Raw genomic sequence first — 114,054 nt, forward strand, 5'->3', positions numbered from 1 at the left:
TCCTGCATCACCGCACGGAGCACTTCGTGCAATCCATCCGGGTTCGAAAGCAAAATGTCTTTGACGGCAGCGCTGGCGGTCTTAACTTCAGTCTTGGTCATGGCGGCGTTCCTTCGCGGGAAATCAGTGACGTGAACAATCACCAGCCTGCCATGACCGCCCCCTCTCAGCGAATTTGCAGAACTCTCAGCACACTACCAAACTCGGCTTTTGGATCGACGGTCTTCATCCGCCGGGGGTTTGTTGACCTGCAGGGGTTTTCTGGCGTTCTCGTGCGATGCGCCTGGCCCGCCCTGCCGGATCGTGTTCGGGTGTTTCTTCGATGTGGACATGATCACCGATCCTGCTGACGGCCCTGATGAGTGGTGTTGACCTTGGTGTTGGCTTGCTGCCCTTGGCGCTCCGGATCCGGCGCTCCGTGAGTGCCGTGCTGGGCATCATCGTGGCTAACCTGTCGCCCTTCTCCTCGACCCTTCTGGCTCTGGTTCTCAGGCGGCACGGGCGGCATTTTGCTCGACATCTGCATCTCCTTGGGTTGGTCTCGTGACTCCAAACCGTGATCGTGGGGGGAAGTTCCGTCTGCTTCGTCAGCACCTGTGATTTCGGTGCCGACGGAATCTGACTCCCAACGCGGATTTCAACGAACGGCAGCGGCCCGCCCGCGTCGCCCCGCCAGTGGTGCGGGCCTGCAATATAAATCCTAAGCCTGGGCTGCTATCGCAGTTTATTGCGAGCTTCCGGCGACTTGCGTAGCGGCCACAGTGGCTTTCAGGAGAGCAGCGTGTTGTATCCGGTCGATTTGGAGCGACCGAAATACAGTGCTTGACCACGTTGCTGACATGATCGGTGACGAGCGCGGTGTCGCGCCTGGATCGCGGCAGCAGCCTCTGGTCCGATCTGCCCGCAGCTGGTGGCAGCTAAAACGACGTCAAAAGACCTAAGTCTCTTTGATCGCCCTCGCTGCTCGCACGAGCGATGACCAGTCAGCTCCCATGGCTGCGACAAGGTCTCGAGCATCTTCGTCTGATATTCCGGTACGGTCTACGAGCTTCCGTGCCAGCAATTCGAATGCCAATTCTATGATCGTCATAGCTCAGCCCTTACGAGAGTACCCGTGACGATAGCTTGCAAATGGGTCTTCCGCATTTGCACATGTTAAGCGACCATCACGAATGTCTCATGTGCCGCAGAATGTCTGCAGGACGCGCTCATCCGGGCGTGGCGGCTCAGCAAAGCGTTCCATTCCCGGCTGCTCATCGAAGGGACGGCTGACGACCGCCAGAATCTCCTCGAACGGTCTGAAGTCGCCGCCCAACGCCGCCTGGATCATCGCCTCGATGCGATGATTGCGGGGGATGAATTTGGGATTGACCGATTGCATGGCAGAACGGCGCGTGGCCGTGTCGCCCTCGCTTGCGATGCGCTGGCGCCACCGCGCCGACCAGGCATCGAATGCACCTGGATCCTTAAACAACTGCCGCGCCGTGCCTTGGCCGTCCGCAGCGTCGAGGTCATCGCCCAGGCGCCGGAAGCCGAGCGTAAAATCCGCTTCGCTGCGAGCCAGCACATCCAGAAAGTCGGCAGCGAGCTGCAAGTCGCCTTCCGCTTCGGTCAGCAGTCCGAGTTTTCTGCGGAAGCCGCGCTGCAACACAGCCTCATAGGAGGCCTGGAACGACCTCAGCACCTCTTCCGCTTCAGACACTGCTTCATTCTCGTCCGTGCTCATGAGCGGCAGCAGGGTCTCGGCAAAGCGCGCAAGGTTCCATGTGGCGACACGAGGCTGGTTGGCATAGGCATAGCGGCCGGCGCGGTCTATCGAACTGAACACCGCACTGGGGTCATAGGCGTCCACAAAGGCGCATGGGCCATAGTCGATCGTCTCGCCCGAGATCGACATATTGTCGGTGTTCATGACGCCATGGATGAAGCCGACCAGCATCCAGCGCGCCACCAGGTCCGCCTGTGCGGCGACAACGGCCTCCAGCAAAGCCCGGTACGGCCGTGCTTCCCCCGCCAGCTGTGGGAAGTGACGCTGAATGGCATAGTCGGCCAATATCTTGAGCGCCTCGGTGTCGTGGCGCGCGGCGAAATATTGGAACGTGCCGATCCTGATATGGCTTGCCGCCACCCGTGTCAGGACGGCGCCGGGCAGCCGGACCTCGCGATAGACCGGGTCGCCGGTGAGCACCGCCGCAAGGCTTCGCGTCGTCGGAATGCCGAGCGCCGCCATCGCTTCGCTGACGGCATATTCGCGCAGGACAGGGCCGAGGGCGGCGCGGCCGTCGCCGTTGCGCGAGAACCGCGTGGGTCCCGATCCCTTCAGCTGGATGTCACGGCGAATGCCGTTGACGTCCACCACTTCGCCAAGCAGCAGGGCGCGCCCGTCGCCGAGTTGAGGCACGAAGCTTCCGAACTGGTGGCCCGCATAGGCCAGGGCGATTGCCTGCAAGCCTTCCGGAAATTTGTTGCCGGCAAGCATCGCCACTCCATCCGGGCTGGTAAGCAGGTCGGCATCGAGCCCGAGTTCCTCGGCGAGGGGCCGGTTGAACCGGATCAGCCGCGGTTCGGATACCGGCTTCGGATGTGTTTGCGCGAAGAAGCGCTCCGGCAGTTGCGCATAGCTGTTGCTCAGGGCGGGAAGCCCCATCTGAATGACCGGGGTTTGTTCAGCAGTCGCAGGTGACGTCATGACGAGCTCTCTGAAGAGGAGGGGTTCAACAGATCCCGTTTCGAGGAGCCTGTGTTCATTTGTTCATATAGGGACGCAACGTCGTTGGTGCCATCCGGATCCATCAGGCCGGCACCGGATACAAGCTGGGAACCACCCGCCTCAACTATCGAGGTTCGGGCTGCCGTGGGACGACGGGCCGTGGCGGAATCCAGAGCTGACCCCCGCATCGCCACTGTCTCCGAACTGAGCACCCGGCAATCTAGTCAGTGCGGGCGTGCAATGCGGGGGCGGCGTCTGCCTTGGTTGGCAGCGGCTCTCTCGGGGCCGTTCCCGGCGACGATGTTGAACCCGGTTCGACTCGCTCCTCGGCGATGAGCCGGGCGCCACGCTCATAGGTCAGGTAGCGCCAGAGCCACTGGATCGAGACCTGAACGCGGTGCTGAAAACCGACGAGCAGGTAGACATGGATGAGCGCCCAGGCAGACCAGGCGAACCAGCCTTTCAGTTTCAGCCTGCCCGATTCGAACACGGCAGCGTGGCGGCCGACAATGGCCGTGTTGCCTCGATTGCTGAAGCCAAAAGCGGGCAGCGTGTCGCCAGCATCTATCCGGCGTGCCAGTGCCTTCCCGAGGTGCTCGCCCTGCTGCTTGGCGACCTGGGCAAGACCCGGCAATGGCTGGCCGTTCCCATCGAGGACCAGTGCGACGTCGCCAAGCGCGAAGACATCGGGGTGGCCGACGACCTGCAGGTCGGATTCGACCTTCACCCGACCGCCGCGGTCGAGCCCGACACCAAGCTGGGCGACCAGCGGAGAAGCCGCCACCCCAGCGGCCCAGAGCGTCAAGGCCACCGGGATCACCTGGCCGCCGACGGTGATCTGATGCGCTTCGATCGCCTCGACCCGGTTGCCGAGCGCGACCTCGACGCCCAGGCTTTCAAGGCGCAGACGTGCATATCTGGAAAGCTCCGGGGCGAATCCGGCGAGCAGACGCTCGCCGGCTTCTACCAGTATGATCCTTGTCTTCTCGGGCCGGATGTTGCGGAAGTCGCGCGCCAGTGTGTGCCGGCTGAGTTCGGCGATCGAGCCCGCCAGTTCGACACCGGTCGGGCCGCCGCCGATAATGGCGATCGTCATCAGCCGGGATTGCTCGACTGGATCGGTGGTCCGTTCCGCGTGCTCGAACGATAGCAGCAGCCGTGACCGGATCGTGCGCGCGTCCTCGATGGTCTTCAAGCCGGGACAAACCCGAGCCCAGCTCTCCTGGCCGAAATAGAATGGCTGCGAACCGGTGGCCAAGACCAGGATGTCGTAGGGGACCGTGGTCCCATCGGCCAGCACCAGTATCCTGGCTTCGGTGACGATCTCGGTGACATCGCCGAAGAGAACCTGAACCGAGGGATAGCGGCCCAGGATCTTGCGGATTGGCTCGGCGATGTCAGGCGCCGACAAGGCGGCGGTTGCAACCTGATAGAGCAAGGGCTGGAACAGGTGGTGATTGTGGCGGTCGATGATCGTCACCCCGATTTCCGCCTTGCCGAGCGCCTTGGCAACCTCCAGACCGGCAAAGCCTCCGCCGACCACGACGATGCGCGGTGTCAGGCTCCGGCCGTGGCTGCTCTCGGTGGCGAATTGCATGCTTGATACTCCCCTATCCCTGTCCGGAAGTCATAGCCTGGCAGGAGTGCCTCGCTGCTGGCTGGAGCTACTGCTCACTCCGGCGGCATCGGTCCAGGCAAGGCATCCGGCAATGACAGGCGTCGTGCTGACCACAAGGGCGCCGCGCGCGTGAAGGGCTACCAACCCGCGCCATGAGACGTGGTCGACCGCCCAGATGGTGCCGCTGGCGTCGACCCATTTGAGATGGGCTTCGGCGACTTCAACGGCCCGCATCATCGCCGCCGGTTCCATCCCGGCCCGAAAGACGATGATGGAATTGGCGGCACCGTTGAAGAACGGGCCGGCGCCGGCTGCCAATCCCGCGAGCAGGACGATGCTGGTCAGCGCTGCCGAAGCACCGCGTGCCGGTCCGCCGCGGTTGGGCAGCACCAGCACCAACACAAGCGGCACGATGCCGAAGATGACCAGCCACGCGATATCCCAGGCGAGCGGCAAGTCGCTGTTCATCTTGATCCGGTGCAGACCCAGCAGCCAGTGAAACACGACAGCATCGACGACATGCCAGACGCCGAACCCTGCGAAGGCGAGCCGCAGGATCTCCGTGGTGGTCCCGGGCCGCGCGCCGGCCGCCCTCGCGGCCACCAGCAGCACCGTGCCGGCGACGGCGAGCACATACATGAAAAGATGGAAGAGGCCGTCGGCCATGATCTGGAAGCGCAGGTCGGAACCCACCGGATCGGCGACGCCCGAGAGAAGATGATGCCATTGCAGGATCTGATGCAGGACGATGCCGTCGAAGAAACCGCCGAGCGCGAAGCCGAGCAGCAGCCAGCCGGCTCGCGTCCTCGGGTCGAGTGTCGCGGTGATCGCGTCCATGTCAGGACCACCGGCTCCAGGCCGGGGCGTTCAGTTGCCTGGGCACCGACATGTCCGGCGGCGTGGGGTCATGGAGACCATGACGCGCCTCGAGCCAGAAGGCGGATATCAGCCCACCAACCACCGTCGTCAGAACCAGGGTCGCAGCAACTATCGCCAGCATGGACGTCGATCCTCAGCCGCGCAGGGTCGGCCGCGCGGAACCTAACCGCGGCTTCCGTGGAATGTTCCTACCGCCGATTCGGTGGAGGGAACAATCAAGTTCCAGCACGGTTCGATGCTGGCGACGGACGGCTCAAGCGGAGAAGGTCATGAACGAATATACGGCGGCAGATCCGGACGGTCTCGACAGCCACCAGCCGACCGGCATCACCCGATGGCTGTTTTCGACCAACCACAAGGACATCGGCACACTCTATCTGGTCTTCGCTTTCATCGCGGGGGTGATCGGCATGCTCTTGTCGGTGAGCATGCGAATCGAGCTGCAGCAACCCGGGATCCAGTTTTTCCCCGGACTGGCGTCGATGATCTACGGTTACCAGGGCGACGCGGCGATCGACGCCGGCAAGCAGCTTTACAACGTCTTCACCACGGCCCACGCGCTGATCATGATCTTCTACACTGTGATGCCCGCCCTGATCGGCGGCTTCGCCAACTGGATGGTTCCGATCATGATCGGCGCCCCCGACATGGCCTTCCCGCGCATGAACAACATCTCGTTCTGGCTGCTGCCGCCGGCATTGATGTTGCTTTTATTGTCGATCTTCATGCCCAGCGTCCCCGGCGGCTATGGCCCTGGGACCGGCTGGTTCCTGTACCCGCCGCTGTCGACCTCCGGCCATCCCGGTCCCGCCGTGGATCTGGTCATCCTGTCTCTGCACATTGCGGGCGCCTCCTCGATCCTGGGAGCCATCAACTTCATCACCACCATCTTCAACATGCGCGCGCCGGGGATGACCCTGCACAAGATGCCCCTGTTTGTGTGGTCGATCCTCATCACCGCCTTCCTGCTGCTGCTGGCTCTGCCGGTGCTGGCCGGCGCCATCACCATGCTCCTGACCGATCGCAATTTCGGAACCACGTTCTTCGCGCCGGACGGCGGAGGCGACCCGCTGCTGTACCAGCATCTCTTCTGGTTCTTCGGCCACCCGGAAGTCTACATCATGATCCTGCCGGCGTTCGGCATCGTCAGCCAGGTGATCTCGACCTTCTCGCGAAAGCCGATCTTCGGGTATCTGGGGATGGTGTACGCAATCGTGGCGATCGGGGTGATCGGCTTCGTCGTCTGGGCCCACCATATGTACACCAGCGGGATAGGCCTCGACACGCAGCGCTACTTCACCTTCGCCACGATGGTGATCGCAGTGCCGACCGGGATAAAAGTGTTCTCCTGGATTGCAACCATGTGGGGCGGTTCGGTCAGCCTGCGGACGCCGATGCTCTGGGCCCTCGGCTTCATATTCCTGTTCACCGTAGGCGGGGTGACGGGCGTTCAACTCGCAAATGCCGGCCTCGACCGTGAACTGCACGACACATACTTCGTCGTCGCGCATTTCCACTACATACTTTCACTGGGAGCGATCTTCGGCATCTTCGCGGGCTGGTATTACTGGTTTCCGAAAATGACGGGATATCTCTACAATCCGCTTCTGGCTGGGGTCCATTTCTGGACGACCTTCGTCGGCGTGAACCTCGTCTTCTTCCCCCATCACTTCCTTGGATTGGCGGGCATGCCGCGTCGCTATGTCGACTATCCCGACGCATTCGCCGGCTGGAACATGGTGTCCTCGTATGGATCGTACCTGTCGGCCGCGAGTGTCGTGATTTTCCTCTTCGGCATCTTGGAAGCTTTCTACCGGCAAAGAGCCGCCGGCATGAACCCATGGGGGCCAGGAGCTACCACATTGGAGTGGGAGCTGACCTCTCCACCCCCTTTCCATCAATGGGACAGGCTGCCGCAAATCAGATGAGGCCGGGTTGTCGAACTCCTTTGCGCAAGCCAGCCCGGTTCGCCGCTGAGGCGAACTTCAGCCTGCTGGTGGCAGACGTTGGCTGCAGCTGAGAACCGGATCGCTATCTGAAGCTGATTAACAGCACAGCGAACAAGCTTGCGAGCGCGACTGCCCAGCAGAATAACCAATTGGCGATCAGAAGAAGCGATTTGAGCACGGTGGCATGGCAGTAATCTTCGATGATCGATTGCATTCCAAGCCGCATGTGAACGCAGCTTACGAGAATGAAGCCAATAAGGGCTGGCGCGACATAGATCGATCCTACGACGCTGAGGACGGCGTCTCGAGGCTCACCGACCAGCATTATAACGACCGCGACGATGTAAATGACAAGGATCAACAGGGCAGCAGATGTCAGCCGCTCCAGCATGAACGTTTCGGTTCCGTGTTTCGCCGATCCAAGGCCCCGCACTCGAGCTAGCGGAGTTCTGATTGAGGGTCTGTCAGCCATGGCGTTTCCCCAAAACTACTTGGTTGCCTTGCGCGCAACTCAAGCTGTTGCTGTTTCGATGCCCGGGCCGTCGGTGCCGACGGATAGTGGGCAAGCACGGTCTCCAGTCGAGCAAGGCGGGCTTTGTGGGCGTTCAGTTCGTATCCTGAACGCCATCCAATTTGCCTGGGTCTGCCATCTCTGCATAGCTCGCTTTCAAGCAGCGAGATACGAAGGCGGACCGCGTCGATCTCCTTGACGAGCGCGGCCTTCACCGATTTTCGACTCTGCATGGCTGTAGTTCCGGTGCAAGGATGGTTCCAAACCTGACGCGTCTGGAAATGTTCCCGGGTGCCGAAGGCGTGCTGAAGATTAATGCCTCAGTGCTGGACCCGCACAATGGGTCGCCATGAGCTAAAGCCGGGCACTAGCTCAACGGGCGCGATGTGCCCGGCGAATGCTTGTGAAAACGAGCGAATGCCTGGCCCGCCTCGTCCCGAGAGATAAGTAGCCCTCAGAACAGCGACCGCACGTGGCCGAGATGACCAGAGGGTGTTCTTGGGCCAACATATGTTAACGGCCACTTTTGTTTCTCTCTCCTGCAAAAATATTTGGGCTGAAAGAGCCGGGAACTAACCGATCCTCCGGATGTTGCGGAGTTAGTCAGGAGAAACGGACTATGTCGGACAAAGAAATTCATCGGGGCGCCTCGCGTTTTCGCCCTATCCGCGTCGTGGACGCCCGCGTGTTTCGCGGGCCGCACCTCTATAGTATGACGCCAATGGTCCAGATTCGGATCGACCTCGGAGCCCTTGAGGCGTTCCCGACAGACAAACTGCCCGGGTTTTCCGAACAAATCGTCCGACTGTTGCCCGGCCTTGCGGGCCATGGCTGCAGCTATGGCGCCGCCGGCGGCTTCGTCCGCCGCATGCAGGAAGGAACCTGGCTCGGCCACGTCGTCGAGCATGTCGCCCTGGAACTGCAGAGCATGCTCGGTCACCGGGTGACACGAGGAAAGACACGGTCGGTCAAAGGCAGTCCCGGCACTTATAACGTCATGTTCGCCTACAAGGATGAGCTTGTCGGGCTGCTCGCCGGACGCGTCGCGCTCGAACTGGTGGACAGCCTGCTGCCGGCCAATCTGCATGGTGTCGAGGGGCTCGGCGACATTGCGGAAACGCAGGGGCCATTCGAGTTCGCAGCCAGGCTGCAGCAGCTCAAGCGTCTGGCCGCCGAGCGTGCCTTGGGGCCTACGACTGCTTCCTTGGTGCGCGAGGCCGAGAGGCGGGGCATACCCGCCGCGCGGATCGACGACAGCAGCCTCGTGCTGTTTGGTCACGGAAAGCATCAGAAGCGGATCCGCGCCAGTTGCAGCGACCTCACTTCCGAGATTGCGACCGAGATCGCCTCGGACAAGGACCTGACCAAATTCCTGCTGCAACAGGCCGGCCTGCCGGTGCCACGCGGGGAGCTGGTGCGATCGGCGCAGGACGCAGTCGCGGCGGCAGCACGGCTGGGCTACCCCGTGGTCACCAAACCACTCGATGGCAATCATGGAAGCGGCGTCAACATCGGTCTGGCAACGGAAGACGAGGTCCGCTGGGGCTTCGAACAGGCGCGAGAACACAGCCGTAGCGTTATCGTCGAGCAGCATTTCGTCGGCTCGGACCACAGGATCCTGGTGATCGGCGGAAAGGTGGTGGCGCTCGCCGAGAGGGTTCCGGCCCATGTGGTCGGCGATGGCCGGAGTTCTGTCGCCGAGCTCGTCGAGGAGACGAACCGCGACCCACGAAGGGGAGAGGGCCATTCCTCGGTATTGACCCGCATCGAGATCGACGAATGTGTCGAGCATTTCCTGTCAAAATCGCAGCTCACCCTGGCGAGCGTTCCAGCGCCGGGTCAAATGGTGCTCTTGCGGCCCACCGCCAATCTCTCCACCGGTGGGACCGCGATCGACCGAACGGAAGAAATCCATCCCGAAAACGCGCTGATCGCCAGGCGGGCGGCACAGATCGTCGGCCTCGACATTGCCGGGATCGACTTCGTCTGTCCCGACATCTCACGGCCGGTGAGCGAAACCGGCGGCGGCATCATAGAGGTGAATGCCGGTCCTGGCTTTCGCATGCATCTCGAACCCTCGTCGGGGCGCGCCCGCAACGTCGCACGGCCCGTGCTCGATCTTCTCTTCAAAGGCGGCAAGGACGGCCGGATTCCGATCTTCGCGATCACGGGAACCAACGGCAAGTCGACCACTGCCCGGATGCTGGCGCACATCCTGCAGGCGAATGGGGCAACCGTCGGGCTCACCTCCACCACCGGCGTCTACTTGAACGGCGAGCGGATCATGACAGGGGACTGCTCCGGTCCGCAGAGCGCCAGGATCGTGCTGCGCGAGCCGGGTGTCGATGTCGCGGTGCTGGAATGTGCGCGCGGCGGCATCCTGCGCGAAGGGCTTGCCTTCGATGCATGCGATGTTGGCGCGGTTCTGAACGTCCACGGCGATCATCTCGGGCTGAGGGGCATCGACACGATCGAGGACCTGGCGGAGGTGAAATCGGTCGTGGTCGAGTCCGTCCGCCGCGGGGGATGGAGCATTCTCAATGCCGACGACGTCCATACGTCCGCAATGTCGCGAGATGCCGGCGGCAGGATCTGCTACTTCTCGCTGGCGAGCAGGAGCGAGTGGCCCGATTTCTTGCGCAGCCACCTGGCGGAAGGCGGCCGCGCCGTGACGCGGGAGCCCAGCAGCGACGGCTGGGACATTTTCATCCACGAGGATGGGGAATCGATGTTCCTGATGAGCGTCGACGAAATTCCCGCGACCTTCGAGGGTTCTGCCGAATTCAACGTTGCCAACAGCCTGGCAGCCGTCGCCATGGCGCATTGCCACGACGTTCCGGCGGCAACGATCCGGGCGGCGCTGGCCGAGTTTGGCACCTCGTTCGAGCAATCTCCCGGTCGCCTCAACGTCTTCGACGGGCATGGTTTCCGCACCATCGTCGACTATGCGCATAATCCGGAGGGGCTGAAGGCGCTCGGAAAGCTCGTTTCCCACATGAGGCGCGGCTATCAGCGCACGATCGGCCTGGTCGCCATACCGGGCGACCGCCGCGATTGCGACATCCGCGAGATGGGCGCGATCGCTTCGCGGATATTCGACGTCATCGTCTTCAAGGAGGATGAGCAGGAGCTGCGCGGCCGAGCCCCCGGAGCGATCGCCGGCTTGCTGCGGGAAGGTGCCTTGAACGCCGGCTGCGCCCCAGGCCGCATACACGCCGTCTGTCCCGAGAAGGAGGCCGTCGACGTGTGTCTCCGGCTTGCTCGGGAGAACGACCTTGTCGTGCTCACCGTCGACGACGTTGAAGTCGTGTGGCGGCAGGTAACCGGCTTCGGAGGCGCGACGCCTTCGAGGGGAGGGCCCGATCAGACCCATATTCGCCATCTGAGGGCTGGCTGATGTGGTCGCTGATCCTGCACGGCGGCGCCAAGGAGATCGATCCGCAAGAGGAGGAGGCGCATCGCAACGGATGCATCGAGGCACTCGAGGCAGGTCGGGCCGTCCTGGCCGGCGGCGGAACGGCGGTCGATGCCGTGGAAGCGGCCGGTCGCATCCTCGAGGCGGACCCGACGTTCAATGCGGGATATGGAAGTGCCCTCAATTCGGACGGCGAGGTCGAGATGTGCGCTGGCCTGATGGAGGGCAGGGACTTCAATGTAGGTGCCGTCGCAGTGATCAAGGGCGTGCGCCATCCAATCAGTGTCGCGAAGGCCATGCTGCATGAGGAGCCGATCCTGCTGGCGTCGGAGGGGGCCCGGCGTTTCGCCGCCGACAAGCAGCTGGAGCTTTGCGATCCGGCGGATTTGATCACGCCGCAGCAGCGCGACGCCTCCAGCAAGTCGGAGGCGAAGGATACGATCGGTGTGGTTGCCCTGGATCAGTACGGGGACATCGCCGTCGGCACTTCGACCGGCGGACTGGACGGCAGTGCTCCGGGTCGTGTGGGGGATTCTCCGCAACCCGGTTGCGGCTACTATGCCGACAACCAATTGGGAGCCGTCGCCTTCTCGGGAGACGGTGAGCATATTGCGCGAAAGGCTCTCGCGGCCCGTGTCATGCAGGCACTCTCGGCGCGGCAGGCATTGTCCTCGGGGCAGGCTGAAGGCGGCCTGGAGCAGGTGCTGTATCCCGCGCTCAAGGAAGTCGAGGCGATCGGCGGCGAAGCCGGAGCCATCGTGCTTACCGCGACCGGCGTGTCTGGATGGGCGCATAACAGCAGGGAGTTCGCAGTCGCATTCATGACCAGCGAGGACAACCACCCACACGTTTTCCTGCGCAAGAAAGACGTGGACAAATGACCGACAAGAAGAAAAAACGATCCTCGAACGGTAAAGCCGGAACGCTCGTCATCATCGGCGGCCACGAGGACCATGATGGCGATCGTGTCATCTTGAAGGAGGTGGCGAGCCTGGTTCCGAACGGCCGCCTGGTGCTTGCCACCATCGCGTCTCATGAGCCGGATGGCTATCTCGAGAAGTATCAGAGGTCCTTCGGTGAGCTGGGCATCAAGGATGTCATCGAGCTCTACGTCAACGACCGCCTCGAGGCAGCTCATGAAAAGAAAATAAGTGCGCTCGCAGACGTGAGTGCGGTGTTCTTCTCCGGGGGCGACCAGCTCCGGATCACCAGCCAGATCGGCGACACGCCCATCGACGAGCGGGTGCACGAAATCTATGAAGCCGGAGGCGTCATTGCCGGCACCTCCGCGGGCGCGTCGGTCATGAGCGACACAATGATGGTGAAGGGGCCGAACGCAGCGTCCTTTCGGATCGGCCACATTCGCATGGCGCCGGGACTGGGCCTGCTGCCGAACGTCATTATCGACCAGCACTTTGCGGAACGTGGCCGCATTGGGCGGCTCATCGGGGCGGTGTCGCAGAACCCGCGCGTCCTCGGCATCGGCATTGATGAAGACACCGCGATCGTGGTGAAGGGCGAGATGTTCAAGGTCATTGGCAGCGGCGCTGTCTATCTGGTCGACGCAGCCGGCGTGACCCATTCCAACATCGCGGAAGGTGAGCCTGATGCCGCCCTTTCGATTCATGATCTGAGGGTTCACGTGCTGAGCTCAGGCGATGCGTTCGATCTCGCGCTGCGACGGCCGGTGGGGCTTCCGTAAGACTTCGCCGCACTCAAGCTGATGGTGTGGCGCGGTCCGCGTACCGCGAAAACCGTATATGAGGCAGTTCTCCTATTTGAAGTCGCCCAACCAGGATTGTCGCGTTGTTGCGGGCCCGGCAGGATTACGGACGGCCTCTCTCGGCTCGAATCCCGCAAAGCTGAAGACCTTCGCTCACCCGGCGTTCTGCCGAGCTAGCCCCGGCGGCGACTGGCCTGAATGGCAGCAAAGGTTACCGGACGAAACCCATGCGTCGACGCCGACATCATGCTGGCGCGTCATCGGCTTCAGACGACCGTGCGAATGACCGTGCAGGTTTACCGACCTCTTGCCGATCTGGTTCCAGGTGCGAAAAGGATAGTGGCAGAGAACCAGCAAGCTGCCCTCGACAAGAAGCTCCATGTAGTGGTGCACGCTCGCCCAGGCCGGGTCGCCAATGGTGGCGGCGCCATCATTGTTGCCAATTATCAGGTGCTTGGACCCGTTAAGAGACGACAGCAGTGAAGACACGGTCTCGGCTGGACCCTTGGCGAAATCGCCGAGGTGCCAGACCTCGTCGTTCGGGCCAACCGTTTCGTTCCAAAACGCAACCAGCGCCTGGTCATGATCGACCAACGAGGCGAAGGGACGCCGGTCGAGGCGCAGAATGCGCGGATCGTTGAAATGCGTATCGGAAGTGAAGAAGATCATGCGCCGCGGCCGGCTGCGACGCGCGACCGGCGATCGCGTCTAACTGCCGGAGCGCTCTTCGGCTTCATCATCGATCCCGATCGGGGCTTCCCTAAGCATCTTGAGTGCCTCTTCCTTCGTAAGGCCGCACTTGCGCGCGAAGTAGAGCGCCTCGATCGTCTTTTCGCGATCCGCCGTGGATTTTGCGTGCTGTTTGGGCTTTTTGCCCATCGTTCTCTGCCACCTTCCGAGGCCACCAAACCATCACAGTGCCTCGTTGTTCCCGTGCATCGGCTGACCTGCCGGACTGCGCGAATGCCGATGTCGCCGGCATCCCGCGAGCCCCGGACAGCGCGTATATCAGCCGGCTCGCGACAACGGCGGAGCGACTCCAACCCCGACAGCGTGAATTCAAACGAAAGCCCGCGCCGTGGGAGGGGCCGGCGCGGGCGATCGGGCTACCGATCTTGCAGCGCGGGGGTCGACCGCTGCATGGCTCGAACTGTGCAAGCGAGCATTTGTTCCGGGCCGCATGCAAAGCATCGGCGTTTCATTGCAATTCTGGGGGACACAACCAGCATTTCGCTTCAGTCCGCCGCCGATGTGGGAGGATGAATACCGCCTTGCGCTAATTCGTCCGCCCTGGACACGAAACCAACCGCGCATTGAGCGCGTAGCTTCGGCGATTTAAAAACACCTGCACTGGAATGTTTCCGGGCGCATGGAACATCTCCGGCCGCTGATGTTTAGGCCGGAATGACGATGATCTCTGTTCTTACAATGATTTACTCTCTCGCCATCTTTATCGGCGCGAAGCGGCGCAACCTCTTGGTGAATGCGAAACTCGATAGAGTTTTGCGCAATATGGCTGGCGCAGAACTGAATCAACGTGGCCAGTAAACCGCAACACCGCCGGTTCCAGTTCACAGCCAGTGTCCTCGCGGCCGCTACCTCGGTTCGGGTGGCAAGCGGCTCGGCAGGACTGCAAGGGCCGCCCCCTCTGGGCTGGCTGGTGCGTGGTCGATCCGATTTCGTCGATGAGGGCGGAGCACGATGCTCCCGCAGTGCGCCGTGCTGGCTCGAATTGCGGGGCCGCGTCCACGATCCGCTCACGGGGCACGCACCTTTAGGTCCGGCCCACGCGAGTGGCTTCGGAGGACCTATCCATGAACGATGATGATCCTATAAATTCGCTCGCCAATGCAATTCGTCATCGCAGCGCAATTTTGTTTGTGGGGGCGGGGGTATCGATCAGCGTCGGACTTCCGTCTTGGGAGAAGCTCATCGAGCGAATGGCAAAGGAGCTCGGCGTCGACGATGAATTTTCCACGCGACGCGATCGTTTTCAGACCTTGGCCGAATACTATCGGATCAAGCATGGCAGCATCGGACCACTTCGCAGTTGGATGGACAGAAACTGGTCTGTCGCCAAGGAACGGATCGAGAAATCGGAATTGCACCGTCTCATCGTGACGCTCGATTTTCCCGTCATCTATACGACGAACTATGACCGGAACCTGGAACTCGCTTTTGAAATCCACGGTCGAGAGTACGTGAAAGTGGCCAACGCACGGCACGTTGCGCAGGCCCGTCGAGGCATAACGCACATCGTGAAATTTCACGGCGACTTTGACGAGGACTCTTCCCTTGTCCTCACCGAAACCGACTATCTTGACCGCCTGTCCTTCAATTCTCCCCTTGATGTCCGCTTTCGCTCCGACGCTCTCGGCAGCACGATCCTGTTCATTGGCTATAGCCTCTCCGATCCAAACATCCGGCTGCTGTTGCACCGGCTTTGGCAAACCTGGCACCGGTCTGGATATGAGAAAGATCGTCCCCCTTCGTTCATCTTCATGCCCAGCCGCAACCCTGTGGAGGAGGCCGTGCTTGGGCGCTGGGGTATTTCGGTGCTCGTTGGCGCAGGTGATGATCCTGAAGCCGGTCTGACGGATTTCCTCAGGCGTTTGGTGGAAGCGGTCGCGGTGACCTGAGGCGCGCTCCCCAGTGGACCGTGGTTGGGTTTTCGCAGGTGCGCGGTGACCGACGAACCGGGCGGTGGCCGACAGGCGCCAGATCGGCGACTGTTGGAGCCACGACTTCCACAATCAATCCCGCAGCGATCATCTTGGCGTGAAGTCGATCTCCGGCGTCAATTGCCGGCAATATGCACAAACCAAGTCAATCGTCGTTTGCACATCATCCAAGCAAACAACTTCGGACGGGGTATGCATGTAACGCAAAGGCACGGAGAGCACCCCACTTGCGACGCCGCCGCGGTTCTGCTGCATGACACGCGCGTCGGTAGGGCTTGAGCTGCCCACCGCCTGAAACTGATAAGGCAGGCCCTCTTTCTCGGCCACCGACTTCAGCAGATTGAACACCACCGGGTTGGTGTTCGCGCCTTGAGTGATTGCCGGCCCTTTCCCAAGGTCCAGTTTGCCCTGATCCTCGGCGCGAGCGCGCGGATAGTCCATCGCCACGCCCATATCGATTGCGAGGCCGGTTCGAGGCGCGATATTGAACGCCGAGGTCATCGCGCCTCGGGAACCGATTTCCTCTTGAACCGTACCCAGGATATAGAGCCCCACGCCGGGGTGAACGCCTCCCTCCTCAGAGAGGCAGCGCAGCACCTCGGCGCCGATGAGGAGGCCGACCTTGTTGTCGAACGCTCGTCCGACAGCAAGGTTGCCCTGGAGCGCTGCAAACTCGCCATGGATAGTCACCGCGCTGCCGACCTCTACGACCTTCAACGCTTCCTCTCGCGAACTCGCGCCGATATCGATCCACAGTTCCATCAGCGAGGGTGTTTGAGACGTGTCAGAGGCTTTGAAGGTCTGGATTGCTTTGCGACCCACGACCCCCAGGATCGGCTCTTTGCCGTGCACCCAGACACGCTGGCCGATTTCAGTGGCAACGTCCGTTCCACCTATGGTGCTGAAGAACAGAAAACCGTCATCGTCGATGTAGTGGACGATGAAGCCGACCTCATCCATGTGCCCGGCATACATGAAGCGCATAGACGCCTCAGGATTGATGATCGCTGTGACATTGCCCATGACGTCCGTCGTCAACCTGTGGGCATACGGACGAACATACTCGCGGAAAAGCTCCGCTACAGGTTGCTCAAAGCCGCTCGGCGACGGGGTCGCCACAATTTTCTTCAAGAACTTGAGTGATTCATCGCGCATGAAGCTGACTTTCACAGTTCATGGGTGGAGGGCCATTCGAGCATGGTCATACTCGTCGGGCTTCGCGCCAATTTTGGCCTTCTTCGGTGCGATCGCCCGCGAATTGGTCAGCCCAAGGCAGGTTGTGGAGCCAGGCTTCGCGCCGGGGGGTCCAAAGCTCGTATGCCGGGAGAAGGTCGTTTGGCGCATCATCGAGAGTGCCGATCATGATCTCGGCTTCGTCGTCGCGGAGGTTCACCACGCGCGACCCGCATGCCGGACAAAAACCTCTGCCGTTGAATGCAACAAGCTCGCCCTTGCACTGGTAAGCCGACCGCGGCCACACGGCAAAGGCACTGTAGGTGCTGCCGCTGGTTCTCTTGCAATCCTGGCAATGACACAAGCCAACGCGCAACGGCGCGCCGGTGACAACATACCTCACAGACCCGCAAAGACAGCCGCCGGTCCGCTCTATCTTTTCAACCTTGCCGTTCATGGTCGCCGGAGCCATGAGTGAGGGAAGCGTGTTGGACTCGGCTCTGCCGTTTGCATCCGAGGCGTCAAGTTAATCGGCAATGTCTTCAACAAGGCCCAACTCCAAAGCTCTGGCTGCCATCAGGTAGCAGTTGGTCAAGGCATGGTCGCGCAGCTCTTCCAGCGATGTTCGAGAACCTTGGACGAGATCGGCGAACCCTTCATTCTCGAGTCGCTCTGCCGTTTCCAACAGCGCAAGTTGTTCGCGAACGATCTGAAGACAGCTTCGAATTGGTCCATTCAGAACCAAGTCTTTCTCAAGCCTTCTTTCATGAATCAGCAGGACTGCTTGCGGGCAAAGGAACCTGCAGGCTTTCGGGAAAGCGGCAAGGACCGTTACCCCGGCAGAGTAAACCGTATTCTTGCCAATGATGTAGCCGTTGCGGCCCGAGTGTTTCAGAAAAAGCTTGAACTCTAGAGCTAGACGTCGCGCGCCGTCGGCGTCGCCTCCGGGCGTGTCGATTTCAACGTAGAGATCGTCTTCCCCGGAACGCACGGCTTTCAAATCGTCCAAGGCTTTGGTGACGACAGTGTCATCAATCAAGCCGTGTATACGCAAGTTTGGATCGAACAAAAGCCGGTGAAGGTCTGGAGCGGGCGGCGGGGAGACGGTGTGTTCGGCTGACTGGGGCAACAGATCCATATAGACATCCTCACTATGGGGGCCGAACTTAGTTGGTACCCTTTTGTTCCCTTGAGGGAGTTCGAGCGGCGGTGATCACGACCGCGTCTCTCTGCGGCTGTTGAGCTCCCTCTTGCATTGCAGATCGTTTTCGCACCAGGCCCGGTAGAGGCACCTCAGCCGCTGGGTTGGCTCCATGGGCATATCGGGCATTTGCCGGAGCTGACGCAGTCGCTTTGCTGACTTCTGCCACGTCCGGGACCAGTCCTGTGGACGGTTGAACTCGACGGCCTCAATGGTTCCCGGCTGCTGCCTTCCGGACCCCCGCGGTCGGGCTGTTTTTCCTGGCCGTGCCATTTTTCCGGGGGGCTGAAACAAACAGCTTTGTTGGCAGTTCTAGCGTCCGGAGCACCGGCTCCGCGCGGCGCGGCCGAGCGGCCGGGGCTGTCCGGCAGGAGGTCCAGCAATGTCTCACGATATGCAAAGACGATTTGCAACGCGCTTGATCGCGGTTGCGCTGATGCTCTCGGCCAGTGGCGTGGCGCCTGTCCTGGCCCAGGATACCCCGACCGACTTCACGGCGATCATTCAGCAGAAATTGCCGGCCGTGGTCGCGATCACGACCCGGGAGGTTGTCCAGGAACAGACGACGGCGGGCGACTTTACAAGTCCGTTCGACGGCCAGGGCCTCGGACCCGTTCAGCCACAGGTGAGGGAGGCGCTTGGCTCCGGATTTGTGATCAGTCCCGACGGCTACATCGTCACCAACAACCATGTCGTTGCCGATGCGACAGAGATCCATGTCGTATTTTCCGACAAGGAAACGGCGCCGGCGCAATTGGTCGGCCGTGACCCCGCCACCGATATAGCGGTGCTGAAGGTCGACCCGCGGCCCAACATGACCACGACCAAATGGGGTGACTCGGATGCAATGCAGCCGGGCGCATGGACAATCGCGATCGGCAGTCCCTTCGGACTCGGAGGGACAGTCACTGTCGGCGTTCTGTCGGCCCGCTCGCGAGACATTCAAGCCGGGCCGTACGACGATTTTCTCCAGACGGACGCGTCGATCAATCGAGGCAACTCGGGCGGTCCGCTGTTCAACGCACGTGGCGAGGTGATCGGCGTCAACACCGCCATTGTCTCGCCGTCGGGCGGCAGCATCGGGATCGGATTTGCGGTGCCATCGCGCACCGCCCAGAGCATCGCCGACCAGTTGATTAGAACCGGCCGGATCGAGCGTGGCTTCATCGGGGTCCGCCTGCAGGACATCACGCCGTCGCTGGCTGAGGCCCTCGGGATGAAGGATGACAAGGGCGCGCTGGTTGCTTCGGTCGAGCCCGGCAGCCCGGCGGAGAAAGCCGGCTTGAAGCCGGGTGACGTGATCACCCGGTTCAACGGCAAGGGCATTGAGGGTGTCCATGACCTCACGCTTGCGACGGCTAGCCAGAAGCCTGGCAGCAAGGCCACTCTGACACGGAGTAACGGCGGCAAGGACCAGGAGATCGCGCTTGTCATCGGTGAGCGCAAGGATGCGGAGGTGAAGACCGGCGCTGTTCCCGACAAGAGGTCGGCGGCCGAAGGCCTCGGCCTATCGCTCAGCCAGATTCCGGATCAGGCGCGTCAGCAGCTCGGCATCAAATCAGGAACGACCGGCGTCTTCGTCGTGGAAGTGGTTCCCGATGGCCTTGCCGCCCGGAGCGGATTGCAGCCGGGCGATGTCATCATATCGGCCAACAATCGCCGCGTGACGGAGCCTTCGGACATCGTCGAGGAGTGGGCGAACTCTCGCCGGCAGAGCAAGCCCATCCTGTTTCGGCTGGAAAGGCAGGGGCAGTCCGTGTTCGTGGCGGTCGCCGGGAAATGACCGTCTCCAGGACGACCATGTGACTGCACCACGATCCGCTTGCGGATCCCGCTCCAAGGGTGTCGGACCCCAGGTGCACCGGGGAAGCATCGCCGCAGAAAGTCTGCGGGATGCGCTCATTGGGCCGGGTGCGCAACGCGCACTGATTCTGCAGCGCCAGAGCTCTTTTGAGCTCATCGTGCTCGAAGGCGCTCGCCATCCTCAGGCAGTTTCGCGCCTTGCCGTAAGCCGTGCCTGGAGAAGGACGACGACGAGCAAAAACAGCCCGCGGATCACCGACTGCCAGTAGGCTGACAGCGAAATCCAACCCATGCCGTTTTCGAAGTTCAGGACGTTGAAAAGGATCCCGAGCAACAGCACGCCGGCCAGCGTGGTCAACACCGAGCCCGAGCCGCCGGTCAGCAGCGTCCCGCCCACGACCACGGCTGCGATGGCAAACAGCTCCCAGCCGACGCCCTCGATCGGCTGGCCTGCGCCGAACTGAGAAGCGAGGACGACGCCGGCGAGCCCGGCCAGGCACCCGCTTGCGACATAGACGAGAAATTTGACGCGGTCAGTGCGCAGCCCCATCAGCCGCGAGGCATCCTCGCCACCGCCGATGGCCAGCACCGTCCGTCCCGTGCTGGTGTAGTTCAGGACCACTGAGCCGACGGCATAGGCAACCAGGGCGATGACTGCCGGAATCGGGAAAATCCAGAAATTCCCTTGGCCGATGGCGGTGAAACCCGAATCGTAAGACACCGAAACCGTCTGGTTGCCGGCCAGAAGCAGCGCCGAGCCGCTTGCGGCCAGCATGGTGGCAAGCGTGGCGATGAATGGCATCAGGTTGCCGCGTGTAACCAGGAGCGCGTTGATCAGCCCGGCTGCCAGGCCGGCGCCAACGCCCGCTGCAAGGCCTGCCACGATGCCGTGCGGGCTCGCCAGGGCTGACGCGACGCTGCCCAAGGCTGCGACGGAGCCGACGGACAGGTCTATGCCGCCGGTCATGATCACGAAGCACATGCCGAGCGCGACGAGCGCGAACATCGAGTTGTAGCGCAGAACGCTCATCACGTTGAAGAGGCCGAGGAAGCGGTCGTAGCGCAGGAATCCGAACAGGACGAGGGCTGCAAGCGCGATGACGACACCGTAAGTGCCGATGATGCGAACCAGTCTGGCGCTGTTCATGGATTACACCCGGTGTTGCTGCTGCAGCCAGACGGCGAATGCGATGATGCCGGCCTTGACGACGAGCGCAGCGGCGTCGGGTACGCCATTGGCGAGCAGCGTGTAGCGCACCAACTGGATGGTCAGTGCGCCCAGCAGGGTGCCGATGATTGTGGCCTTTCCGCCACTCAACAGCGTGCCGCCCACCGCGACCGCCGCGATGGCGTCGAGTTCCATGCCCAGCCCCACGAGATTGGCGTCGCTGGAGGAGTTGATCGCAATGACGACGAGACCGGCTAGCCCCGCGCACAGGCCGCTGATCGCATAGACAGCGAGCTTGATCCTCGATACGGCGATGCCGGCGAGTTCAGAGGCCTTTTCATTGCCGCCGACCGCCAGGATGCTTCGCCCGAACACCGTGCGGTGAAGGGCCCAAGCGGCCACCGCAACCAGCACGGCCATGATGATGACCTGCGCGGGAATGCCGAGCGGGCGGGCAAGTCCGATCCACTGGAATTGCGGCACGCGGAAGGTCTGCAGATTGCCGTTGGTCATGACCTGCGCGATCCCGCGCCCGGCGATGAACAGCACGAGCGTTGCGACGATCGGTTGGATGCGGAAACGCGAGACCAACCAGCCGTTGAACAGCCCGAACAGGCCGGCGACGAGGATCGAGGCAACCATCGCGACGGCTACCGCCAGATAGATGTTTCCGACCGGGAAGATCGTGCCCATGAAGATCATCGGCGCCAATGCGCCGGAGATCGCCATCAGCGAACCAACCGACAGGTCGATGCCGCCGGTGGCGATCACCAGGGTCATCCCCACCGCGACGATCACAATCGTGCAGACCTGGGTCAGGTTGACGTTGAGTGTCTGCAGCGTCGCGAAATTGCGCGTATAGGCAAGGTTGAAGACGACCAGCAGCACAAGCGCGATCACCGTCCCGTAGCGCGCCAGGAAACCGAACACATCAAAGCGGCGGTTTCCAGCGTCGTTGGCTGCGGATGGTGTGGCCAGATCGCTCACGCTGCCTCCTTCGCCGCGCCGCCATGCGCCATCGCCGCGAGCACGTCCTCCTCGTCGGCTGCCTGGCCTTCCAGTTCGGCCACCCTCACTCCTTCGCGCAGCACGAATATGCGGTCGGCTCCTTCCATCACTTCCTCGAGTTCCGAGGAGATCATCAGCACGCCGAGCCCGTCATCGGCAAGCTTGCGGATGAGGCGCTGGATCTCGGCCTTGGCCCCGACATCGATGCCGCGCGTCGGCTCATCGAGAATGAGCAGCTTCGGGTTCATTGCCAGCCAGCGGGCAAGCAGCACCTTTTGCTGGTTGCCGCCCGACAACTCGCGGACCTTCTGGTTAGGCCCCGAGCATTTGATGTCGAGTTCACGAATGAAGCGCTCGACGATCTCCTTCTGCCGGGCCTCGTTCAGGATGCCATTGCGGCTGATTTTCGGCAGCAGTGCCAGTGTTATGTTCTCCGCGACGGTCATTTCCGGCACGATGCCCTCGGCCTTGCGGTCCTCAGTGCAGAAGCCCATCCCTGCGGCGATGGCATCAGCGGCACGTGCGGGATGGTAGGACGCGCCCTCCATCGTCATCTCGCCTGCGCTCCGGCGGTCGGCGCCGAATACGAGGCGGGCTGTTTCGGTGCGGCCGGCGCCGAGCAAGCCGGCAAAGCCGGCGATCTCGCCGCGGCGCAGGTCGAAGCTCACGTCACGCACCAACTGGCCGGCCGCCAGCCCTTGCGCGGTAAACAGCACATCACCGATCCTCGACCGATCGCGTTCGCCGAATGCGGTCGCATGGCCTTCGACGGCTGCGACGTCGCGGCCGAGCATGGCCGCGACCAGCTCCAGCTTGCCGATGTCGCTCATCGCCGCGCTTCGCACCGTGCGGCCGTCACGCATGATCGTGACCCGGTCGCAGACCTCGTACAACTCGTCGAGCTTGTGGCTGACGAACAGAACGGAGACGCCGTCGGCCTTGAGCTGACGGATAACGCTGAACAAGACCGAGACTTCACGCTCGTCTAGCGAGGAGGTCGGCTCATCCATGATCACGAGGCGGGCGGAAAAGCCGATGGCGCGGGCGATCGCCACCATCTGCTGCGTGGCGGTGTTGAAATCGCTGAGCGGGCGGCGCACGTCGATGCCGATCGAGAAGCGGCTGAGCAGGCGCTCGGCTTCCGCATGCATCGCGCTCCAGTCGAGCAGGCCGCGGCGGCGCTTCTCGCGTCCAAGGCAGATGTTCTCGGTCACCGAGCGCAGCGGTACGAGATTGATCTCCTGGTAGATGGTGCTGATGCCGCTGACCTGCGCCTGATGCGGAGACCCAACTTCGAACGGCTTCCGTTCGAACAGCACCTGCCCCGCATCCCGGCGGTAATAGCCGGTGAGCACCTTGATAAGTGTCGATTTGCCCGCACCGTTCTGGCCGATGAGTGCGTGGATCTCGCCCGGAAGAACCTGGAGCGAGGCATCGGCCAGGGCAGGGATGCCGGCAAAACGCTTCTGGATGTCACGCATGTCCAGGAGCAGCGCGGCTTGGTCCGGCTGAGCGGTCATCGTCAAACTCCCAAACCCTACCCGCCGAAGCGGGTAGGGCAACTGGAAAGAAAGTGGATATCAGAACGCAATATCGAAGTCTTTCTTCGCGTTCGTGGCGTCGAAGAAGGCATCCTCGTTCTTGATGAACGGCGGGATCTTCTTGCCGGCCGCATAGTCGGCCATCGTAGCGAAGGCCTTCGGCCCGAACAGCGGGCTGCAAGCGCAGATAGCGCCGATCTTGCCGTCAATGATCGCCTGGACGCCTTCCTTCTCGCCGTCGATCGACAAGATCAGCACATCCTTGCCCGGGGTCTTGCCGGCTGCTTCCAGAGCGGCGATGGCGCCCAGCGCCATCTCATCATTATGCGCGTAGATGATATCCGCATCAGGGTGCGCCTGAAGCAGCGTCTCGGCGACCTGCCGGCCCTTGTCACGGGCGAAGTCGCCGGACTGCGACGCCAGGATGGTGAACTGCGAGTGCTTGGCGATGAAATCGTCGAAGCCTTTCTTGCGGTCGGTAGCGGCCGAGGCTCCGGTCGTGCCTTCCAGCTCGATGATCTTCGACTTGCCATTGGCGTTCTTGACCAGCCATTCGCCGACGCGTGTCGCCTCCTCGATGAAATCCGAACCGATGAAGCAGACATAATCCTCGCCCGGCTTGGCCATGGTGTGATCAACGTCGCGGTCGACCAGAAACACCGGTATGCCGGCATCGCGCGCGGCAAGAATGACCGGCACCAGGGGCTTGTCTTCGCGGGGCGGCAGGAAGATTGCGTCGACGCCCTGCGCGATCATCGAGTTCACGTCGGAGGCCTGCTTGGCCGACGAACCGGCGGCATCCGTGTAGACCAGCTGATGGCCAAGCTTGGCGGCTTCGTCCTGCATGCTCTTGGTCTCGGCAAGACGCCACGGATTGTTGCTTTCCGTCTGGGCGAAACCGACCTTGTACTTGTCCTTCTTGGCGAGCGGCGGGAGCGCCGCGAAGGCGCGTGAGCCGAGTGTCAGCGCGACCGCGCCGGCGGCGGAGCCAACCAGTAGTTTTCGACGGGTAATGATCATGCTCTTTCCTCCTTTATTGTCGCTTCTGCGACTGTGTAATTTCCTCACGATAATCGGCCCAGACGGCTTCGGCGATGACGCAGTCGGCAAGCTGGATCAGGCGCTATGCCGCCTCCAAAATAAAGTCGGCGCAGCGGTCGCCCAGCATCATGGCGGGCGCCGCCGTATTGCCGGCATTGATGTTGGGGCAGGCCGACATGTCGGCAACCCGCAGATTGTCTATTCCGCGCACGCGCAGCGCCGCGTCCAGAACCGCCATCCGGTCGCTGTCCGAGCCCATCCGGCATGTCCCGGCCGGATGGTAGTTGGTCTTCACAAAGCGCTTGCAATGCTTTGTCATGGCTTCGTCGCTGAGATCACCCTGGCTTGGCACGGCAATGGCCTTGACCCGATCGGCGAGCGGCTTGGTCTGAAAAGCCTGCAGGAAATAACGCTGGCCGTAGATCATTTCCCTCATGTCGTCGGGATGTTTAAGGAGGTTCGGCGAAACGATCGGCATGTCCTTCGGATCCGCCGAACGCAGCCTCACGAAACCGCGCGACTTTGGCTTCACCACCACTGTCGTCACGGTAAGCCCATAGGTGTTCTCGACCAAGGTCAGGATATCGCGGTCCAGATAGACGTGCGGCACGCAGAAGGCCTGGATCGTCGGTTCGCCCTCGGGATCGGCCGGATTGACGAAGGCTCCGGCCTCCACCCCCGCTGACAGGATCGTGCCGGTGCCGAAGAGCTTGAAATGCAGGCCGTTCCTGATCATCCGCCAGCCTTGGCTCTGCCTGAAATAGCCGTATGGGCCGTTTGCGGTGGCGATGATCGGCACCTCCGGATGGTCGATCAGGTTTTCGCCGACCCCAGGCAGGTCGGCGACGCAGGAAATGCCGTGCCCGGCAAGCGCCTCGGCGGGGCCGATGCCGGACAGCATGAGCAATTTTGGCGAGACGAGGGCACCGGACGAGACGATCACGTCGGCATCCGCATGGACGGTATGCTCGGCGCCCGACGCATCCGAGTAGATGACGCCGGTGACCCGACCTTTTTCGATCAGCAGCCGGCTGACTGTGCAATTGAGTTTCAGCGTCAGCTTGGGATCATTCGTCAGCGGCTCGATGAAGGCGTAGGCGGCGCTGCTTCGCTTTCCCCGCCGGTTCATGAACTGGTAGAAGCCGACCCCGCGCTGCGACGGTCCGTTGAAGTCATGGTTGTACGGCAATCCAAGGCCTTGGACCGCTTGGACGAACCAACGGGAAACATCATCGATGTGGGCTGGATCCGAGACCAGCAGCGGACCTTCGCTGCCATGCAGTTCGCCGCCGAGGCGGTTGTTTCCCTCCATGCCGGTGAAATGCGGCAGCACCGCCTGCCAGTTCCAGCGCACGCCGGCATTGTTGCCGCGCAGCAGTTCGTCCCACTCCTCATAATCGGCCGAGCGGCCTCGCATGTAGACCTGGGCGTTGACCGAGGTGCCGCCGCCCAGCACGTTGCCTTGCGAGATTTCATGGACGCGCCCGTCGAGATGGGCCTGCGGCTCGGTGCGGTGATAGCGCATGAATTTCGAGCCGTTGATCATCTTGAAGATGCCGGGCGGCATGTCGAGCAAGGGGTGATGATGGGAATGGCCGGCCTCCAGCAGCAGGGTTCGCCGTCCCGCTTTGACAAGCCTTGCCGCCGCGACGCAGCCGGCTGCTCCGCCGCCCACCACGATATGGTCGTAGGACTGCGTCATGCTTCCGGCGCCTCACGGCTTTCGAATGTTCCGCGGACATACTCCCAGGCCGCCGAGAGGTGGTTGAGCAGCGCCCGCTCGGCGCCGTCAGGATCTCGCTCAAGGATGGCCGTGCAGATTTCACGATGGCTGAGGAAATTCACGCGGTTGCGCTCGGGCGACCGTGGCATGCGCATCCAATGCGGCGACAGCCATGCGGTAAATGCCTTGTGCACGACAGGCAGCACCGGGTTGCGCGCGATGTCATAGAGCGCTGCGTGGAACGCCACGTCCGTCGCATAGAATTTCTCAGAATCCGGGATGGCCGCCTCGTTCATCGCCAGCGCCGCCCTCAGGGCTGTGACGTCATCCTTGCGGGCATGGATGGCGGCGTTGCGCGCCAGCGACGCCTCGAGGAAGACGCGCATGTCGTAGAGGTTCTTCACGCCCGCCTGGTCGCTCAGCAGATGTCCTACAATGCCGTCGAGGGCGCCGAGCGCGGCATCCAGGCCAGGCCGACGCGCCACGGGCCGGAACCGCGGACGCGCTTCCACCAGGCCGCGGCTGGCCAGGCGCGCAATCGCCTCACGCACAACGCCCCGGCCGACACCATACTCGATCATCAGTTCGCGCTCGGCCGGCAGGTAGCTGCCGTCGCCAAGCCTTCCGGACGTGATGTCGGCCTCTATGCCGGCCACCATCGCGTCGGCCGCGCGGGCGGCGAGAATAGCCGCGGGCATCTCAGGACGCTCTTCCGTATCCACCAAGCCTTTTCCTCCCAGATGGTCCTGTTATTAGAAGGTAAATCGGACCAAAGCACAAGCCGATTGATGCGTTTGTAGGACCAAACATGACGGATTGGCTTCAGAACCGCTGAAAGATCAGCCACATTGTTGCCAGTCAGCGCTGCCGGTGCAATTATGGTCCGATGAAAAAACCTGAATGGAGCGCAGCATGAGCCGCACCGAAATCAAGGAAGCCGAGACCCGGCTGTTCCGGGTCCCACTGCGTGAGGTGATGACCGATGCCAAGCACGGCGCGCACACGCATTTCGAGCTGGTCACCGTCACGCTGAGGCTTGCCGACGGCACCGAGGGCACAGGCTACACCTACACCGGGGGCAGGGGCGGCTATGCGATCAAGGCAATGATCGATCACGACCTCGCGCCGTTCCTCAAGGCACGCGACGCAACGCAAATCGACACGATCTACGACGGCATGCTCTGGCACATCCACTATGTCGGGCGCGGCGGCATCGCTTCTTTCGCGATCTCGGCGATCGACATCGCATTATGGGACCTCAAGGGCCGGCGTAGCGGCCTGCCGCTTTGGCAGATGGCGGGCGGGGCCGGGAAGAGCGCCAAGGCCTATCGCGGCGGCATCGACCTAAACTTTACCCTCGATCAGCTTTTGGCCAGCATCGATTCCTATCTCAATGCCGGCTTCACCGGGGTGAAGATCAAGGTCGGCAAGGACGACCTGGCCGAGGATGTGGCCCGGGTGAAGGCAGTCCGCGAGCGCATCGGCCCTCATGTCACCTTTATGGTTGACGCCAACTACGCGCTCGACGTCCCGCGAGCGATCGAGGCAGCGAGAGCATTCGCCGCCTACGATCTGCTGTGGTTCGAGGAGCCCATCATACCCGACGACTATGAGGGTTACGCCAGCATTGCCAAGGCGACCGGAATGCCCCTGGCAATGGGAGAAAACCTGCATGTCATCGAGGAGTTCGAGCATGCCTTCGCTTGGTCGAATCTCGCCTACATCCAACCCGACGCCTCCAACTGCGGCGGGGTCACCGGCTGGCTGCGCGTGGCAGCGCTCTCACGCAAGGCTGGCATTCCGGTCTGCAGTCACGGGATGCAGGAACTTCATGTCAGCCTCGTTGCAGGTCAGACAAATGCCGGCTGGGTGGAGGCGCATAGTTTCGATATTGACCTTTACACCACCGAGCCGCTTAGGCTTCAGGATGGTTTGGCGATAGCACCCGACGAGCCTGGAGTGGGCGTTGTCTTCGATTGGCGCAAATTGGCGGATTTTCGCCAATAGCGCCCCCTGAACGGCGGCACGGCCGCATGCATTTTGTCCAGATCCTGCTTCCTCGTTCCGGCAACGCGGAGAGCGCTTCGCCGAGGAAGACTTCGACCGTCTGAAGAACGAACTCGCCGCCGCCGCAGCCAGCGGGCATACCACTTATCGGATGCCACACTTACATTTGTAATTGCAGCGACGCTTCACCGGCTTTAACTCACGCGATCATAGCAGCGACACGACAAATGCAGGCGGCCGCCCGAAAACGGGCAGAAGCTGCAAGCATTGGGTGCGCCTGCAGGGAGGCGGCGATGGTTGCAACGCGTACGGACACTGCGCATCCGGTTATGGAGGACTTCATTCTATCACGGCACCGCTCACCGGTCCGCGAAGTTGGATTTTACGAGGCTATGAGTCAAACCCGACAAGCGATCGCCACATCGCGCGAGGTGCTGAGGCGCTTCCGCGAACGTCAGGGCGACGACACTCCTCGAGCAAAGAATACAGACCGTGGTCCTGTCGCCGTGTCAGCCTTCGATGCCGACATCATACGCGCTGCATGCCGAGATCTGATCGCGGAGATGAACGTGCCCGAGTGTCAATGGCGCGAGCTGGCGCGAAGTCTGGTGCGCGAATTCGTGGCCTGCGAGCAGACCGAAGCCGGTTTGGTGGATTGGATCGTCCGCCGGCCAGCGATGACGGAGACGGACCAGGCCGGCTGACCGGAGCCAGCCGGCGAGGCGGCGAATGAGCCAGGAGTCAGTCGACCGCAATCAACGCGAGCAAACAGATCTCCCGGCGACTTGTTGCGCGGGAACTGCGGTGGTCCGAGGATCGGAAACTTTGGCGAGCGGCTTGGACACATCTGATCCTCCTCGTCTGTAGCGTCGCGCTCGTGTTCGCATTTGAAGCATGTAGCGAGGACTGGCCGATGGCGTGACCTTTGGTTGAGTGGAGACGAATGCGTCCAGCCTACTGTCCAAGGCACGGCGACGGCCATGTCGCGTTGCTCCCGGCCTTCGCACACAAGGAGCCCAGGCCGGATGCCAACCAGGCTGCATTAGGCCAGTGGGAACAATTTGCGTGGGCCGAGCTTGGGCTAGCGTCGTACAGAGGTGCAAGTATGCAAGATAATTTTGACCGAGCTCCATCCGTCGCGGAGGTTGCGGAATCCTTCGTGAGATCCCGGAGGCCGTTCTCTGTCGTATCGACCCGGGATGCGGTCACGATTGTCAGGAAACAGGCAGCTTTTTGCGAGCATACGGATGGCGAGCTTGCGGAGTTGGTGGCGGCAATTGCGGTCAGGCATGGTCGATTGGTCGCGTTCGATCTTGATCTCGACGACACAGGCTTGGAGATCGGTCGCGCAGCATAGCCAACGCCTCACGCAATGAGATAGCCACCGTCAACCGGCAAAATTGCCCCAGTGATGAACCCCGCGAGCGGCGAACACAAGAACAAGGCGGGGCCAGTCAGGTCGCCCGGCGTACCCCAGCGACCCATCGGAGTGCGTTTCATCAATTCCGCGTTGCGAGCTGGATCGGCCCGTGGCGCGGCGGTCATGGCGGTCTCGATCCAGCCAGGCGCCAATGCGTTTACGCGAATGCCATCCCCGGCATAGGCGATGGCGAGCGACTTGGTAAGTTGCACGATGGCGCCCTTGGATGCGGCGTAAGCCGGCGCATGAGCCGCGCCGAAAAACGCGAACATCGAGGCGATGTTGACGATGGCGCCCCCGTTCGAGAGTGCCCCTCGGAACGCGCTCGCACTCCGCATGGAGCCGGTGAGATTGATATCGACCACCGTTTCGAAACCCTGGACAGTGAATTCGGCGGCGCGCAGGTTTACCCCTGCGCAATTTACGAGCGCTGCAACGGATGTGAACTGACTGGAATATCCTTCGACCGCAGTCATGTCCCGGACGTCGAGTACTGAATACGAGACGGCGGTGCCGTATGCACGAGCGGCCGCCACCTCGGCGGCCGTGGCCCCCGTCGCGTGGACGATTGCCCCGGCCCCGGCGAACGCCATGGCGATGCCGTTTCCGATGCCTGTCGTGCCTCCGGTAATGACGACGATCTTGCCCGCGAAGAAGGGCATGGCCCATATGGAATCGGTCACCAAAATCTCCTCGTTTCGCCTCTGTGGCGGAGCGCGAACTCATCGCAGCGGAAGACAAACGGGCGGGTGTCTACCGTACGAATTGATCGACGAAATCGTCACCGAGACCCACGCTCGCATAGTGATTTCTGCACATGTCGATCTTGGTGAAAACGTCCTCGAAACCAATCTGCTTGTTATCCTTGTCCAGGTAAACCATGCAGCCGGAGATGTTGAAGAAGGTGATCATCTCGGGCACGTCGCTTGGAACCGTGAGCGTGTGGATTTCACCGGGCGGCTCGAAAACGTAAGATCCGGTCTCTGCCATCCAGTCGTGTTCAAGATAGTGCCAACGCCCCTTGATCACATAGCCATGCACGGGGGCCGGATGCAGATGACGGCTTAATATCCCGGCCCGGCGTACGCGGAGCAGATTGCACCACTGCCCTTGCATTGTGTTGAGCATAAGTGGTCGGAACCACACGCCCTCCGCCTGTGGGACCCAGACACGCTCGTCTTCGGGGACGGCAGCGATCGCGATCTCTTTCGGTGCCAGGGGATGGGCGGAGCCGTTGAAGGATTGATACATAGGAACCTCTGTCGCCAATTCATTGGAGTCCATATCAGCGCGATCCTAACAACTGGGCCGAGTTCTGCCGAGGCGCAATCGGGCGCCCACGCGTTGGGAAAGTTGTCGGCGCGCGCCCGCTCGCTGCCGCGACCGCAAGCGGGAAGGGTTTCGGGATGGTCCGTTGGGCGTCGAAGACGATCAGTGGGTTCCTTCTTGCCTTATCATGCGGCTATCCGGGAGTGCACCGGGCTGGTCCTGGTCTGGAAGCCCCGGTTTCGGACTTCCAAGGCCAGCAAGGCGAGTTCGACCTCGTCCAATCGCGACGGGCGTGCATTTTCCGGCATGCCTTCGGCGGTGGCCAGGTCGATCAGATACTCGTTCCAGGCCCAGTTCTTGAGCACGGCGCGTTTCTCGTCGGGTGCGAGCACCGGGTCGTCCACGACCTCCATCGGAGAGGCGTAGAATGTCTCGGGCTCCGAAAGCGCCGTCTGTATGTGCGCTGCCTGTGCACCGGCGCCATAGCCGTGACTTGCCTGGAGCCAAGCCAACTGCAGCCGCTGCCAAACCAGGTCGGAAAAGGCCTGTTTCTCCTCCGATACATGTTGTCTCCTGATCTTGGCCGGGGAAGCAGGAGGTGCCGCCTGCACCACGTAATTGAGGCCTCGACGCTCGGCATAACGGATCGCCGCTTCCAGCGTCGGAAAGTTCAGTTCAACCTGGGTCAGGGTGTCCCGGCCACCGGTATAGCCCATCAGCGGCTCGATGAACGGGGCTGTGCGGCGTTCGAAGACCAATCGCCAGGCCTTGCGGGGCTTTGCCGAGGTCATGGCCGGGCGGCATGGCTGGTAGATCCGCGCCGTTGCGCCGTCCGGAAACACTGACCGTCCCATTGACAAAGCCGGCCCGTCTAGACGAGGCCGATTGTCATTGTCCGGCCGGACGGACGTCTTGGTTGGGTTCCTGATGTTGTCGCTGCTTTGAACTGTCTCCATTGCCTGTCCCTCCCGTTATGAAGGGTCGCACGGGCAGCGGCCGTAAGGGCCGCCACCCATACTGCATCCGTCAGTTCTTCCCGTTGATTGCGATCCGCTTGGCCTTCGCCTGCGCCCGCTCGGTCTTGGGCAACGTCACGGTCAGCACCCCGTTCTTGAAGGCGGCGTTGACCTTGTCTTCTTCAACCTCGTAGCCGAGCGGAATGAGGCGCTCGAAGCGACCGTAGAAGCGCTCGGAGAACTGCCGGTCCTTGTCCTCGGTCTCGGAACGCTTCTCGCCTTTAAGCTTGAGCGCCCCATTTTCCAGCAGGACTTCTATGTCGCTCTCGTCCAGGCCAGGTATTTCCGCCGTGACGCGGACTTCCTTGTCCGTGTCGGAGATTTCGACATTCGGCCAACTGGCGGCGAAAGAGGGACCGAAGGCCGGCAGTCTGGCGCCAAAGCTGCGGAAGGCGTCATCGAACAGCCGGTTTACCTCCCGGTGGAGGGAGACGAAGGGGTCTCGATCTCCATCAGGGAAGAGACTGGGCGCCGAGTTTCCGTTGCCCCGGCCCCATGGGATCAAGTCACGTACGCTCATTGTCTTTCTCCTTTCGTAGGTCTCTGAGCCGGGCGGGACGCCCGGCTCAAGCGAAAGCCTTCATGGTGGATTGCTCAGGCGGCCAGCTTGTCGGTCTCGACCTTGGGAGCCTCGATCTTCGGCATGGGAGCCCCGCTGGAGATTTCGATCTTGCGCGGTTTCATCTCCTCGGGAACCTCGCGCTTGAGATCGATGCTCAGCAGCCCGTTCTCAAGGCTGGCGCCCTCGACTTTGACATGATCGGCCAGTTCGAACCGACGCTCGAAAGCGCGCCCGTTGATGCCGCGGTAGAGATACTGGCCGTTCTCATCGCCGGATTGCGACCCGCTCACAACCAGCATGTTGGGCTGGTAGGTGACGGTCAACTGGTCCTGCGGGAAACCGGCGACCGCCATCGTGATGCGATACTGATCATCATCAACCTTGGCGATATCGTAGGGCGGCCAGTTGTCGAACGAGGCCACACGACTCGCACTTTCAAGCATGTCGACCATGCGGTCGAAGCCGATGCTGGACCGGTATAGAGGGGTAAAATCGAGGTTTGTCTTCATAGCCACATCCTCCTTTGAGCAACATGGACAACAGAAGGCGCCAAGAGCCTTGCCGCCTCCTGGTGTTGCCGGCCCCATTAGGCTGCCGGCGACCATCAATTTAGAATCGCGACTTACACCTTCAAGAGCAAGAATAGGAAAATTTTCATCGGCAATCTGGGCGAACGCACCAATGCCACCCCTTCCGCCGGCGGGGTCACTCGCCGACGGGTCCATGGTGCAAGAACAACTACGTCGCCCTTAAATCCGATCGACGAATGGTACGAACGCGGCCACTGCCGCGCTGTCACTGCAGTCAGGACCGGCACGCTCATCCGATTGATCCAACTGTTGCAACGCATCCATGATCGTGTCGAAGCTGACCGGTTCACCCGCTCCCGGCAGCATGCGAAGCGCTGGCACGGATTCTACGGCGCAGGCATCCGACGCCCATGACGAAAGAATGGCGCGCTTCTCCTGAGCGTCCAGGGCAACGTCGGCCAAAACGTCGTGGGGCTGTTTGAAATGCCGCGCCGGATGCAGCAAGCGGTCCAGAAAAACGTCGGGGGCCACGGGTTCAATCGATGCAAAATAGGTCGAAATGGGTCCTTCCATGGATGGTCCTCGGCTTCAGACAATCTCATGCGTGTTTGAGTCTGGCGGCTCTCGCCATTCCCGCCGGCGAAATTTTGGAACGTCTCAAGCAAGTTTCAATGGCTCGGCACGGGTCACATTGCCGTCGTCAACGCCTTGGAACCATTTTATCGGGCCGGTCAAACAATCGGCGAGAATCTCAATTCTGACCTCGGGCGAACTCGAAGGCCGAATCCGGCAGGAGAAACAGTCATGTCTTACCCTCTCCAGGACCTTGTGCATTGGCTTGATCACTGAGCCCTGATGCTCTCGACCGGCCGCCTTGTTCCGGCCATCGCACAGGAAATTCCGAACGACTTCAGCGCAATCGTGTGTCAGAGACTGCCAGCGGCTGTCGCGATCACGACCAGGCAGATCATCCAGGATCAAACGACGCTCAACGACTTCCCCAGGTGATGTCGATACCGAGAGTGATCGGTCCGGCACCCTGGGCGGCTCGATCACGACCAAAGCGAACGAGCCGTTCGCGATCGAGGGTGGCGATGCTGCACTTCCCCAGATGTTCGGAGCATAGCGAGGGCTGCGGCCTTGGAGCGGCGAGGGGACTTGCCTACATCGCACATGTCGTCGATATGGAGGTCGATGAGTTCGCCGAAGGCTTCAGGCGCGCTAACAGGGCTTGTCGGCGTCTCACTGCGGACCGACTTGGTGTCGGTGCCCCGGCGCCGCGCATCCTCGCGTTGCAGGAAGGTCTCGCTGACGCAGCGTGTGCGGTAGGTTCTAAGGTTCTGATGTTAAACAGATGCTGAAATACCAAGAGCATAAACTGGCCGTGGCCCCGATGATGGACTGGACCGACCGGCATTGCCGGTTCTTCCACCGCCAGCTGACGCGGCGTGCGCTGCTCTACACCGAAATGGTGGTGGCGGACGCTGTCATCCATGGTGCGCGCGAGCGGCTGCTTGGTTTTGACGAGACCGAACATCCGGTGGCACTGCAGCTCGGCGGCTCCGATCCGCAAAAGCTGGCCGAGGCGGCGCGCATCGGCGAGGGCTTCGGTTACGACGAGATCAATCTCAATGTCGGCTGTCCGTCCGACCGCGTCCAGTCCGGCACGTTCGGCGCCTGCCTGATGAAAGTGCCTGACCTCGTCGCCGATTGTGTGGCGGCGATGAAGGCGGCGGTGACAATCCCGGTGACGGTCAAATGCCGCATCGGCGTCGACGAGCAGGATCCGGAGCCCGCGCTCGACGCGCTGGCCGACGGCGTTTTCGCGGCCGGCGCCGACGCGCTGTGGGTGCATGCGCGCAAGGCTTGGCTGGAGGGTCTGAGCCCGAAGGAAAATCGCGACATCCCGCCGCTCGACTATGACAGGGTCTATCGCCTCAAGGCTAGAAAATCGAACAAATTCATTGGCATCAATGGAGGCGTTCAATCGCTCGAAGAGGCGGCTCGCCACCTCGATCATGTCGATGGCGCCATGCTTGGCCGCGCCGCCTACCACACGCCAGGCATCCTGGCCGCCGTCGACGCGGCATTCTACGGCGACAAGGCCGGGGCCTACGATTTTGCCGCGCTGATCGACACGATGGCCGACTACGCCGCGCGGCATATCGAGCAGGGCGGGCGGCTCGGCCACGTCACCCGCCACATGGTCGGGCTGTTCCACGGCCTGCCCGGCGCGCGCCGCTTCCGGCAGATACTATCTACCGACGCGACGAAACCCGGCGCCGGACCGGATGTGCTGAAGGCTGCGTTCGCTGCCGTCGATTTCGACCGTGTTGAAAAGGCCGCTTAAGCAGTTCAGTCGCGCAGAATCATCCGGTCGCCGCGCACGTCGAAACCCGACAGCGAACCGATGAAATTCATGCCGAGCAGGCTCTGGCTGAGCGCGCCGGGCGCGGCGACCATCACCTGCATGTTCTTGCGCACGATGCCGCCGATCGCCAGTTCGTCGGTGCGCACCGAAGCGGCGCGTGCCATGCCATTGGCGGTCGAGACCGGGACGGTGAAGCTCAGCGCGGCCGGATTGAAGCCGGCCGCCTGCGCGTCTTCGGCGGTGAGCACTGTACTGGTCGCGCCGGTATCGACGACGGTGCGGATCGGCGCGCCGTTGATCGTGATGCGGGCCTCGAAATGGCCGCTGTCGGCCTTGTCCAGGGTCACGGTGGCATGGCCGTCCTCGACGCCGAGCGCCAGCGGGCTGCCGGGAACGAGGCCCGCCGTCACCCGGCTGGCGAAATCCTGCAACTCGTAGCGGTACTGGTAGCCGGCGACGAGCGCCAGCACGATCAGGGCCCACGTGCCGAGATTGCGGGCCATGACGCCGAGCGGCCTGCCGGACCGGACAAGGCCGGCGCTGACGAGCAAGCCGATCGCCCCCAGCCAGACCAGACGGCTGAAATCGTAATTCTCGATGCCGAACGTGCTGCCGGCGTCGTTGTTGATCATCAGCAGCACCAGCCCGAGGCCGATTGCCGCCATCACGATCCAGAACAGTCGGTTCATTGGACCTGCCGCCTCAAGAGAGGACGTCGCGCTCGCGCGCCATCCGGCTGCGGCGTGTTTCCCGGCGCGGCCGGCGCTCGACCGTTTCCAATCGGGCCGGCAACTCGGCCATGACGCTGCGGCGTACCTCCGGCGTCATGCCCATCCAGGCGCCGATTTCATCGCGCGTGCGGCCACAGCCGAAGCAGAAGCCGGTTTTCATGTCGATCGAACAGACCAGGATGCACGGGGATTCGATGGCCGTCATGACTTTCTCTTGAAGGCTCCGTCCGGAATCCTCATTTCATCTCCACATGGTGCAACGGCAAAGCCAATGCAAGCCCTTCGGAATGCGGCGCGGGCAACCGCTTTCGCGCCAATGTCGAGGGGAGTTGTGCCGGCCGGGCAAGGCGGTTATGCCGCTGATCAACCACAGGGGATGATCAGGACCGACATGACCAGCGCGCTGCCCTTCGACGATTTTCGCAATCTGCTGGCGAGCCTGCCGCCTGCCGATACAGTCGTGGAAAACAGGGTGCGCACCCTGTTTTCCAAGGCCGACAAGCCGAAAGCCTCGCTTGGCCGTATCGAGGACATCGCCGCCTGGCTTGCTGCCTGGAGCGGGCGCGCCCCGCCGGCGGTGAACCGGCCCCTGGTGGCGATCTTCGCCGGTAACCATGGCGTGGCCCGCCACGGCATCTCGCCGCGCCCTGTCGCTGCGACCGCAAACGCCGTTGAGCTGTGCGCCGCCGGCGGTGCGGCAATCAACCAGATCTGCGTCGCCAACAATCTTGGCCTCAAGGTGTTCGATCTGGCGCTGCACATTGCGACCGCCGACATCACCGAGGACGCCGCCCTCGACGAACGCGGCTGCGCCGCCACCATGGCCTTCGGCATGGAAGCCATCGCCGGTGGCGCCGATCTGATTTGCCTCGGCGATCTCGGCGTCGGCAACTCAACCGTTGCGGCGGCCTTGTGCGCCGCCCTGTTAGGTGGCAGCGGCGCCGACTGGGTCGGCCCCGCCTCCGACGCGGCCATGCAGGCGCGCAAAGCTGATGTAGTCGATGCAGCCGTCGCCTTCCATGGTGCGGCTCTGAAGGACCCGTTGGAAGCACTGCGCCGGGTCGGTGGCCGCGAGTTTGCGGCCATTGCCGGCGCCATCCTCGCCGCCCGGATGCAAAAAATCCCGGTGCTGCTCGACGGCTTCGCCGCGACCGCCGCCGCTGCCGTGCTGCATGCCGCCAACCCGGGTGCGCTCGACCATTGCCTGCTGGCCAGCCAGTCGCCCGAACCCGGCCAAAGGCTTGCCGCCGAGCGGCTCGGCCTCAGGCCGCTGTTCGATCTCGGCATCAGCCACGGCGAAGGGGTAGGGGCTGCCCTTGCCGCCGGTCTGGTCAAGGCGGCGGCGCTTACCAGTTCGGGCATGGCGGCGGCGGTCAAAGCCTAGAACAAGCTGTCAACGTCGGCGGGCCGCCGCCACGGTCTTGGTTGGCAGCGCCGGCAGTTCCTCCATCACTCGGGCGAGCGGGAAGATGGCGATTGCCTCGGTGCCTTCGCGCAATTTCGACTGAAGTTCGAATTCGCCGCCATGCATGGCGAGCAGGCCCTGCACAATCGGCAGTCCGAGCCCGGTGCCCTGTTCGGCGCTCTTGATGGCGATCGAGCCCTGGCCGAAGGCGGACAGCACGATCGGGATTTCGTCTTCCGGTATGCCCGGCCCATTGTCCTTGACCGAAATGTACTGGCCGCCGCCCGCCGTCCAGCCGACGCGCACGCGAACTTCGCCGCCGGTGGCGGTGAATTTGATGGCGTTGGACAGGAGGTTGAGCGTGATCTGCCGCACCGCGCGCTCGTCGGCGAACAGCCGCGGCAGGGCACTTTCGAAATCCTGGACGATGCGGATGTCCTTGTTGCGCGCCTTCAATTCCATCATGTGGCAGCAATCTTCGGCGATGTTGAGCAGCATCACCGGCTCTTCGTTGAGCTGATAGCGGCCGGCCTCGATGCGCGACAGATCAAGGATTTCGTTGATCAGGTCGAGCAGATGCTGGCCGGAATCGTGCACGTCGCGGGCGTAGTCGCGATAGGTGGGGTTGCTCATCGGCCCGAGCACCTCATTGGCCATCACCTCGGAAAACCCGAGAATGGCGTTGAGGGGCGTCCTCAGCTCATGGCTCATAGAAGCAAGGAAGCGCGACTTCGCCAGATTGGCGTCTTCGGCCCGCCGACGAGCTTCGTCCGACATTGATTTCGCTGTCTCCACCTCGGCGAGCAGCGCATCCTTTTCGGAGCGGAAGGACAGAAGTATCAGCGACGAGCGGTTGAGATGGCGCGCGATATAGGCAAAGAACGGCAATGCCGCGACCAGCAGGGCTACCATGATCGTCCCGACCGGCACCCAAAATTTCGTTTCAGCATAGGCATAGACCGCCACCGGAACGACGAAGGTGGCAAGCAGAGAGCCGCGCAAGGACGACGCCATGATAGCGGTCGCCGCCATGGCCAGCAGCAGCACCACCGCCTTGGCGGCCTGGAACTGGTCGATCTGGCAGGTGGCGCAGCCGAGCCATGCGAACCACGCCCAGCCGAGGCCGCACAGCGAATGTCCGATCAGGAATTCCCTGCGGGTGCGAACAGGATTGAGCTCGGCGGCTTCGGTGCGCTCGACGCGGCGCGCCATGAAGGCGACGATCGAATAGCAGATCAGGGTGAACAGCGCCCAGACGCTGATCTGTTTGTCCACACCGGCCAGCAGCCCGGCCGCCGCGACCGCCAACACCAGCAGTGGGATGACGGCTGCGCCGCCCACCATGGTCCCGGCGTGCAGCTTCAGCAGCTCGCGGTCGAAGTCGAGATTGCCGACCTGCTGCGAAAGACGGTCGCGCGTCTTGCGCACCGCGCGCGCCACATCGCTGTTGCGGTGCGGTTTCCGGCGGTCCACAATGAATTTATCCGCTGTGTTCGAGCGTAGCAGAGGCATGGAAACTTCGATTTATGCGCGCAGCGATCTCATTCGTTAAGCTACGTTCGAATGATTAAGAGACTGTTTGCCATATGAGCCGTTCGTGGTCGCCAAGGCCGCGCCGGCGATACTATCCGCCGCCGCCGCGAAGCCTGTGGCGCAAGCTGCTGGATTACGCGCTGACGGTCATTCTGCTCGGCCTGCTGATCCTGCTCGCCGCACGCCTCGACCGTTTCGAGACGCGCAAGGCGCAAGGGGCGGCGATCGTGAACGATGGCGATTCACTCACTCTTGGCACCGAACGTATCCGCATGCGCGGCATCGACGCTCCGGAATACCAGCAGATCTGCCGTAGGGATGGCGCAGACTACGCCTGCGGCAGGCTGGCGCGCCAGGCGCTGGTGCGGCTGATATCAGGAAATCCGGTGACCTGCAGCGGCTGGCAGCGCGACCGCTACGGCCGCCTGCTCGGCGATTGCAAGGCCGGTGGAAAGGATCTCAACCGGGCCCAGGTTGAGGCCGGCTGGGCAATTGCCTATGGCGATTTCGACACCGAGCAGGCCATTGCCCGCGCCGGCAAGGTTGGCATCTGGGCCGGCACGTTCGATCGGCCGCAAGACTGGCGCGAAAGCCACCACGGCGGCCCGCTCGAAAGAAAGCACGGCACCCTGGCTTCGGTCGGTGACGCCTTGCGAGAGATGTTTCGCTTCTGGTGACGAGCACTATAGTTGAAGGACCAGATCGGGAGGATAAGCATGAAACTGTTCGACGGCGGCCGCGCCCCCAATCCGCGGCGCGTGCGGGTTTTCCTCGCCGAAAAGGGCATCGCAGTGCCGCTGGTGCCGGTCGACATGGGTGCGATGGGGCACAAGCAGGAGCCGGTCAGGTCGCGCAACCCGCTGCAGCGGCTGCCGGTGCTCGAGCTCGACGGCGGTACCATCCTCACCGAATCCGTCGCCATCTGCCGCTATTTCGAGGAACTGCATCCCGAACCGGCGCTGTTCGGGCAAGGCGCGCTCGGCAAGGCCAAGGTCGAGATGTGGCAAAGGCGCATGGAGTTCAATCTGCTCAGCTGCGTCGCCCAGGCTTTTCGCCACATCCATCCGGCGATGAAGGAATGGGAAATTCCGCAGATCCCCCAATGGGGCGAGGCCAACAAGGCGAAAGCGGTCGAATTCCTGAAACTGCTCGACCCCGAACTGGCAAACCGCGAATTCGCCGCCGGCGACGCCTATTCGATCGCCGATATCACCGGCATGATCGCCATGGATTTCATGAAACCGGCGCGCATCAAAGTGCCGGACGAGTGCACCAACGTGCTGCGCTGGTACAGCGCCGTCTCGAGCCGTCCGAGCGCTTCCGCCTGATGGAGGCGGAACTCGAACGCTTGACGGCAAAGGTCCGCGCCTGCCGCATCTGCGTCGACACTCCGGTCGGCAGGCCACTGCCGCACGAGCCGCGCCCGGTGCTGCTGCCATCATCCAGTGCCCGCATCCTGCTCGCCGGCCAGGCGCCAGGCACAAAGGTGCATTTGTCGGGCATGCCGTTCACCGACGCCTCCGGCGACCGCTTGCGAAGCTGGCTGGGCGTGACAAGCGAGGAATTCTACGACACGGATAAATTCGCCATCGTGCCAATGGGGTTCTGCTTCCCCGGCCAGGACGCTAAGGGCGGCGACCTGCCGCCGCGCCGAGAATGCGCGCTGGCCTGGCGCGCGCCGCTGATGGCGCTGATGCCGCAGATCGACCTCGTTTTGACAATCGGCTCCTACGCGCAATCCTGGCATATGGGCGCCACGCGCCGGCCGTCGCTGACCGAAACCGTGAAGGACTGGCGCACCATCTGGGATGCGCCGGCCAGCCTGAAAGTGCTGCCGCTGCCACACCCGTCATGGCGCAACTCAGGATGGCTGAAGCAGAATCCATGGTTTGAAATGGATTTGCTGCCGTTTCTGAGATCGGAAATCCGCTATCGCATAGATTAGACTTTAAGCAAGATATCACTCGCTTTTGTGCCATCCGGCAGAATTTCTTTCTTGTGAAAGGTCGAAATAAGAGGGAGTATAGCCAATCTATTCCCAAAGCGCGTCGCGCCCGAGGGAACGCGGCCTGCACCAGGAGCACCTCAATGGATCGCCTCGACAGAAAAATTCTCCGCCTCCTGCAGGAGGACGCGACGCTCGCGGTTGCCGATGTCGCCAAGAAAGTCGGCCTGTCGACGACGCCGTGCTGGCGCCGCATCCAGAAGCTGGAGGAAGAGGGAGTCATCAAGCGGCGCGTCGCCATTCTCGACCACGAAAAGGTCAATGTGCGCGTCACCGTCTTCGTGTCGATCCGCACCAATTCGCACAGCCATGAATGGCTGCGGCGTTTCTCGGAAGTCATCCAGGAATTTCCCGAGGTGGTCGAATTCTACCGCATGAGCGGCGACGTCGATTATCTCTTGCGCGTCGTGGTGCCCGATATCGCCGCCTATGACGCCTTCTACAAGCGGCTGATCGCCAAGATCGAGATCCGCGACGTATCGTCGTCCTTCGCCATGGAGCAGATCAAGTACACGACCGAAATGCCGCTCGACTACATGCTGCTGGACAAGGAATCCGGCGCCAACGCGGCCTGAGCGCGGTTGTCTGTGACCGGGCGGTGACGCTGCACAAGCAGGCGCCGTTTAGTTCTTCTTTTTGTTGAGGAAACTCCAGGGCGAGTTGACCGGCAGCGTGATCGTGTCCGGCACCGTGTCGACTGCCACCACATCGGCTTTGCGTACGGTGTAGCCGGACTGGATGATGCTGACGCCGTCGAGAATGAACAACTGGCTCTTCTCCAAGCCGGGCCGCAAAGCGCCGGTCACGGCAACCGACTCATAGGACTGCGACATCTTGTAGGGACGGGCCGGCGTCACCAGCACGATCTGGTTGGGCGGCGGCGTCGGCATGTGGCTGCAAGCGCCTGTCCACGGCACCAGCAGGAATTGGTAGACGAGATCGCCATCACGGTCGACCGGCAATGCGTAGCCGGCTAATTGTACTATCTTGTCTTGCAGGTTGAGCGACAATGTCTCGCCACGATCGGGCAGTTTTGCCGCAATCATCGGCAGGCCGGCATCTTCGGCCACCGCCTGCGTCGCAGGACGCAGATCTTTCCAGAAGATGTGCGCGGTTTGGCCTGAGGCGTTGGTAGCGGTGAACACCAACAACGCGGCTGCAAGCGCCAAGGTCGATTTGAGAGGACTGCTCATCGGCCGCTTCCTTTGTGCAGGAGTAAAGACGCCGCGGCCGATCGCGTCAACGCTCGAGCCGCATCACATGTCTGCGAGAGCCGGCCATGCCGACCTCATGGAACCCGCGAGCGATGAACATGTCGCGAAACCCCATGAAACGGTAGCTCGGCGATGCCTCGCCGACCGGGTAGGCCTCGATCACGCCGGCGCCCTTGGCAAAGGCGTGATCTATGGCAGCGTCAAGCAGCGCGGCCGCCAGCCCGCCGCCGCGCAGCGCCCTTGGCACGTAAAAGCAGACGATCGACCAGATGCCGGTCTCGTCATCGTCCTATTGCGACGTCAGCTTCCGATATGTCTGGCGCGGCGCGACCGAGCACCAGCCGACGGTCTTGCCGTCAATCTGGGCCAAGATTCCGACCGGCGTGCCGGCCTCGACAAGCGCCATCATGGCCCGTTTCAACTCGGCGTGCTGAACATGCTCGCGGCGGCCGGGCAGGGGCCGCCAGGCCATGCACCAGCAATACTTCGGACGCCCTTGCGCTTCGAAGAGGCCTTCGAAATCGGCGCGCGTCTGCCGCGTCACCTCGGTGAACCGGACGTTGGCTAGGTCAGCCTTTTCTGGGGGCGATCCGCTCGATGATCTTGGCATTGGTGAGTTCCCGTACGGCGTCCTTGCCAATCCAGCGAGCCGTCTTGTCGGTCGACTGGGCCAGCCGTTCGGCCACGGCAAGGGCAGCACCGTGCATCTCCAACGATCGCTTGCCGATCGAACGAAGCGCCCAGTTTGCCGCCTTCTTCACGAAATTGCGGCTGTCGGCGGCATGCGCTTCGATGATCGGCAGGAAGCCGAGGAAAGTCGCCACCGGCTCCTGCTTCCGGTGCACGACGGACCACGCCATCATCGCAAAGGCCGTGCGTCGAACGAACTCGCGCTCGTCCGCCGCGAACTCTTCAATCAGCTCCTTCCAGGCGTCCGTGTCGACGAAGAGATCGGAGACGCCGTCGACGATATCCCAGGAATCGAAGGACGCGGCCCATTGTCGTGCATCCGCGGCTGAGAAGCGCTTCGGGTCGGCCGTGACGGAAGCGATGAACTGCGCCTCCATGATGCCGGTCTGCCAAAGCTCGAAAGCTCGTTCGTGGTTGCGCTTGATCTTTTTGGCGATCTGCCGCTGCATGCCATGCGAGATGCCGAGCGCGCGCTCGGTCTTGATACCGTAGCGCAACATGCCGCGGCGATTGTCTTCGGAGCCGACCGAGCGCAAATGGGCGACGATCTCATCGGCGCTCGATTGGGGCGAAAGCTCGGCCATTGCGAACGCCTATTTTTCCAGGCGCGCCAGCAGGGACGAGGTGTCCCAGCGCTTGCCGCCCATCGCCTGCACATCCTTGTAGAACTGGTCGACAAGGGCGGTCACCGGCAGTCTGGCGCCATTGCGGTCGGCTTCATCGAGGCAGATGCCGAGATCCTTGCGCATCCAGTCGACGGCAAAGCCGAAATCATATTTACCGGCATTCATCGTCTTGTGTCGGTTCTCCATCTGCCATGACCCGGCAGCGCCCTTGGAAATCACCTCGATGACCTTCTCGATGTCGAGCCCGGCCTTCTTGCCGAAATGGATGCCTTCGGCCAGTCCCTGAACCAGCCCGGCAATGGTGATCTGATTGATCATCTTCGTGAGCTGGCCGGCGCCCGACGGACCCATCAGCCCGACCATGCGGGCAAAGGCGTCGATGACCGGCCTGGCTTTGTCGAAGGCAGCCTGCTCGCCGCCGACCATCACCGTCAGCACGCCGTTCTCGGCGCCCGCCTGGCCGCCGGAAACCGGCGCGTCGAGGAAGGAAAAGCCAGCCTTTTCAGCGGCGTCGGCCAGTTCGCGCGCGACTTCGGCCGAAGCGGTGGTGTTGTCGATGAAGACGGAGCCTTTTTTCATCGCGGCGAAGGCGCCATCGGCCCCGGTCGTCACCGAGCGCAGATCGTCGTCATTGCCGACGCAGGAGAAGACGAAATCCTGGCCCTCTGCGGCGTCCGCCGGCGTCAAAGCAAGCTTGCCGCCATGCTGGGCCACCCATTGTTCCGCCTTCGCCGCGGTGCGGTTGTAGACGGTGACGTCGTGGCCGCCTTTGTTCCTGAGGTGCCCGGCCATGGGATAGCCCATCACGCCAAGACCGAGAAATGCCACAGATGCCATGGGTTTGCCCTTCAGACGGAACGGAATTGTCTTGGACAGCTCTAGGCTCTACGCGCCATTCGTCAAGACGCGCATGAGCCGATCAACTGGTACAGCCGACCGCTCAGCGGATCAGATGAATGGTGATCCGTCGCTCGATCCATTCGACGCCGTGGCGCAGGATCTCGACCATCACCAGATAGACGATGGCGACCCAGACATAGGCCTGGAAGTCGAAGGACTTGGCGTAGGCGAGCTTCGCGTTGCCCATCAAATCATAGACGGTGATGATGGCAACGATGGCGGAGGCCTTGATCATCAGGACGAGTTCGTTGCCATAGGGCCGGAGCGCGACGATAAACGCCTGCGGCAGGATGACCTTGCGCAGCGTCTGCAATTTGTGCAGGCCGAGCGAAGCAGCGCCCTCCCATTGGCCCCTCGGAACACTTTCTATGGCGCCGCGCAGGATTTCGGCCTGGTAGGCGGCGGTGTTGAGCGCGAAGGCGAACACACCGCAATTGAAGGCGTCGCGGAAGAACCACCACAGTCCGACGGATTCGAGCTGCACCCGGAATGAGCCCAGGCCGTAATAGACGAGATAGACCTGGACGAGCAGTGGCGTGCCGCGGAAGAAATAGACGTAGCAATAGGCCAGGACAGACAAATAGCGGTTCGTTGACATGCGGGCATAGGTGACGGGCAGCGAAAAGAGCGCGCCGAGCACCATCGAGATGGCCACCAACGCAAGCGTGGTTCCCAAGCCCTGCAGATAGGCAGGCGCGTATCTGGCGAAGAACTCGCCATTCCAGGCGTAAACCAGATAGACGGCGATGCCGATGCCGAACAGGATCCAGAAGCCGACCAGTGCATAGCCGACGACACGGGCCCGCGGCCAGCCCCGCGCCCGTGGTGGTGGCTTCTCGATGTCGACGGCGGCGCGCGTCACGACGCTCATCGTGCCTCCCTCCGCCCGAGCGAACGCAGGATGAAGCCGGTGGCGATCGACGACAGGATGGCAAGGATGAGAAACACCATCGCCGCGACACTGTAGAACAGGAAGGAATGTTTGGTGACACGGGCCGCGACGCCGGCGTTGCGCAAGGTTTCAGCCAGATTGACGACTGACACCAGGGCCGTGTCCTTGAGCAGGCTCAGCCAGCAATTTTCGAGGCCGGGGAAGGCGATGCGCAGCAGCTGCGGCAGGATCACCTTGCGCATCGTCTGCCATTTCGACAGCCCGATGGCATAGCCGCCTTCATACTGGCCCTTCGGAATGGCGCGAAAGGCCGAAAGGAAGACTTCGCTGGAATAGGACGAAAAGATAAGCGACAGCACGATCATGCCGGCGAGGAAGCTGTCGACATCGACCGTCGCTTCCGGCCTGAACAGACGGATGACATACTGCAAGAGGATCGGCATGCCGAAGAAGAACAGGAAAAGCGTCACCAGTTCCGGCAGGCCGCGAAACACCGTGGTGTAGATGTTGGCGGCCACGCGAAGCGACGGCTCTTCGGATTGTTTCGCCCAGGCCACGAAAAAGCCGATCGTCAGGCCGATCGGCAGTGTCGCCAGCGCGAGCGCAATCGTGACCAGTGCGCCATAGGCAATATCGTCAATCCAGCCATCGGGTCCCCAAGTGAGAAGTATCCATATGTTCTGGCTTGGCATTGACGGGTCTTGTCTCCACTTCTGTCAGGCCAAGGCGGCAGGAGAAAGTTCCTCTGCCGCCTTGTTTCAGACGATCAGGACTCGGCGCCGAAGACGTCGAACTTGAAGTACTTGTCGTTGATTTCCTTGTACTTTCCGTTAGCGCGAATAGCGTCGATGGCGCTGTTCAACTTGTTGACCAGATCCGTCTCGCCCTTGCGCACGGCGATGCCGGCGCCCGGTCCAAAGATATCGACCGGCTGCGGCGAGGGCTGGCCGAGAATCTTGCAGCAGGCGCCATCAGGCGAATCCAGGAACTGCTGCAACACGACGATATCGTCCTCAATCGCGTCGAGACGCCCATTGGCGAGATCGGCCTGCTCTTCGGGGCTGCTCGGATAGCCCTTGACCGTGCTGTCCGTATAGGTTTTCGAGGCATAATTGAAATGCGTCGTCGTGGTTGCGACGCCGATGGTCTTGCCGGCCAGGTCTTCCTTGGTCACGCCCTTGAGGGTCGAGTCCTTGGGTACCGCGATCGCCGACGGCGTGTTGTAGTATTTGTGCGTGAAGTCGACCTTCTCGGCGCGCTCCGGCGTGATCGACATCGAGGCGACGATGGCGTCGAACTTGCCGGCCTGCAGGGCCGGAATGATGCCGTCCCAATCCTGGGCGACGAAGGTGCACTTGACCTTCATCTCGTCGCAGAGCGCCTTGGCGATGTCGATGTCGAAGCCCACGAGCTGGCCGTCGGAGGTCAGGTTGTTGAATGGGGGGTAGGCGCCTTCGGTGCCGATTCTCAGGGTCGTTTCCTGAGCCTGGGCGACGCCGAGCGTCAGCAGCGCAGCCGATGCGGCGAGCGCGATACGCAGTGCAATACGCATGATAGTCCTCTCTTTATGGCTCCCGGCCGTCGTTCCGGAACGGCTCTGTGGGGCGGTGCTTTTGACCGCCCGCTGGCGCGATACTCCCACTGTTTTCGGGAGAAAAGCAACTGTAAAACCGTTGCTTGCGGGATTTGCGGGTCCAGCCAATGCCGACGCCGGGTTAATGCATGTCGCCCAAAAGTGCGCAGCGGTTTTGGGACGACGACATGCATAAATAAAACAACCTGAAGCGCGTCGCATGAGGCCGTTCAGGCGCGACGCGCTTAGACAATGCAACGGCTGAAGAGGGCGGCTGACCCGGGCGAGGGCAGGGGCCTCAAGGTTTGAGGCCGGTCATGCGCTCGATGAAGTCGGCTATCCCTCCCGTGTCGTCGAGATCGAACACAGGCAGGCTTTCGCCGGTAACCGCGAAGTCGGCGGCAATCGCCATGATATGTCCGTCGTTCGCCGACAGCGGCAAGCGATCCTTGGCCTCCCGCCGCCGGGTCTCGATCTTTTTGTGCGCCTCGCGCTTGTAGCCTTCGACCAGCACGATGTCGCACGGGGCCAACCGCGACAGGACCGTCTCCAGCGTCGGCTCGTCCTCACCGCGCAATTCATGCATCAGCGCCCAGCGTTTGCCCGACACCACCGCGACTTCGGTGGCGCCCGCCTGGCGGTGACGAAAGCTGTCGGCGCCAGGCTTGTCGATGTCGAACTCATGATGGGCGTGTTTGACCGTCGACACTGTCCAGCCGCGCCGGACGAGCTCTGTGACCAGCTTCTCGGTCAGTGTGGTCTTGCCGGAATTCTTCCAGCCGGTGATGCCGAAGATGTTCATGGGCCGATGCTCTGCAACAGACGCTCGGCCACCGCAAGGTCGTGCGGTGTGTTGATGTTGAAGAACGGGTCGATCTCGTCACTGCCGTGGGTCAGCAACGGAAATTCCACTTCGACACAGTCGTGCCGCTCGATGAAGGCGGAGACGCGCCTGTTGTCCTCGTCGATCAGGAAATGCCGCAAGGCCTCACGCAGCACGAGCGGCCACAGCGCGAAGGTCGGATGCCGCCTGCCGCCGGAACTGGCAACCGCCATCGAGCCCGGCCGACTGGTCGCGGCAGCGGCCAGCTTTGCCACCAGATCCACCGGCAGAAACGGCGTGTCGCCGGGGGCCGTCGCCAATGCCATGCAAGCGGTGTTCGCTGCCGCCCATTCGAGGCCGGTGAGGATTCCGGCAAGCGGTCCGGCATAGCCTTCCACCGCATCGGCGAGAACCGGAAGACCGGCCGCCTCGAAGCGCGCCGGGTCACCATTGGCGCTGACCGCCAGCGATCCGACCTGCGGCGCCAGGCGGGCAACGACATGGTCGAGAAGCGGACGCCCGCCAAGCGCCAGCAAAGTCTTGTCGCCGCCGCCCATGCGCCGTGACAGGCCTCCGGCCAGGATAGTTCCTGCAATGTCTTGGCTCATGGCCAAGCTATATGCCGTCCGGCGCCATGTCGGGTCCAGCGCTTTCGGCTGCGGGTTTCTGCCGGCCAACGACCCGCTCGCGATAGAGCGCGTAGAGGCCGGAGCCGATGATGATGGCGGAGCCGAAGATCATCGGCAGGTCGGGGACATCGCCGAAGATGATGAGGCCAAGCAGCATCGACCAAAAGAGGGCGGTGTAGCGGAATGGCGCAATGAAGGAGATGTCGCCGGCCCGCATTGCCATGATGATGAACTGGTAGCCGATCAGCACCAGCACCGCCGCCAATGCCAAAAGTGCCGTGCCTTTGCCGGACATCGGCGTCCAGCCGCCCATCGGCGACAGCAGCACGGCGCCAACGATGGTCATGGCGATTGCCGTTGCCGTCGACACCAGCAAGGTCGGGATAGCCCTCGGGATGCGCTTGGTGGCGAGGTCACGTACTGCGCAACAGGCGACGCTGACGAGTGCGTACAGCGAATAGACGCTGAAGCCTTCGAAGCCTGGCCGCACGATGATCAGAACGCCGCCGAAGCCGACCGCGATCGCCAGCCAGCGCCGCCAGCCGACCGCTTCGCTGAATACGAGTGCCGCCCCCATCGTCACCGCCAGCGGCAGCGCCTGCAGCACCGCCGAGACATTGGCGATCGGCAGATGCGCTAATGCCACAAGGAAGGCGACGGTGGCGCCGGCCTCGGCGACCACGCGAAGCGCCACCAGCGGCTGCAGCATCGACCTCGGTCGCGCGAGCGCGCCTTGCTGCCAGGCGAGCAGGCCGACGAGCAGCGACGCAAAGGCGCCGCGCACCAGCATCACCTGCGCCATGTTCATCGATTCCGACGAGAACTTGGTGATGGCGTCGTTGAGGGTGAAGCCGATCATGGCCACCATCATGCACAGCGCGCCGCGAATGTTTGGGGAAAGAGGCAAGGGCGTTACCGGTTTTGCAAGAGCAATTCCAGAAAAGTGTGAAACGGTTTTCCGTCCGGAATTGCGTGAAAACAAAGAATAAAGCGGTTCGACGTTTCGGCGAAACGGTGAACCGCCCAAGCCTGTAGCAGCCGGCGGCAAGACAGCAACGTCAAAGAAATAGGCCACGGATTTTCACCCGTGACCCATAGAAATCCCTGAGAGGGCTGGCCGATGACCGGCAGGCTCATTTCGGCGTCAGCACCTCGGTGCCGCTGCCGTTCTTGCCGGCGATGGTCCACAGGCCGTGCAGCGAGCCGTCATCCTCTACCTTGTAGACGACGAGACCGATTTCCTTGCCCATGACATAGCCGGCGGAGAAGGCATCGTCGTTGCGCATGCAGATGCCGTCCGACGATGATCCGCCCGTCTCCCAATGGATGGTGCAGGTGGTCTCGCTGGTCAGCGTGATGGTGGCTTCGCCGCCATATTTCGAGCCGTCGAAATTGGTGCCCGCAACGGTGTAGCTGCCACCGATGGACTGTGCTGCTGCCGGCGCGGCGGCAAACCCAAGCATTGCAAGAGAAAGTAAGAATGTGCGCATGTCGTATTCCCCCAAACCGAGCGACGAGCCGCTATAGGCCGAAATTTAGGGCGGAACGCGATGGCGGTAAATCGGGTTTGCAGCGTCGAGAGCGATTTATTCCCAGTGTTGCTCAGCCCCATGCAGGCTGTCGCCGATAGCGCCGACCAGTGGGTCGTACTTGGCCTTGAGCGAGGCGGGATATTCGATCCAGACTGTATGGATTGCATCCTCTTTTTCGAAGACGATTCGGGTATAGAAGATCTTGTCGCCTTTGGTGCCTGAGACCACTGCCCAGTTCTTACCGGTTTTGCTGTAAGTGACCTTTTCCCCAGAGTCAGGGTCGGCTTTTTCCTTTTCAACCAGACTGTCGGGCGTATCTTCCGTCAGCTTGTATCCGCCGTAACAGGACAAGCTCGCACCATCGGGGCTAAGCCATTTTCGACCGTCGCCATTGAGGGACTCAGGCATCGGCTTGCTGAAAATCTGGCTCGGGAACGTGCACACCGTGCCATAGCGCGCATTGATGTAGGTGAACGGCTTTGCGAGCGCCACTGTGGTCGCCAATGATAGGGCCACGACCAGCGCTGACAGCCCGGTTTGGCAAACACGCTGCATGGAAATCCCCCTCGCTTCCAACGGAAGCATTCTGCACCAATCGCGGAGAAAATCAGCCGCCGGTGACGCTCATATGTCTCGACACCGACGGGCGGCTGGTGCGGCGGTCGATGATGAAATCATGGCCTTTCGGCTTGCGGCCGATCGCTTCGTCGATGGCAGCAGCGACCAGCTCGTTGCCTTCCGAGGCACGCAACGGCGCGCGCAGGTCGGCGGCATCCTCCTGACCCAGGCACATGTAGAGCGTGCCGGTGCAGGTCAGCCGCACGCGGTTGCAGCTTTCGCAGAAATTATGCGTCATCGGCGTGATGAAGCCCAGCCTGCCGCCGGTCTCTGCGACATGGACGTAGCGGGCCGGACCGCCGGTCTTGTAGGGGATGTCGCTCAGCGTGAACTGGCGCTCGAGCGAAGCGCGCAGCAGCGATAGCGGCAGATACTGGTCGGTCCGGTCGGCGTCGATCTCGCCCATCGGCATGGTTTCGATGACGGTCAAGTCCATGCCGCGGCCATGCGCCCAGCGCATCATCTCCGGCAGCTCGACGTCGTTGAAGTCCTTCAGCGCAACGGCGTTGAGCTTCACCTTCAGCCCCGCCGCCTGCGCGGCATCGATGCCTTGCATGACCTTGCCGAGATGGCCCCAGCGGGTGATGGCGTGGAACTTGTCGGCATCGAGCGTGTCGAGCGAGACATTGATGCGCTCGACACCGCAATCGGCAAGCTCGGCGGCAAAGCGCGACAGCTGCGAGCCATTGGTGGTCAGCGTCAACTCTTCCAGCGCGCCGCTCTTCAAGTGCCGCGACAGCTGCCGCACCAGATGCATGATGTTCTTGCGCACCAGCGGCTCGCCGCCGGTGAGGCGCAGTTTGCGCACGCCCTTTTCGATGAAGACGGTGCAGAGCCGGTCGAGTTCCTCGAGCGACAGCAGGTCCTTCTTGGGCAGGAACGCCATGTCCTCGGCCATGCAATAGGTGCAGCGGAAATCGCAGCGGTCGGTGACCGACACGCGCAAGTAGCTGATCGTGCGACCGAAGGGATCGATCATGTCCATGCGTTCAAGCATTCCCGTGGCTGCGAGTGGCGCCGTTATATACGGCTATGTGATACGATCCAACCCGCCATTCAAGATAGCCGCTCTCGATCTTTGGTGACATTCCCTGGCCGACATCCGATGTCGGCCGGGTCCAAATGGCCTTTTCCGCTCGCGCGAAGCAGCGTAGGGAAGGGCGGATTGATGCGGGATGCAGAACAATGACGGCGCCGAAGGAACTCAGGGTCTCGAAGGACAGAAAACTGCTGTCCGTCACCTTTCCCGATCATAGGCCGTTCGAACTGCCGGCCGAACTGCTGCGCGTCGCTTCACCCTCGGCCGAGGTGCAGGGCCATTCGCCGGACCAGCGGGTGACGGTTCCCGGCAAGCGTAACGTTGCTATCCTGAAGATCGAGCCGGTCGGCAACTACGCCGTGCGCATCACCTTCGACGATTTCCACGACACCGGCATCTTCACCTGGAATTACCTGCACACGCTTGGCCACGAAAAGGACGCGCGCTGGAATGCCTATCTCGCCGAGCTCCAGGAGAAGGGACTGAGCCGCGACCGCTAGTTCGGCACTGTCGGCAAAACGTCATTGACTGGGGGTAACGCTGGCAACGGTTCGGAGACGGGAAAATGTCTGACATCACCACGGTCGAACAGCTCGAAGCCCTCTACGGCCTGCCCGGCGAAGCGTCGACGGTCAAGGAACTCGACCACGTCATTCCCGAATATCCCGCCTTCATCGAAGCCTCGCCTTTTGTCGCCCTGGCGACGAGCGGGCCGGAAGGGCTGGACTGTTCGCCGCGCGGCGATCTCGCCGGCTTTGTGCGCATGCATGACCCGAAAACGCTGATGATGCCGGACAGGCGCGGCAACAACCGCGCCGATTCGCTTAAGAACATCATCCGCGATCCTCGCGTCGCGCTGCTGTTTCTTGTGCCGGGTTCGGGCACGACGCTGCGCGTCAACGGCCGCGCCCGCATCACCACCGACGCCGCGCTTTGCGCCTCCTTCGCCGTCGAAGGCAAGCCGGCGCGCTCGGTCACCGTGGTCGATGTCGATTCGGTCTATTTCCAGTGCGCCCGCGCCATCGTTCGCTCGGAGCTGTGGAACCCGGCAAAGCACGTCGACCCGAAATCGCTGCCGACACCCGGAACAATCCTGGAAGTCACCAGCCGCAAGAATATCGATGCCGGTACTTACGACAAGGAATGGCCGGAGCGGGCGAAGAAGACGATGTGGTGAGGTGGGAGGCGCGTGGATCGAACGGCTCAGGTATCCTTCAGCACGTCATAGATCTTGCGCATCTGTTCGCCGATCATATCGCACTGTTCCGCTGTCGACTGGCTCATCGCCTTTTCGATCAGCGCCATATGCACCTTCAGCGCCTTCATCAAAAGCTCCGTGCCGGCCTCGGTAAGCGTCAGCCGCAGCACGCGCTTGTCCTTCTCATCGCCTTCGCGGCGCAGCAGGCCGCGCGCCTCGAGCTGCGGCAACAGCATGGTGATGTTGGAGCGGCCGACCAGCAGCTTGCGGGCGAGATCGTGCTGCGACATGCCGGGATGGCGATAGAGGTTCATCAGCACGTCGAGCTGCGCCGGCTTGAGATCCAGCGGCGCCAGCTTTACCGCCAGCGCACGCTCCAGCACATGGCAGGCGCGCGCCACCGCGACCCAGTTGCGAAAGCGCGGGTTGTCCCAGGGCAGCTCTTGTTTAATGTTCATGTTTGAACTATTATGTTCATGCTTGAACGGAATGGATGGATCGCCACTATGGCATCATTTGGACTGAAGGTCATCCGGGGCGTGTTCGGCGCGGCCGAGCTTGTGGCGCCGCGTCTGAGCGGGCGCGCGGCCTTCGAACTGTTCTGCCGCACGCCGAGCGTGAAGGCGCTCAGCGACGGCGAGCGGCGTGCGGTCGACCGCGCCGCCGGCTTCATGGCCGAGGCGCGCCATCATCGGCTGACGACCAAGGCCGGCTGCGTCATGGTGCACGAATTCCGGCCCGAGCCGGGCAGGGCGTCCGCCGGCACGGTGCTGGTGGTCCATGGCTGGCGTTCGCGCACGGAATATATGCGGGCGCTGATCGAAGGCTTTCGCGATGCGGGCTACCGGGTCGCCTCGCTCGACCTGCCGGGCCATGGCCAGTCGCTGGGCCGTCATCTCAATATGGTCAATGCGGTCGAGGCGGTCAGGGTCGCCGGCGAATGGTTCGGTCCGTTCAAGGCGATCGTCGGCCATTCCTTCGGTGGCGCCGTCGCCGCCAATGCCATTGCCGGTTCGATCAAGGGTATCCACCCAGTGGCGGCCGAGCGGCTGGTGCTGGTCGCCGCGCCAAGTTCCCTGCCGGCGATCTTCGCCGACTTCAGCCGCATGCTCAATGTCGGTCCGCGTTCGCAGGTTTCCATGGCCGATCAGGTGAAAAGGCTGTCGGGCCGGCCGCTGCATGAATTCACCGGCGACCGCCAGTTGGCTGAGGCGCCGGTGCCGACGCTGGTCATCCACGCGCCGGACGACCGCGAAGTCCCCGCCGATCATGCCACACGTTATGCCGGCGCCGGCAGCCATGTGCGGCTGCACTGGGCCGATGGGCTCGGCCACCGTCGCATTCTCGCCGACAAAGGTGTTGTCGAACGCGCTGTGACTTTTGTCAAAAACGAGCGCGAGCCGATACTGCATTGATTCCAATGGGTGTATTGTCGACTCCGACAACGCCGGAGCGGTGAGCTAACCGTTCTTCTTGCCGCCCGGCTCGACGGGCAATCCGGCCGCCTTCCAGGCGGTATAGCCGCCAAGGATGTGCTTGACCGGCGACAGCCCCATATCCTGCGCCGTCTTGGCGGCCAGCGCCGAGCGCCAGCCGCCGGCGCAAAAGAAGACGAAGCTTTTGCCCGAGGCAAAGAACGGCTTGTGGTAAGGGCTTTCGGGATCGATCCAGAATTCCAGCATGCCGCGAGTGACATGTTTGGCGCCGGGGATCTGGCCGTCCCGCTCGATCTCGCGTGGATCGCGCAGGTCGACGAAGATGGTGTCCTCGTCGTCGAGCAGCCCGGCCGCTTCCTCGGGCGAGACCACCTCGATCTCGGCATTGGCCTCGTCGAGCAACTCGCGATACCCTTTTTTCACGGATGATCCCTCCCGGCGCATTCGCCGCCGACTGGATTTCCAGCACAAGCTCCGCGCTTTGTCACGCTGTTCCGACCAGCCCCTGCCACGCCGCCATCGCTCCGGCCACTGTGGCCATCAGCGCTTCGCACGAGGCGCCGTCGCGGGCCTGGATCGACATGCCGTGCTGGACCGTCGCATAGAAGGTCGCCGCCGCGTTGCTGTCGAAGCCCGCCGGCAATTCGCCTTCCGCCACACCGCGTTCCAGCCGTCTCAGCAAGAGGGTGTGGTTTTCGGCGCGGCGGCGGCGCAAATCATCGCAGATCGCGCCGCTGCTTGAATCCTGGTGCAGTGCGCCCAGCGCGATGAGACAGCCCTGCGGGCGGTCGTCCTGAGAGTACGCTTTTGCCGTCTGGCGCAGGAAATTCTCGATCGCCTGGCATGCCGTCGGCGCTTCGTCCAGCGCGCTCCAGATCTCGGTGCCTTCGTTGCGGGTGTAATACTCGGTCGCTTCCAGAAACAGCGCCTCCTTGCTGCCGAAGGCGGCATAGAGGCTGGGCGAGCTGATCCCCATCGCCGCGGTCAGGTCGGCGATCGAGGTGCCCTCATAGCCTTTGGCCCAGAACAGCTCCATCGCCTGCCGCAAGGCGGCGGTTCGATCGAAGGTGCGGGGACGGCCTCTTTCCGGCATGATGATCTTTTCTGTGTTGACCGATACATAATTCACTTGACGTCGCGAGGCAAGGTTGCCAGATTTATGTATCGATCGTTATATAAAGGAGCATGACATGTCAGCGAACGGATTGAACGGCAAGGCAGCACTCGTCACCGGCGGCAGCCGCGGCATTGGTGCTGCGATTGCCAAGCGGCTCGCGGCCGATGGCGCCGACGTCGCCATCACCTATGTCAACAGTGCGGCGCCGGCCCAAGCTGTCGTCGCCGAGATTATAGCGGCAGGTGGTCGCGCGATCGCCATCCAAGCCGACAATCGCGACGCTGCCGCCATCGAAAATTCGGTCACCGAGGCGGTGAATGCCTTCGGCCGGCTCGACATCCTGGTCAACAGCGCCGGCATCTGGCGCGCGGCGCCCATCGAACAGATGTCGCTGGCCGACTTTGACGAGACCATTGAGGTCAATCAGAGAGCGCCGTTCGTGGCCTCGAAGGCGGCAGCGGCTCACATGGGCGAGGGCGGCCGCATCATTTCGATCGGCAGCAATCTGGCCGAGCGCGTCACCGACACCAGCCTCAGCGCCTATTCGACCAGCAAGGCTGCGCTGGTCGGCCTGACCAAGGCGCTGGCGCGAGACCTCGGTCCGCGCGGCATCACCGCCAACGTCGTTCATCCCGGTTCGACCGACACCGACATGAACCCGGCCCAAGGCCCGCATGCCGAACACCAGCGGCGGAAGATGGCGACGCCCCGCTTCGGCAAGGCTGACGAGATCGCCGGCATGGTTGCCTGGCTCGCCGGTCCGGAAGGGCGCTTCGTCACCGGCGCCGCGCTCACCATCGACGGTGGCGCCAACGCCTGAAGCAGCAGCCGCTTTGACCGGTCTGGAGCGGCAACGCCGCTCCAGACGTCACGATGTTGTGAAACCGTTCTGCAACAGGCCTGCGGAAATTTATGGAAGCTTAACGAAATCGGTATGAATCGGTATAGTAGCGCCTTACATCCGCCATGCGGTTGGCAAGATCGTCTAGCGGCGCGGAACGGGAGCCGGCTTGCAGCCGGAGCGGGTGATTAATGAAATTCCTCGGAAATAAAGCCACCGTGATGCCGCTTGCAGTGGCGGCAGCACTGGCCTTCGGTGTGCCGCAGGCAAGCGCGCAAGGCCTGTTCGACATGCTGTTCGGCGGTGGCGTCAAGCACAGGCCGCAAGGCGAATTCCCGCCGCCGCCAAAGCGCAAGCCGAAGCCCGCCGTATCGGGCGGTGGCGGCACCAGAATCAGCAGTCCGTCCTACTACACCTACAAGGCCGACCGGCTGGTGCGCGTCGACTTTGCCGCATTGGTGGCAGCACCTCCCCAGGTGGCAACAGCTGAAGACGCCGCCTTTGTGCCGTCGGCAACCAGCACTGCCTTCCGTGAAGCCGTTGCAGGCCTCAGCGACTATGAACTCTATGCCGAGCCCGATATCGCCAAGGCACTGATTGCCTATTACTCTGCCAATCCTGATTTCATCTGGGTGAATGATGGCAATCCCAATGCCCGCGCCCAGGACGCGGTGAGGGTGCTTGGCGAGGCCGCAAGCTATGGTCTCACGTCGGCCGACTACACGGTCGAGGTGCCGGCAGCCAACGCATCGGCAGTCGATGCCGATGCCCATCTGAAGGAACTCGTGCGCTTCGAGATGGCGCTGTCGGCGCGCGTGCTGCGCTATGCCCGTGACGCCCAGAGCGGGCGCGTCGATCCCAATCGCATCACCGGCTACTATGAATTTCCGCCGAAGCCGGTCGACATGGAAGGCGCGCTCAAGACGCTGGCCCACACCCAGGAAGTGCGCACCTACCTCGAATCGCGGCACCCGCAGAACGCGGAATATCAGGCGCTGCGCGTCGAACTTGAATCGCTGCAGGCGAGCGCCGAAAACGAAATCGTCGTCGATCCCAAGCTGTTGCTGAAGCCCGGCGAGACCAGCGCCGAACTGCCGAAGCTGCTGACGCTGATCGCGCGCAATCTCGACGACGAGATGGGCGGCGCCTATGGCGAGATCCTGTCTCGTCTCGGCACCAGCGATGTCTATGTTCCCGAACTGGTTCCGATCATCAAGGCCGTGCAGGTGAAGGCCGGCATGAAGGGCGATGGGGTCATCGGCCCGCGCACCGTCGCCTCGCTCGCCGGCGCATCCAAGGCAGACAGGCTGCAGAAGGTGCAGGTCGCGCTGGAAGAATTGCGCTGGATGCCGTCCGATCTCGGCAGCCCGCGGGTCTTTATCAACCAGCCCGCCTTCACCGCCAGCTATATCGACAATGGCGAGGAGAAGCTGAAGACCCGCGTCGTCATCGGCCGGACCACCAACCAGACCGCCTTCTTCTTCAAGGAGATCAAGCAGGTCGATTTCCATCCCTATTGGGGCGTGCCGCAGTCGATCATCGTCAACGAGATGCTGCCAAGGCTGCGTGGCGATCCGGGCTATCTCGACCGTGCCGGCTACGAGGTGACCGATTCGCGCGGCAGGCGGGTTCCCTCTTCCTCGGTCAATTGGGGCGCCTACGGCGCCAACATTCCCTACAGCGTGCGCCAGCAGCCGAGCGAAGCCAATGCGCTGGGCGAACTGAAGATCCTGTTCCCCAACAAGCACGCCATCTACATGCACGACACGCCGCAAAAATCCTTCTTCCAGCGCGATATGCGGGCGCTCAGCCATGGCTGTATTCGCCTTCAGGATCCACGTGGGATGGCGGCGGCGGTGCTCGGCGTCTCGGTCGACGACATCGCCGAAAAGCTCAAGCACGGCCATGCCAGCGAAGACGTGACACGCACGATTCCCGTCTATGTCTCCTACTTCACTGCCTGGCCGGATCTGTCCGGCAAAGTCGAATATTTCAACGACGTCTACGACCGCGACACGCGGCTGATGCAGGCGCTGGAAGCGACTGAAGCGGTGCGCTCGCCGACGAGCTGAACCAGCGCAGTTCCTCGTTCAACGAACGAGGAACTCACTTTGTCTCTCTGGTTTTATTAGATTTTTGGCCGATGGACGGTCGCCCGTTTCCTGCGATCAGCGCTGGATGAGCGGACGCCGGAAGCCGGCGTCGCGGCCCGCGATCAGCCAATAGACCAGACCGGCTACGAGGCCGGCGGCGGCGATGATGCCGATATCGGCCCAGCGTCCGGCATCCTCTTCCGCGGCCGGCCAGACCAGGAAAAAGCCGGCTGCAGCGGCAGCGGCGCCAAACAGCATGTGCACCAGGAAATTGCGCAGGGCAAAGAATTCGGCGAGCAGCGCGAAGATCAGCGTCTGCAGGCCGGTCAGCACGATCGTCAGGAAATAGACGACCATGCCGAGCGGCGGCCAAAGCAGCACGACAATGGGCGAAAATTGCATGGCGCCGAAATAGTCCGGCGCGTTGGGCAATACGGCGAGTGCGCAATATATCGCCACGACCGCGAACAATCCGATCAGCACCGAAACGAAATAGCCGGCAAGCATCATCAGGATGCGCTTCAAAACATGCTTAACCATGGCCATGCACCCCCGTGCCCTGCAACTGTTACGCGCACTCAGCCATCAAAGGCGGATCGGCGCAAGAGTGCATCCAGCAGTGCTTTGCGGCAAATCTTCAGGCGCCGCCGCATAGATGTTGCGAATCCGGCAAAACCCATGTGCCTTTTATCGTGAGGTCGACGCCGTAATAGACCCGCCCGCGCTCGTCGCCCTGCGGACAATCCCTCGGGATCGATATCAGGCACATGACGACAGGATCGCCGGCTTTCGAACTGGCAAGGCCAGGCTCCCGCTCGTAGGAAACCCCGGCGCCGCCATTGCTGAACCGCGCCAGGCTGCCGGCTTCAGGGCCGGCGGTTTCCAGCGGGTCGTCGCCGAGCCGCGTCGTCAGCGCGGTGATGTGGGTCAAGGCGCATTGGCCGATCGACGAGGGCAGGGGCTGGTCGAGGCTGCCCGGATGGCGGGCCGCGGTGTCGAGCGCCTTCTTGCCGATCAGGGCGATGTTGTAGTCCTGCACCCAGGACGGCGCATTGCCGTAGGTCTGCAGCGCATTGTTCTGGGCGCTGATGATGCAGGCGGCATCCTGCCCACAGGCGTTCCTGTCGGCGATGAGCGCACGGGCGATCTTGCGCTTGTCGCCGCCAAAGGCTGGCTCGAAACCCGTAAAGGCCTCGGCCACCAAGGCATCAATTGCCGACAGTTGCGGGTCGGCACAGATCGCCTTTTCCACCGGCAGGCGGGCTTTGCGGCAGTCGAAGGATGGTCGGTCGGCACGCGCTGGACCAAGGCAGACCGCCCCGCCAGCCAGTGCGACGACAAGCGCAAGCGAGTTGGCAATTCGATTGGAAGAAAGCATGGTCGCCCCGTTGTCCGACAACTGCCACCATTCTAGGCAAAAGACGCAGCGGACGGAATTGCCGAAGCGGTGTCGGTATCGGCGCTATTTCGGTTCGGCGGTGACGGGATCGAAGGTGATTTCGACTTTCGCCTTGTCGGCGGTGTAATAGGTGACGGTGTAGCCGTCCTTGTCCCAGTCGACCTCCTTCACATAGCGAAAGCCATCGCGCTGCTCGACCTTGGCGATGATTGCAGACAGTTTCTGGGCATTCGTCGGCGGCAGCGGGCTGTCATCCGCGGCAAAGGCCGTCGAGCCGGCCAGAAGAACGACGACACCGGTCGCCAGAACAAGATTTCGCATGATTACCCTCATTTCACGTTGGCATGAACCGCACCGGAAACTCGCAGGCAGCACAGTTTGTTCCGAGAGCTGACGTGCGCAGGTTCCGTGAAGCCCTGGATCGCCGCGCTCAGAGCGACGGCACGCCAATATTTGCGCCAACCGCCGGCCAACCATGAGTGCTGCCACGGCCCGCGCTGGACAACCCGATGGTGGTAGAGCTTTGCCAAAGACCCTGCTAGACTTCTGGTCCTGGCGGGGTGGCATGGCGCGCCAACCCCGCCGGAATCTTCATCTCTCAGCGCGCGGCGAAGTGTTTCAGGAACGGGTCGTCGCCTGTGCTGGACCAGAACCAGAAAGGGAGCGGGGGCTCGAACATGGCTGTACGGAACTACACCCGTCAGCTGGCGACAATCATTTCTATCGATGCCGTCGGGTTCTCGAGGCTGATGGGCATCGACGACGAGTCTGCTGTCGCGGCATTCGAGGAACGGCGCGACATCATCGCCGACAGCTGTGGCACATTTGGCGGCCGCACGTTCGGCGACGCCGGCGACAGCATCATGGCCGAGTTCGGCAATCCGATCGAGGCGTTGCGCGCGGCCTTTGATTTCCAGGGCCGCATCGTCGCCCTCAACGCCGAGGTTGCCGACGACATGCGCATGCCGTTTCGGGCCGGCATCAACACCGGCGACGTCATCGTGCGTGGTGGACGCCTCTACGGCGACGACGTCAACATCGCCGCGAGAATCCAGGAATTCGCGCCGGGCGACGGTCTCGCCGTTTCGGAGACGACCTGGCACCATGTGAAGGACAAGACGGCGGCCGAATTCACCGATCTCGGCGAATTCATGCTGAAGAACATCGCCTTGCCGGTGCGCGTTCTGATCGCCGGCCGCAGTGGCAACGGATCCTCGCCGGCGGCGTCTTTCGCCGCCATTCCCCAGGCCAATGCGCAGCAGAAGCTGTCGTCCAAGGGGCCGCCGGCGATCGCCGTCCTGCCCTTCCACGCCGATGGCGGCGAGCATGACATCGGCTACATGGCCGACGGCATCGCCGAGGACATCATCTATGGTCTTTCCAACACCAGATGGCTCTCGGTCATCGCCAAGGGCTCCAGCTTCCAGTTCCGCGACGACACGCTGGGCACTCGGGTGATCGGCAACGCGCTCGGCGCGCGCTACATCGTCAGCGGCACGCTGATGCGCAATGGTGGCCAGATCCGCCTCAACACCTCGCTGGCCGACGCGTCCAACGGGCGGCTGGTGTGGTCGCAGCGCTTCGATCGCGATCTGGTCGACATCTTCAACCTGCGCGACCAGATCGGCGCTGAGATCGTTTCGATCCTCGACAAGGAGGTCGACCGGGCGGAACAGGCACGCACCTTCCAGGTTCCCTGGGAAAGCCTGGAGACCTGGCAACTGGTGCGACGGGGCCGCTGGCACATGAACCGGCGCACCCGCGGCGACACCGAAACCGCACTCGAGTTCTTCCAGAAGGCCTACCGCGAGGACGCCAACTCGAGCGCCGTGCTCAACGAACTGGCGTGGTGGTATTTCTGGCGGGCATGGCTGCGTTTCGGCGACAGCGACGATTTGAACAAGGTCGAGCAGTTTGCCCGCAAGGCGTTGCTGGTGGACAGCCTGGATGCGCGCCCGCACGCCCATCTCGGCGCCGTCGACATCATGCGCGGCGAACCGCGGTCGGCCGTCGACCATCTCGAGGAAGCGATCCACATCAATCCGAGCTTTGCCTTCGCGCGCTCGGCCATGGGCAGCGCCCAGCTGCTGCTCGGCAATGCCGCGACCGCGATACCGTTCTTTCTCGATACCGAGCGATTGAGCCCGTTCGACCTCTACCGCTTCCACAATCTGGGGGAACTGACGGCGGCCTATTGTTTGGTCGAGAACTGGCCGGCGGCGATCGCTGCCGCCGACCGCTCGCTCAACCTGTCTCCCGGCTATTTTTATTCCAGGTTCCTGAAGATCGGCGCGCTGATGCGAAGCGGCCGGCCGGAACAGGCGCGGCGCGAGATGGCCATTTTCACCACCCGGCATCCCGATTTTTCAGAACAGCGTGTGCGCTGGATACCGTTCACCGACAAGGCCGCGAACGAGTTCCTCGTCGCCAATTTCCAACTGGCCAAATGAACATGGCGTCAGTGCTGGCTGGAACATGGACCAACTGTGAAAAGATTCACATACGTGCAACCGATGCAAACCTAGGCGTTGAACGGCCGGCATCGCAATAACGTGGATAGCCGGGGGGCTTGAACGCGCATGACCAAACTGAAGTATTTCAACGCTATTAGCGCGGCCCAGAGAAACCAGCGCCCGCTGTCGGAAATGCCGCCCTTCGATCTCGGCCGGATCCGCAAGACAGGGCTGATTGCGCGCATCGTCGGGTCTCTGGCCGAAGACCCCCGCTGGGCGCTTTCCTTGTTGCGGCGTTTCCGGCCGACCGGCAAACTTTTCGGCGTTCTCGTGGTCACCAAGAACGCCGATGTCCGCGACATATTGGAGCGCGGCGACGAATTCCAGACCCCATACGGCCCGGAAATGACCGAGCTTGCCCGGGGATCCAACTTCATCCTCGGCATGCAGGACGGCGCCGACTACCGGCGCATGAAATCGTCGGTGCTGAGTGCATTCCCGCCGGCCGAGGTCGAAGCCGCCGTCAGGCCGATCGCGGCGCGTCATTCGCAAGAGATCATGACGCGCGCCAGCCCCGGCTTCGATGCGATCTCCAGGTTGATGAAGATCGTCCCGGTGCACATCTGTCGAGACTATTTCGGCGTCGAGATCGACGATGAATCCGAATTCGCCGACTGGGCGATCGCGCTGAGTGCGCTGTTCTTTTCGGACCCGACGGCGAGCCCCGTCATGCGCGAACTTGCGGTGGTGGCGGGCGACCGTCTTCTCAAAGTCATCGATCGCTCCATCCAGTCGGCCAGGGACCGGGGCTTGAAGGCCGAGCAACCGCTGGCGAGGCTGGTTGTCCAGATGGATCAGGGCCGCCTGTCGCGGGACGACCTCAATTCGATCATGCTGGGCATGATCGCCGGCTTCGTCCCGACCAATGTGCTGGCCGCCGGCAATTGCCTCGACGTGATCCTGTCGCGGCCCGACGCACGGCAGGCTATCGATGCCGCATTGGCCGAAAACGATACCGCCAAGCTCGACAGGGCCGTCCTTGAAGCCATGCGCTTCAAGCCGATCTGGGTCGGCCCCTGGCGCTACACGGCCCGCGACGCGATCATCGGCAAGGGTACGCGCCGCGAGCGCCTGGTGAAGGCCGGCACGGTGGTGATGCCGGCGACGCTGTCGGCGATGTTCGATGCCGACGCCGTGCAGAACCCGGACCAGTTCGACACATCGCGCCCGCATCGCGACTACATGGTGTTCGGCCACGGCATTCATCAGTGCATCGGCGCCGAGATTGCCAGGATCCAGATCGGCGAAAGCCTGCGCGCCCTGTTCCAGAAGCAGGGCGTGCGCCGCATGCCCGGCAAGGCCGGGCGGATGACCCGCATCGGCGCCTATCCCGAAACCCTCAAGGTCGATTTCGAACGGGCAGAACTCTGCCGCACCGTAACGCAGTCTATGGTGACGGTGGTCTGCCCGGTCACCCGATCCGCGTCGCTGGATGCTGTCCGCGACAAGGTTGCCAGCCTCGGCAACCCGGCCGTCGAAGATATCCGCACCGCGCTCGACATTGCCGGCACCGTCCACTTCACCAGCCTGACCGTGGTCGGCACCGGCGAGATGGGCGCTGATTCCGGTCAGGAAAAAGGAGCTCTGGTTCTCGAGATTTCCGGTGACGGCAGCATCGACGATGTCATCGATGCGGTCACGCACGCCATCGGGCACCGGCTGCGGCCGATCTTCAAGGATGTCTGCGATCTGCGCGATGGCGGCGCATTGAACGATTTCCTGCGCAAGCACAATGTCGACATATCGCCGTCCTTCGGCAGCAATGCCGGACTGGTGTTTTCGGGCACGCCGGGGCACTCGGTCCAGCGTATCAAGGCCGAGCAGCAGCTTTTCGAAGCCGTGCGCGACATCGTCGAGCGGCCACGCAAAGGCGCCGGCAACGCTCCTGCCGTGCTCGCTGAAGTTCGCCAGCATGTCCAGTCATTAGGGACGTTTGCCTGGGCGTTCGAGCCGGCCGAGAGCCTGCTGGAAAAGCCGCCGGGTCATTGGGGCCGTGCCCTGATGACGACGTTGCTGGTACCGCCGGTCTTCGTCACGGTGGCGATCATCTGGGCTGCTTGCTGGTACATGACCTACGGTGTGGTGTTCGGCAGATCTATCGACATCAGTTCCCAGGAAATCTCCTTCACCGCCATAGCCGTAGCAATCACCTCACTTCTGTTGTCGGGACTTGGAGTGTTGGTGGCAGCGGCGCTGCTGGCGTTTTCGTGCTTGCTGGCGCTGCGACGCCGCGAGGACAGGGATCGGCCGGAAAGCACATCGATCGGCATATCTGAATTGAACGCGATACTCGTCAAGGAGGGCCACGCGGCACAAAACCATCTGACTGCGATTTCGACGATGAAGGCCGGCATTCTGCGGCGGCTGGCGCTCAGGTTTTCCTTCTACCTGATCTCGATAGCTGCCCAGAAGGTATTCAAGCCAGGCTTCCTCAACACCATCAACACCATCCATTTCGCCCGCTGGATACTGCTGCCCGGCTCCAACCGATTGATGTTCTTCTCCAACTACGGCGGCAGCTGGGAAAGCTATCTTGAGGACTTCATCGCCAAGGCGTCCGCTGGCCTGACCGGCGTGTGGAGCAACACCGTGGGCTATCCACGCACACGATGGCTGTTCCTGGACGGCGCGCGCGACGGCGATCGTTTTAAGCGCTGGGCGCGGCGCCAGCAGGTGCCGACCCTGTTCTGGTACTCCGCCTATCCCCAAATCAACACAGAGCGAATCCGGATCAATTCCCGGGTCAGGCGCGGCATTGCTTCCGCCGTCGGCAACGAGGCGCGCGATTGGCTGAGCTTGTTCGGTTCGCTACGGCGCCCGGCGAGCGAAACGACCACCGTTCAAAAGACCACTTCGCTGCTGGCCAATATCAGCTCTGCCTTTCCGGCGCCTCTCGAGCAGCAGTTGGAAACCGGCGAGATCCAGTCCATCTTCTTCGGCCCGCTCGGCCCGCTCGCTTATTCGCATATGCTTGCGATCCGGGTGCCGGACAAGTTGCCGGCGCCCAAGCGCAGAGCCTGGCTCGATTTCGTTGTCGAGCAGACGAGTTTCGGCGAAGGCAGGCCCGCCGGGCGCGCTATGATAGTCGCCTTTGGTCCCGGTGGCCTGCGGCAGTTTGGGCTCGACGAGGGTGTGGAGGGCGATCCACTGGAAACATTTCCGATCGCCTTTCGCCATGGCATGGGCAATCCCGAGCGTGGGCGCATACTGGACGACCGAGGCCGCGACGGCCCGGACGAATGGGAGTGGGGTTCGTTGGAGAACCCTGTGGACCTGGTCATCGTCTGCTATGCCGAAGACCCGGGACGGTTGAAGGCCGAGATTGCCACCGTGAGACGAAAGACGACCGGTGCAGGCATGAAGGTCGTCGCCGAACTGCCGCTCGCCGTAAACCGGGGTCCGACCGACACGAAGACGAAATCGTCCGACGGGGCAAAGCGTGACGATCGGTCGGAACGTGGGCCAGCCTACGAGCATTTCGGTTTCGCGGACGGGATTTCGCAGCCGATTGTCCGGGGCACGACCCGCGCCAGCAGGGGTGCTGCATCAATGCATCTGGTCGCGCCCGGCGAGTTCCTGTTCGGCTATCGTGATGAGCATGGGTTCTATCCAGCCTCGCCCTCGGTAAGCGCATCACGCGATCGGACCGGAATCCTTTCGCAGGTGCGCCGTAGCCGGCTGATTCCGGGCCTGCCGCCACCGCCGCGCGATTTCGGGCGCAACGGTTCATTCCTGGTTATTCGCCAGTTCGAGCAGCACGTCGACGTCTTCAACGACTACTGCAAAAAGGCTGCAGCCTTGGTCGCGAGCCAACTCGGCAACCAAGCCATCACGCAAGACTGGATTGCCGCCAAGATGCTCGGCCGCTGGCAGAACGGTAGCTCGCTGGTGCGCAACCCCGATCATCCGGGACGCGTCATCGACAACAACTTCGCCGCTGGCGCCGAGGATCCGCAAGGCCATCGCTGCCCGCTTGGTGCCCACATTCGCCGTTCCAACCCACGCGACTCGCTGGGTGAGGACCGCGATACGCAGATCAATATCGGCAAGCGCCATCGTATCCTGCGGGTCGGCCGCACCTATCAGAAGCAGGACGGCAAGAATGGCAAGGTCGAAAAGGGGCTGCTGTTCATGTGCCTCAACGCCGACATAGAGCGCCAGTACGAATTCATTCAGCAGACCTGGGTTTCGTCGGCCACGTTCCAGGGCCTCGTCGCTGAAAAGGACCCGACGATTGGTTCGCGCGGCGGCGATGGCAGGTTCACCATTCCGTCATGGGAAAAGGTCACGACGCTCCGTGACATGCCGCAATTCGTCACCACCAAGGGGGGTGGATATTTCTTCATGCCCAGCCGCTCGGCGCTGCGCTACCTGATTTCGCGGCTCTGATTCGGCGTCAGTCGTCGTCCTGCGACTCGGCGATGTGGCGCAGTGCCCCGGTGTCCGTGATACGCAGGCCGCCGCGTTTGATGGCAATGAACGAGCGGTTGCGCCAGTCGTTGAGCGTCTTGTTGACGGACTCGCGCGTGGCGCCGAGGAACTCTCCGAGTTCCGATTGCGAGATCGGGATCCAGCCGGCGCTGTCGGCCATCACCTTGGCCAGGAAGACCAGGCGTTTGGCGAGCCTCGCCTCGATGCCGAAGAAGGCCTGATCGCCGAGTTCGCCGCTGACCCAGCGCAGCCGGGCGCACAGAAGTTCGATCATCGCGCGTGCCAGCGGTGGATTTCTCTCAATGCGATCAAAGAGTTGTATCCTGCTGAGCGAAACCAGCTCGCAAGCGGTCAGGCAGATGGCGGTGGCGGTGCGTGGCCGGCCGTCCAGGGCGCCGATCTCGCCCACCAGACTGCGCGACAGCTCGATATTGGCCACCAGCTTCTGTCCGCCGGGCGAATAGATCGAGATTTCCACCGTGCCGCTCATCACCCCGTAGATCCGGTCGGCGGCATCTTCCTGGACGAACAGATGCTGGCCGGCGGCGTAGCGCTCGACCTTGCAGCCGCTGAACAGGATATCGAACAGCTTTGGATCGATGCGTGCCAGGCGCGGCAGATCGTTTCTGTCGTTAGGGCCGCCAAAAGCCATGTTCCAAATTCCCAATTGCCGCAATCGGCGAAGTTTAAGGGCCGAAGTCTAAGGCAAGAGTGCACCGCGTCAAAGGCCGGCGTTCATCCCTTGCGATTACGCCTTCTAAAGGCGTGGCGCAGTGGTCGCGCCCAGTGCCTGGCTCGTGCCGGGCGGAAAGCCGCCTGCACGCGCGGCGGGAGGAGCCGCGCGTGCAGGCGCCAACTGATAAAAATGGATAGGTGATAAAATTTCTGTAAAACCGAGCGGCCGCAATGGCCCTTCCACCCGTTGCGATAGGTGGGCGCAAACAGCGTGAGCGTCTGTGACGGAGATCACATACGGCATCGTGAAATAATGCGAGCGTCATACATCGCGCGAGCGACTGCGGCAAAGAGACATGCCGACGTTGCGCTTCGGTCATCTTCGACGCGAGTTGATTTGTTTCCTCGCCTGCCAGTCAGAATTGCACCAGTCTAAAATGGGGCAATACACTTCTTTACTTCGACAGAACCTTTGGGGGGCGACTATGCCGGTCAGCAGAGAGCAGCGAATCCGTCAATATCTCGATCTCGTTACCGGGGGCGAGGGGACTGAATCGGTCCTCGGCAACATGGAGACGATGGCAGGCGGCGGCCTGGAATCCCTTGCGCCTGCGGAAGCCGGCAAGACGGAGGCGGCGTTTGAATCGGCGCGCGCTGGCATGGAGAGCCTCGCGCGGGGCGCCGAAGTCGCGCCCGAGCAGCTTTCCGATCTGGAAGCCATAATCATCCCGGAGTTGCGGCCGGTCTATGACATCAAGGATGGCACCTTTACGACGCTGACTTTCGACGGCGCTCCGACACCTGGCCATTCGCTGTGGACGAAGCTTACCAGCGAGGCCGCATTGAAGCAGCGCATCGAAGCCGCCCTGCCGGCGATCGGGCGTATCGAACTGTTGTGGAACACCAATATCCCTTACGGCGGCACGGGCTTCGTCGTCGGCCGCAACCTGCTGATGACCAACCGTCATGTGGCGCAGATATTTGCGGACGGCCTTGGCGACCGCAATCTGCAATTCATCAACGGCCGCGCCGCCGGCATCGACTTCAAGCGCGATTCGGCGGCAGGAAACGTCTTCAATATCCGCAATGTCCGGATGATCCATCCCTATTGGGACATGGCGATCCTCGAAGTCGAAGGCCTGCCCGACAACATCACGCCGCTGTCGCTTGCGGTCGCCGACGCGCGCGATATGCTGCGCCAGGAAGTCGTCGCCATCGGCTATCCCGCGTTCGACAATCGCAACGCGGTCGATGTCCAGAACGAGCTCATGCGCAATCGTTTCCAGGTCAAGCGCCTGCAACCGGGCATGCTGCAGGGCGGCTTCGATACGGAGAGTTTCGGTAAGATCGTCAGCGCGGCGACACATGATTGCTCGACCACTGGCGGCAACTCCGGCACCGCCATGATCAACCTCGCCACCGGCGAGGTCGTGGCGCTGCATTTCGCCGGCCGCTATCTCGAGCGCAACTACGCCGTGCCCACCGGCGCGCTCGCCAAGGACCAGCGTGTCGTCGACCTCGGCCTCAATTTCGCCGGCGCCGCCAGCGGCGGCCCCAACGGTTGGGGCGCATGGTGGACCAAGGCGGACAGTGGATCGCCGGCCGAGGGCGTAAACCTGGTTGAAGTCGGCGGCGTCAAGCAGATCCCGGGCGTCGCCACCCAGACGCCTTCATCGGCAGGCGTCGTCGTTTCGCCGGGCGGCAGCGTCACCTTCGAAGTGCCGTTGCGCATCACCGTCTCGCTCGGCGCAACGCCTGCCCATGAAGCGGTCACGGAATCGGTCGAGCTCGAAGCGGCCAAGCCGACCCCTCCAGGCGGCGCATTCGTTCCCAAAACGGTCGCGGACTATGCCGGCTATAAGGGCTACGACGAGAAATTTCTCTCTGGCGGCACTAAACTCGCGCCGGTCGTTGTGCCGATGCCTGAGGCCACCGACCTCTCAGTGCTGGCGCCGCTCAAGGCCGGCGGCACGCAACTCGACTACCAGAATTTTTCGCTCAAGATGCACGCCAAGCGGCGGCTGGCGCTGTTCACCGCCTCCAACGTCACCGAGGAGAGCAATCTGCGCGAGCCGGAAAAGGGCCGCAACTATTCGCGCGGCGGCCTGTTCAGCGAGCGCTGGTTCGCGGATCTGCGGCTCGACGACAAGTACCAGATCCCCGACGTCTTCTACACCCAGGATCAGGGCGCCTTCGACAAGGGTCATATCGTCAGGCGCGATGACGTAGCCTGGGGCAGCACCTTCGAGCTGCTGCTCAGGGGCAATGTCTGCTCCTTCCATGTCACCAATTGCTCGCCCCAGGTCGAGGGCTACAACCGCTCCGACAGCGGTGAGAAGAACTGGGGCGATCTTGAGAACCACGTCCTGTCGGAGGCGGCGAGCGAACGGCTGTGTGTCTTCGCTGGCCCGGTGCTCGCCGATGATGACCGAACCTTTGCCGGCAAAGGCCCCAAGGGAACAAGTCTTCGCGCGCCGGTGCCGCGCCGTTTCTGGAAGGTGATCGTGGCGCGCGTCACAGACGGGCTCGCCAGCTATGGCTTCGTCCTCGAACAGGATCTGTCGGACACGGAGCTGGAGTTTGCCGTCTCCGACGAATTCATCGGCGCCATGTACCCGCTAACCGAAATCTCCGAAATGACCGGCCTCACCTTCGACAAATCGATTGTCGACGCCGACCAGTACGAAACGGTTCGTGGCGGCGAAATTGCAATGCGGGCGGGATCACGGAGACGAAAGAAGAAGGCTTAGGCTCGCGCGGCGCTGCGATGCCTTGCAGGGAACACCATGACCGAATGGACGCAATCCAAGCCGACCTCCCTGCTGCCGGCCACGCGCCCCCGAGCGGTACCAATTAGCGCCAACACAGCGGAGATCTGGATCAGCACATAGCTGACGGCGAGCCGGGCACCGGAAAGAAGTCGTTCGTCAAAAAGCCGTGATGCAGCGCGTCGAGATAGCGGCAATAATACGGGCTGGTTTTCATTCGGGGTTTTTACATGCGCACACGTCACGCCATCATGCTTGCACTTTCCGTGCTTTCCATTCCTGCCGTCTCCATCCCGGCGCAGAAGGCACGAGCGCTGGAGCCTGAAAAATACACGGTCTACTGCGCCAACGATCACATCGAGGTTTCGTTCTGGGATCTCGAGCAGATGAAGGTGCGGAACGGATCCGATGTATGCCAGTTCCAGAGCTACACGAGCTACTCAAGCGCGTTGAACTTTGCGCAGAAGAATTTTGGTGGGGAAGGGGCGAGTTGCAGCTGCTAGGAGTGCTGGCTTGGAGTGTGCTGTTCCGGGAAAGAAAATGGTGGGCGATGCAGGGATTGAACCTGCGACCCCACCCGTGTGAAGAGTGAGTTCGCTCTACGCGTAGAAACGCTCTAATCCGCGCTTGCCGACAAGTGCCGGGTTTCCCTTACGAAATTAGACGACATAAGCCGACAGTTCGCCTACAATGACCGCAGTTCGATGGTTCCAATGTGGTTCCAGAAGAAAGGAGGGGTGTTCGTGGTCGACAAGGCAAATCTCACTGAGGAGCGCATTCGGGCTATCGCGGCACCGTCCGCCGGCGAATATGTATTGTGGGACTCCAAAATCTCTGGCTTTGGCGTGCGGTGTTTCCCGTCGGGCCGAAAGGTTTTCATCCTGATGTACCGCCCAGCTGGTGGCGGGCGCGCCGCTACCAAGCGGAGAATGACTCTTGGCGACATCGAGAAGGTCAAGCTCGGTGCTGCCCGATCGGCTGCGCAAACCTATCTCGGCCAGATTGCCGGCGGTGCCGATCCACAGGCCGATCGGAAGGCAGTGGCTCGGCGAGATGCCGCCCGCCTGGATCGGGCGCTCGAGAGCTACGAGACCCACCTGAAAAAGCGGCACGTTGTCCACGCTGAGCAGATCGTGCGAAACCTGAAGCGCTACATGCCCGGGCCGATAGATCAGATTGACCTCCCGTCGATCGACCGCCAGCTGATTGCTGCACGGATCGCCAAGATCGAGGAACAGTCCGTTGCCGATACGGCAATGCAGAAGACGTCGAAGACCTCGGGCGCTTTAAAGAAGAGCGTTTCGAAGGTGAAGCGAAGAGTTGGCGGCCCTGGCGCCGCGGCAGACTTTCGAACCAAGGCACACACTTTCTTCAATTGGGCCGTTGGCCGAGGTCTGATGTACGCCAACCCGCTGGCCGGCTGGCGCCGCGAGCGCATCACGCGCGCACAAATGACTGGCCGGACGGGCAGGGCGCTGTCAGACGCGGAAATCAAGATTGTTTGGGGCGCCTGCGAAAAGGTCGCCAAACCCTACGGCGACTATGTCCGCCTCTTGCTACTCACTGGTCAGCGCCGGACAGAAGCCTCTCTGCTCCAATGGGATGATATCGATGCCGGGACCGGAATTTGGACGATCCCGGCCGGCGTAGCGAAGAACGGCCGCGCCCACGCGGTCCCGTTGACGGTAGAGGCTCGCCTCCTGGTCGATCGGCAGCCGCGCTTCGCGGAGAACCCTTACGTGTTTTCCGGCCGAAACAAGGGCAGCGCCATTTCGAACTGGTCCAAGCGCCAGGGCGAGTTGGTCAAGCTCTCGGGCGTGTCGTTCACGCTTCACGATCTCAGGCGGACTTTCCGCTCGGGCCTTCGCAAGCTCGGCGTAGATTCAGAGCTCGCGGAAATGATGCTCAACCACGCGCGTGAAGAACTGATCGAGATTTATGACCGCGAGCCTAAAACCGACGAGCGGCGCGAGGCTGCCGAACTTTGGGCCAAGCACGTCGGCAGCTTGGTCGAGCCGCCGGCGGATGCCCCGAACGTGATTCCGATACACTCGCGATCTACACCGCAAAGCCCGCACTTGCGCGCCACGAGCATCTAGGATAGTATTCCTGTCGAGCTAGCGTTAAACGCCGATCGAATTCGCTGCGCGATCTGTATCCCTTCCGGGGAGCAGTCGCGCTTTTTAGCATCACGGCGCTCCCCCTGTTTTGACACAGGAGTCGCTGGTGACCTCAGCAACAATCAATCTCGATGCTGCCTCCCAAATGGGCGGTGCTTCTCTTTTGACGCCTCCAGAGGCGGCCGAAACGTTGCGTGTGTCGGCGCGCACTTTGGAGCGCTGGCGGATGACTGGCTCCGGCCCGAAGTTCGTGCGCATCGGCCCGCGCCGATTGGCGTATCGCGTCGCCGATATCCTGGCGTTTGCAGGATGCGAGCAGGCGCCTGCCTGACCGGCCCGATCTCGTAAATTTCCCGAAACAAAAATGCCCGGCGAAGCACAGGGCTTCCACCGGGGCAAAATTAAATAGGCGGATCATGAATACCACAATCGGTCGTGAAGGCCAAGGGCGGCCATTCGATGTAGTTATCTGGACGCGCGACCACGGGGAAAAGCCTCGCCAACACTGCGTCGACGACTGGATCACTGAAATCCAGGATGGCAATGCTGGATCGGTGTTGATCCGGGACACGCCCTTCCGGCTAGGCCCGGAATCGTTGCCGCGAGACCTCTTGGTCCACACCTGCCTTTGGTGCTGTAACGTGGTTTTCATTATCGCGGAAAACAACACGCTGCTGCCTCTGGTGGATCTGCAGGAAAAGGACTGCGAGGCTGCCTACTCCGACGCCGACAAGTTGGCGGACAGGCCGGGCGTGAAGCATCTCATCCTGATTGTCGCGGCGGACGACGCTGAGAGATGGCGCGTTTTTGTCGAGTACCACAATCCGGGAGTGTGGATCTGCCAGATCGATCGTGAAGGCAGTCGCATCGTTAAGGTAGGGGCGGGCGACGCCTTTCCCTGCCGGCCTCTGCGTTCTTGAAGAGGCGCAGTGCATGAACAACACAAAGCTTACCGCGGCGCTCGACGCCGCATCTCGCGGCTTCCGGGTTTCCCGGTGTGGCGCGATAGCAAAATCCCTTGGGCAAAAGGCTGGCAGGCCGCCGCCACAACTGACGAGAGCCGGATCCGCGAGTGGTGGGGTGAAAACCCCAACTGGAATATCGGCGTCGCTACAGGCGCCGGCCTGGTCGTTGTCGATGTCGATGTGAAGAACGGCAAGCCAGGGGCTGCTTCCCTCGAAATGCTCGAGATGATGGGGCTGCCGACCTCGCTGCGCGTCCGCACGCCAACAGGCGGCACGCACGTCTATGTCGCCGTCGGCGATCGGCACAGTGGACGTGAGGGTAACATCGAAGGCTTCCCCGGCCTCGACACGCGAGGCGATGGTAACCTCGTGCTCTGGCAGGGCTCAAACATCGGTCGCAACAAATACGAACTCGAAATCGATACGCCGCCGGCACCTTGCCCTTCGTGGCTGTTCGACATTATCGAGACCAAGACGACCTTGCGCGTCGATCGCGCTGACGAATGGTTGGTCCAGCCGGACTTGCCGGCCAACATCGCCAGGGCCATTGCTTGGCTCGAAGGCCCCGCGCCGGAAGCGCTCGAAGGCGCCAACGGCGACAGAACGACGTTCAGCGTCTGCGCCGAGTTGCGCGCGATGGGAGTCAGCGAGGGGATGGCCTTTGACCTGATGGCCGATCACTGGAACGAAACGAAAGCGGACCCGTCGTGGCTGCCGGACGAGCTGCAGGTCAAGATCGCTAATGCCTACGCATATGGCCAAGGCAGCTTTGGCGGAAAGACCGCGGCGGGCGAGTTCGCCGAAGAAGTCAATGTGCCGCCGCCGTCGGCGGACGTCCAAGCCAACATCGCCGCATGGGCTGAGCGCTTTCGCAATCGACAGCTTCCTGTTCACGAGCCGGATCGCCGGCGCCGCATTCTCACTTACGCCGAAATGCTCCGGATGCCTGCGCCAGAATGGCTGGTCGAAGGCGTGATCCAGAAGAGATCGGCAGCCCTGATGTTCGGTCGTTCGAACACCTTCAAATCGTTCCTGGCAGTTGACCTTGCTCTGAGTGTAGACACAGGGCGCGACTGGCACGGTCGCCCGGTTCAAAAGGGCCGATCTCTGCTGGTGGCCACTGAGGGCGCCAATGGTGTTGGCAGGCTCCGCGTGCCCGGTTGGTACGACCACTACCAAGTGGATCCTGACAGGCGAGGTGCGCTGCTCTTACCCAACGAGATCAGCCTCGACGTAAAATCTGATGTTGAATGGCTGCTCAAGGAAATAGAGGCTCACGGCGCTATCGATCTTCTGGTGCTTGACATTTTCGGCGGTACGATGAGCGGGACTGAAGTCGAGGACACGACTGCTCGAGCCTGGGTACGAGCCATCCAACACATCATGTCGCAGACCGGCGCGGCGACACTCACTGTCGCGCACACCGGCTGGCAGGATGACAGCCGCGCTCGAATGCACACTCACTTCTGGGGATCATTCGACAGCCGGTTGCGGGTCGAGGGCGACAAGGACGCCCGCACGAGCTGCTTGGCCGTCGAGCGGCACAAAGACGCCGACAGCACCGGTTCCTGGGGCTTCAGTCTGGCGCCCAGTTGCGGGACGCTCGTACCAATCCTGGATGCGACCGTGGGGCCGGACAAAACAGCGAAATGGTCGAGAGCCAATCGTGTCGCAATGCAAGCGCTCGATGTGGCGATCGAGCGGGACGGCGTGCTCAAGAGTGGGGCCGGCTGGCCGCAGTGCAAGGTTATTTCCGTCGAGGCCTGGCGAGACGAATGTGATGCTCTGGAATTGTCGGCGGGCAACCCGCCTGCTCGTCGGATGGCCTTCAATCGAGCCCGCGAGTGGCTACGCGAAAAAGGCGCCATTCAAGGCTTCGAGGGCCACGTTTGGGGCACCTTTGAGGCTCCCGCGGTTACGTAATTTGCAAGAGCGAACAACACGAACAGAGCGTAACATGTTCGCTTTGTTCGCCAGGGGTCTGTATCGGACAACAGCGAACAAACACGAACACATCCTTATAGATGTGTTCGTTGTTCGCGTCCGGACATGCCAATGTTTGTTCCTCCCTCTGGCTCAGGCTTTGTTTCCCCGGGAGCGCGCCGGAGTTTGCAAGAGTGGTCAGGGCTGGGGCAATTTAGGCTGCTGGCCGATCCAGGTGCTCACGCAGCTGATCCGTGACTCCGGGATGCGCCACTAGCGACGCCATAATGCCGCTGCCGACTATTGCGGTTGCGATCAACTTCTCGAAGCTTTCCAGCACATAGTTCGCAGCCTCGGCGGCACTCAGCGCATGCCAGTACCTGGCGCTCAAATAAACACCTGCGCAGGTAAGAGCCGTGGCAATTACGGTGGAGAACGAGATGGTGACGAGCCAGAATGGCTTGATCGGGGCGCCGGCTAAATTTGCCAAAACGTGACCCAACGCGCCGGCGAAAACGAGCAGACTAGCCCAGTGATCCCCACGATCAAAGCAACGCTGTCCCACAAAATGCAATGCACCTCACGCCGGCGCGCAGCCGGCGTATCGAGCGAGGCTTTTGCGTCTACCCCCAATTAGCTGGACGCTCGCACGGCGATGTTTGCGGCACCGGCGCCAGCGAGGGTATCTTGTAACCCATACGATTCTCCGTCCAGCGTTCCGTCAATCGAAAGTTTGACCGGTTGGTCAAAAACGACAACCCCATCTCACCGGTCGAATTTCCGACAAACCGTTTGCCCTGCAGCTCCAAATTGGGTATTATTTCCTAGAGCGAGCGTTATGTGCCGGGAGTCGCTGCATCGGCTCGTTCGGCCCGATGGTGGCTGCGCTCATCGGCGGCATTGGCGGCGCCGGCGTTCACAGCGTTGGCTCGGGCGCCAAAGACCTCGCCGAGACCGTCGGTCGTGATCTTGTTGTCGGCAAGGCGGATCCTGCGGCCCCTGTCTATGCGGATGCCGGTCGCCGGTTTTCCCGCTCGGAAATGGACGAGGCGGCGAGGGCAGTGCAAGCCCAGGCGTCTAACCCAACCCAAGCAGCAGCCGCTATTCGGGAGGGGACGGCGGACGCTCGACAGTTTGCAAGCGAAGGACAGTTGCCGACCACCGGCGCGCTGTCAGGGGACGTCGGCCTGACGCTCTTGGAGCGCGAGGCGCGATCAAAGAACCCGAAGCCATTTATCCAGCGTGACCGCGCAACGAACGCCCGCGCCTCGCAGATCGTCTCCGAAATGGCGCCCCCCGGTTCAAACTCACGGGACTTCACGGACGCCGCGGCCAATATGCAACAAAGTCGGGAAGCGGCCGCGCAGGCGGAGCTGGCAACTGCGAAGTCTGCTGAGCAGGGCGCTGCCGAGCAGATGAAGACTACGGCCGCCCCGTTCGCCGCCGGCGCCGGTCAGAAAGTGGCTGCGAGCCGCAATCTCGACACTCACGTCGTCGATCAGTCATTGCGCCCGATGCAGGAGCGCAAGAATGCTGCTTTCGCTTCAGTTGATCCTGAACGGACAGTGATCCGGGATGCGGCGCCGATCATCCAAGCCGCGCAATCGATCCGCCAGAGCCTGGGCCGGCTGAACGATCCGGGCAGCGTGCTTCCAACGCGCACGCTGGACCGAATTGCCGCTTTGGCGCCCGACGCTGGCGGCACAGGCACGATCAGCTTCGGCGAGTTGAATGCGCTTCGTCCCGAACTCGCCGCCACTCTCGCCAAGGCGCGGACCGCCGGCGACTTCGCACTCGCCGACAATGTCCAGGCGCTTCAGCAGGCTCTGAACCGAGAAACTGAACGGCTGGCTGCAGAGAGCACTCCCGCCGGCGCCCGTGCCGCCGAGGCGCAGCGAATTTACAGCCAGGAATTCGCTCCGGTCTGGAACCGAGGCCCGGGTGATGAAGCTACACGCTTCCGACGCGACGTGAATGCAGATCGCGGCGCGCGGACATTGTCCCCGCCGTCGGCAACCGCGGATCGCTTCTTGCGACCTGGCCAGCCAGAGAAGGTCGAGAGCTTGCGACGCGCACTGAACTCGGTGCCGGATCCTGCTGCTGCCCAGGTGGAGGTCCGACGTTACCTGGTGGCAGATCTTGCTGAGAGCGGCGCTATCGATCCGGCCTCCAGTCAGTTTCGGCCGGACGCACTTCGTCGCTGGCGCAATCAGTGGGGCGATGCGCTTGATGCTGCGCCTGGTTTCAAGTCAGAGATCGACAACCTCATTGGCTCGGTAAACGGAGGCGCCGAGCGAGCGGGCAGCTTGGCGGCTGGTGTGAGGGATGCCGAGACCCGCCTGTCAGACACGACAAAGAACCGCGGTGCTCTCGGACTGGCGATCGGCAAGGATCCGGTGAATGCGGTTTCTTCCGTCTTCCAGTCCGGCGACCCTGCCAATGCCATGAAGTCGATGGTCGGCGAGATCGGCACAAACAAGCGAGCGATTGCTGGTCTCAAATCGTCGGTGGTCGACTATTTGGCTCAGCGAGTCAGCAGTCCGGCGGTGCAGCGCACGTCCGACGCCACCCGGCCGATCGACTTCAACAAGCTCGAGAACCTTTTCAACGAGCACGAAACAACTCTCGCTGCTGTCTTCTCACCCGAAGAGATGAACACGCTCAGGCAGGCACACAGACTGCTGAAGCCGCAGAAGGAACTCTCTCACCCAGGCAGTGCCGCGTCGCTCTACAAACGCAAAAAATCCGAAGAGGCGTGGAACCTGCTCGAGGGCGGTCTGAAGGCGCGCTTCGGCGTTCTCAAAGGCGGTAGCATCCTACGAACGGTCCGCATCTTCGTCGCGACACTGCCGAACAAGGATGCTGCCGTGCGCGACATCGTTTTGCGAATGCACTTCGACCCTGAACTCGCGTCGCACCTGCTTGGGCGCAACGTGAAGGCCGACACGCCGCTATGGAACGCAAAGCTGAACAAACTGCTCGCAGTTGCAGCGGGCGCCAGGGAGAACGTCGCCGGCGACGAGAAGTCTAAATAGCACAAGCCATATTTCACCATAGCACGACCTATGTGCGGCTTGCTCAGTGCTGGCCACAGCGCCGGACCCGTTGACATGCTGGCGGTTGCCTAAAGCGGCGCTGCATTCCAAGGCCACAGCCTCGCCTTTACGTCGCCAGCCGCATTTGCCGACGGCTGTACTCTAAAATCTAATGAGCCTCCAACTGATCGCAAAGGGGGCGAACGGTTCAGTAGGAAAGGCTAGCTGCCGCAACCAATCTGCTTTGCCGTCTTAGGGTGGCGTCGGGAGTGCCAGCACTGCCGGAGAAGCCTGCGGCGACCCCGTCACGTTGTCAGCACCTCCAGTGCTGCCTTACTTGGACGGGACGGTGCCCGCGCGTTCGGTCAAGGCGGCGCAGGCCGGCCATGATGGGTTACATCTTGGTTCCCAGCACGCACTGGGAGCACGGGCGAGGTGAGCCCCAATAATCTAAGGTGAAAGGACTTTCCGGACCGCTTCTCTGCCCCCAACCCAAATCGCTTCGGCAAGCGGTGTTCGACTCAACTGTGACCTTCATCATCTGCGTTCCCAATGGCAGCAATGCGCCTCGTTGCGGCCGTTCGGCGGTCAATTGATCGCCGACAAAAAGTCCCTAGCCTAGGTCACGCCTGACCGTCGGCAATTGGGTGACTAGTCGCGAAACACGTGCTCAGGTGATTTCGTGATAGCGGAATTCGACAAGTCTAGCGATTGTCAGCCGCTTACTGGCTCATGCCCGACTGGTTTGGTCGCTGCACACTAGACTTTTCGCTAGAGGCCCACGCCGGCAGCATGCTAGACGACTTTATTCCGATAGGCGATCCGGAACGAATCAATCCTCCTCTTTTAATTCGGGATAGAAGATAATTTCGTATTGGTTTGGTCGCTCGGTCCGCTAAGAGAAAGTGAGATCGGTACAGGGTGGGGGAATGCGTGGACAACGCCATACTTCAAGGGTTCCTGAACAAGGGGCTGATCGACATCGGAGGGGATGACACCAAGCTGGATAAGCTCTCGCAGGCCGCAAAGGACCTCGGCGACGCGCTGAAAAAGAACCCATCAAAAGCGCTGAGCTACTCCCTAATCGCGTTCGATCCCAACGCGCCCGAGGACGATCCCGTGGTCCAGGAGGTGCTGGCAGCGCTCCAGAACAGGTGGACAACCTACCGCAACACTTTCGCGGCGACGCCGATCGCGGTGATCCGCGCCATTTTGCTCGACGCGCTGGTCAATGCCGCCGCAGAGGACGACCGCGTCGGCGTGTGCTTCATCGCGTCGGCGCGCAATGCGCTCCCGCTTCTGCCCGTCGATAACGAGCGCGACATCTGGGTCGGGATCGTCGAGCAGGTCGAGCGCCGCGTCGACGCCCGGGCGGAAGAAGAGTGGGCGACGCCGGAGACCTTATCAGTCCAGCCGATGAAGTACCATGTACCGACCCTGACCGCACCAGATGTCAAGATCGGCGAGGCGTCCCAGACCGACCTGCAGAACGCCATGACCGCGGCCGCTGGCCCGTCGTATCACCACCCTCAGCAAGGTGGCGTCGCGACAGGTGGCAATCCGCACTGGCCGCAACAGCAACAGCAGTGGAACTACGAATTCGGGAAGCGGTCGGGGACGGCGATCGCCGCTGCGATCAACGCCGCCATGTCCGAGATTGAAGTCAGCCAACCGGACATGGCCGAGCCTTTCAGCAAGTTGGCCACAGCGGTCTCCGGCTACGTTGACGACACGCTAAAGTTGATCAGCGCCGCCACCGCCGGGCTCCAGCGCCGCACCAATCTTCTCTGGTGGCGCGAGGCGCTGTACTCGCCCTCGGCCGGTAAAAGCTACCGTGAACTTCCGCCCTCGGTCGCCGCCGCGCTCATGGCGCTCGACCTGTTCGAAACGGTCCCGCTGTTCTCGCCGGCGAGCGTGTCGGCGTTCCTGAGCGAGACGGTCCTCCGCCTGAAGGGTGCTGCGGAAGGCGGGAGGCGGCCCGTGAGGGACCTCGTCGCTGAAGCCCAGGACCACGACGGACTCGCCTCGCTCCGAGCCGCCGCCGGTAACCTCGCGGCGGCGCCGGACGGGCGCGGGCCACTGCTTGCCCTGATCGGCCACCCTGCGCACACCGGCGCACGGAACGCGGACTACTTCCAGCGGCTGACCGGCGTCCCGGCCAGTTCCGAGCTCGACGCAATGGCGTGGGCAGGATGGCTCTTCCGAGAGCTCCAGGCCTCGAAGGCGGCCACAGACGCCTCGCCTGCCAAGCGTCGCTCCGCGAAAAAGGGCTGACCCTTGGAGAAGTGCGCGCAGGCGACGTGCTTCGTCCCCGACACCGGCTGCGACCTCGGCCACACGGACCTGTCGAAGTGCCCGATCTGGCATGGCGCCAAGGTAACCGACACAGCCGACGAAGACCTCTCGGGCGAGATGCTGATGCCGTGGTCCGGCAGCGCGTTTGGCCTCGCGGACCTAGGATTCGTGTCGGGGCGCGGCAAGCCCATCGTCATCGGCGTCGTGGGGCCGCAGAACGCTGGCAAGACGACCCTGCTCGCGGCATGGTACCTCCTGCTCGGTCGAGGCCTGGCCGGCACCAAGGGCCATCTGTTCGCCGGATCCTACACGCTCTCCGGGTGGGAGGCGGTCGCGGGTTCGATGCGGTGGGCGCCGGGGCAGCCGCCGCGCTTCCCCGCCCACACGACTAGTCGCGGCGGAAGGGCGCCTGGGCTCCTGCACTTGACGTTTCGCGACGAGAACGGCGGCCGGCCGATCGACTACCTCTTCTCCGACGCGCCGGGCGAATGGTTTCAGCGATGGGCTATCAACAGGGATTCTGAGGAGGGGGCAGGCGCGCGCTGGGTGTCGGATAACGCGGACGCCTTCATGATCGTGGCCGACCGCGATGCGCTCGCCGGCGAATCGATGGGCACGGCGCGCGGCTCGCTGCAGCGCATCGCGAAGCGCCTTGGCGCGGAACGGGACGGCCGTCCCGTCGCTCTCGTGTGGACCAAGTCCGACGTTGACATTCCTCCGGAGATGGAGGAGGCCGTCCGCGGTGCCGTCACCGACGCGATGTCCGACGTGGTCGAGCACTCGGTCAGCGTGGTCGGGGCGTCCGACGGCGATCCGCTGCTGAACAAGGGCGCTGGGCTGGTAGAGCTCCTCCAGTGGGCGATTGGCGTCAGACGGCTCGGCGTACGGCTGCCGCCGCCGCCATCAACATCCGACGACCCCCTGTTCATCCACGGGAATAGGAAGCCGTGATCCAGACGTCCAACTCGATCCTCCTCATCGGCGAAAGTGGCGTCGGCAAAACGCACTACGGGGCACAGCTCCTCCGCCGCCTCATGCGGATCCCGGGAGCGCTGCGCATGAATGGCGCGGCCACCAACCTTGAGGCCTTCGAGGCCGCGCTCGAGAGCCTCGACGAGGGGCGGGCCGCAGGTCACACCGCACGGTCCGTCAACGTCGACAGCGTCTGGCCGATAGTTGATGCCAACGGCCGCGAGGCCGACCTGGTCTGGCCTGAATATGGCGGCGAGCAGATCAAGTCCGTGATCGAGAACCGGCGACTCCCCAACCCATGGCAAAAGCGCATCGACGAGGCCGACGCGTGGCTGCTGCTTATCCGGCTCCAACAGACGAGCGTCGGGGACGACATGTTCTCCAAGCCACTGGCGGATCTGAAGGGCGTTTCGGTCGAGAACAGGGAGGTCCATCCCTCCGACCAAGCCAGGCTGGTGGAGCTGCTCCAAATGCTCATCTTCTCCCATCGGTCCACGTCCACGTCGCACAGCCTCCCCCGCCTCGGCGTCCTCCTCACCTGCTGGGATGAGGCGGGGATCTCACAAACCCCGCCGGAGGCTCTGGAAGCGCGACTGCCGCTCGTTTCGGCGTTCGTGCAATCGAACTGGCGGCAGCCGCTGATCATGGGCCTCTCCGCGCTCGAACGCCCGCTCAGCCCCACGACTCGCGACATTGAATACGCCAGTAAGGGTCCCGAGCACTTCGGCTACGTTGTCGAGGCGAGCGGCACGAAGAGCAGCGACCTTGCCTTGCCGATCTACCGCCTGCTCGACGCCGGCGCCTAAGCGGACGGGAAGCGGAGGATGCGCGTCGACCAGGCGATCTACGGCACCGTCAAACTTGGGCACGCCCTGAGGTACGCGAGCGGCGACCGCAAGCTCGCAGGCGAGCTGGCGCAGCGCCTAGACCTGCCGGACACGGAGCCCCAAGGCGCCGACTGGTCGCCCGTCACGTCGGGGTTCGCCGTACGCGATTGGTACGTTGTCGCTCGGACGTTCAGCGATCCGTCGGTTGGCCGGTCCGGCATGGTAGTCACCCACGCGCTGATCTGCGATCTGGACGAGATCGCCGCGTTGGACGACCTCCGCCCGCTGCTCGCGCACCTCATCACGTCGTTCGACGCGGCACCGGCAGCCGTCGAGGCGCTTGAGGTGACTCCGGTACCGGGAATCCCGCCCGCGACATCCGATCTTGCGGACACGGCGCAGGCGCTTGTCACCCGCGGCTCCGGCCCGGTGGTGCGCATCGGATCGGACGGCTTTGAGACGCTCATCGTCGCGCTGTGGGGACGCCTGTGGCCCGCCCTGCGGCGCAAGCTCTACTTCCGGCTGAGCTTCGGACCGAAGGATGTGGCTGAAAAGCCGGAGCCGACGATCGTCTGCACGCCAGCCTCCCTCGTCGGGCGGTGGCAACAACAGCAGCGGATCGTTGGCCGGAGCGGCGCCGAGCGGCCCCAGGCCGCTGGAATCATCGACGGCTCGGCCAACGGCGCCGAGCTGCGGGAGTTTGGCGACAGGATCGGCGCGAACCTTGACGATTTCCAGGAGCTACAGCTGCTCGAGCAGGCGCACGCCATCGCGTCCGCGACGCCCAACACCGTCGCGCGGCTTGTCTCGGCTGCCCGGTTGATCGAGCGGCTCTCGCCGGATCCCAAGCGGGGTGAGGTCGAGAAACGCACCATCGTCGAGCGTCTCGTCGAAGTACTCCCGACGGCTCAGCCATCGGAGATCCTGACGCTGCGCAACCTCACGCTCCCGGGTCTCGAGACGAGCGTCCTGGTCTGGCAGGCGCTCGAGCTATGGTTCGAACAAAACAACTATCTTCCTTCAGACGATGCCGACATAGTGGCCATCGTCGGCGACGCGCTGCTTGCCGACGATGCCATTTTACCCTGGCGCCAGGCCGCGAGGCGGGGCCTGGACCGCTCGGCCGTTGCGACGGGTGGCCAGTTTGCCGCTGGATTCTGGCGCTGGGCGAAGGCCGAGCACCGCGTCTCCCCGCCGCTCGTAGCGCTGGTCGCGAGCGACCGGAAGGGACTGGACGCGCTTGAGGCCGCGGCCCCGACAGACCTGGACACGGCCACCGCGAAGCCGATCATCGCTGCTGCCGCGAAGCACAAGCTCTTTCGGCTGCACGCCATCGCGGCCGCGGCGAGCATGAAGCCCACTGACGCGGCGAGCGCCCAGAGCGCCGTGGAACCGGGTGCCGATGTCACCGCGATGCGGCTCGCGATGCGCCGCGCGAAGCCCGGCGATATCCTCGACGCCGTGGACAGCGTTCCCGACGCCCGGTTGCTCACGATCGCGGGCGAGGCGGTGGCGAAGGACCCGACGCTCTTGCGAACGCGGGACATGTCAACCGCCCCTAACCGGCGCATTTGGGTGGCAGCACTCAAGGCTGACATGGGAGCGTGGCGCGGGCCTGAGGACCCGCGGAAGGCGTTCAACCAGGTTCTCGACGAGCAGATCGATGGAGGCAGGCCGCCGGCGGAACTCCTCCACCTCCTGTCCGCATCGCCGCTTGCAGATCTGACGACTTACCCGCGGAGGAGCAAGATCTGGGATAAGGTACCGACGGCCACCCGGGAACGGTTACTCGCGGCGACGACTGACGCCTGGTTCGCGAGCGCGGGATCTGGTCAGCCGAGCACCGTGATCGAGCCTGAACTGGTTGAACGGATCGTCCGCGATCCGCGGCTCGATCAGCTCCTTGCTCGCCTCGCGGGCGGGAGGCTCGCGGAAGGTCTCCACGTGATTGACGGACTCGGCGGGCTCGACCACCCGCGCTTCCGGCGGTGGGTCTCGACCGCGGTCCGCGCGGTTCGGTCGATCACCCCTCGCGATGCCGACCTGCTCGGACGGGCCCTCGCATCGCGCGGACGAAGTGACATCGTCGACGACCTGATCTCGATCTACCAGGCCGGCCGGAACGACGTCGCGCCGGTCCTCCGCCACTGCCTTGGCCTGATCGGCATCGTCGAGCGCTGGTTCCTCGGGCTCTCGCCCGTCAGCGCCAGTGAGAAGTGGGACGTGCTTACCGAGCTCGCCGCCGAACTCTTTCCGAACGGGCCGGACCAGGACGCGCTGTGGGAACGGTCCGGCGGACGGGACGCCGACCTTCGTCACCACGGTACCGGCAAGGAGCGTTGGCGTGGTGCGATTCGCGACATCCAAAACGGGAGGCAACCCCGCGTCTCGTGGCTGATCCAGCAGATGCGCGCTGACTTCCCCGATAATCCAAACCTTAAGCTAATGGCCAACGACCCGCTGTTCCGGAACTGAGTTGCGGCGGAAGACACCGATGGAGTCCTTGATGAAATTCGACCAAGGCCGAGCGCTGATTATTGGCGTTGCCAACTATGAGGCGGTCGGTGGTCTTCCCGCCGCGGTGCTCAATGACGCGCTCGACACCGCCGAGACCCTCAAGTCGTCCGCGTACTGCGGCTATCCGGAGGCCAACGTCACTGTCCTCACCGACGACGCGTCTACGCTCCAAAACATCCGCAAAGCGCTTGCCGACCTCGCGGCGACCGCGACCGCCGACGGCACTGTCGCGATCTTCTTCTCGGGCCACGGGGCGCGCATCGGCAGTGGCGCCGAGGCGACGAGCGCGCTCGTCCCCTACGATTGCAAGCTCACGGACGTCGCAGGAACGTCGCTCGGCGAGGCCGAGCTGTCCGCCGCGATCGCCGCCATCAAAGCGCCGCGGGTGATCCTGGTCGTCGACGCGTGCCATGCCGCCGGCACCGCCACGCTCAAGTCAGGCCTGGGCGAGGATGGGGAGGACGGGATCGGCGAAGGGTTCAACGAGAAGTCGCTGCGGAAACTGGCGCGGGGGACCGGCCGGGTTGTGCTCGCGTCGTCGCGCGCGACCGAGACTTCTCTGGTGCTCAGAAGTGAGCGGAACAGCGTGTTCACGACCGCAATGCTCTCCGGCCTCAAGGGCGCTGCCACCGCCGCGAGCGACGGAACCATCCGGGTGTTTGACCTGTTCAACCACGTGTCCGAGACAGTCAGGCAGTCCGTCCCGGGAAGACAGCACCCAGTGTTCAAGGCTAGCGACCTTGAGGAGAACTTCCCCGTCGCACTCGCGCTCGGCGGCACCAAGTCGGCTTCGCCGGGCGTCAATCAGCGCCACCGAGACCTTGAGCAGATCATGCCGGACCTCTTCCCGCTCGGCCCGACGGACCAGGACATCTGGCTGCGAGCGGGCGGCGACGTCTCGCGCCTTAGGCTGAGCGGCAACGGACGAGCGCAGTGGTTCGCCGCGCTCCGCCTGATCTCCCTGGGCGGTGGCGGCAGCATTTCGCGCGAGGGCCTGATCGACGCGGCGCTGGACGAATTCCCTGCCCACCGCGAGCTCAAGGCGTTGCGCTAATCCGCTCGGCCTCGAGCCAATGTCGTTAGGCAGGACGACAGAAGTTCAGCTTCAGACATGCTCAAGCAAACGACGCAGTTGGCGGGAAATACCACGAGCATGATCGCCTCGCCGTTTTTTTTTACCTGTCTATTGGCGGCGGCGAGTAGCCTTGGAGGAAAGAGACAGAGGATGGCGCGGTAAATCATCAACTACGACACAACTGAAGAAAGCAATCGACGTGGGGTCAAAAGCGGTGGTTCCTTCCAGCATCTAATTGCAGCTATTTGCCAAAGCACAGCCGAAAGAGGCGTCCGGGAACAGGCGCTCCTGGTGCAAAGTGCTCGTTGTGACTTTGAGCCGAAACGGAAGCATCCCATCCATCACGGCCGTCGGCGGGCAGTTGGTAGAGTTTGACCACACAACGCGGATGAGATCGCCGCCGGAAGGCATGGGGGAACCAACGCCGAGTTTGTCGGCAGAAGGGGCGGGAGGTTGATTGTGAGCCCTTCCAACCGGCGAGTTTTCTGGGCTTCAATTGTTCAGCCACAGGCCGTAGAAGCAACTGCGGGCGGATACGTTTTGTCAGCAGACTATGTGATCGCGTTTCGGGGCGCCGCCGCGGGCCGCTGCACCAGTGCTGTGATTGTGCCGAACTCATCATAGGCAAGGACACGATCGCTGCCGGACTTCGGCGTACGCTTCTTGCCTTCACCCCGTTGCGACCGTCGTTGGACCTGGGTTTGCTGGAGAGAAGGTACTTTAAGGGGACTGCAGGCGCAGATCAAAACCCCATGAGGTCACCGCGATATCCACGGGAGTTGTCCGAGCGGGCAGCAACTGCCACGACCGCAGAAGGGGGGGGGCCGGAATGAACAGGAAGCACTGCTGACCATTTGCTTACATCATCGGATTGGCCGGGAAGACCGCTGAGCCAAGGCCGAGTACCTGCTGACAGTTGAGGCGCGGGACGCGCTCGACCCTTGAAGAGCACATGCAGGCCATCTTGCACTCCAATAGGCGGGGTTGAATGCTCGGGTTAGCGCTGGAGGGTAGCTTCCGTGGTCCCGGCATCGTCACCCTTGTATCCAACGCACGAAAACTATTTCAAAAGTATACTTGACGCTATCACTTCTCTTGCAGGACAGAAAGTTTCAAGATACGTTAATCGCATTCCTTCATCTAGCGTTTCGGTGGCGCAATGTTTTCAGAGGCATTGGATTTCAGTACATTCCGGAACGAATTTGGTTCAAGAATCCGACTTGGATATTCGAGTATTGCTTTTTATTTTCAAGCCTTTCTAGCATTTCCATCGCACATTTTTCTCATCTATTGGCGGTCCCGAAAAGGGTATTTTCCGAATATCGGGCGTGGAATTCTGGCGCTGGCCCGCATGCGCGATGTTTTTCGGGAGGAAAGTAGTCCACGATTTCGGCCGCAAGCCAAATCCTCGCATCCTGCATTTGGTGTCTACCGACCCATTTTGATTTGGCCTTCGCAGAATTTATCCAACCCCTCTTCTGGCAGCGGAAAGATTCGATTGTTCCTTGGCATTCCGCGAGCGGGACGCTGCTGTTCGAGAATGGCTCGCCGCGGCGGGCGATTCAACAAATCCGCAGCCTATACTCAGGAGTGAGCCATGGCTGACGACGAAAAGGTACGACTCTATCTATCAAGTATCGGACAAGGCGGCGCGCTCGAAAGTACCGAAAGGGCGGCGGAGATGGTGCCCGAGACGATCGGGACGAAACCGCAGCGCGACACCGCCCGCAGAGCAGTCGTCAAGCTCGCGCGACGCAAGCCGCTCGCACCGCATGAGCGTTTCGCGCTTGAGGCGATCGTTTTTCCCGACAAGCGGCCGGCTGTTTTCATCGAAAACGGTACCTATACGGTCGCGCACGAACTCTGGCTGGATCTCAATGCCGACGACGTAAAGACCCGGCTTAGCAAGCGGTTTTCTTCGATTGGCCGTATCGAGCTGCCTGAGCATCCGTTTCTTCCCTATGGCGGCACCGGCTTCGTAGTCGGTTCAAAGCTCCTGATGACGAATCGGCATGTTGCCGAGATCTTCGCAGCCGGGCTCGGTACACGTGCAGATTTCCGGCCTGGTGGAAAAGCCGGGGTCGATTTCCTGCAAGAGCGCAACACGCCAGCTGAGAAAGCGGTGCGCATCGACGTCCGCCGGGTCGTGATGATCCATCCCTATTGGGACATGGCGATCCTCGAGGTCGAGGGCTTCGGCAATGGCCACGGCGCAATGGAACTGTCGGTCCGCGCGCCGGAGGACTATCTCGCCGAGGGCGTGAAGGCGACTGAGGTGGCAGTCGTCGGCTATCCCGCTTTCGATCCACGTAACAACGCCGACGTGCAGAACGCCGTGTTCGGCGGCGTCTTCAACGTCAAGCGCCTTCAGCCCGGCTTTCTCAAGCCGCGCACCCGCGTCGAGAGCTTTGGTAAGGAGGTCGACGCTGCGACGCACGACGCCTCGACGCTTGGTGGCAATTCCGGCTCGGCTGTCATCCACATCGCAAGTGGTCAAATCGTTGCGCTGCATTTTGCGGGCCGGTACCTCGAAGCTAATTACGCGGTGCCGACGGCCGACCTCGCGAAGGACCCGCGCGTCATAGACGCCGGCGTGAATTTCCAGCCCCCGGCCACCCACGGCGGCGACATCTATCGGCGGTGGTGGACAATGAGCGATGTGGGCGGCCCTGAGAAGGCGCCAAGCGGTGGGGCGCCTTCCGCCCCGCCGCAGTCGCCACTACTCGCACCCCAGCCGGCCGGCGGTGCGGTAACCGTGACAGTTCCACTACAGATCACCGTCGCCCTGGGCGACCCCACGGCGGACGTGACGACGCGCGCCACGGCAAGGACCGAGAAGTTCGCCGATGTCGTTTCGCTGGCGGCTCCGAGATTGCCGAAGGCGCCTCGCGACATAAAAGCGCTCTCCGAAGGCCCGCTAACCTTCCGCGATCCCTTCCTGTCGCTTTACCAATCGATTGCCGAGGAGGTAGCGCGCAAGGCGACGACCGTCGAAGGTCTGGCGGCTCCTCCCAATGCCGCGATCATCCTCGCCGCCGAAAGCGTCGCTGCGACGCGATACGCGCGACTGACGGAAGTTCCCGCCGAGAGGCGCGCGCTTGAGTCGCTCACACCGGTCGAATACGGCAAGCGCTGCGCCTCGCTGGCTATGCAAATGCTGCGTGCGAAAGTGTTAGGCGATGGGGCTGAGCTCGAACGCCTGAAGGCGGAAATGGAGGCTGGGAAGTGCGATCCGGGCTGGGCGACGACGATCAACGAGTATCGCAAGTATTTCGGCATGTTTGGCGAGCGCCCGATGCCTGCTTATGTGACCCCAGAGCAAGCCGGCGAGGCGGTGATGTCGATGCAGACCGGTTGTCGCGTCGGGATGATCGGCGACTGGGGCACGGGCGCAGAACCGGCCCGGCGATTGCTCAACCTTGTCAAGGCGCAAAACCCCGACATGCTGATCCATCTCGGCGACATCTACTATTCCGGCACGCCGGAGGAGTGCGCCATCAAGTTCGAGAAGGAGATGGAAACGGCATTTGGGCCGAAGGAGACTCGCATCCCGGTCTTCACGCTTGCCGGCAATCACGACATGTATTGCGGCGGCGTCGGATTTTACGGCCTGATCGCACGCCTCAACCGTGCGCCCTACGTGCAGCCTGCGAGCTTCTTCTGCCTGCGCGGAGCGGATTCGAGTTGGCAGCTTCTGGCGATGGACACTGGCCAACACGACTACAGCCCGGTCGACGTCGAAAATGTCGTGACGTTTATTGAGGCGGACGAGCAGTCGTGGCTGAAGCGGCGCATCGACGAGTTCGGCGGACGCACGATACTAATGTCGCACCACCAGCTCTTTTCGGCCTTCTCGCGCATCGGGCCGAAGGACGAACGCGGCCAGGCGAACCCGGTGAACCCCGCGCTCCTCGCTATGTTCGACGGATTCGGCGATGCCCGCAGCCGCGTCGCAGCTTGGTACTGGGGGCACGAGCACAATCTGGGCATCTACGAGCGTTTTTCCGGGTTGGAGCGCGGGCGCTGCCTCGGCCATAGCGCTGTGCCGGTCTTCGTGGAGGACGACCCCTACGAGCCGTTGCAGGAAGTGCGCTTCCCGCCGAAGATCATCGCTGGCACGGAGGCTTCGCATGACGGCAGGTACTACCGGCACGGCTTCGCAATTCTTACGCTGAAGGAGGGCGGAAAGGGAACCGCCGAGTATTTCGAGGATCGCGACGGTGTGGCTGTCCGCATGTTTGGCGAGGCGATTTGAGGGGGCGACGATGCAGTTGACGGGTCCACAGATCGGCGAAGTCCGGGACGCTATAGTTGCGACCTTCACCGAGAATGATCTCGGTGAATTCATCTTGATCAAGTTTGACTTAAAACTCGACGTGATCATTGCCCAAGGCAATCTGAACAATCGTGCTCTCCATCTTGTTGAATATTTTAACAATCGCGGAATTGTGACCGATCTCGTGCGCGAGGCATATGCAGAGCGCTCGCGCGTCGAAGTTTGGCAGTGCCTCGACAAGCTCTATGGCGCGCGCCCGCCGACGACTTTGCAGGCAAGCTTACGAACGACGACGGCGGGGCCGGCTGGCGCTGCGCTTGAAGCCGTGGTGAAGCCGAGGCTCAAGATTCTTAACATGGAGCTTTGGCGAGTCGGCGAGGCGCAGGCGCAGGCGCGCGTTTGCCGCGTCGATATCGGCCCGACGCCGAAGGGCACAGGTTTTCTCGTTGGACCAGATCTGGTACTCACTAATTATCATGTGTTGACCTCGGTCATTGCCGAGCCAGGCGCCGCCACCAGCGTGAAATGTGTATTCGACTACAAGCGCCTCGCCGACGGAACGGTGCAGCAGGGCCGCGCTGTCGCGCTCGCGGCCGGCGATGGCTGGCTCGTCGACAAGTCCCCGCCGACGCAGGCCGAACTCGACGACACGCCGGAGGCGACAATGCCTGGACTCAACGAGCTCGATTTCGCCCTGCTGCGTCTCGCCGAGCCGATCGGCGCGCAACCTGTCGCAACACCAACCGCCGGTCCGCGCGGCTTCGTGCCGATGCCGGGGCTACAACCGCCTCTGCCAGCGCATGGCGCGCTAATCATCGTCCAGCATCCGGATTCCGAACCGGTCAGCTTCGCCCTCGACACCGATGCGATTATCGCAGTCAACGCCAACGGCACACGCGTGCGCTACGCAACCAACACCGAGCATGGTTCGTCGGGGTCACCCTGCTTCGACATGGACTGGACACTGCTCGCGCTGCACCATCTCGGCGATCCGAACTGGCGCTCACCCGGCTACAATCAAGGCGTGCCCATCGGCCTGATTGCTAACCGCGTGACGCCGCATCTGACGGCGGGGTAACGCGATGGCGGATCCTGCGTTCGACGATGCGGCGATCGACGCGCTACGCGACGCGCTGGTCACAGCGTTCGCGTCGGAAGACGATCTCTACGACATGGCGCTAACGGGGCTGGACATCAACATCTACAAGATCGTCGGGCAAGGCCCGCCGCTGAACGTCTTCGCGCGACAGCTCCTTGTTGGTCTCAAAGAGCGCGGCTGGGTGACGCGCTTTCTGCGCGCCGCGCGCAAGAGCCGCCCTCAGAACTATGTGTTAATCGCCGAGATCAAGCTTCGTTGTTCCGGAGCAATGCTGGATGAGGACCCGGTCGGGCCCCGGGTGGGAGAGCTGGTCAAGGCGCTCGAATTTCTCGGCGCACGCAAGCATGAGGCGCCGATTGCCGCGGCCATCGGCCCGCAGAAGATCAATCTGCGCGCGCTCGACCAGGGGCTTGTGCGTCTGCGTGCCTACAAGAATCTGCACGACATGCTGCAGAACATACAAGTCTACGACCTCGCGGACTTCCTGCGCTTGGCGCGTTCGGTGCGGGATGATCCGACAGTAATGTCGGACCTGCGCGCTAAGACCGCGCGGTTCAAGCAGGGTGCCCGTAAGGCCGAGACCACTCTCTCGCCGTTGAAGCCACTTGAGAACAAGCATCAGGAACAGAAGAAGTGGATCGATGATTTCAAGGATGCGCTCGCTCGTGTCGACGCCGGGCTCGACAATCTTGATGACCGGGCCGCCCTGCGAGGAGCGCTCGCGATCCGCCTCATTGTGAAAGATGCGCCCCCCATCATCAACCGGGAAATGCGCGAGGAGGCGAAGGATTTGCCGCTCGACGCGCTCGGCGCGGTGCTCGCCGGTGCGCTTGCGAGCGCGGTCCTCGATGAACCTACCAAGAGGGCGCTCACGACCGGTGCCGAGTCAGTCGATGATCTGCGCCAGCGGCTGGGGCGGCGCGTGCGCGAGCACGATCGGTGGCAAGATGTCGAGCGCGAACTCTGGCAGATGGACGATATCGTCGAGCGCGGCAGCCTGGGGTCGCGCGATGATTTTGAGGCCTATTGGCAGAACGGGAAGGACGGGATGGTCCAGTTGTGGAATGCCGACCCAGGGGCGGCTTGGGCGGTGGAAACGAGTGGTCTTGGAAATGCGATCGACACCCTGCTCGCTGCGGCCGTAGAGGACGTCATCGAACAGTCAAGCGACCCTTATAGGCGGTTCCGGAAGGCTGCGCTCGACCAGTTCTTCGAGGTGGACGCCGCGCTACTCGAACTGTGCGAGGAAATCCCTATAATCAGCGGGCCCGTCGCCGCGATCGCCCAGGAAGGTCCGTGATGGAAGAATCCTCAGCCGACCTCTTGGGAGGACTTTCCGATGTCGCGCGGCGCAATCGCGCACTTATGCGACTGTCCCGCCGTCCGGAGACCTTCGATACAGTGGACTCGGACATCCGCATCTTCATCGACGAGGTCGTGGCGCTCGGCACTGGGCTTGGCGACGAGGACGAGCGCGCGAGTGCGCAGAACATGCTCGACTACTGGCATTCGCGGTTCGCAGCGCTCGACGAGAAGCGCTGGCTGCGCGAGCGGCCGGTGCTGCGTCCTTACCAGCCCGGCGACTCGCAAAAAGTGCTTGCCGAAAAGATCGCCGGCAGCGGCAACCCGTTCCGCAGCCTGGGCGCTATCTGGCGAGCTCGGGATGCGCGCCTGCCCGGCCGCGAAGACGCCATCGCCGAAACGCTCAAGCTGATCGAGAAGAGCGGCATCGTCTTCGTCGTCGGGCCGCCGGGCAGTGGGCGTTCCGCGCTCGTTGACGGTGGGGTGCTGTGGCAACTCGAACATTCGAGCGAGACGCGTTGCGTCTTCCGAATCGACGCGCTAGGTGCCGACCCGCTGGCCGCGCTTGCCGCCTGTGTCCCCGGGGCGACGACGTCCGAGATCGCAGCATCGCCGCAGCAGTTCCGCGCCCGCTTTGATATCGCCTGCGGCGACAGGCGTGGCGTGCTAGCGGTCGACAATGTCGAGGAACTGTTCACGGGGTGCCACGATCAAGCAAAGCGCGAGGCCTTCGCTGCGGCCGTCGGTGCGCTGTGCATTCCGGGCGCAGACGGACGACGCAACGACGCGATCCTGATCCTGCGCGACGAATGGGCGAAACAGGTCTTGGCGCTCACAGCATTCGCGCCGTTCGCCAACACTTCGCGCTTTACGCCGCCGCCGCCCACTGCGTCGGAGTTGCAACGGGCCATCGAGCTTTCGGCCGCGTCCGTCGGCGTTACCTTCGAATCCGGCGTCGTCGCCGATCTAGCGCGCGAATTGCAGGGTGATGTCGGGGCGCTGGCGCTGATGCAGTTTATGCTAATGCAGCTGTGGCAAATGAGCGCCGGCGGCCGCGTTACGGGGGAGTCCTACCGCAAACTCGGGCGACCTTACGACGCGCTAACGCGTGTCGCCGAGGCAACCTACGCCGCGCTCGGTCCGGAAGACCAGAACGCGGCACATAAGATGTTCCTGGCCTTGACGCTCCCAAGCCTTGACGACCCCGGCGCAGGCACCGTACGCAGCCGCCGCGAGAGCCGCGCGGTATTGGAGGAGCGTGGCGCAGGCAACGCGCTCGCTGCTTTCGAGCAAGCTGGTGTATTGCACGCTAGCTCCGCCTTCGGGACCAACGACACGATCACCGTCGTCCACGACGCCCTGATGTATCGCTGGGGCTTGCTGGTCAGTTGGCTGGTCAAGGAGCGCCGAGGCACTGAACGACGGACGACCCTCGTTGCCGCGGCGCGGCTCTGGCAGTCCTCCGGCCGTCGCCATGGCTACCTCATTACCGACCAAGCTTCAGTCGACGAGGCGCGCCAATACGCCTCGGAGGCGCCGGAACTGATTGACCTGATCGCGGCAAGCGACGCCTATCTCCAGCGGCAAAGGTTCCTTCGCCGCACCCGCATCGGGGTGCTTTCCGGGCTACTGGTTTTGCTTGTGCTCGCGACCATTCCATGGTGGTACCCGCCTCTCAACGGTAGGTATAACTATATTAAGACTCGCAATCTGGTCGAAACATTTATTACGAAATCCCCTTCTAATGCCTTCGACCCACATAATCCGAAGGTTAGTCCAGAAAAAATAGATCAGCTTAAGGAACTTGCAAAGGAGAACCACGATAGGCACATGACAAGCCGTTTGGCGGGTTACACCATAAATGAGCTGGTTTTGACAAATCAAACATTGGATTTCGCGCTCGATTTTAGCGAGGCAACCCTTAAACGGCCTTACATGCAGAGGCTCAAAGGTAAAGACCCGACCGCTCCAGTGAAAGCTACTTTTTCTGGCGCTACCATTGAGGACGGGCGATTTTTTGGGGCGCTCTTAGTAGAAGTGAAATTTGGCGATCTAGAAGCGAAATCAAGCAATTGTAGACTACTGTCAACGCTACGAGGCGACTATGGTCGAACATCATTCGCTGAAGCGATCCTCGTAAGGACCGATTTTTCACATTGCTTCATCGATAATGTTAGCTTTGAAAACGCCGATTTGCGAGACGCGAAATTCGCCAATACCGATTTTGCAGGGGGTATTGATTTCTCCGGTGCAAACTTGACTGGCGCGACCTTTAAGGAATCGAAGATTCAAAAAGCGGTTTTCACGGGCGCCGATCTTACCAACACCGATTTCAGCCAAAGCTCCCTACCGCTGTTCACGGACTCCCTCACGACCACTTGGTGGTTGGCCAATTGGGGCAAGCAAAGCATTGCGCCGCTTACCTACAATCGCGATCTTGCTTCCGTGGGACGAAGATACATTTCTGAAAGCCTCAGGCTCGATCTTGAGATTGAGCAAGCTCGGGCATTAGCCAACGATCCGCCGTCCTTCGAAAAGAGGACTAGGACTAATAAACTAGGGACAGCTCTCAACGAGTGGGCATGGCTTCAAGCCACGTATGGGGTTCAGCTGGAAAAAGCACGTGGGTTTGCCGCTGAAGCATGGGAGCTCCATGATAGTAAGGACCTAGTGATTGGCGACACGCTCGGTTATATCGATCTGCAACGGGGCAAGCTTACGGACGCGGAAAGAGACTATAGCTTTATTGGAGACGCGGGGGATGAAGGTATCGCCCCATCAGCCAGGTATCATTATGCGCTGGTTCTTGCGAGCCTTGGGCGCTGTGATGAAGCGCAGAAGCTCATCAAAGGGATCACCTCGGAAAAAGGGGAACTAATCTATTCTCCGACCCATGAAAGAGTGCTCGTGCCCGTGCCCGTGCCTGATCCTTGCCCGATGGTAAGCAAGACCCTCGGCCGACCCAACTGATCAGCGCGCAACGTACATGGAGCTTGGCAATGTCGCAGTTGTACCGGCCGCAAGGCAGAACGGTGAGGGCGGAACAAGCCAATTTCGCGAGCTGTCGTCCGCGATTGAAATCGTCACTTTTAGAGCTGAGTGCTGCAGCCAGCCGCCCCACAAGCCTCAGCCCTGGCCGAAACGGGGACCATGGCGGACGTGAACGCAAGCGAACAGATCACCGCAAGTCTTAGAACCATCAGAGTTTTGTGAGCTCGTGAAACGGTCATCATGGGATCCTCAGCAAAATAGAATATCCGAGTTGTCGCGGTTCGGCAATTCCAAACCATGACAGAGCGCCTTACCTTGACGAACCTACGACTACTCTCTGTTGGCTGAACAGAACCTGAATGAGTTTGAGAGCCCTTTAGACTTGTGCGATTTTCGGGATCGATCCGCCTTCAACATAAATAAGACCCGCTGAATGGTGCTCCCCTGAGAGCCTAGATCTGAGCGGTGGAAGGGAAACAATCAGACACTAGCCGCGTCGATCGTCATGAGGCCCCCTTAGCACTGCGATTCACAAGGAACGCCGTCCTTGTCGCGGTCGAGCTTCCCGCCCCACGAGCAGTTTTGGAGATACCAGTTGGATTCGTCGCAGGAAGCGATCTGCGAGCAGGTCCGCCGCGGCTCACATGAATAGCCGCTCTGCGCGACCAGCTTACGGCTGACGAGGCCAAGCGGCTGGCTCGACGGCGCCCCGCCTTCGGCGTGCGCTGCGCGCCAATCCCAGGGCGCCTGAAACGTCCCGCCCCACAAACCGACCTTTGCCGCCTCTGCGGTCGCCTGCTGCTCTGAATAGGCACCGTGGCTGTAGCGCGGCCAATCCAGCGCTTGGCCACTCTCGACCATCCAGGCGGCCACGCTGGCGCCGTCAGCGCGCAGGCAGTCACCGACAAAGCGTTGATATCGGTCCCAAGTCACGAATGTGCAGTCGGTCGGTCTCGAGGCGGCCAGGAAGGCATCTAACGCTTGGGCCGATCGCCGGCCGCACGGATAGTCGGCGCCGCTCGCGTTGTTACAAAGCTGCCGGCTTCGGGCGCGTCTATGCCGTTAAAGCGGATACGCTGGCCGCGGATCTCGATCGTATCGCCGTCGATGACCGACGCAACGCCCGCGATCAGCCCTGGGCTAAGGCTGATCTGGCTCGAAAGATGGATCTGGGGTGCACGGCTGCTGTGCAGGACGAACTGCGTCACGAAGGCGGACATTGCAGCCACCGTGACGAAAATCAGGCGCTTCGGAATGCCAGCCAATTGGCGTGCACCCCGCAGCTTAGCGGCGGTCCGCTTGCCCCATTGGCCCGACCGATTGTCGTATCGGTATTTGTCCAAACCCCTCTCCCTGAGGAGAGGATGCTACTGTTATCGTTTGGAGTCCAGCCGGCCGGCTCCGCAGGGTCGGGAATGCGCTAACTAGCCCGCAACCTGGCTTTCGGTCCTGGCAAGCTTTCGGACGGGTTTGCGGTCAATCTGGTGGTTCGCCGATCTGTTAGCCACAGCGACCTCTTTTTTGCCGCCAACTCTTCGCGGTCGTCATCATCGGCGGTCTTTCCGCCATGTGCGGCGATCGCATAGTCGGCTCTGTTCGTTCGATAGTCTTCTGTTTTCACGGACATCGTTTTTCCTCCCTTTGGCCTTTTCCCTCCCTTGGGCCTTGCGGGCGAGATTAACGGCCTTTGCTTCACGCGAGTCTACCAATTGGAGATTGTGCTAAAATGATACACTCTGTGCTGAGCAAAGCCGGCAATGCGCAGCAGAATTCCGGCGCAGCTTAGCGAGCTGCGCTTGTGGTTGTTCCACTCGAGGCAACACCTAAACGAAACAGGGATTACCCAGTGCGGATCCCTGCCGATGTCGAGACGGCAACGGTCGGGCTTTCCCCCTTGGGACCGCTTATGTCAATCGGCCGATGAGCTTCCTGCCTTCCCTTACTCGAGCGGGAATGCATAACGATTGCGGATGTGGCTGTTTAAATAGACGCCCTTGGCAAAGGCAGCTTTGAACGCAGCAATGCCCTCAGCAGGTACGTCCAAAACTCTAAATCTAGATCGAACGCAGATTCTGTGATCCCCCTGGAACATCGTCGCCTCGAAACACTCGGGCAGTCGCACTGTTCCCATTCAGTGTCTCCCAAAACTGCCCACTACCTGAACGGTCGTGGGCTTTTTTGTACGTTAGCGGAACCTGAAATTTGGGGGCTTGTTGATAGCACGGCAGCGAGTGGGTGTTCGCTGCTGGTCGAGGTCCCGCAAGACTCGGCCGGGCTCGCATCACCTGCCCCGGTCGGTGCGAGCCCACCGTCGGGCGACCAAGCGAGCTCCCCTGTGTCGGTCCCTATTTGAACTAGGGGACGTCGGCTTCATCATCACGATGGTTTATGTCACGTTATGTCGAACATGCCGAGCGCCGGGCTCGGGCTGCAGCAAGTGCTGGTCGATTGCGGCGGCCTTGAACGCCGCAAATGCTACGGCCGGACTGCAGCTTCCATCCTTGGCCTCCGCAATTAATCGGCACGCATTCCTATAGGCCGCCGCTTCCTTATTTGGCCACTGCCCCAGCAGCGCTTCCTCGGCCTCACAGATAGAGGAAACCGTCATTGATTTCCGGTCTACCAGCCTAACGAAAAGCGGTAAAAAGGTGCTCATCGCACACCTCCCGACCTTTTAGTGCGCCGAACGCAACAAGAGCTTTTTGGTTTCCGAGCCAAATTGGATTTTCGATCCATTTCAGCACAAGCCAATTGAATCGACGGGTTGGGACGACCCAGCCATAGGGAACGGCCTTCTAAATTGTATGGGACCGTGGCGGCAACCACACATTGCTACTCTAAGCGGTCGATTCTTCGGATGTAGCCGTGACTATGGAAACCCGCTGTTGCGTGTCGGTGCCCGACCAGCGGTCTGCCGAGATCAGATAGCCTGGTCATTGTTTCCGCAGCGCCTTGGCTACCCGCTCCAAAGTCTCGCGTTGGTTGCCGTGCTTCGCGATCAGCTCCTTGACCTGCTGGGGTGTGATGCCGGTCTTTGTTGCGAAATATTCAACTTCATAATCCTCGTCGGCTGAGACCCGGTCCCGATCGCGGAAATCCCGCTTGCTCTTGTCGTCGGCCATATCGATTCCTCCTTCGCTCATCCCGCAACGTCGAGTTGACGTGTTTGTTGCACCAAAAGGCTGATTTCCGGTTTCGGAACCATTTTAGCTTAAGCTTATTGAATGGCCGGGTGTGCGGGTGTGTTCATGCGTTTAAAATTCATCCGGCCAATGGAGCCCGAGCTTTTCGATGTGCCGCCGGCCGGCGACGATTGGAGCCACGAAATCAAGTTTGATGGCTACCGCACTCAGGTCATCAAGGATGAAGACGGCATCCGCTTCTTCACAAAGAACGGCTTCGACTGGACGGCTCGATATCGCTACCTCGCCGAAGAGGCGGCGGCGATCGACGCGGAAAGCTTCATCCTCGAAGGCGAAGCTATCATGATCAACGATGCCGGCCTGCCAGACTTCCATGCCATGCAGGCGGTGATTGGGTTACGGCGCCCGTCGCCGGATATCTACCTGGTTGCATTCGATCTGCTGTTCCTGAACGGCCATGACCTGCGCGGGATGCCGACCGTAGATCGTCGCGATATCCTGCAGGACATGGTCCCGACTGGCGGGCACATTCAATTCAGCGAAGCGATGCCGCACTGGTGACGCCGTTTGCCACCTGGTCGACGAGACGGGCTAGAAGGCATGGTCTCGAAGCTCAAGGGCAGTCCATATCGCAGCGGCAAACGAGCGCTTGGCGCAAGATCAAGTGCTTTGAGGAAAAGGAAATGCAAATCATCGGTGCACAGCGCGAGCGCGGCAAAGCTACCCAGGTGATCATGGCTGAAAAGGGCCTCTACAAAGGCGGCGCACTCGTCAACTTCAATGCCGCTGAGCGGCAAGCGCTTTGGGATCGTGTCCAGGGCAAGGTTGGCGGCCCGGTCCCGAAGGGACATAAAAAGGAAAAGGCCGAGTGGCTGAAGCCCGGACTGGTTGGCTGGGTCGAGACCCTCAAAGGCGAAGAGAAGCTGCGGCACGCAAGGTTGCTGGATTTCTGGGAGGATGATGCAAATGGCCATGCCTAAGAAAGATCAGGAACGCGCCACCTACGCTTGGATGTACGGCGCCCAAGCGCGCAAGGATGGCAAGGAGCGTGAGGTGCCGACTTACTGGCAGGAACACGCCGATGCGTGGCTGCAGGGCTTCGATGGCGTTCGGCGCGGCGCCGCGCCGAATCCAGTCAGCGACGAGCTGGAAGCCGAACTGGACGAAGGCGCGGTCAATCATCTGCCGTCGGGAACCTAACTCTGTGATTCGGTCTTATGCCGCTATGAGCACACGTGGCGTCAACTTTCTAGACAAATGGATGGCAGAGCACCTGCCCAACGTATTGGTCGATGACATGGATGATGCTGTCGCGATCAGCGATCTTGCCGACCAGGCAATGAGGCGGCCGATCGAGAGGGCATCAGTTCCGACGAGATCAGCGACGAGGTTGGCAGCGTGTTCGAGGTCATCCTTGAGGCGATTCCGAACCGCGCTTATGTCGCTGACACTTGCCGCACTCGCCCCGCACTGATGGGGCGCAATCCAGCTAACCGACAATTCCGCCGATTCGAAGAGCAATGGCATCAAGTCCGCCTTTGTAAATCCGAGTCAGGACGCGCTCCGCAGCTTCGGCTCTTTGAGCCGTGCACCCGATAAGGTCACCACCACCCAATCTGGCGGGCCTATTGGCGAGGCAGTCCCAAACACTCCACGTTCCCTTGGCTTCCATGTGGCAGTAAAATCTGTGCTGATGATTTTCCATATCTGCACAACGCCTAGCGCGATCTTTAGGGTGCATCACATCCTTGGAGGTGGTTAATGCGCGCCCGAGCGCCGCACAAAGTGAGCACACGTGGCCTAAGATTTCTCGACAGGTGGGTTGCTGCCGAGCAACTGCCTATTGTGGCGCGGGGAGATCCGATCGATGCCAGCGACCTGGCAGATCAGCTGATGACCGCAGCCGAGAAGGCCGGCATCCCTGCCGACGAAATCAACGGCGAGGTCGAAAGCGTATTTGAATCGCTTTTGGAGGTAACGCGGCGTCGCACGGGTGAAATGCTCTAGCCGCGGAACCATTTCCTCCAGAATATCCATTTGGACCTTCTGCGCTTACGAAGCCGCACAATCGGCCTGTCGAAGTCGTCCGGGTCGCACTCGGCAAGAAACCGCCGCCGCCATTCATCGCTTTGCTCGTTTCGCTGCCGTCTGAGACTCAGCTTGCCCTCACGAGGCACGGGAGCATCCAACCCCGCCAGAAGGCCGATGTGCGGGCTGACGCTGTCGAAATCGTCAAGCGTGTCTTCGTAGAACAGGCGGAGTGGTTCGATCCCGGCCCTAGCAAAAAACGAATTCCAGCGACCGGTGCCGATGGCAATCTGGGCAAGGGCGAAGTCGATGCCATACGCCGAGTACTCGGCCTTCTTCACGGCAGCAGTCTTGCTGGTCCAAGCACCATCCTGCGATGCTTTTGCCCAGGAAATTGCCTGGCCGAGCCGATCGCGCCTTTCAAGGTATATCCACCCCGGGTCAGGAAACCACTCCGTAAGCCTGATATCCCTGCTTAGCTCATAGAAATGGGACGGGAACAGTTTGGTAGCTGCTACTCCGTTTGGCGTGGCGCTGGCGGCAATACGGGTGCAACGCTCAACCGTCGGGGTCTTCTCTTCTCGGTTGAAGTATTCTTTCGGATCTCCCAGCACGCCCGTGCTGCGCATCTTTTCGCAAAGAAGCGTGCTGCCGGATCGCTGCAAGGTCGCAATGATAAGCGTCTTGCCGGGAGGTTTCCAACCTGTGGGCGGGCTGATCAGCATGTATGACACATATCAACGGTATCACCGCCGAGTCCACCTTGCCACTTCAGGGATGCAAAATCGACGTCAGTTCGACCTGCCGGTCCTTGGCGAAGTAAATAGCTCCATCATAAGCGTGTTTCTCCTTCGCCGCGGTGCTCCATGCAGAACCAGTGCGAGGGCGCCCGTGGCTTCGCAAAGCCGAACCCTCCATCTTTGCCACAGCCGGCGTGCTCGCACGCAGGATTGTCGACCCGTCGTCGATCACGCGGTGCCGCTGTCATGCCTTCGGCAAGCCGTGATGGTTCATCGCTCATGCTGAAAAGATTCCACAAATCGTCTTGACGGGCAAGGAAAATGTTCCTTTTTTGTTCACATGGCGCACGATCCGATCGACACGCTGGGCAAGGCGACCCGGCACAACATGCTTGTGAAGGCAGAGTGCAGCTGCGGCAATGTCCGCTACTGCCGGTCCGCAGACCTGATGATGGTCTATGGCGGCGGCGTCGATCCCCTGAAGCTGAAGTTGTGGCGCAACCTGCGAGCCGGCGCTCCGACATAGACTCCGCCGGGTTCGGTCGAGCGGGTCACTACAGAACCTGCTCCGATGGTACAATCTGCCGCAACTTCGATATTGTCATAGATTGTTGCGTTCAAGCCGACAAAGCCCCCCGGTCCTATGCTCGTATTTCCCCCAATGCAGGCCCCAGCAGCAATAAAGCATCTATCGGCAATACGGACATGATGCGAGACATGGGCGGCGCTGCGGATTATGCAGTTGCCGCCTATTGTCGCGAAGGGCTGGATTACCGCGCCGTCGAATATGAAGCTGTTCTCCTCGATCCTGAAATCGGGCGCGGCGATGGCCCGGCTAGCCAAATAGCTGATCGTCTGGAACCCCCGCGCCTTGACCTGATCGAGCAGCCTTCCCCTGACGCGATTGTTGTCGTGCGGGCCGATCGCAACCCCAATCGCGGTTTCAGATGGATCAAAGATGCCCTCGATATCCTCGAATGCATAGACCGGCAGATCGTGGTGCCGGTCCTTCGAAAGAAAAGCACGTTCGACAGTGAAGGCCGCCACCAGATGGCTGCTGTCATGCTTCAGGGAATACCACACCAAGCTGGCGAACGGCCCGTCGCCAAAAACAACTACCTTCATGACTTACCTCGTGGCACAGGCTCCGGCAGAGACTGAGTCGCGCGCCATGAGCTCCAGCAACGCCTCGATTTGCGCATCGGCAATATCAGCCATGCCGCCATGACATGGAATGTTGACAATCCGGTCATGGATGCAACTGGCCATCCTGGCTGAGTTTGACAAGGGCACGTAGTACTTGCCGCAGTCGAAACCGAGATCCGGCAGATCTTCAAGTCTGATCGGCCCGGGGGCCAGAACCGGCACGCTCGCCGCTATCGTAACGTCATCATAATCTCCCAACCGTTTGAGGTTGAATCGGTCGACCAATTCGGCAATTCGACGGCGCTGAGCGCGATAGCGGGCCGACCAAGCCGGCATCGTCTCGAGCCGATCGATGATCGCGGCGGCCGCCAGGTCCGACAACTTGCCGTTGGAGGCGCTGGGCAGGACCCAGGCCGGCTGATCCTCACCGAAACTCAGGATCGAGCGGGCCAGCGACTCATCCGCAGCAGGCACGAATAGACATCCTCCCTCGCCGAAGCCCCACGGCTTGGTGTGGTGGAAGCTAACGATCTCGATCACGTCCGGCCCGACAATGCGTTGTCCAGGAAAGGCCAAAGCAGCGTCGACAATCAAGGGCTTGCCCCGCTCGCTGCAAAAGTTTCGATAGGCCGACATATCGCGCTGTAGTCCGAAGGGGCGGGTGACCAGCAACCCGTCCCAACCGTCATCTGGCATGGTGCCAAGCGTAGAGAGATCGAGAAAACCCTGCGCGTCACAGTCCACCGCCCGGGTCATTCCCGCAAACGGGCCTGTCTGCGTCGCGGAGAACCCGAAAGCCGAGATCGCCCAGCGCAGAGACTTGCCTGCCTTCGCGGCAAAAATGCCGGCCGCGGCATACAGGGCCGCAGTTCCCGAACTGGCCATCACGGTAGAGTACGACTCCGGTAGATGCGAGACATGGCTGATGATGCGGCCAAGCGCTACTGATAGGGGTCCGCTGTTGGTCCACTGATTCTGCTCCGCACAAAGAATGCTCAATTCCGCCAGGCGGCGCCAATCCGGCACCTTGGCTTCGACATAGCGGACTCGGCTGCCAGCGGGTCGGCTGGCGAGATCTGGGTCGAAGTAGGATCGTGGTGGCAGGCCACCAACAAACGCCAACTGATGGCCGCCAAGGTGGGGTTGCCTCATGGTCATGCCTTGTCGTCGCGCAGTGGCCGAGGCGTTGCATTCAGGTGCGGGATGGTCATTCCCAACTGGCCGATGCCCAAAAATCGGGCGAGTTCAGCGGCAGCCGTGTCGCGCGAAAGGTTGAGCACGAGCAAGCTATGGGGCCGCCCATTGAAATGTTCGATCACATCGGCGTTGTGCTTGAGATAGTGCGCTTTGTAAATCTCGGGGTCGTACAAGGACGCTTCATTGATGCCGTACACGTATAGCTGCTGGCGCCACAACCAACCCGGTTCATGGTAGCCGAACTGCTTGAGATCGGCTGGTGTCGGCTGTCTGTCCACGCCGATCAGATGAGAGTGAAACGTCGTGACCGATTTGTACCATTGATCCGCGGAATCCCGCACTGTCAGGACAAACTTTGCGCCTGGGAAGGCGATATCCAGCGCTCTGTATGTAGAGGGCAGGCTGAACGGCACGTCCTGAAAAGCATCCGCCGAATGGCAATAATCAATCAGGGCACGAAAATCGCGACGGTGCCAATCATCTAGCAGCCCCTCAGCCTGATGCTGCGAGCCAATCCTGTAGCCAACCATTCCCAAGGCTGCGGCAAGGGAGGTTGTTCCGGTCTTGTTTCTGCCGATGACGAAGACCTTTTGAGAGATGGTCAACAAATCATTGATGGCCTTCAGATGGGTGGCGAAGATGCGTCCCTCGAACCTGCCGTGCAACAGATAGTGCAACAGCGGATTGATCCGGGCAGTACGGACGTCCTCATAAGTATCCAAATACCAGGAAGTGCTGAAGCTCGGGCTCGGATCCCGATTCTCGATCCCACCATGAACAAGATAGTGCAAGGCTGGGTCGACGCCGGCATCGCGCACATCAGGATAGTGGTCGAGGTACCACTCAGCGTTGAACAGAAAAGACGCTCCGATCAAGTCAAGCCAAGTCGCTCGCCTGACGCGTCCTGCCAGCCGAGTTGCTAGGTCATCCATTATCATCGCAGCACCGCGTCAATGCATAACCGTCGACGAATACCGAACAGGGAGACAATTTCTTTTTCGAGCGCATTGATTTGGGCCCATATGATCTGCTGGCGGGACGGCTGATTGGGACATAATTTCAAGACTTCGTGCAGCATCACCATGATGCTCAGGCCGTGAGCGCGCAGATGCGCGTATCTGTTTTCAGAACCCTGCCACCAAATCCCGCCAGAGTGGCGTCTGTATGCTGCCATGACCTCAGGAATGAAGGCGATCTTGCCGGATAACGCGTGAAACAGATTCATGTACCAGTCGTTCGGCAACATGTTCGAAACCGACAGCTTTCGGTAGGATTGCCGTCGAAACATCGCCGAGTTGGCCGGAATGAAATTTTGGGACACTAGAGTTTCCACGTCGAACCTGGCGATAGATCCATCCTGGGGAAACTGAGAGGCGGGTTCGCTGCCGTCGTCAAAACGGAACTGGACCGGGTGGAAGCACACCGAACATTCCGGCCGCTCGTCCAAGATGCTGACCTGCTTCTCCAGCTTGTTCTCGTCGGTGAAATAGTCATCGCCATCGCAGACAATCCAGTATTGGCCCCGTGAGAGCGGCAGCAGAAACTTCGCGACCATTCCCCTGATGCCGCAGGAATACAGATTGGTCTGCTGCGTTACCGCGCTCACCAATTGCGGATATTTCGCCACGTAGGCGCGCACGATGTCTGTCGTTCCGTCGCTCGAGGCGTCGTCGTGCACGATCACCTCGAACGGGAAGCTGGTTTTCTGCATGATAATGGAGGCCAGGGCTTGATCGATGAAGGATGCGTGATTGAAGGTCTGGCAGAGCACCGAAACCCGGACGGCATTGTCTGCTGGTGCAGCATGCGGCATAATTCAGTTTTCCCTGCTTCTGCATTTTTCATTAAGGGAGTCGGTGGCTTGGTGTAAATGTCCGGATGCTCGTGACCAGGGCATTCCGACCGTCGCGGCGATCCTCCAGCGGCATGCCGTGGGGCATGATCGCTGTGACGCTGTCTTGCGGGCTGCTAGGCGGGCTTGCATTCGGTCGTTTGGGGCAATGGCTATATGCGAGATACTGGCGGCCGATTGCCAAGATGGCGCAAACGGTCAGTCCAGAACTTCAACCTCAAGCCCATTACAGGTGATGTCGCCGGCGCTCGCCGTGCCGTTCTGACCCTGGAGCTTGACAGCAATTGCTCCGCTGATTGCTTCGGTCGCCGTGCCGCTCGTCACTTGAGTGCTGGTGGTGAGCGTTTCGCGGACGTAAGACTGCGTGGCAGCGCCCGTCACGATCACTTCCGCTTCGATCTTCCAACCAACGCCGTTCAGTGCCCCGGTCCAGCCGCCCAGGTTGGTCGCGCCGAAGAACAGCCGTCCGGTTTTGGTGTTCGCGTTGGCAGCAGTCGTACCCCACGCCTTCAGACGGACCCGCCTGCCGATCACTAGCGACGCTGCAGGGATGGTGTACGACATCAGGTCTTCGGCGGTGGTCACGGCGGTGGTCTGAGCGGGCGTTACGTTGACCGACACCGCTTCAGATGACTTTCCATTGACGACGCGCTGGCCGGTCGCGTTCACACCGGCAGTGCCGATGTAGTTGCGTCCTTCCATGATAACGTCTTTGCGCAGGCAGCTGGTCAGGTTGACTTCGAAATTGCCGCCTGCGTTCTGGTTGTTATTCTCGGCAGTGACGCCGGCAAGGATGACCTTGGTCGCGCCCACATCCACCTTGATGCCATCATGGTTCATGTATGCCGCGAGGAAGTCCCGCACGACGATATCGGTTGCAGTAGCGCGAATGCGCAAGGACGCATCGGTACTGCCCCGCAGGTAGCCGTTGGTCGAGTTCGAGTTGTGAATGCGCCAGGTCCGGCCCGCGATGTCGAAGCCGGCGATGGTCGCTTGATCCATGCCGCAATTGACGATGTAGACGTACGACGGAATAAGCGTGTCGGTACCGACCTGTGCGTGAACACCAACACGCGGCCAGCCGATAATCACGTTGTTAAGAAACACGCCCTGACAGTCGCCTGTCATGGAAATGCCGTCAGCGCCGCCGTCGAGCGATGCCACGTTCACGTTGTTGAAGTAGACCGAAACCGCGCGGCTTAGCTTGAACATCTTCAAGTCCTGCCAGGTCGACGCGCCGGTGCCCTGCTGATTGAAGTTCGTGATGTTGACGTTAAAGATGTAGTGCGTGTCGTCGTAACCTTGGAAGACCCACGTTCCTGCGCCGCGCTGATGGATATCATCGATATTGATCCAGCCAGTCTGCGACGCCCCGCTGTTACCGGTGAAGATCGCGCAGTAGGCCATATCGCCGGTAAAGCTCAGCCCCTTGAGCGAGGTATAGTAGGGCGTCGTTTCCCGAACAGCGGTAACGCCGGTCTTGCCGTTGGCGGCAAAGTGCAAGTTCTGGAGCTTGAACGGGATCGGCGAATTCGCCGAAATCACCGCGCCAGTTATGTCGATCATGATCGTATTGTTGACGGTCGGGATCAGTTTCGCCTCACCGATGCCCCGCCATCCGCCACCAGTTGCGCGGTTGATCGCCTGTCCGTCGAAAAGATAAGTGCCGGGCGGGAAGATGAGTTCTCCGCCGATAGCCGCACGGGCAGTCTCGGCCAAAGCAATCGCTGCCGTGTCATTCGCGACACCATCGCCAACAGCGCCAAAGTCCTTGACCGACAGTATCTCGGTGAACTTGTTCTGAATCGTGCGGGAAACGGCACTCGTGCCAGTCTGCAGATTGACGAAGGTGGCGGAAAGCGCAGCAACGCTTGCCGAAGTCAGCAAGCCACGACCGTACGACGTGGTGGCGAGCGCCGCGATTGAAGTCAGATCCGCGTCAAGCGGCTGGACGGACACGCCAACGGCTGCCGCGATCCGCGCATCGGCCGCCGCTGAGAAGTTCGAGATCGTCGCCGCCAGCTGCGTTCCGGTATGGTTGGCACGCGCAAACGCGTCAGCGGCCTTGCCTTGCGGATCGTAGGTCGACTGCAGCATGACGCCTGCCGTGTCGATCACCAAGCTGAAATCGGCCAGAAGCTCCCAATCGCCGCCGGAAAGGTCAGTCGCGAAAACGCCTGACGTGTGCGAAACCAGGCAGCTGTAGAACGCAGTGCCGTGAAAAACAGTGTCGCGCGCGGTGTACGCGGTCGCAGTCAGCCACGCCGACGGCGGCCCGAAGCCGAGCGACACTTCGTCCTTCAGCTGGGATAGCCGAGGCTGTTGTTGGCCAGCGCCAGGTCATCGCGCTGCAAGCGGGCTAGGTTCGCCGCGAAGCGCTGGGTGGCCGCGGCAACCGCGTCCAGCTCTCCGTCCACCTTGTCTCCGGGCAGTGGAGTTTTGGGGTGCCCGGATTGAAAGCCGATGAATGAAAAGGCGCGGGCGTAGGGGGCTGGCTGAGTCATGTCGCGGCGGTCCTGGAACGGGACGCCACTCGCGACATGGCAATTACGACAGATCGACAGCAAGATAGGACAATTCTCCTATGAGGTCAATCGTTCGACGAGCTTATCGGTCGATATTGCGACCGGCCGGAATCACGGATCGGCTTCGATTTCCGTGATTGTGTATTGCCATCGCATGTACGTCGGAGCAGGCATGCCCTGCAGGCTCACGTAGCCGCTGAACTCCCTCAACTGCTGGGGCGGGACGTTCAAGTCGTATGCCCAATACTCAGCTTCGCCGACCACATCACATTTGTCGTTCAGTTCCACGCAGTCTTGCGCCGTGATTTTCATCCGAACAGACTTAAGACGGTAGGCGCTGCGGTTTCGAATTTTACCCGAGATCGAGTGGAACGTGTCAGGGGACATACGCAGGTCGATCAGATCTATCTCATCCGGCTTTATAAGCGTCTTGGCGTAGGCGTTCCGGGCTTCGGCTCGTTCATTGCTGTGGTAGAAGTAGAGGGCGCCCACGGCCGCGACCATGATCATGGCGGCGACCAGCCACGCGAGCAGCCTCCTGAAGCCAGAATAGTTGATACCGAAGTAGAGCACCGCGACCGTGACGATCGCGGCAGCGATCCAAGGCATATTGCTCCCCCCACATGGATCCGGCCGTCCGGTCTGACGTTCTCTTGCAAACCAGTTTTGCGCAAAATGAAAACATAGTAAAGCGGGTACGCAAGGTTGCTCAAAAGTACATCCGACCAGGGGCGGGGGGTGGATACCCCACATGGCGGCTGTTGCATTGTAGGATGAGAAGTATCGCAGCAAGATCGATACAAAACAATACACAAAAACAATGACTTGCCGAAACTAACACTTGCTTTGGCGCGGTTTTAGATCAATCATGATCTCGGCCCGATAAGAGGTCGCTCAAACTGAATAGGCAAACGGACATGACTACGAACGAAACATCGAAAACGATTGCTATCAATCTTGGCGAAGTCTGCGGCATAGCGGCCGGCGGCCGCAGCTATGTAGTGTCCAACCAGATTTGGCCGAGGCTAAAACGCGGCGAAACGATCATCGCCAATCTGCTTAAGGCGCTCGATGAAATCCAATGCGCACTAGGTGCCGCCAGGGTCATGTATACGCTGCCGAAGCGTTCTAAGACCTCAGGTGCGCGACGGGCCGCAAGATCCGATCTAACGGCAGTGCTGAAGCAATGGGCCGACGAGAAGGGATTACCTTGCACCGCAGTTGCAGAGCCGAATCTGAAAAAGCGGTTCACAGGCAACGGCAATGCGTCGTCTGACCTGATGATTGCAGAAGCCGAACGGCGCGGCTTTCGGCCCGCCGGCAAGGCCGAAGCGTTCGCAATCGCGCTTTTTCACCTGGCTTTTGCGGGTCAGGAAGTCGACGGCGACTTCCTTTCGCCGATAGGCGCCTAACTCAACAGCTCGCCCACGACGATTTCATCGTCCAGCAACTTCCTGCCTAGGCCGCGCTCTATGTGCGGCCTAAGCATTTCCAATGGGTAGACGGCATTGCGCAAGGTTACTCGGCGGCCTGGCACCGCGCCTTGACCGGGTCATTCGAATACCGCGCTGCCAGAAGAAAGTTCGAAGTCACTTCATACTGCGCCCACAGTTCGCGTTGGTCGGGCGCGTCGTGAGGTGGACAGGGCAACCCTGACAGCCTCTCGAGCGCGGCGCAGATATCGGGAATCTTGTGCGGTTCGCCAGAGCCTCGGGCGCTTTGCTTTTTCATTGAAGCGACTTCGGCGCCGCCATCGCTGCAGCTGCTGCCTGAGCAAAGCCGTCAAGGATGGCTTTGTAATCCGGCGCGGGGCCGCCATCGCGCCGCTGCTCGTCGTCAAGATCCCTGGACGAACCGGCCAAGCCGGCGAACTCAAGAAGTGCGCGACCAGCTGCAACCTTGGCAGGCGCTGGCGACCTATCGCTTTCCGCCACCGTGATCAAGGCGTGAAGGCCGACAACGCCCGCTCGCGCTCGCTGGCGAGTGACTTCCTGGAGGATCATTTCGTGCACGGTTGGCGACTCTAGCGCGCGGCGCCCCAGATCGTCGGCCGACTTTTCGGAATATCCGGCTTCGATCGCTGCAGCTTTCGCATTACCGCCATTGCGGGCGTAGGCAATCGCGAATCGAATTTGTAGCTCTGTACCTGAGGCAGACATGGCGGATATTCCGACGGTGGACACTGGTAGGAATATTATCACAATCTGCTGCCAAAACCAATGGCGCGGTGCCTATGCGGTTCCAGCGATTTACTCGCTCGATCCAAAAACTCGCTATGTATCTGGATTATAAAGAGGAAAATGGTGGGCGATGCAGGGATTGAACCTGCGACCCCACCCGTGTGAAGGGTGTGCTCTCCCGCTGAGCTAATCGCCCGCTCGTTGCCCGAAGGCCAAGCGAGCCGCGATATAAGAGAGGCATGCGGTTGAAGTCAAGGCGATGCGCCTGCCTTCTACGCCTGAAATAGGCAAGGGCGGACGCTGCCGCGCAATCGCCCGTTTCGTTCAGCCGGTCGCCGCAGCAATCAGCCGTTCGGCCAGGTCGAGCGTCAGCGCGTCGAAATGCGAAATCACCGCCGACGGCTCGAATTCCCTGACATGGCGGTCGGTGTAGCCGAAATCGACGGCAACCACGGGAATGCCGGCTGCCTTGGCCGTGTCGATGTCGGTCTGCGAATCGCCGACCATCAGCGCATGGTGCGGGTCACCGCCGGCGAGCCTGATGGTTTCGGTGAGATGGCGCGGGTCGGGCTTGCGGAAGGCGAACGTGTCCTGGCCGGCGATCGCGGCGAAATGCTTTGTCAGGCCGAGCGCCTCGATCAGCGCTTTCGAATTCGCCTTGTATTTGTTGGTGCAGATGGCAAGTAGATAGCCGGCCGCCTCGAAACGGGCGATCGCCTCGACCACGCCGGGGTAGGGGCGCGACTTGCCGGGGATGTTGAGCGTGTAGTGGTCGAGGAACAGCTTGAGCAGCCGGTCGTGCTCCTCCACCGCCAGCGACTTCTGCTGCGCGGTATGCGCGCGCTCGATCATCACCCGTCCGCCCTGGCCGACAAAACGCCGGAAGCCGGCCTCGTCGACAGCGGCAAGCTCGCTGGCGGCAAGGCTGTGGTTGAGGCTGTCGAGCAGGTCCGGCGCCGTGTCGATCAGCGTCCCGTCGAGGTCGAACACGATGATCGGTTGGGTCATGGCCTGTCCTGTGGCTGATGCATTGCAGGCAGGCGATAGCGGCTGCGCTTCTTTCAGGCAAGCCGGTGCGAGCCAAAGTCTTTGACCCTGCGGGCAAAAGTGCTAGGAGCGCGCATCCAGAAAAATCAGAACCAAGCCAAATCCCCGGGGCGAGCATGGATGCGAGGCAGTTGAAGGTCGAGGCCGCGCGGGCTGCCCTTGCCCATGTCAGCGACGGCATGCGCATCGGCATCGGCACCGGGACGACGGCCGACGAATTCGTGCGGCTGCTGGCCGAAAAGATCGCCGCGGGCTTGACCGTCATCGGCGTGCCGACGTCGGAGCGCACTGCAGCCCTTTGCCGCGAACTCGGCGTGCCGCTGTCGACGCTTGAGGAAACGCCCGAGCTCGACCTCACCGTCGACGGCGCCGACGAGATCGACGCGGCGCTGACGCTGATCAAGGGTGGCGGCGGCGCGCTGCTGCGCGAGAAGATCGTCGCGGCGGCATCTCAGCGCATGATCGTCATTGCCGATCGCTCGAAGATGGTCGACACCCTTGGCCGGTTTCCCTTGCCGATCGAAGTCAACCGGTTCGGCCTGTGCGCGACCGAAATCGCGGTCGCGGCAGCGGCCAAAAGTCTCGGCCTTTCCGGCCCGGTTACATTGAGGATGACGGGGGGCCAGCCTTTTGTTACAGACGGCGGCCATTTTATCCTCGATGCATCTTTTGGCCGCATTCCGGATACAAGAGCGCTTTCTAATGCTCTCCATGCCATTCCTGGTGTGGTCGAGCATGGTCTTTTCATCGGGCTGGCGTCAGCGGCCATCATCGCCGGCGGCGACGGCATCCAAACCGTCCATGCCGCCCGAAAACCAGGGAGTTCTACCGATCATGATGTTGCATAACCGGGTTCGCAATCTTTGCGCCGTTCTGGCGGCTTCGGCCGTTTTCGCCTTCTCCTCCCCGGCGTTCTCGCAGGAGATCACGGAATCGCATCTGAAGGCGGCACGGGCGGCGGTCACGGCAATCCACGCGACCGACTCGTTCGACAACATCCTGCCGCAAGCGGCGGCCTCGCTCGAGCAGCAGCTTATCCAGAAGAACCCTGATATGCAGGAGCTGATCGGCAAGACCGTCAGCGAAAAGGCACTGGCGCTGGCCTCGCGCCGTGCCGATCTGGAGAAGGAAGCAGCGCTCGCCTATGCCAAGGTGTTCTCCGAGAAGGATCTCACCGACATCGCCGCCTTCTACAATTCCGATGCCGGCAAGAAGCTGCTCGACAACGGCCCCAACGTGACGCGCGAACTGGTCAAGGCCGCCGACATCTGGCAGAACGGCCTGGCGCGCGATCTCGCCCAGCAGGTCGGCGAAACGCTGGCAGCCGCCGCGAAGGCCGCTGCTCCGGCCGCGCCTGCGCCGGATAACGCAACTGCCCCCGCCGATGGCGCTGCACCTGCCGACGGCGATGCGCCCGCAGACGGTGACCAGCCGGAAGCGCCGAAGAACTAAGACGTCTGATTTCGCCACCGGCATCCTTGCCGCTGGACCAGAAAGCCCGGTGGAAACCGGGCTTTTCTTTTGGCTTGATGCAGCCTACCTGTCTCAAACATTTCTTGGGGCAAGGAACAGCAGCATGGCCGGCTACGACTACGATCTCTTCGTCATCGGCGGCGGCTCCGGCGGGGTTCGGGCGGCGCGCGTAGCGGCAGCGCTCGGCAAACGTGTCGGCATCGCGGAGGAATACCGCTATGGCGGCACCTGCGTCATCCGTGGCTGCGTGCCGAAAAAACTCTATGTCTATGCCTCGCAATTTCCCGAGCATTTTGCCGACGCCGCCGGCTATGGCTGGACGGTGCCGGAGGCGAGCTTCGACTGGCCGACGCTGGTCGCCAACAAGGACCGCGAGATTGCCCGTCTGGAAGCGATCTACGAAAAGAACGTGAAAGGCGCCGGCGGCGAGACGTTCCACTCGCGCGCCATGCTGGTCGAGCCGCATGTCGTGCATCTCCTGGGCGATGACCGCACCGTCACCGCCGACCAGATCCTGATCGCCACCGGCGGCCGGCCGGCGCCGCACCCGGCGCTGCCCGGTCACGAGCATTGCATCTTTTCCAATGAGGTTTTCGACCTCAAGCAACTGCCGAAGGCGATCATGATCGAGGGCGGAGGCTACATCGCCGTCGAATTCGCCAATATCTTCCATGGCTTGGGCGTCGACACCACGCTGGTCTATCGCGGCAAGGAGATACTGTCGCGCTTCGACATGGACCTGCGGCACATGCTGCACGAAACCATGGAAAAGAAGGGGATCAAGATCCTCTGCCACGCCGTGTCGGAATGGGTCCGCAAACGGCCGGACGGCAGGCTGGATGCGTTGGTCACCGGCGGCAAGGTGCTGACGATCGACCAGGTCATGCTCGCCATCGGCCGCCTCCCAAACACCGAGAATATGGGCCTGGAAGGCGTCGGTATCGAGCTCGGCATAACCGGCGCCATCGTTGTCGACCAGTATTCCCGCACCAACATCGACAACATCTGGGCGATCGGCGACGTCACCAACCGCGTGCAGTTGACGCCTGTGGCGATCCACGAAGCCATGTGCTTCATCGAGACCGCATTCAAGGGCAATCCGACCGCGCCCGACCACGACACCATTCCGACCGCCGTCTTCTCACAGCCGGAGATCGGCACCGTCGGGCTGTCCGAGGACGATGCCGTCAAGCGCTACTCCGATATCGAAATCTACCGCGCCACATTCCGGCCGATGCGGCACACGCTGTCGGGTCGCGACGAAAAGATGCTGACGAAGCTGGTGGTCGATGGCGCCACGCGAAAAGTGCTCGGCGCGCACATCCT

The 114,054-nt window shown here is 61.9% G+C and carries 106 protein-coding genes, 1 tRNA gene and 2 pseudogenes (1 of these 109 only partly in view); 46 read left to right on the top strand and 63 right to left on the bottom strand.

What is annotated here, in order from left to right; genetic code table 11:
• Positions 1-334: 334 nt before the first annotated feature.
• The 4 genes from NKJ57_RS18080 to NKJ57_RS18095 form a co-directional block, all read right to left on the bottom strand.
• Positions 335-520, bottom strand: a complete 186-nt coding sequence (locus tag NKJ57_RS18080) for a hypothetical protein (protein WP_023688550.1) — start codon at positions 518-520, stop codon at positions 335-337.
• A gap of 657 nt (positions 521-1,177) precedes the next feature.
• A complete protein-coding gene (locus tag NKJ57_RS18085) occupies positions 1,178-2,647 on the bottom strand; it encodes a protein adenylyltransferase SelO (RefSeq protein WP_352512122.1) in 1,470 nt (489 codons plus the stop codon).
• A 283-nt stretch (positions 2,648-2,930) separates the two neighbouring features.
• Complete coding sequence (locus NKJ57_RS18090; protein ID WP_352512111.1) at positions 2,931-4,307, bottom strand: NAD(P)/FAD-dependent oxidoreductase; 1,377 nt, start codon at positions 4,305-4,307, stop codon at positions 2,931-2,933.
• A 30-nt stretch (positions 4,308-4,337) separates the two neighbouring features.
• Positions 4,338-5,165, bottom strand: coding sequence for a DUF2243 domain-containing protein (locus NKJ57_RS18095; protein WP_352512110.1), 828 nt, complete (start codon positions 5,163-5,165; stop codon positions 4,338-4,340).
• A gap of 311 nt (positions 5,166-5,476) precedes the next feature.
• On the opposite strand from NKJ57_RS18095, the gene ctaD reads away from it, so the two are divergent.
• On the top strand, positions 5,477-7,135 hold the full coding sequence (ctaD, locus tag NKJ57_RS18100; RefSeq protein ID WP_023693467.1) for a cytochrome c oxidase subunit I: 1,659 nt from the start codon (positions 5,477-5,479) through the stop codon (positions 7,133-7,135).
• Positions 7,136-7,238: 103 nt separating this feature from the next.
• On the opposite strand, the gene sdhD is transcribed toward ctaD, so the two are convergent.
• Positions 7,239-7,628, bottom strand: coding sequence for a succinate dehydrogenase, hydrophobic membrane anchor protein (gene sdhD, locus NKJ57_RS18105; RefSeq protein WP_027050929.1), 390 nt, complete (start codon positions 7,626-7,628; stop codon positions 7,239-7,241).
• A gap of 565 nt (positions 7,629-8,193) precedes the next feature.
• Here sdhD and cphA point away from each other — a divergent pair.
• The 3 genes from cphA to NKJ57_RS18120 are packed head-to-tail and all read left to right on the top strand — an operon-like array spanning position 8,194 to position 12,784.
• Positions 8,194-11,064, top strand: a complete 2,871-nt coding sequence (gene cphA, locus NKJ57_RS18110; RefSeq protein ID WP_352512108.1) for a cyanophycin synthetase — start codon at positions 8,194-8,196, stop codon at positions 11,062-11,064.
• A complete protein-coding gene (locus tag NKJ57_RS18115; RefSeq protein ID WP_023825538.1) occupies positions 11,064-11,963 on the top strand; it encodes an isoaspartyl peptidase/L-asparaginase family protein in 900 nt (299 codons plus the stop codon). The genes cphA and NKJ57_RS18115 overlap by 1 nt, the downstream gene beginning before the upstream one ends.
• A complete protein-coding gene (locus tag NKJ57_RS18120; protein WP_023710470.1) occupies positions 11,960-12,784 on the top strand; it encodes a cyanophycinase in 825 nt (274 codons plus the stop codon). Before NKJ57_RS18115 ends, NKJ57_RS18120 begins: the two co-directional genes overlap by 4 nt.
• Before the next feature lie 194 nt (positions 12,785-12,978).
• Here the strand turns inward: NKJ57_RS18120 and NKJ57_RS18125 are convergent.
• Together NKJ57_RS18125 and NKJ57_RS18130 are read right to left on the bottom strand one after the other, a co-directional pair.
• Positions 12,979-13,474, bottom strand: a pseudogene (locus tag NKJ57_RS18125) (metallophosphoesterase).
• Between the two features lie 39 nt (positions 13,475-13,513).
• On the bottom strand, positions 13,514-13,684 hold the full coding sequence (locus tag NKJ57_RS18130) for a hypothetical protein (protein WP_352512106.1): 171 nt from the start codon (positions 13,682-13,684) through the stop codon (positions 13,514-13,516).
• 935 nt (positions 13,685-14,619) lie between these two features.
• Here NKJ57_RS18130 and NKJ57_RS18135 point away from each other — a divergent pair.
• A complete protein-coding gene (locus NKJ57_RS18135; protein WP_023682459.1) occupies positions 14,620-15,444 on the top strand; it encodes an SIR2 family NAD-dependent protein deacylase in 825 nt (274 codons plus the stop codon).
• 129 nt (positions 15,445-15,573) lie between these two features.
• On the opposite strand, the gene NKJ57_RS18140 is transcribed toward NKJ57_RS18135, so the two are convergent.
• The 3 genes from NKJ57_RS18140 to NKJ57_RS18150 all read right to left on the bottom strand — a co-directional run bounded on the left by NKJ57_RS18140 (position 15,574) and on the right by NKJ57_RS18150 (position 17,797).
• Entirely contained in the window at positions 15,574-16,641 is a 1,068-nt protein-coding gene (locus NKJ57_RS18140; RefSeq protein ID WP_023682460.1) for a M42 family metallopeptidase, read from the bottom strand.
• A 46-nt stretch (positions 16,642-16,687) separates the two neighbouring features.
• Entirely contained in the window at positions 16,688-17,116 is a 429-nt protein-coding gene (locus NKJ57_RS18145; protein ID WP_050485925.1) for a GFA family protein, read from the bottom strand.
• A 69-nt stretch (positions 17,117-17,185) separates the two neighbouring features.
• Positions 17,186-17,797, bottom strand: coding sequence for an ATP-dependent Clp protease proteolytic subunit (locus NKJ57_RS18150; RefSeq protein WP_023682462.1), 612 nt, complete (start codon positions 17,795-17,797; stop codon positions 17,186-17,188).
• 445 nt (positions 17,798-18,242) lie between these two features.
• On the opposite strand from NKJ57_RS18150, the gene NKJ57_RS18155 reads away from it, so the two are divergent.
• Entirely contained in the window at positions 18,243-19,643 is a 1,401-nt protein-coding gene (locus NKJ57_RS18155) for a Do family serine endopeptidase (protein ID WP_023693471.1), read from the top strand.
• A gap of 201 nt (positions 19,644-19,844) precedes the next feature.
• Here the strand turns inward: NKJ57_RS18155 and NKJ57_RS18160 are convergent, their stop codons facing one another.
• The 6 genes from NKJ57_RS18160 to NKJ57_RS18185 all read right to left on the bottom strand — a co-directional run bounded on the left by NKJ57_RS18160 (position 19,845) and on the right by NKJ57_RS18185 (position 26,842).
• On the bottom strand, positions 19,845-20,810 hold the full coding sequence (locus NKJ57_RS18160; RefSeq protein WP_023672667.1) for an ABC transporter permease: 966 nt from the start codon (positions 20,808-20,810) through the stop codon (positions 19,845-19,847).
• A 3-nt stretch (positions 20,811-20,813) separates the two neighbouring features.
• Positions 20,814-21,818 carry an ABC transporter permease gene (locus NKJ57_RS18165; RefSeq protein WP_502902047.1) on the bottom strand — a complete coding sequence of 335 codons (1,005 nt, stop codon included), beginning with the start codon at positions 21,816-21,818 and terminating at the stop codon, positions 20,814-20,816.
• Complete coding sequence (locus tag NKJ57_RS18170; RefSeq protein ID WP_023707501.1) at positions 21,815-23,359, bottom strand: sugar ABC transporter ATP-binding protein; 1,545 nt, start codon at positions 23,357-23,359, stop codon at positions 21,815-21,817. Before NKJ57_RS18170 ends, NKJ57_RS18165 begins: the two co-directional genes overlap by 4 nt.
• Positions 23,360-23,419: 60 nt before the next feature.
• Positions 23,420-24,400: an ABC transporter substrate-binding protein gene (locus NKJ57_RS18175; RefSeq protein WP_023672664.1), complete on the bottom strand. Its 981-nt coding sequence runs from the start codon at positions 24,398-24,400 to the stop codon at positions 23,420-23,422.
• Positions 24,401-24,503: 103 nt separating this feature from the next.
• Positions 24,504-26,123 carry a GMC family oxidoreductase gene (locus NKJ57_RS18180; protein ID WP_352512103.1) on the bottom strand — a complete coding sequence of 540 codons (1,620 nt, stop codon included), beginning with the start codon at positions 26,121-26,123 and terminating at the stop codon, positions 24,504-24,506.
• Complete coding sequence (locus NKJ57_RS18185) at positions 26,120-26,842, bottom strand: FCD domain-containing protein (RefSeq protein WP_023706881.1); 723 nt, start codon at positions 26,840-26,842, stop codon at positions 26,120-26,122. Before NKJ57_RS18185 ends, NKJ57_RS18180 begins: the two co-directional genes overlap by 4 nt.
• A 214-nt stretch (positions 26,843-27,056) precedes the next feature.
• Here NKJ57_RS18185 and NKJ57_RS18190 point away from each other — a divergent pair, with 214 nt between their 5' ends.
• Positions 27,057-28,151, top strand: a complete 1,095-nt coding sequence (locus NKJ57_RS18190; protein ID WP_352512101.1) for a mandelate racemase/muconate lactonizing enzyme family protein — start codon at positions 27,057-27,059, stop codon at positions 28,149-28,151.
• Positions 28,152-28,444: 293 nt separating this feature from the next.
• Complete coding sequence (locus NKJ57_RS18195) at positions 28,445-28,855, top strand: hypothetical protein (RefSeq protein ID WP_352512100.1); 411 nt, start codon at positions 28,445-28,447, stop codon at positions 28,853-28,855.
• Between the two features lie 661 nt (positions 28,856-29,516).
• On the opposite strand, the gene NKJ57_RS18200 is transcribed toward NKJ57_RS18195, so the two are convergent.
• The 6 genes from NKJ57_RS18200 to NKJ57_RS18225 all read right to left on the bottom strand — a co-directional run bounded on the left by NKJ57_RS18200 (position 29,517) and on the right by NKJ57_RS18225 (position 33,521).
• Positions 29,517-30,254 (bottom strand): SDR family oxidoreductase, encoded by a 738-nt coding sequence (locus tag NKJ57_RS18200; protein WP_023706883.1) that lies wholly within the window; start codon positions 30,252-30,254, stop codon positions 29,517-29,519.
• 70 nt (positions 30,255-30,324) lie between these two features.
• Positions 30,325-30,822, bottom strand: a complete 498-nt coding sequence (locus tag NKJ57_RS18205; RefSeq protein ID WP_023706884.1) for a 2,4'-dihydroxyacetophenone dioxygenase family protein — start codon at positions 30,820-30,822, stop codon at positions 30,325-30,327.
• Positions 30,823-31,025: 203 nt separating this feature from the next.
• The gene (locus tag NKJ57_RS18210; protein ID WP_352512099.1) at positions 31,026-31,796 is read right to left on the bottom strand and encodes an NADH dehydrogenase ubiquinone Fe-S protein 4; all 771 of its coding nucleotides are present in this window, start codon (positions 31,794-31,796) and stop codon (positions 31,026-31,028) included.
• Positions 31,797-31,866: 70 nt separating this feature from the next.
• Positions 31,867-32,376: an Hsp20/alpha crystallin family protein gene (locus NKJ57_RS18215; RefSeq protein WP_023752253.1), complete on the bottom strand. Its 510-nt coding sequence runs from the start codon at positions 32,374-32,376 to the stop codon at positions 31,867-31,869.
• Between the two features lie 74 nt (positions 32,377-32,450).
• Positions 32,451-32,927, bottom strand: a complete 477-nt coding sequence (locus NKJ57_RS18220; RefSeq protein ID WP_023752254.1) for an Hsp20 family protein — start codon at positions 32,925-32,927, stop codon at positions 32,451-32,453.
• A 240-nt stretch (positions 32,928-33,167) separates the two neighbouring features.
• Positions 33,168-33,521: a hypothetical protein gene (locus NKJ57_RS18225; protein WP_023752255.1), complete on the bottom strand. Its 354-nt coding sequence runs from the start codon at positions 33,519-33,521 to the stop codon at positions 33,168-33,170.
• A 781-nt stretch (positions 33,522-34,302) separates the two neighbouring features.
• Here NKJ57_RS18225 and dusA point away from each other — a divergent pair.
• Positions 34,303-35,298 (top strand): tRNA dihydrouridine(20/20a) synthase DusA, encoded by a 996-nt coding sequence (gene dusA, locus NKJ57_RS18230; protein ID WP_023752256.1) that lies wholly within the window; start codon positions 34,303-34,305, stop codon positions 35,296-35,298.
• 5 nt (positions 35,299-35,303) lie between these two features.
• On the opposite strand, the gene NKJ57_RS18235 is transcribed toward dusA, so the two are convergent.
• Positions 35,304-36,008: a TIGR02281 family clan AA aspartic protease gene (locus tag NKJ57_RS18235; protein WP_023726599.1), complete on the bottom strand. Its 705-nt coding sequence runs from the start codon at positions 36,006-36,008 to the stop codon at positions 35,304-35,306.
• Positions 36,009-36,021: 13 nt separating this feature from the next.
• On the bottom strand, positions 36,022-36,255 hold the full coding sequence (locus NKJ57_RS18240) for a DUF1289 domain-containing protein (RefSeq protein WP_023824914.1): 234 nt from the start codon (positions 36,253-36,255) through the stop codon (positions 36,022-36,024).
• Between the two features lie 186 nt (positions 36,256-36,441).
• Between NKJ57_RS18240 and NKJ57_RS18245 the strand changes: the two genes are divergently transcribed.
• A complete protein-coding gene (locus NKJ57_RS18245; protein WP_023741200.1) occupies positions 36,442-37,434 on the top strand; it encodes a nicotinate-nucleotide--dimethylbenzimidazole phosphoribosyltransferase in 993 nt (330 codons plus the stop codon).
• A gap of 9 nt (positions 37,435-37,443) precedes the next feature.
• Here NKJ57_RS18245 and NKJ57_RS18250 read toward each other — a convergent pair whose 3' ends face one another.
• Positions 37,444-38,967: a sensor histidine kinase gene (locus tag NKJ57_RS18250; protein WP_352512098.1), complete on the bottom strand. Its 1,524-nt coding sequence runs from the start codon at positions 38,965-38,967 to the stop codon at positions 37,444-37,446.
• A gap of 74 nt (positions 38,968-39,041) precedes the next feature.
• Between NKJ57_RS18250 and NKJ57_RS18255 the strand changes: the two genes are divergently transcribed.
• From NKJ57_RS18255 to NKJ57_RS18270, 4 genes are all read left to right on the top strand, one after another.
• Positions 39,042-39,665 carry a thermonuclease family protein gene (locus tag NKJ57_RS18255; protein ID WP_352512097.1) on the top strand — a complete coding sequence of 208 codons (624 nt, stop codon included), beginning with the start codon at positions 39,042-39,044 and terminating at the stop codon, positions 39,663-39,665.
• A gap of 39 nt (positions 39,666-39,704) precedes the next feature.
• Entirely contained in the window at positions 39,705-40,316 is a 612-nt protein-coding gene (locus NKJ57_RS18260; protein WP_352512096.1) for a glutathione S-transferase, read from the top strand.
• Positions 40,316-40,933 carry a uracil-DNA glycosylase family protein gene (locus NKJ57_RS18265; protein WP_023682484.1) on the top strand — a complete coding sequence of 206 codons (618 nt, stop codon included), beginning with the start codon at positions 40,316-40,318 and terminating at the stop codon, positions 40,931-40,933. The genes NKJ57_RS18260 and NKJ57_RS18265 overlap by 1 nt, the downstream gene beginning before the upstream one ends.
• Positions 40,934-41,076: 143 nt before the next feature.
• A complete protein-coding gene (locus NKJ57_RS18270; RefSeq protein ID WP_023669013.1) occupies positions 41,077-41,568 on the top strand; it encodes an Lrp/AsnC family transcriptional regulator in 492 nt (163 codons plus the stop codon).
• A gap of 48 nt (positions 41,569-41,616) precedes the next feature.
• On the opposite strand, the gene NKJ57_RS18275 is transcribed toward NKJ57_RS18270, so the two are convergent.
• The 11 genes from NKJ57_RS18275 to NKJ57_RS18325 form a co-directional block, all read right to left on the bottom strand.
• The gene (locus NKJ57_RS18275; protein WP_352512095.1) at positions 41,617-42,186 is read right to left on the bottom strand and encodes a DUF3299 domain-containing protein; all 570 of its coding nucleotides are present in this window, start codon (positions 42,184-42,186) and stop codon (positions 41,617-41,619) included.
• A 46-nt stretch (positions 42,187-42,232) separates the two neighbouring features.
• Positions 42,233-42,478 (bottom strand): GNAT family N-acetyltransferase, encoded by a 246-nt coding sequence (locus tag NKJ57_RS18280; RefSeq protein ID WP_280791736.1) that lies wholly within the window; start codon positions 42,476-42,478, stop codon positions 42,233-42,235.
• Positions 42,479-42,496: 18 nt separating this feature from the next.
• Positions 42,497-42,817 carry a hypothetical protein gene (locus NKJ57_RS18285; RefSeq protein ID WP_245266171.1) on the bottom strand — a complete coding sequence of 107 codons (321 nt, stop codon included), beginning with the start codon at positions 42,815-42,817 and terminating at the stop codon, positions 42,497-42,499.
• Complete coding sequence (locus tag NKJ57_RS18290) at positions 42,777-43,481, bottom strand: DNA alkylation repair protein (protein WP_352512091.1); 705 nt, start codon at positions 43,479-43,481, stop codon at positions 42,777-42,779. The genes NKJ57_RS18285 and NKJ57_RS18290 overlap by 41 nt, the downstream gene beginning before the upstream one ends.
• A gap of 9 nt (positions 43,482-43,490) precedes the next feature.
• Positions 43,491-44,360, bottom strand: coding sequence for an NAD(P)-dependent oxidoreductase (locus NKJ57_RS18295; protein ID WP_023690739.1), 870 nt, complete (start codon positions 44,358-44,360; stop codon positions 43,491-43,493).
• 103 nt (positions 44,361-44,463) lie between these two features.
• Positions 44,464-45,294 (bottom strand): ABC transporter permease, encoded by an 831-nt coding sequence (locus NKJ57_RS18300; RefSeq protein WP_023714211.1) that lies wholly within the window; start codon positions 45,292-45,294, stop codon positions 44,464-44,466.
• A complete protein-coding gene (locus NKJ57_RS18305; protein ID WP_023669007.1) occupies positions 45,291-46,007 on the bottom strand; it encodes an ABC transporter permease in 717 nt (238 codons plus the stop codon). Before NKJ57_RS18305 ends, NKJ57_RS18300 begins: the two co-directional genes overlap by 4 nt.
• A 74-nt stretch (positions 46,008-46,081) precedes the next feature.
• Positions 46,082-46,867: an ABC transporter substrate-binding protein gene (locus NKJ57_RS18310; protein ID WP_023688509.1), complete on the bottom strand. Its 786-nt coding sequence runs from the start codon at positions 46,865-46,867 to the stop codon at positions 46,082-46,084.
• A 319-nt stretch (positions 46,868-47,186) separates the two neighbouring features.
• On the bottom strand, positions 47,187-47,690 hold the full coding sequence (mobB, locus tag NKJ57_RS18315; RefSeq protein WP_352512089.1) for a molybdopterin-guanine dinucleotide biosynthesis protein B: 504 nt from the start codon (positions 47,688-47,690) through the stop codon (positions 47,187-47,189).
• Positions 47,687-48,319, bottom strand: coding sequence for a molybdenum cofactor guanylyltransferase MobA (mobA, locus tag NKJ57_RS18320; RefSeq protein ID WP_352512088.1), 633 nt, complete (start codon positions 48,317-48,319; stop codon positions 47,687-47,689). Before mobA ends, mobB begins: the two co-directional genes overlap by 4 nt.
• 7 nt (positions 48,320-48,326) lie before the next feature.
• Positions 48,327-49,247, bottom strand: coding sequence for a DMT family transporter (locus tag NKJ57_RS18325; RefSeq protein WP_352512086.1), 921 nt, complete (start codon positions 49,245-49,247; stop codon positions 48,327-48,329).
• Between NKJ57_RS18325 and NKJ57_RS18330 the strand changes: the two genes are divergently transcribed.
• On the top strand, positions 49,198-49,329 hold the full coding sequence (locus tag NKJ57_RS18330) for a hypothetical protein (protein ID WP_280800279.1): 132 nt from the start codon (positions 49,198-49,200) through the stop codon (positions 49,327-49,329). The genes NKJ57_RS18325 and NKJ57_RS18330 overlap by 50 nt on opposite strands.
• Before the next feature lie 144 nt (positions 49,330-49,473).
• Here the strand turns inward: NKJ57_RS18330 and NKJ57_RS18335 are convergent, their stop codons facing one another.
• The 3 genes from NKJ57_RS18335 to moaA all read right to left on the bottom strand — a co-directional run bounded on the left by NKJ57_RS18335 (position 49,474) and on the right by moaA (position 51,475).
• Positions 49,474-49,830 (bottom strand): hypothetical protein, encoded by a 357-nt coding sequence (locus NKJ57_RS18335; protein WP_023669002.1) that lies wholly within the window; start codon positions 49,828-49,830, stop codon positions 49,474-49,476.
• A gap of 96 nt (positions 49,831-49,926) precedes the next feature.
• Positions 49,927-50,427, bottom strand: coding sequence for a hypothetical protein (locus tag NKJ57_RS18340; RefSeq protein ID WP_023820731.1), 501 nt, complete (start codon positions 50,425-50,427; stop codon positions 49,927-49,929).
• A 52-nt stretch (positions 50,428-50,479) separates the two neighbouring features.
• Complete coding sequence (moaA, locus tag NKJ57_RS18345; protein ID WP_031193366.1) at positions 50,480-51,475, bottom strand: GTP 3',8-cyclase MoaA; 996 nt, start codon at positions 51,473-51,475, stop codon at positions 50,480-50,482.
• A 200-nt stretch (positions 51,476-51,675) separates the two neighbouring features.
• On the opposite strand from moaA, the gene NKJ57_RS18350 reads away from it, so the two are divergent.
• Together NKJ57_RS18350 and NKJ57_RS18355 are read left to right on the top strand one after the other, a co-directional pair.
• Complete coding sequence (locus tag NKJ57_RS18350; protein ID WP_023668999.1) at positions 51,676-52,029, top strand: gamma-butyrobetaine hydroxylase family protein; 354 nt, start codon at positions 51,676-51,678, stop codon at positions 52,027-52,029.
• A 65-nt stretch (positions 52,030-52,094) separates the two neighbouring features.
• Positions 52,095-52,706 (top strand): pyridoxamine 5'-phosphate oxidase family protein, encoded by a 612-nt coding sequence (locus NKJ57_RS18355; RefSeq protein ID WP_352512085.1) that lies wholly within the window; start codon positions 52,095-52,097, stop codon positions 52,704-52,706.
• Between the two features lie 26 nt (positions 52,707-52,732).
• Here the strand turns inward: NKJ57_RS18355 and NKJ57_RS18360 are convergent, their stop codons facing one another.
• Positions 52,733-53,185, bottom strand: coding sequence for a MarR family winged helix-turn-helix transcriptional regulator (locus NKJ57_RS18360; RefSeq protein WP_023668997.1), 453 nt, complete (start codon positions 53,183-53,185; stop codon positions 52,733-52,735).
• Positions 53,186-53,233: 48 nt separating this feature from the next.
• On the opposite strand from NKJ57_RS18360, the gene NKJ57_RS18365 reads away from it, so the two are divergent.
• A complete protein-coding gene (locus NKJ57_RS18365) occupies positions 53,234-54,142 on the top strand; it encodes an alpha/beta hydrolase (RefSeq protein WP_027050911.1) in 909 nt (302 codons plus the stop codon).
• Between the two features lie 45 nt (positions 54,143-54,187).
• Here NKJ57_RS18365 and NKJ57_RS18370 read toward each other — a convergent pair whose 3' ends face one another.
• Together NKJ57_RS18370 and NKJ57_RS18375 are read right to left on the bottom strand one after the other, a co-directional pair.
• Complete coding sequence (locus tag NKJ57_RS18370; RefSeq protein ID WP_023730568.1) at positions 54,188-54,586, bottom strand: rhodanese-like domain-containing protein; 399 nt, start codon at positions 54,584-54,586, stop codon at positions 54,188-54,190.
• Positions 54,587-54,647: 61 nt separating this feature from the next.
• The gene (locus NKJ57_RS18375; RefSeq protein ID WP_023710494.1) at positions 54,648-55,256 is read right to left on the bottom strand and encodes a TetR/AcrR family transcriptional regulator; all 609 of its coding nucleotides are present in this window, start codon (positions 55,254-55,256) and stop codon (positions 54,648-54,650) included.
• 97 nt (positions 55,257-55,353) lie between these two features.
• Between NKJ57_RS18375 and NKJ57_RS18380 the strand changes: the two genes are divergently transcribed.
• Entirely contained in the window at positions 55,354-56,100 is a 747-nt protein-coding gene (locus tag NKJ57_RS18380) for a 3-oxoacyl-ACP reductase family protein (protein WP_352512083.1), read from the top strand.
• Between the two features lie 212 nt (positions 56,101-56,312).
• Entirely contained in the window at positions 56,313-58,193 is a 1,881-nt protein-coding gene (locus tag NKJ57_RS18385; protein WP_352512081.1) for a L,D-transpeptidase family protein, read from the top strand.
• Between the two features lie 96 nt (positions 58,194-58,289).
• On the opposite strand, the gene NKJ57_RS18390 is transcribed toward NKJ57_RS18385, so the two are convergent.
• The 3 genes from NKJ57_RS18390 to NKJ57_RS18400 all read right to left on the bottom strand — a co-directional run bounded on the left by NKJ57_RS18390 (position 58,290) and on the right by NKJ57_RS18400 (position 59,934).
• The gene (locus tag NKJ57_RS18390) at positions 58,290-58,760 is read right to left on the bottom strand and encodes a hypothetical protein (RefSeq protein WP_023668992.1); all 471 of its coding nucleotides are present in this window, start codon (positions 58,758-58,760) and stop codon (positions 58,290-58,292) included.
• A 91-nt stretch (positions 58,761-58,851) separates the two neighbouring features.
• Positions 58,852-59,592: a lysozyme inhibitor LprI family protein gene (locus NKJ57_RS18395; RefSeq protein ID WP_352512079.1), complete on the bottom strand. Its 741-nt coding sequence runs from the start codon at positions 59,590-59,592 to the stop codon at positions 58,852-58,854.
• Between the two features lie 84 nt (positions 59,593-59,676).
• Positions 59,677-59,934 (bottom strand): PepSY domain-containing protein, encoded by a 258-nt coding sequence (locus tag NKJ57_RS18400; RefSeq protein ID WP_023668990.1) that lies wholly within the window; start codon positions 59,932-59,934, stop codon positions 59,677-59,679.
• Between the two features lie 356 nt (positions 59,935-60,290).
• Here NKJ57_RS18400 and NKJ57_RS18405 point away from each other — a divergent pair, with 356 nt between their 5' ends.
• Both NKJ57_RS18405 and NKJ57_RS18410 read left to right on the top strand, forming a co-directional pair.
• Positions 60,291-62,063 (top strand): adenylate/guanylate cyclase domain-containing protein, encoded by a 1,773-nt coding sequence (locus NKJ57_RS18405; protein ID WP_352512078.1) that lies wholly within the window; start codon positions 60,291-60,293, stop codon positions 62,061-62,063.
• 129 nt (positions 62,064-62,192) lie between these two features.
• A complete protein-coding gene (locus NKJ57_RS18410; protein ID WP_352512076.1) occupies positions 62,193-66,515 on the top strand; it encodes a cytochrome P450 in 4,323 nt (1,440 codons plus the stop codon).
• A gap of 7 nt (positions 66,516-66,522) precedes the next feature.
• On the opposite strand, the gene NKJ57_RS18415 is transcribed toward NKJ57_RS18410, so the two are convergent.
• Complete coding sequence (locus NKJ57_RS18415; RefSeq protein ID WP_023738834.1) at positions 66,523-67,209, bottom strand: Crp/Fnr family transcriptional regulator; 687 nt, start codon at positions 67,207-67,209, stop codon at positions 66,523-66,525.
• A 508-nt stretch (positions 67,210-67,717) separates the two neighbouring features.
• On the opposite strand from NKJ57_RS18415, the gene NKJ57_RS18420 reads away from it, so the two are divergent.
• From NKJ57_RS18420 to NKJ57_RS18445, 6 genes are all read left to right on the top strand, one after another.
• Positions 67,718-69,982, top strand: a complete 2,265-nt coding sequence (locus NKJ57_RS18420) for a DNA/RNA non-specific endonuclease (protein ID WP_352512074.1) — start codon at positions 67,718-67,720, stop codon at positions 69,980-69,982.
• A 248-nt stretch (positions 69,983-70,230) separates the two neighbouring features.
• On the top strand, positions 70,231-70,503 hold the full coding sequence (locus tag NKJ57_RS18425) for a hypothetical protein (protein ID WP_023706833.1): 273 nt from the start codon (positions 70,231-70,233) through the stop codon (positions 70,501-70,503).
• A 240-nt stretch (positions 70,504-70,743) separates the two neighbouring features.
• Positions 70,744-72,099: a tyrosine-type recombinase/integrase gene (locus NKJ57_RS18430; protein WP_352573744.1), complete on the top strand. Its 1,356-nt coding sequence runs from the start codon at positions 70,744-70,746 to the stop codon at positions 72,097-72,099.
• A 127-nt stretch (positions 72,100-72,226) separates the two neighbouring features.
• The gene (locus NKJ57_RS18435) at positions 72,227-72,451 is read left to right on the top strand and encodes a helix-turn-helix transcriptional regulator (RefSeq protein WP_352512070.1); all 225 of its coding nucleotides are present in this window, start codon (positions 72,227-72,229) and stop codon (positions 72,449-72,451) included.
• 85 nt (positions 72,452-72,536) lie between these two features.
• On the top strand, positions 72,537-73,040 hold the full coding sequence (locus tag NKJ57_RS18440; RefSeq protein WP_352512068.1) for a hypothetical protein: 504 nt from the start codon (positions 72,537-72,539) through the stop codon (positions 73,038-73,040).
• A 9-nt stretch (positions 73,041-73,049) separates the two neighbouring features.
• A complete protein-coding gene (locus NKJ57_RS18445; RefSeq protein ID WP_352512067.1) occupies positions 73,050-75,008 on the top strand; it encodes a bifunctional DNA primase/polymerase in 1,959 nt (652 codons plus the stop codon).
• 214 nt (positions 75,009-75,222) lie between these two features.
• Here NKJ57_RS18445 and NKJ57_RS18450 read toward each other — a convergent pair whose 3' ends face one another.
• Complete coding sequence (locus NKJ57_RS18450) at positions 75,223-75,582, bottom strand: hypothetical protein (RefSeq protein WP_352512065.1); 360 nt, start codon at positions 75,580-75,582, stop codon at positions 75,223-75,225.
• Positions 75,583-75,883: 301 nt separating this feature from the next.
• On the opposite strand from NKJ57_RS18450, the gene NKJ57_RS18455 reads away from it, so the two are divergent.
• The 6 genes from NKJ57_RS18455 to NKJ57_RS18480 all read left to right on the top strand — a co-directional run bounded on the left by NKJ57_RS18455 (position 75,884) and on the right by NKJ57_RS18480 (position 85,708).
• The gene (locus tag NKJ57_RS18455; RefSeq protein WP_352512064.1) at positions 75,884-78,043 is read left to right on the top strand and encodes a hypothetical protein; all 2,160 of its coding nucleotides are present in this window, start codon (positions 75,884-75,886) and stop codon (positions 78,041-78,043) included.
• Between the two features lie 933 nt (positions 78,044-78,976).
• Positions 78,977-80,317 (top strand): GTPase-associated system all-helical protein GASH, encoded by a 1,341-nt coding sequence (locus tag NKJ57_RS18460; protein ID WP_352512063.1) that lies wholly within the window; start codon positions 78,977-78,979, stop codon positions 80,315-80,317.
• 3 nt (positions 80,318-80,320) lie between these two features.
• Complete coding sequence (locus NKJ57_RS18465) at positions 80,321-81,289, top strand: TRAFAC clade GTPase domain-containing protein (RefSeq protein ID WP_352512061.1); 969 nt, start codon at positions 80,321-80,323, stop codon at positions 81,287-81,289.
• Positions 81,286-82,116: a TRAFAC clade GTPase domain-containing protein gene (locus tag NKJ57_RS18470; RefSeq protein ID WP_352512060.1), complete on the top strand. Its 831-nt coding sequence runs from the start codon at positions 81,286-81,288 to the stop codon at positions 82,114-82,116. Before NKJ57_RS18465 ends, NKJ57_RS18470 begins: the two co-directional genes overlap by 4 nt.
• 18 nt (positions 82,117-82,134) lie before the next feature.
• Positions 82,135-84,612: a GAP1-N1 domain-containing protein gene (locus NKJ57_RS18475; RefSeq protein WP_352512058.1), complete on the top strand. Its 2,478-nt coding sequence runs from the start codon at positions 82,135-82,137 to the stop codon at positions 84,610-84,612.
• Between the two features lie 31 nt (positions 84,613-84,643).
• Positions 84,644-85,708 carry a caspase family protein gene (locus NKJ57_RS18480; RefSeq protein WP_352512057.1) on the top strand — a complete coding sequence of 355 codons (1,065 nt, stop codon included), beginning with the start codon at positions 84,644-84,646 and terminating at the stop codon, positions 85,706-85,708.
• A 1,651-nt stretch (positions 85,709-87,359) separates the two neighbouring features.
• On the opposite strand, the gene NKJ57_RS18485 is transcribed toward NKJ57_RS18480, so the two are convergent.
• A complete protein-coding gene (locus tag NKJ57_RS18485; RefSeq protein WP_352512124.1) occupies positions 87,360-87,677 on the bottom strand; it encodes a hypothetical protein in 318 nt (105 codons plus the stop codon).
• A 51-nt stretch (positions 87,678-87,728) separates the two neighbouring features.
• On the opposite strand from NKJ57_RS18485, the gene NKJ57_RS18490 reads away from it, so the two are divergent.
• Genes NKJ57_RS18490 through NKJ57_RS18505 form a run of 4 tightly spaced genes read left to right on the top strand, consistent with a single transcriptional unit; the run spans position 87,729 to position 95,376 of the window.
• A complete protein-coding gene (locus NKJ57_RS18490; RefSeq protein WP_352512117.1) occupies positions 87,729-89,984 on the top strand; it encodes a metallophosphoesterase in 2,256 nt (751 codons plus the stop codon).
• Positions 89,985-89,994: 10 nt separating this feature from the next.
• Positions 89,995-91,083 carry a trypsin-like peptidase domain-containing protein gene (locus tag NKJ57_RS18495; protein ID WP_352512056.1) on the top strand — a complete coding sequence of 363 codons (1,089 nt, stop codon included), beginning with the start codon at positions 89,995-89,997 and terminating at the stop codon, positions 91,081-91,083.
• 4 nt (positions 91,084-91,087) lie between these two features.
• The gene (locus NKJ57_RS18500) at positions 91,088-92,404 is read left to right on the top strand and encodes an effector-associated domain EAD1-containing protein (RefSeq protein WP_352512054.1); all 1,317 of its coding nucleotides are present in this window, start codon (positions 91,088-91,090) and stop codon (positions 92,402-92,404) included.
• Complete coding sequence (locus NKJ57_RS18505) at positions 92,404-95,376, top strand: pentapeptide repeat-containing protein (RefSeq protein ID WP_352512053.1); 2,973 nt, start codon at positions 92,404-92,406, stop codon at positions 95,374-95,376. Before NKJ57_RS18500 ends, NKJ57_RS18505 begins: the two co-directional genes overlap by 1 nt.
• Positions 95,377-95,913: 537 nt before the next feature.
• Here the strand turns inward: NKJ57_RS18505 and NKJ57_RS30905 are convergent.
• The 4 genes and pseudogenes from NKJ57_RS30905 to NKJ57_RS18525 all read right to left on the bottom strand — a co-directional run bounded on the left by NKJ57_RS30905 (position 95,914) and on the right by NKJ57_RS18525 (position 98,519).
• Positions 95,914-96,066, bottom strand: coding sequence for an excalibur calcium-binding domain-containing protein (locus NKJ57_RS30905; RefSeq protein WP_488377213.1), 153 nt, complete (start codon positions 96,064-96,066; stop codon positions 95,914-95,916).
• A 30-nt stretch (positions 96,067-96,096) separates the two neighbouring features.
• A pseudogene (locus tag NKJ57_RS30910) lies at positions 96,097-96,590 on the bottom strand (thermonuclease family protein); the annotation flags it as partial.
• Between the two features lie 1,193 nt (positions 96,591-97,783).
• Positions 97,784-98,053, bottom strand: coding sequence for a DUF982 domain-containing protein (locus NKJ57_RS18520; RefSeq protein WP_352512048.1), 270 nt, complete (start codon positions 98,051-98,053; stop codon positions 97,784-97,786).
• A gap of 277 nt (positions 98,054-98,330) precedes the next feature.
• Positions 98,331-98,519 (bottom strand): DUF3606 domain-containing protein, encoded by a 189-nt coding sequence (locus NKJ57_RS18525; protein WP_023708231.1) that lies wholly within the window; start codon positions 98,517-98,519, stop codon positions 98,331-98,333.
• A gap of 126 nt (positions 98,520-98,645) precedes the next feature.
• Here NKJ57_RS18525 and NKJ57_RS18530 point away from each other — a divergent pair, with 126 nt between their 5' ends.
• The 4 genes from NKJ57_RS18530 (at position 98,646) to NKJ57_RS18545 (ending at position 100,547) form a co-directional block, all read left to right on the top strand.
• Positions 98,646-99,101: an ATP-dependent DNA ligase gene (locus tag NKJ57_RS18530; RefSeq protein ID WP_352512047.1), complete on the top strand. Its 456-nt coding sequence runs from the start codon at positions 98,646-98,648 to the stop codon at positions 99,099-99,101.
• Positions 99,098-99,520 carry a hypothetical protein gene (locus NKJ57_RS18535; protein WP_352512045.1) on the top strand — a complete coding sequence of 141 codons (423 nt, stop codon included), beginning with the start codon at positions 99,098-99,100 and terminating at the stop codon, positions 99,518-99,520. Before NKJ57_RS18530 ends, NKJ57_RS18535 begins: the two co-directional genes overlap by 4 nt.
• A complete protein-coding gene (locus NKJ57_RS18540; RefSeq protein ID WP_352573746.1) occupies positions 99,507-99,740 on the top strand; it encodes a hypothetical protein in 234 nt (77 codons plus the stop codon). The genes NKJ57_RS18535 and NKJ57_RS18540 overlap by 14 nt, the downstream gene beginning before the upstream one ends.
• 561 nt (positions 99,741-100,301) lie before the next feature.
• Entirely contained in the window at positions 100,302-100,547 is a 246-nt protein-coding gene (locus NKJ57_RS18545) for a hypothetical protein (protein WP_352512043.1), read from the top strand.
• On the opposite strand, the gene NKJ57_RS18550 is transcribed toward NKJ57_RS18545, so the two are convergent.
• The 8 genes from NKJ57_RS18550 to NKJ57_RS18585 form a co-directional block, all read right to left on the bottom strand.
• Positions 100,544-101,293, bottom strand: coding sequence for a Stf0 family sulfotransferase (locus NKJ57_RS18550; RefSeq protein WP_352512041.1), 750 nt, complete (start codon positions 101,291-101,293; stop codon positions 100,544-100,546). The two genes, NKJ57_RS18545 and NKJ57_RS18550, sit on opposite strands and share 4 nt — an antisense overlap.
• A gap of 471 nt (positions 101,294-101,764) precedes the next feature.
• Complete coding sequence (locus tag NKJ57_RS18555; protein WP_352512039.1) at positions 101,765-102,433, bottom strand: acetyltransferase; 669 nt, start codon at positions 102,431-102,433, stop codon at positions 101,765-101,767.
• 3 nt (positions 102,434-102,436) lie between these two features.
• A complete protein-coding gene (locus NKJ57_RS18560) occupies positions 102,437-103,612 on the bottom strand; it encodes a DegT/DnrJ/EryC1/StrS family aminotransferase (protein ID WP_352512037.1) in 1,176 nt (391 codons plus the stop codon).
• The gene (locus tag NKJ57_RS18565) at positions 103,609-104,583 is read right to left on the bottom strand and encodes a sulfotransferase (RefSeq protein ID WP_352512036.1); all 975 of its coding nucleotides are present in this window, start codon (positions 104,581-104,583) and stop codon (positions 103,609-103,611) included. Before NKJ57_RS18565 ends, NKJ57_RS18560 begins: the two co-directional genes overlap by 4 nt.
• 2 nt (positions 104,584-104,585) lie before the next feature.
• Positions 104,586-105,464 (bottom strand): glycosyltransferase, encoded by an 879-nt coding sequence (locus NKJ57_RS18570; protein ID WP_352512035.1) that lies wholly within the window; start codon positions 105,462-105,464, stop codon positions 104,586-104,588.
• Positions 105,465-105,701: 237 nt separating this feature from the next.
• Positions 105,702-107,795: a glycosyl hydrolase family 28-related protein gene (locus NKJ57_RS18575; protein ID WP_352512033.1), complete on the bottom strand. Its 2,094-nt coding sequence runs from the start codon at positions 107,793-107,795 to the stop codon at positions 105,702-105,704.
• Positions 107,796-107,803: 8 nt separating this feature from the next.
• Complete coding sequence (locus tag NKJ57_RS18580; protein ID WP_352512031.1) at positions 107,804-108,070, bottom strand: hypothetical protein; 267 nt, start codon at positions 108,068-108,070, stop codon at positions 107,804-107,806.
• A 69-nt stretch (positions 108,071-108,139) separates the two neighbouring features.
• Positions 108,140-108,637: a hypothetical protein gene (locus NKJ57_RS18585; protein ID WP_352512029.1), complete on the bottom strand. Its 498-nt coding sequence runs from the start codon at positions 108,635-108,637 to the stop codon at positions 108,140-108,142.
• A gap of 308 nt (positions 108,638-108,945) precedes the next feature.
• On the opposite strand from NKJ57_RS18585, the gene NKJ57_RS18590 reads away from it, so the two are divergent.
• The gene (locus NKJ57_RS18590; protein ID WP_352512027.1) at positions 108,946-109,440 is read left to right on the top strand and encodes a hypothetical protein; all 495 of its coding nucleotides are present in this window, start codon (positions 108,946-108,948) and stop codon (positions 109,438-109,440) included.
• A 315-nt stretch (positions 109,441-109,755) separates the two neighbouring features.
• Here NKJ57_RS18590 and NKJ57_RS18595 read toward each other — a convergent pair whose 3' ends face one another.
• From NKJ57_RS18595 to NKJ57_RS18605, 3 genes are all read right to left on the bottom strand, one after another.
• A complete protein-coding gene (locus NKJ57_RS18595; protein WP_352512026.1) occupies positions 109,756-110,187 on the bottom strand; it encodes a terminase small subunit in 432 nt (143 codons plus the stop codon).
• Between the two features lie 142 nt (positions 110,188-110,329).
• A tRNA-Val gene (locus NKJ57_RS18600) sits at positions 110,330-110,404 on the bottom strand.
• Positions 110,405-110,532: 128 nt separating this feature from the next.
• On the bottom strand, positions 110,533-111,216 hold the full coding sequence (locus tag NKJ57_RS18605) for a phosphoglycolate phosphatase (RefSeq protein WP_352512024.1): 684 nt from the start codon (positions 111,214-111,216) through the stop codon (positions 110,533-110,535).
• A gap of 155 nt (positions 111,217-111,371) precedes the next feature.
• Between NKJ57_RS18605 and rpiA the strand changes: the two genes are divergently transcribed.
• The 3 genes from rpiA to gor form a co-directional block, all read left to right on the top strand.
• Positions 111,372-112,103: a ribose-5-phosphate isomerase RpiA gene (gene rpiA / locus NKJ57_RS18610; RefSeq protein ID WP_023741217.1), complete on the top strand. Its 732-nt coding sequence runs from the start codon at positions 111,372-111,374 to the stop codon at positions 112,101-112,103.
• The gene (locus NKJ57_RS18615; protein ID WP_023668979.1) at positions 112,090-112,707 is read left to right on the top strand and encodes a DUF2059 domain-containing protein; all 618 of its coding nucleotides are present in this window, start codon (positions 112,090-112,092) and stop codon (positions 112,705-112,707) included. The genes rpiA and NKJ57_RS18615 overlap by 14 nt, the downstream gene beginning before the upstream one ends.
• A gap of 124 nt (positions 112,708-112,831) precedes the next feature.
• On the top strand, positions 112,832-114,054 hold the 5' portion of the coding sequence (gene gor, locus NKJ57_RS18620; RefSeq protein WP_352512023.1) for a glutathione-disulfide reductase. It continues 169 nt past the right edge of the window; 1,223 of the gene's 1,392 nt are visible here — the first part of the coding sequence; its start codon is at positions 112,832-112,834; its stop codon lies off the right edge, out of view.

This window comes from Mesorhizobium sp. M0077 (genome assembly GCF_040322955.1).
In the GTDB taxonomy this organism is placed as follows: Bacteria; Pseudomonadota; Alphaproteobacteria; order Rhizobiales; family Rhizobiaceae; genus Mesorhizobium.

Bases quoted from the DNA above. Each gene is read 5' to 3' on its own strand.
- NKJ57_RS18095 (WP_352512110.1), bottom strand. From the start codon at position 5,165: ATGGACGCGATCACCGCGACACTCGACCCGAGGACGCGAGCCGGCTGG.
- NKJ57_RS18335 (WP_023669002.1), bottom strand. From the start codon at position 49,830: ATGCGCACATTCTTACTTTCTCTTGCAATGCTTGGGTTTGCCGCCGCG.
- NKJ57_RS18305 (WP_023669007.1), bottom strand. From the start codon at position 46,007: ATGCCAAGCCAGAACATATGGATACTTCTCACTTGGGGACCCGATGGC.
- NKJ57_RS18175 (WP_023672664.1), bottom strand. From the start codon at position 24,400: ATGATCATTACCCGTCGAAAACTACTGGTTGGCTCCGCCGCCGGCGCG.
- NKJ57_RS18295 (WP_023690739.1), bottom strand. From the start codon at position 44,360: ATGGCATCTGTGGCATTTCTCGGTCTTGGCGTGATGGGCTATCCCATG.
- NKJ57_RS18585 (WP_352512029.1), bottom strand. From the start codon at position 108,637: ATGCCTTGGATCGCTGCCGCGATCGTCACGGTCGCGGTGCTCTACTTC.
- NKJ57_RS18310 (WP_023688509.1), bottom strand. From the start codon at position 46,867: ATGCGTATTGCACTGCGTATCGCGCTCGCCGCATCGGCTGCGCTGCTG.
- NKJ57_RS18455 (WP_352512064.1), top strand. From the start codon at position 75,884: ATGGTGGCTGCGCTCATCGGCGGCATTGGCGGCGCCGGCGTTCACAGC.
- NKJ57_RS18615 (WP_023668979.1), top strand. From the start codon at position 112,090: ATGATGTTGCATAACCGGGTTCGCAATCTTTGCGCCGTTCTGGCGGCT.
- NKJ57_RS18405 (WP_352512078.1), top strand. From the start codon at position 60,291: ATGGCTGTACGGAACTACACCCGTCAGCTGGCGACAATCATTTCTATC.
- NKJ57_RS18255 (WP_352512097.1), top strand. From the start codon at position 39,042: ATGAGCCGTTCGTGGTCGCCAAGGCCGCGCCGGCGATACTATCCGCCG.
- NKJ57_RS18195 (WP_352512100.1), top strand. From the start codon at position 28,445: ATGGTTGCAACGCGTACGGACACTGCGCATCCGGTTATGGAGGACTTC.
- NKJ57_RS18080 (WP_023688550.1), bottom strand. From the start codon at position 520: ATGTCGAGCAAAATGCCGCCCGTGCCGCCTGAGAACCAGAGCCAGAAG.
- NKJ57_RS18210 (WP_352512099.1), bottom strand. From the start codon at position 31,796: ATGGAGACAGTTCAAAGCAGCGACAACATCAGGAACCCAACCAAGACG.
- NKJ57_RS18475 (WP_352512058.1), top strand. From the start codon at position 82,135: ATGCGCGTCGACCAGGCGATCTACGGCACCGTCAAACTTGGGCACGCC.
- NKJ57_RS18285 (WP_245266171.1), bottom strand. From the start codon at position 42,817: ATGCCAAGATCATCGAGCGGATCGCCCCCAGAAAAGGCTGACCTAGCC.
- NKJ57_RS18375 (WP_023710494.1), bottom strand. From the start codon at position 55,256: ATGCCGGAAAGAGGCCGTCCCCGCACCTTCGATCGAACCGCCGCCTTG.
- NKJ57_RS18550 (WP_352512041.1), bottom strand. From the start codon at position 101,293: ATGCTGATCAGCCCGCCCACAGGTTGGAAACCTCCCGGCAAGACGCTT.
- NKJ57_RS18420 (WP_352512074.1), top strand. From the start codon at position 67,718: ATGCCGGTCAGCAGAGAGCAGCGAATCCGTCAATATCTCGATCTCGTT.
- NKJ57_RS18340 (WP_023820731.1), bottom strand. From the start codon at position 50,427: ATGCAGCGTGTTTGCCAAACCGGGCTGTCAGCGCTGGTCGTGGCCCTA.
- NKJ57_RS18400 (WP_023668990.1), bottom strand. From the start codon at position 59,934: ATGCGAAATCTTGTTCTGGCGACCGGTGTCGTCGTTCTTCTGGCCGGC.
- NKJ57_RS18085 (WP_352512122.1), bottom strand. From the start codon at position 2,647: ATGGGGCTTCCCGCCCTGAGCAACAGCTATGCGCAACTGCCGGAGCGC.
- NKJ57_RS18380 (WP_352512083.1), top strand. From the start codon at position 55,354: ATGTCAGCGAACGGATTGAACGGCAAGGCAGCACTCGTCACCGGCGGC.
- NKJ57_RS18155 (WP_023693471.1), top strand. From the start codon at position 18,243: ATGTCTCACGATATGCAAAGACGATTTGCAACGCGCTTGATCGCGGTT.
- NKJ57_RS18180 (WP_352512103.1), bottom strand. From the start codon at position 26,123: ATGACGCAGTCCTACGACCATATCGTGGTGGGCGGCGGAGCAGCCGGC.
- NKJ57_RS18390 (WP_023668992.1), bottom strand. From the start codon at position 58,760: ATGGCCATGGTTAAGCATGTTTTGAAGCGCATCCTGATGATGCTTGCC.
- NKJ57_RS18205 (WP_023706884.1), bottom strand. From the start codon at position 30,822: ATGTATCAATCCTTCAACGGCTCCGCCCATCCCCTGGCACCGAAAGAG.
- NKJ57_RS18595 (WP_352512026.1), bottom strand. From the start codon at position 110,187: ATGTCTGCCTCAGGTACAGAGCTACAAATTCGATTCGCGATTGCCTAC.
- NKJ57_RS18410 (WP_352512076.1), top strand. From the start codon at position 62,193: ATGACCAAACTGAAGTATTTCAACGCTATTAGCGCGGCCCAGAGAAAC.
- NKJ57_RS18115 (WP_023825538.1), top strand. From the start codon at position 11,064: ATGTGGTCGCTGATCCTGCACGGCGGCGCCAAGGAGATCGATCCGCAA.
- NKJ57_RS18395 (WP_352512079.1), bottom strand. From the start codon at position 59,592: ATGCTTTCTTCCAATCGAATTGCCAACTCGCTTGCGCTTGTCGTCGCA.
- NKJ57_RS18245 (WP_023741200.1), top strand. From the start codon at position 36,442: ATGACCAGCGCGCTGCCCTTCGACGATTTTCGCAATCTGCTGGCGAGC.
- NKJ57_RS18495 (WP_352512056.1), top strand. From the start codon at position 89,995: ATGCAGTTGACGGGTCCACAGATCGGCGAAGTCCGGGACGCTATAGTT.
- dusA (WP_023752256.1), top strand. From the start codon at position 34,303: ATGCTGAAATACCAAGAGCATAAACTGGCCGTGGCCCCGATGATGGAC.
- NKJ57_RS18425 (WP_023706833.1), top strand. From the start codon at position 70,231: ATGCGCACACGTCACGCCATCATGCTTGCACTTTCCGTGCTTTCCATT.
- NKJ57_RS18130 (WP_352512106.1), bottom strand. From the start codon at position 13,684: ATGGGCAAAAAGCCCAAACAGCACGCAAAATCCACGGCGGATCGCGAA.
- NKJ57_RS18145 (WP_050485925.1), bottom strand. From the start codon at position 17,116: ATGAACGGCAAGGTTGAAAAGATAGAGCGGACCGGCGGCTGTCTTTGC.
- NKJ57_RS18520 (WP_352512048.1), bottom strand. From the start codon at position 98,053: ATGAGCACCTTTTTACCGCTTTTCGTTAGGCTGGTAGACCGGAAATCA.
- NKJ57_RS18215 (WP_023752253.1), bottom strand. From the start codon at position 32,376: ATGAGCGTACGTGACTTGATCCCATGGGGCCGGGGCAACGGAAACTCG.
- NKJ57_RS18505 (WP_352512053.1), top strand. From the start codon at position 92,404: ATGGAAGAATCCTCAGCCGACCTCTTGGGAGGACTTTCCGATGTCGCG.
- NKJ57_RS18150 (WP_023682462.1), bottom strand. From the start codon at position 17,797: ATGGATCTGTTGCCCCAGTCAGCCGAACACACCGTCTCCCCGCCGCCC.
- NKJ57_RS18605 (WP_352512024.1), bottom strand. From the start codon at position 111,216: ATGACCCAACCGATCATCGTGTTCGACCTCGACGGGACGCTGATCGAC.
- moaA (WP_031193366.1), bottom strand. From the start codon at position 51,475: ATGGACATGATCGATCCCTTCGGTCGCACGATCAGCTACTTGCGCGTG.
- NKJ57_RS18300 (WP_023714211.1), bottom strand. From the start codon at position 45,294: ATGAGCGTCGTGACGCGCGCCGCCGTCGACATCGAGAAGCCACCACCA.
- sdhD (WP_027050929.1), bottom strand. From the start codon at position 7,628: ATGGCTGACAGACCCTCAATCAGAACTCCGCTAGCTCGAGTGCGGGGC.
- NKJ57_RS18415 (WP_023738834.1), bottom strand. From the start codon at position 67,209: ATGGCTTTTGGCGGCCCTAACGACAGAAACGATCTGCCGCGCCTGGCA.
- NKJ57_RS18090 (WP_352512111.1), bottom strand. From the start codon at position 4,307: ATGCAATTCGCCACCGAGAGCAGCCACGGCCGGAGCCTGACACCGCGC.
- NKJ57_RS18140 (WP_023682460.1), bottom strand. From the start codon at position 16,641: ATGCGCGATGAATCACTCAAGTTCTTGAAGAAAATTGTGGCGACCCCG.
- NKJ57_RS18225 (WP_023752255.1), bottom strand. From the start codon at position 33,521: ATGGAAGGACCCATTTCGACCTATTTTGCATCGATTGAACCCGTGGCC.
- NKJ57_RS18290 (WP_352512091.1), bottom strand. From the start codon at position 43,481: ATGGCCGAGCTTTCGCCCCAATCGAGCGCCGATGAGATCGTCGCCCAT.
- NKJ57_RS18385 (WP_352512081.1), top strand. From the start codon at position 56,313: ATGAAATTCCTCGGAAATAAAGCCACCGTGATGCCGCTTGCAGTGGCG.
- NKJ57_RS18485 (WP_352512124.1), bottom strand. From the start codon at position 87,677: ATGCTCAGGCAGCTCGATACGGCCAATCGAAGAAAACCGCTTGCTAAG.
- rpiA (WP_023741217.1), top strand. From the start codon at position 111,372: ATGGATGCGAGGCAGTTGAAGGTCGAGGCCGCGCGGGCTGCCCTTGCC.
- NKJ57_RS18120 (WP_023710470.1), top strand. From the start codon at position 11,960: ATGACCGACAAGAAGAAAAAACGATCCTCGAACGGTAAAGCCGGAACG.
- NKJ57_RS18355 (WP_352512085.1), top strand. From the start codon at position 52,095: ATGTCTGACATCACCACGGTCGAACAGCTCGAAGCCCTCTACGGCCTG.
- NKJ57_RS18525 (WP_023708231.1), bottom strand. From the start codon at position 98,519: ATGGCCGACGACAAGAGCAAGCGGGATTTCCGCGATCGGGACCGGGTC.
- NKJ57_RS18260 (WP_352512096.1), top strand. From the start codon at position 39,705: ATGAAACTGTTCGACGGCGGCCGCGCCCCCAATCCGCGGCGCGTGCGG.
- NKJ57_RS18440 (WP_352512068.1), top strand. From the start codon at position 72,537: ATGAATACCACAATCGGTCGTGAAGGCCAAGGGCGGCCATTCGATGTA.
- mobA (WP_352512088.1), bottom strand. From the start codon at position 48,319: ATGAGCCAAGACATTGCAGGAACTATCCTGGCCGGAGGCCTGTCACGG.
- NKJ57_RS18540 (WP_352573746.1), top strand. From the start codon at position 99,507: ATGGCCATGCCTAAGAAAGATCAGGAACGCGCCACCTACGCTTGGATG.
- NKJ57_RS18265 (WP_023682484.1), top strand. From the start codon at position 40,316: ATGGAGGCGGAACTCGAACGCTTGACGGCAAAGGTCCGCGCCTGCCGC.
- NKJ57_RS18250 (WP_352512098.1), bottom strand. From the start codon at position 38,967: ATGCCTCTGCTACGCTCGAACACAGCGGATAAATTCATTGTGGACCGC.
- NKJ57_RS18185 (WP_023706881.1), bottom strand. From the start codon at position 26,842: ATGCCCGCGGCTATTCTCGCCGCCCGCGCGGCCGACGCGATGGTGGCC.
- NKJ57_RS18565 (WP_352512036.1), bottom strand. From the start codon at position 104,583: ATGGATGACCTAGCAACTCGGCTGGCAGGACGCGTCAGGCGAGCGACT.
- NKJ57_RS18365 (WP_027050911.1), top strand. From the start codon at position 53,234: ATGGCATCATTTGGACTGAAGGTCATCCGGGGCGTGTTCGGCGCGGCC.
- NKJ57_RS18270 (WP_023669013.1), top strand. From the start codon at position 41,077: ATGGATCGCCTCGACAGAAAAATTCTCCGCCTCCTGCAGGAGGACGCG.
- NKJ57_RS18170 (WP_023707501.1), bottom strand. From the start codon at position 23,359: ATGACCGCTCAGCCGGACCAAGCCGCGCTGCTCCTGGACATGCGTGAC.
- NKJ57_RS18160 (WP_023672667.1), bottom strand. From the start codon at position 20,810: ATGAACAGCGCCAGACTGGTTCGCATCATCGGCACTTACGGTGTCGTC.
- NKJ57_RS18530 (WP_352512047.1), top strand. From the start codon at position 98,646: ATGCGTTTAAAATTCATCCGGCCAATGGAGCCCGAGCTTTTCGATGTG.
- NKJ57_RS18350 (WP_023668999.1), top strand. From the start codon at position 51,676: ATGACGGCGCCGAAGGAACTCAGGGTCTCGAAGGACAGAAAACTGCTG.
- NKJ57_RS18590 (WP_352512027.1), top strand. From the start codon at position 108,946: ATGACTACGAACGAAACATCGAAAACGATTGCTATCAATCTTGGCGAA.
- NKJ57_RS18500 (WP_352512054.1), top strand. From the start codon at position 91,088: ATGGCGGATCCTGCGTTCGACGATGCGGCGATCGACGCGCTACGCGAC.
- NKJ57_RS18490 (WP_352512117.1), top strand. From the start codon at position 87,729: ATGACGAATCGGCATGTTGCCGAGATCTTCGCAGCCGGGCTCGGTACA.
- NKJ57_RS18545 (WP_352512043.1), top strand. From the start codon at position 100,302: ATGCGCGCCCGAGCGCCGCACAAAGTGAGCACACGTGGCCTAAGATTT.
- NKJ57_RS18220 (WP_023752254.1), bottom strand. From the start codon at position 32,927: ATGAAGACAAACCTCGATTTTACCCCTCTATACCGGTCCAGCATCGGC.
- mobB (WP_352512089.1), bottom strand. From the start codon at position 47,690: ATGAACATCTTCGGCATCACCGGCTGGAAGAATTCCGGCAAGACCACA.
- NKJ57_RS18555 (WP_352512039.1), bottom strand. From the start codon at position 102,433: ATGAAGGTAGTTGTTTTTGGCGACGGGCCGTTCGCCAGCTTGGTGTGG.
- NKJ57_RS18330 (WP_280800279.1), top strand. From the start codon at position 49,198: ATGGCCACCATCATGCACAGCGCGCCGCGAATGTTTGGGGAAAGAGGC.
- NKJ57_RS18240 (WP_023824914.1), bottom strand. From the start codon at position 36,255: ATGACGGCCATCGAATCCCCGTGCATCCTGGTCTGTTCGATCGACATG.
- NKJ57_RS18480 (WP_352512057.1), top strand. From the start codon at position 84,644: ATGAAATTCGACCAAGGCCGAGCGCTGATTATTGGCGTTGCCAACTAT.
- NKJ57_RS18275 (WP_352512095.1), bottom strand. From the start codon at position 42,186: ATGAGCAGTCCTCTCAAATCGACCTTGGCGCTTGCAGCCGCGTTGTTG.
- ctaD (WP_023693467.1), top strand. From the start codon at position 5,477: ATGAACGAATATACGGCGGCAGATCCGGACGGTCTCGACAGCCACCAG.
- NKJ57_RS18190 (WP_352512101.1), top strand. From the start codon at position 27,057: ATGAGCCGCACCGAAATCAAGGAAGCCGAGACCCGGCTGTTCCGGGTC.
- NKJ57_RS18360 (WP_023668997.1), bottom strand. From the start codon at position 53,185: ATGAACATTAAACAAGAGCTGCCCTGGGACAACCCGCGCTTTCGCAAC.
- NKJ57_RS18560 (WP_352512037.1), bottom strand. From the start codon at position 103,612: ATGACCATGAGGCAACCCCACCTTGGCGGCCATCAGTTGGCGTTTGTT.
- NKJ57_RS18135 (WP_023682459.1), top strand. From the start codon at position 14,620: ATGAACGATGATGATCCTATAAATTCGCTCGCCAATGCAATTCGTCAT.
- NKJ57_RS18570 (WP_352512035.1), bottom strand. From the start codon at position 105,464: ATGCCGCATGCTGCACCAGCAGACAATGCCGTCCGGGTTTCGGTGCTC.
- NKJ57_RS18235 (WP_023726599.1), bottom strand. From the start codon at position 36,008: ATGAACCGACTGTTCTGGATCGTGATGGCGGCAATCGGCCTCGGGCTG.